Consider the following 115,343-nt stretch of genomic DNA (forward strand, 5'->3'; position numbering starts at 1 on the left):
AATGTACGACCCCTACAGGGTCGAATACTGACTAATTTGTTGGATTTATATAAACATATGACTCCTTCGGGGTCGAATACTGACTATTCTGTTGGTTTTTTATAAGCATATGACCCCTTCGGGGTCGAATTCTTTACATTGGATTGTTTTATCATAAACATTTGACACTTTTTTCAAGGTCTTTTTTATATCACTTTGTCGATTCCCATTCCGAAGGAATTTAATTTTTATAAAAAGAGAATTTTGATGTAAATGTACGACCCCTTCGGGGTCGAATACTGACTATTCTGTTGGTTTTCTATAAACATACGACCCCTTCGGGGTCGAATACTGACTAATTTGTTGGATTTATATAAACATATGACTCCTTCGGGGTCGAATTCTTTACATTGGATTGTTTTATCATAAACATTTGACACTTTTTTCAAGGTCTTTTTTATATCACTTTGTCGATTCCCATTCCGAAGGAATTTAATTTTTATAAAAAGAGAATTTTGATGTAAATGTACGACCCCTTCGGGGTCGAATACTGACTATTGTGATGGATTTCTATAAACATGTGACCCCTTCGGGGTCGAATTCTTTACATTGGATTGTTTTATCATAAACATTTGACACTTTTTTCAAGGTCTTTTTTATATCACTTTGTCGATTCCCATTCCGAAGGAATTTAATTTTTATAAAAAGAGAATTTTGATGTAAATGTACGACCCCTTCGGGGTCGAATACTGACTATTCTGTTGGTTTTCTATAAACATATGACCCCTTCGGGGTCGAATTCTTTTCATTGGATTGCTTGATTATAAAAATTTTACATTTATGGATTGAATGTTTCTATTCGGATTACTTTTTTACAAGCCAGTGAACCCAAGACGGTTCTATTTTGGTTTTGAATACTGTGGTTTTTGATTATTAGTTCATTTTGTTTGGATCATTTTCAAGCCAATCGAACAAATATTCATCTTTGTATTCTATTTGAAATTTATTTAAGAACGTTTTATATTCATCCTTGAATCTTATTTTTTTATGATGTTCTTTTTGGTTTTGAATGTAGGCTATTACATTATCTAATGCCGAATGGCCATAAGAAAATGCACCAAAACCTTCTTGCCATTGAAATTTAGTTGCTGTAAACTTTTTTTCGTTGATAAACTCATTGGAAGATTTTTTGATTTCTCGTACTAAATCAGATAAATTACAGGAGGGCTTCATTCCAATAAATATATGAATGTGATCGGGTATTCCATTTATAGCGAGCAATTTTTGACCTTTGTTTTTGATAATCCCAGCTATATATTTATACAACTCTTCTTCCCAAATTGACTGAATTAAGCTTTCTCTGCCTTTTACAGCAAAAACTAATTGAATATAGATTTGTGAAAATGTTCCTGCCATTTTTTTTAAAAGTTGGTATGATTTATAAATTTCTACTTTTCAAATTTAATACTTAGTTGTGTATCCCATTATATTTAATCAGACCTTTTTTTAGGTCTAGCCAGCCATTAAATTTATTTATGAAGTTTCATAAATAAAGCATTTTCCAAAAATAAAAACGAAGATAAATTACTTTTCTTTTGTGTTCAATTTATATTTTTCAGGTTTTGATAATGTTCTGACTATTCTATTTCTTGCTTCCAAATCAAGTTTTACGGTTTCTCCGTACCATTGAACACCTCCCTCAAAATTATCCTTCACGCTGGCATATAATTCTTCCATAAGTTCAGTGTGCGTGAGTTCGCATCCATCCAAAATGTTGAGAATGTTTTCTTTGATAAATTCATATTTTTTCAAAGATATTTTCTTGTTGGTTTTACCAGGCTGCGGGTGCAATGTCTGAATCTGCTCGTCTTTCATTTATTTTGAGTTGAATTTTTTCCTTTAAATTCCTCATACTTTATCTCGTCCAAATAAATTATTCCCCAAGTGTGCCCATCCAGATCTTCGATGGTTCTCACTTGCATAAATCCCTCATCTATCATGGGTGTTGGTTCAGTTCCTCCGGAATTTAAACCATTTTCAATAATGTCATTTAAGCTATCTAGACTATCAACTGGAAGTGTAAACGAAGAAGTAATATTATTTTTAGAGTCAACGAATTTCTTTTTACCATGAGAATTGAAAAATTCTTTTGACTGAAGCATCACATAAATATGTTCGCTCCATACCATACATTTCTGATTTTCACCTGAAAACAAGGCGTTGTTGGTGAATCCCAACCGTGCGTAAAATTTCATCGATTTATCCAAATCTTCAACTGGTAAGTTGATAAAAATCTTTTTCATTAAAAATAACAATTCTTTAAATTCTGGTCAATATATTGAATTAATGGAGCTTTTAATAATTTTTTAATAGTAAACGATCATTTCAGCTTTTCTCAACTAGAAAGCAATATTTTAATGCTTTACCCCATTACGATGCAATTCCAAATGCTCTTTTAACAAATCCTTTCCGTAATCATTGCCATTGGGAGTTCGGACTACCGTATGGATATGATATTTCACTGGACCAGGTCGTGGTTTGTCTCTGTCCCACACAGCCACAGGAATCTGGTGGTCAAATTCTATCAAAATCACAGGACTATGGATTCTATAATAGTATAAATCGTCCACTCCATCGGTTTGTACCCAACTAAAATAGGTTTCATTTAGATGTTTTTTCACCTCAGCCATTTTTAAATTTGCATGGCCTTCTTTCATATTTCCTACGTATTCTTTTATCAAATCCAACAATACATCTAATTGCTTTTGATTTAATTCTTTGGCTGAAATGCCTTGTTTGGGTAAAATTTCATTATCACGAAATGCTTCGGTACGGTTAAAATCTTGGTCTAAATTATGCCAAACAGTAGCCTTTTGTTTTTGTTTTGCATCAAGTGAATTGAAAAAAGCCATACCTTTTCGTTCCTCAGCCTCATAAGTGCGAAGGCCTTTATTGGGTCCTTCGGGAATATAATTGGGTTCGGAGCCCATAAAAGTAGGCGTCATCACTATTTGGTCACCCAGGATGAAGTAATTGATAATGAGGTGATGGCCATCAAATTGAAATCCCCAAGGCTCGCTTATGGAAGGCGTTCCCATAAAAGTAAACCAATACTTCTCGCCACCCAAAAGTTTGTTTGTAGGCGTTATGTAAGCCAAATATGTTTCCATGGCCATCACATCTTTAGATTTTTTGAGGCCTTTTGGACTAAGACTGACTTCCAAAATTTTAAAAGCCAATTCCTTTTGAGTAGGACTAAGTTCTTCCAAGCCAATACCGGTTCTTTTATAAAACTCAATATTATGCCATTTCCGCCATTCATCTGAGTCTATTGGAAATGAGCATTTTGCTTTTTGCTCCGAAGAAAGTGAGTTAAGGAAGTCTTCAACAGCAATTTTTGTGGGTAAAGTCGATTGACCGGTTGGTTGAATTGGAAATAAACCAGGCTGCTTTTTTCCGTCAAAAGTGATTCCAAAATAAGGTTTAGCCAATACTGCGGCCTCCTCAGGTGTATTGGTTTGACTGGCAAGCATTTGTTGAAAAGGTTTTACTTTTCCTTCGAGACCATCCAAATACCCCCAAAGATCCGTTTGAATTTTTGGCGAAATATCCTTAATTATTATTTCCCTCCGAATATCTGTTCTGTTTTTATCATTTCGGAAAGTGTATTTTAATTTTTTATATAAAAGTGAGTCAGGTATCGATAAAATTGCCGAATAAAAACCATTGGAGTCCATGGTCATTACTGTTTTTGTGGTAGCATTAAAGTTTATCCAAGGCCTAACAGGGCCTATAATAGAAACTGAGCCTGGATTTTCTAATTCAGTGATTTTTAGTTTGAAAGTTATTTTATTGTCAGTGCTAATTTGTTGCGTAAAACCAAAATTTGCCCAGAGGCAAAAGGCAAGTAAAAAGGTTGTTTTTTTCATTTTAAAATTTTAATTACTTCATAAAGCATATCCAGATAATTTGAAATATTTCAAGGCTCCCAATCTACCCACTTTGGCCTTTTATAGGGATGAGTAAAAAAGTGCAGTACTTTTTTGTTAAATTCATCTTTGTATCGGTGTACTGTACCATGCCCCGACTCAGGGAAAATCCATAGGTAAGCCTGTGGAATGTTTTCAAAAATCTGTAGGGTATGTGCGGGTTTTATCACATCAAAATCGCCACCCATTACCAACACTGGGCATTTAATTTTATGCAAATCTGTTAGTGGAATATGTGGTTCTATTTCCATCATGTGCAGTAATTTTATGGTGTTTTTGGTGGCAGCATCTTGATTGGCAGCACGCAATTTTGCTAAATCGGCCGAAATGGCTTTAATGCCATCCGCACTTATGGCTGAGGTACCCGGTACCAAATTGGCACCTGTTATGGCTAATTTTTTCACCTTTTCAGGGTGGCGAATAGCGAGCAACAAGCCATTTATGCCGCCATCGCTCCAGCCAATTACATAAGCGGAATCTATTTTTAGATGCGTGAGCAAAGCATCAAAATCATCGGCCATCATTTCATAATTAAGCACATCACTGCTATCTTGAGACTTTCCTTGAGCTCGGCTATCTACGGCTATTACTTTGTAGGTTTTAGAAAAATAGGGAATCTGGTATCGCCAATCTCGAATAGAACCACCATTTCCGTGAATCAATAATAGTGGTTTACCTTGGCCATAGGTTTCATAATATAAATTAATGCCTCTAATACTGGCATATTTACCAACTTTTGGATTATTACCGTAGGCGATTCGGTTAATTGAAGGTGTGTTTTGAGCGAATATTTTGCCAACTAAAATAAATACGGCGAAGGTGAAAAGGAAAAAGTTTTTCATTGATTTAAAAGAGTTAAAACATATTCAATATGATTATTCAATCGATTTAATTATCAGACGCAAAGCCTCTGCTATTTTGCTATCGTCGATCCACCTGAAAACCACCACCAAATCATGCTCTTTATCAATGATGATATAATTACCGCCAAAACCAGCAGCATAATATACTTTTGGTGAAATTCCTTTCCAATTTTGATTTGCATTTAACCACCACATATAACCGTAATTATTATTTGCAAAAGAGGGTTGCTGAACTTCATTGATCCATTTTTCAGACAATAGCTGTTGGTTTTTCCATTTGCCATTTCTTAAAAATAATAAGCCAAATCTTGCATGATCTAAGGTATTGATAAAAATTCCACCACCATGATGCCCGCCTCCACTAACTGATTGCATCATAAGTCCATCCATATTTTCAAAAGAATTGTCATAACCAAACCATCGCCATGTAGTAGAAGCTCCGATTGGATCCATAATTTTATCCTTTAGTATAATAGGCAATGGTTTCCGCCAAATTTGTAACAGCGAGTATGAAAGCAGATTTACACGCACATCGTTATATTCGAAATTAGTCCCTGGTTCAAAATATTTGCGGTTTTTCCAATCATCAATATGCCCTTCTTTTGGCGGCCTGTCGGCCCAATCATTCAAACCAAACAAGCTTCCTGACCAATCTGAGGATTGGGTTAATAAATGTTGCCAAGTAATTTTTGAATTATGTTCCCCTTCAAATTTACCATCCCACACATATTGGTTTACGCTTTCATTTACATTTTTTATTAATCCTTGGTCAACAGCCAGGCCTGCAATGGTTGAAAGATAACTTTTTGTGACACTAAAGGTCATGTCTACTCGATTTATGTCACCCCATTCTGCTACTATGTAACCGTTTTTGATTACAAGACCCGCTGGACCTCCTCGCTCTTTCATTGGCCCTAAAATTTTATAGTCAGGCTCCCTTGAAAAGGCTTTCAAATTGGCTATTCTTAGATCTTTTTCAACCTTATTTTCACTATTCAATGCAAAAGCTATGGCACTGTCAAGTGTTTTTTTATTCATCTTCAGTTCTTCAGGTTTCTTTGTTTGCCAATCAGAATCCGGATAATAGGGCTGTTGTGCCCTCATTGCTGTTGCTTGAATTATGAACAGAATAAAAAGTGTTTTTTTCATTGCTAAGTCTGAGCTTGATTAAAAATAGAATAAATTCAAAGTGGTTATATTTTGCAAAACTCATAGATAACTCAACCACCATTTTTCAGGATGAGAAGTTTTATATTTATCGTACCATTTACATAGTGGATAGGTAAGTGCAACAACGCTCAACCAAACAAAATAGACAGTTAATAAATTATATCCATAGCCCTTCAAAGTTGGTAACTCAAGTATCCAATCAGGTAAAACCAACAATAGCCATCCAAAACCAGAAAGATTGGCAAAAACAGCGGCAAGTAAATGAATGATATAAAGGTGGAAAATATAATAGAAGAAAGGAACACGACCGAAAGTGCTGAAAAATGAAACAATCTTTCCTTTTAGATGCTCGGAGTTACCTAAAAACAAAAACATGGGCCCCATGGTAATCAGTAGGTATGACAAGGATGGCGGGTATTTGGTAAGTTTAAAAAAAGACATAATGGTTTTGTCTGGGTTATTGTAGCTTGTCCAAAGAACTTGATCTCCGTAGATATTAGTAAATCTCAATATAAAAAAAAGAAGAATTCCAGAAAGACCGATTACAGTGAAGGTCATTTTTCTTTTTTGAGCATCAAAAGATTTGTCATAAAATGTGCCGAAACCATAGCCAAGAGCCATTACTGCAAACCAAGGGACAATGGGGAAGTCAATGTAAAACTTGAACCCACTTGGAAATTTTATAATTTCTTGTTGATGAATATTGGCCCATAAAAAATTTCCTGGTATATGAATGCCATCAAGCAGATTATGACCCAAAATAACTAAGCAACAAATAGTTATGAGCAAATTTCTTGGGAGATAAATCAATCCAGCCAATATGATCATAGCTATACCCAGCATGGCTATTACTGCAAAGCCATTCATTCTAAATTGAAAATCAAATTGCCATGCAAAAGTTACGATAGAGAGTTCCATAAATATCAACCAAAAGCCTCGCTTAATTAAAAACTTAGAAAGCTCTGGTTTTGATTTTCTTTTGCCAATCATATAAGCAGAAACGCCAGACAAAAAGCAAAAAGTGGGAGCACAATAGTGCGTAATAAATCTCGTAAAAAATGTTGGTAGATTTGACAGCAATGGATCTGATGGATTAAAAATATAGGAGGAACTGTGAAAATAGTCTCGTACATGATCCAGAGCCATGATTACCATTACTAAGCCTTTTAACAGGTCTAAAGATTCTATTCTCGTTTTTGAGCTTGCTGTCATTTTATTTTATTTTACCTGTATAAAAATTAGAAAGTATTATTGAAAGCTACCGCTTAAACGGCTGCATTTTCCAATAAGTCAAACTTCTCCAAAGCCATTCTAATGGACCAAAAAGGAAGTATTTTAACCAAATAGGGCTGACTACCAATTGGAAAATCCAAATAGCAAAGACCACAAAGTAGATTTGATAATATTCCAGTTCGCCAAAGAAATTGAATCCATACCCAAAGAAAAACAAAGTACAAATGACTGAATGTGAGATGTAATTGGTAAAAGCCATACGGCCAACAGCCACCAGTCGGCCAAAAAGTTTTTTGGCATAACCCGATTTATATATTAAAATCAAGGATGCAGCATGTGCCATAACCAAAAGAATGCGTTGGAAAGGATAAATCAAATTGACCCAATTGATAGGGACTTGCTCCAGACGAGCGAGGTTGGCTTCTAAGGTCGAAAAGTGATGAAATGCATAGTAATTTGAATAAATAACCAATGGTAAGCCTAAGCCATAGCCAATTATTATGACCTTCCAATAATCTTTGTTTGTCCAAGTCCCAGTTAAAAAGCCCCACTTGAAAAGTGCTAAACCCAAGAGCATCAAGGCCAAACTATCCAAAGCCCAAAGCGGAAGTTGCTCTGTTTGAAATTGAAAGGCGATTGGACGTAAATGATTGGCGATGGCGGTGTAATTGGATTTCATGGTTTTTGTGTTGGCCTCGGCATCTTCTCTGCTTGGAATCATCGTTTTTTCCAATTCTCGCCAAGTAGTCATGGCTTTGGTTTGAGCATTGGTAAGTGTTTGATTGGAGGCTTGTACTTTTACGGCCTCCACGTAGGCTATTCGCTTGGCCCTTATTTCTTGATAATGCAGGGTGTTGGCGGTAAAATCAAAAACCGCTACCAATGGAATTGCCCACACCAAATATTTTGGTGGCACGTTCCTAAACAAATAAACCACCATTCCACAAACCCCATATAAGTAAAGTACATCGCCAATCCACAAGATCAAATGGGCGTGGATCAGTCCGAACAAAACGAGCCAAAACATACGACGATAAAATAAGGCGTGAGCATTTACGCCTTTTTTAGATTTGTTGGCGATAAACAATAAAATTCCAGCTCCGAAGACCATACCAAACATGGCCCTCATTTTGCCTTCAAATAGTACACTCACCAATTGAAAAACCCAAAAATTAATATTACTTGGGTCATTGCTGAATTTTTCAAAAAAGTAATCAGGCATAGAAAAGCCCGGGATATTCATCAATAAAATACCTAAAAGTGCCACCCCGCGTAGCATATCGATGGTCGTAATGCGGCTTGAATCCTCCACAGGAGTAGCTATTCCTTTTGGATTGATATCTTCTTCTTTCATATTATTTATAGGGTTTAGGGTTTAAAACAAGGATTAATTTTCTCTTCGCATAGGCTGCATTTTCCAATATGTCAAACTTCGCCATACCCATTCTAATGGACCAAAACGAAAGTATTTTAACCAAATAGGGCTGATAATCAACTGGAAAGCCCAAATGCTGATAACGATATAGTACAACTCATATCGTTGTAATTTTCCGTACATAGAAAAGCCATAGCCCAAGAAAATGATATTACAGATGATGGAGTGCGTGATGTAATTGGTGAATGCCATTTGACCGACTGCTGCCAATGATTTTTGTAAAAAGGGTAGAATTCCCGATTTTACAAATAGCATGATCAGGGCAATATGACCACAAGTGGTGGGGATTCTGCCCAAATGATAGGTCATAAATGATTTGTATATCGATAAAATGGAAAAGTTGTTGGTGGTAATGAGTGATCCTTCATAATAATTGACAGAGATGCCAATAGCATAGCCAATCAATGCCATTAACCAATAAAACTGATTGGACTTAGCTGCTTTCAGAATACCCAATTTAAAAAATGCCATCCCGAAAAGCATCATCGCTAAAGTATCCCAAAAATTGTAACGATAAAGAAAAACAGTTTGTGCCATTACATTATCGGGGGCTTTGTGCATCACAATTCTCCAATATCCTTTACTTCTGGCCGCCATTTCATCTTTCAGTTGTGCGGGTGTTATTTTGTTTTCTTTGATTTTATCTTCCCATTTAGCTATAACTTTGGTATCCTCTTTGGTCAATTTTAATCCTTTATTTTTTTTTGCAGTAGCTGAGGTTGCCTGATCAAAGGTCTTTTTGGTAAGAAAATAATCTTTCACTTCTAAACCCGTGGCTATTACCATAATAACCGTAAAGATGATGATCAGTTGCTTGGGCAATAGATGCCTAAAACTAAAAGCAAACATACCTACGATGCCATAAGCATACAATATTTCTCCGTCCCACAGCAACAGATAACAATGGATAACACCGAATAGCACCATCCACAGTAATCGACGGAAAAAGAGGTCGGTTACGGCTGTGCCATTCATATTCTCTGGCTTACGGGCTGTAAATAGTAGGATTCCTGCTCCAAAAAGCATCGAAAACATACCCCGCATAGTGCCTTCAAAAAACAAGGTATTCATCCACCAAACGTTGAGGTTCCAGCCAGTGGCTCCGCCATTGTTCGTAGCGTCAAAATAGGCTTTGTAAAGTCCAAAGCCAGTAATGTTCATCAATAAAATACCAAAAAGAGCAATTCCTCTGATGATGTCCATCGCGTTAATTCGCTCAGTTTGGTGGGTAGGGTTTAGGATTTCTTGGGTTTTCATATTATAGGGTTTAATTAGGTTTTATTTTAAAGCGGGAGGTAAATCTTAAGGCTTATATGCAACCATCACTTACCAAATAATACTAGAAATTTGGTTTTTGAAATAGCAAGCAGTGGGAGAGGGAATTTCATGATCCGAATCTGGAAAATCCCATTTAAAATTCGGGTTATGAGACGTTTATAAAAAGGATAACATTATTGAACTTGCCAAATTTAACCATTAGTTTTTGATAATTTTATTTAAGTTGAAGTTTTCTATTTAGAGGTAAAGAAAAAGAATTGTATAATAATTTTGAACAATAATTAAAGGGAAGTTTTTGATGGAGGTAACAAAATGAGCAAGTCTATAGGTAATTGCTTCAACAATTAATCTATTTAAAATGCAGACCATTTTTTTATAAAGTATTTTAAAAACTGCCTATGGTTCCTATTGTGGAAATTTGATCAGAGAGATAAATTCAAACCATAAAAGTAATCATTGAATTGAAAATCGGTGTATTAATAAGATGACCTGTAGTTGATCAATAAGTGTATCAATATGGCGAGAATGCAAATGGGGACTCTATGAATACTTTATTGGCCGAATAAATGTGGAAGGTTGTACTTTCAACAAATCAGCAACAATCGACTAGTTTTTTCTTCTGGAGCACGGTGTACGCATGGGAGTACTTGACTTTCAGGGTGATCAATCGCTAGCCTCCATAAATGACCAATCCCTAAGCTTATGGGTAGGGAGTCGGATTTGGACTGATAGTGCAAATCATAGAAATTTTCACTGAGATAAGTTTCAAAATCGCCCTCAGGACCGTCGAATTGTTTTTTGAGCTCCTCACGAATTTCAGGAACATGAATTTTTTGAATGGCTTGTGCATTTGGCAAGATTTCGCTTGGCTCGCCATAATAAGTACAAAGAAAAGTAGCAGACGGTATGGGCGATCGGTCTACATGAAATGAATACACATCCGTGGGAAAAAAAGAATCCGCCTCGTCTCTTTCATAGTATTTTATCACATTGAGTAGGGGATCTGCTCCATATTCGGCCAATAGTTTCCAATCATTCAATAGAATTTCACGGGCCAGCTGCCCTTGTTCAGTCAATTCTAGCTCCAGAAGCTCTTCTTCTCCAAATACCGTTATATTATCGTTGGTTTCTATCTTTTTTACAATTTCGAAAAAATCACCGACCAATTCACGCGACCAACAAATGGCATTTGTCTCACCCTGAAATGGGGTGTTAACAAGGTCCTGAAAGTTTGTCACACGGTGGATTTGGTGTGCAGCTTGAGATATTTCCATATCAAAGTAAAATAATTTAGGGAGGTGTCAGCCCCAAAGTTAAGCCTGAAAACTTGAATATTTCACTTATGGATAAGCTATCTGAGTTAATTGATGCGACTTTAAAACTTTATTACTTTTAAAGCGTCAGGCAATGTTTGCATTATATGCTCAAAGTTATGGGCAAAAATCATCGATTAGCATACGCATAGCAGTGCTTTTGGCCTATTAATCTCCACCATGGGCAATATATTTGGAGCAAGTGAAGCGGTAGGAGTGACAAATAAACTTCTAAAGTGGTGATATTAAAATGTAAGCAGCCTGAAAATCCTTATAGCAAGTGCATAAGAAGTTATTTTGGGGTCGGGAAAAGTTTCCAGGGGGTCGGCAAACGTTGTCAGGGGGTCGGGAAAAGTTTTCAGGGGGTCGGAAAATGTTGTCGGGGGGTCGGGAAAAGTTTTCAAGGGGTCGGACAATGTTGTCAGGGGGTCGGATAATTTTGTCGGGGGGTCGGGAAAAGTTTTCAGGGGGTCGGGAAATGTTGTCGTGGGGGCGGGAAAAGTTTTCAGGGGGTCGGACAAAGTTCTCAGGGGGTAGGGAAAAGTTGTAGGGGGGGGCGGATAATGTTCTCAGAGCATTTTCAAACATCCTAGCAAGTGCTTACAAAATTAGCGGGGGGGGAGGAAATGTTGTAGGGGGGCGGATAAAGTACAATTCTTTTGGCAACTGCCTAAATTATTGAAATCAATAATCAACCCTTTGGCATAATGCTTTTCAGAAAGAAGTACGTTTTCTAATGTTTTGAAAGGCTGAGCGTTAAGCTATCCATTATTTTCTAACCATTTTAATCTTCTAGTGTCTGGAATATGTTTTATTTCAAATTCTTCAAACACCGCATCAAACCCGTTTCCGTCAGGTGAAGCGGCTGTCATGCCTACCATAACGGGTACATTGTCAGGGAAATATGCCAACCGCATCATTGTATAAGTTTCATCATCAAATGAATAGAAGATTTCAACGGAATCTAATTTCCGAACCGCTTTTAGCCACAAAGATTTGGGATGATTTTGTAATTCAATAATACTCCAATCACTTTTTTCATTGGTAACAACCGCACTAATATTGATTTTGTCATTTACAAATTCTACACCTGTTTTTATCCAAGTCTTTTCGTCAATTCGCAACATTAAGCCCATCTGGTCATATCTTGCTTTATAATCTCCCGTTATTTTTACTTTAACTTCAAATTCACCACCTAATGTTTCAAAGAAGAACGGTCCGTCATCCACAATAAACCCATAATGCGTTATTCGCCAAAAGTCTGTTTTGGGGGTTACAAACATTGAAAGTCTATTATTCTCAAAATTCCATTTTTTAGGCTGGTTAAACCATTGCATAATATTCATTCTAATATTTATTTATTATTGAATGTGGTTTTTTAAAATTGGCACCAAACGCTCAGGACTTTATGCAGTTGAGGAAATAAAATTCCCTCTGCTAAGCCTTAGTACAAATGTATATTAAAGTTACTTATGTTCAATCACTTCCCCCAACCCTGCTTGACACAAGGACATGTTGGCGGTAGTGCTTTTATTTGTCGTCCTTGTAAAATTTTAAGTTTTTGGTCGTCAAGTCAAGCTTTACGATACCACTTCTAATGCCTAAAAAAACATTCTTTTCGTCAATAATAGCAATAGAGTTTGGATATAAACTTAACCAAAATGTGTTATTAAAAATTAGTTCTTTTTTGAAATTATCAACTACATAAAAACGTCTGTGTGTTGCTATAAAAATTTTGTCGTCATAAATTGAATATGCTTCTGGTGCGTCTTCAAATTTAAGAATTTCTTTGTATTCAAATTTGTCTTTCGTAACGTCAAGTTCATATAATGCTCCTTCACTTAAACTCAAATGAGCAATACCTTCAATAAAATAAGTTTTTCCTCTATATTTAAATATGAATTTAATATTTCCTTTTTTTATTTCTATTTTCTCTTTTTTAGTGTCGTCGGGTATGAAAGTTAAAGTCCCACCCCATTCTCCTCTGTCCACCCCCAAAAGTGTTCCTGTTCCAATTTTAAGTTCTACTCTATTTTTTTCCTTTACTTTTTTGATTTTCAGTTGCCCATTTTTTACTTCAACACCAAATTCATTTCGAGAATTATTTAATAAATACCATTCTGAACTTCCAACTTTTGGTGGTTTTGTTTCTACAAAATTAGTGGGTATATTTATTTTAGTCTGTCCGTAGCCAAACAAACAAAATAAAGAAAATATAAAAATTATCAAAGTTCGTTTTGCCGTCATATGTGTCTTCTTACCATTTCCGCCAAAGTTTTAGAGCTTGGCCAAGGTGGGGTTTAGAAAGTACGAAAGTTCAAATTTAGTACAAAAGCTAATAGAAACCACAAATATTCAGACTAGTACTAAATCACCACTTTTGCTAAATCCATGTTTGGTTCAGTTTTTGTTTTCGTTCAGCAATTCTCTTGTTTCCAAGAAGCTGTCAAACGGGATTTCTTTTTTTATTTTGTCTGATATAACTTTATTTTCAATTAGGACTTCAATTATTCCGTTTCTATGAATTCCACAGTTCATTTTATTGTATAAAATTTCAAGAGGTTCTTTACACTCAGTTGTTTTGTTTGCTTTGTAGATTTCTGTATAAATTCCTGCTAGATTTTCAATAATATGTTCATCATTGAATTTGTTTGCTATGTCGCATAATATTCTAAAATCTCCTTTTGAGTAGTTTGAAATTAAAATTTCTAAATAGTCAAAAGGTCGTTTGGATTTTTGGATTTTGTCTAATGCGAATTGTCTAATTTCTTCACTCTTTAAATGCTGTAAAGCATAAATTGCAAATTCATTAATTCTATTTTTGGTATTCTTTTTTTGTTTTGCAAGTTTCAAAATAAATTCACTTTGAAAAGGAAATTTATAGTCATAGAAAATGTATAATAGTTTCTCAAAGTTTGACTTATTTTTCTCTTTTAATAGTTGTGTGGCTATTTCTAAAATTTCATTTTCTGTTAGATTTTTCTGTCTTCGTAATGATAGAAATCTACTATTAATTATTTCTTCAATAATACTATTAAATTCAATTTTTTCTTGTTTATGTTTCTTATGTTCGTTTTTAGTTTTAGTAATTGTGTCAAGGTAAAGTTTAATGAACGAATTTTTTTTAGAAGCTTTTTCAAGTTCTTCTTTTACTTTTAATTCTTTGTTTTCTTCTTGAAAATGCCTGATAATACTATCATCTTGCCAGTCTTCTGGATTTTGCTCAATGTGTCTGCCAAATTTTTCAGCTATAAATAGTAGTCCTTTTAATCCGTCAAGTTCTAAAATTTCAGAATAACCAACCCAGTCAGAGCCTTCAATAGGTTCATTTAAAAACCTGTTGTAAATTGCTTGTCTAGCTTCATTGTCGCCTTGTTGAGCATAAAGTTTTGTAAGGTCAAATAAATGTGTCAAACTCCAAGTGTCATTTTTTTCTGTTGCTAAGCCTTTTAAAATAGCTTTTCTTATTTTGTCTTTTTGCTTTACAATAGAAATTATATCAAAGATATATTTTCCACGACTACCTTCACTCTGACCATCGTAAGCAAAAATGTTTAATGCCCCTTTAATTATTTGAGTTGAAAAATCAATGTTAGGATTGTCTCTAACTATTAAATATGCTTCACCCGTCCCACGTTTCAATGAGTTCAAAAATAGTCGTTTTATGTCAGTGGTGTCGGTTTTCATAAAATGGCAGCTAACGTTCAAGGCTTTTGTCAGGAGGGTAAATAAAATTCCTTCTGCTCAGCCTTGGTACAAATGTATAATAAAGTTATTAATGTTAAATCACTTCCGCCAGCCACACTTGCCACATGGACGTGTAAGTGGCTGCCGTTTTTCGTCCAGTGATGCGTCCACCAAGAAAAATATAATGATTAAAAAATGTTAAATAATAGTCTTTTTAATCGTTGAAATGCTGATTCCTTTTTTTTCAGCAGAGTCTCTATAAGAGACCCTGCGAGCTGGCTTTAGAAATGATTTTGGTATTTGGGTAAAGTTCAGAGTCCCCTAATGGGAGACTCTGAACGGACGAATTCGCTCTTAGTGGTCAAACGTGACAACCACAGGGACGTGGTCGCTATATTTTATCCAATCGTCATACCCACCAATCTCAACCGAACTTACTTTGTCCAGCAAGTCTTTTGATACAAAACAGTAGTCAATATGATAAGGCTTGTCTTTGTGGCGATACATAAAAAGTGTTGGATGTGCTTCTTTGCCTTGTGTCTGATTGTTATGAGAATGATAAGTGCTAAATATTCCTTTGTCTTCCAACTGCTTTACGACACTTGAATGATTACTCAAGCGATGTTTTTTGTAGTCCCAAATCGTGTTGCTATTAAAGTCACCAGCAAGAATTATCCTTTTGTCAGAAAGCAAGTGGTCATAATGCGTAATTGCTTTCCAAACCTGAGTAATATAATGTCCGTCCTTATCTGCAGGATTGTTTGCCCAAATTGCAAATAATGTAAAGTCAAACTTTCCGCCTGTTACAGCAATCGGTATGATCATTTTAAACGCTTCGTTGTGGTTGTCAAGAACCTTGAAACTGTAGTCGCTGTATGAAAATATTGCAAGTCCTTTGTGTTGGTTTTTCCCAAACCATAAAGTGTCTGTTGATTTTGGTGTGTCAACAGAAAATAATAATTTGTCGGGATGTTCACACTCAGGAACAATTAAAATATCTGGTTTATGTCTTAGAATCAAGTCTGCCTTTTTCCTAAAGGCCATATTACAGTTCCAAGTTATGATTTTCATTTAGCGTAATATATTTTTAGGGGGCACAACGAACAGGGCTTTGCGATGTTGGGGAATTTGAAAAACGTCAGCCCAGAACTGAAGCCCAATTGAAAAACTGCTTATTAAGATAACAACAGAAAGTCAAATTGAAAAACGTCTGCCCGAACAAATGCCAAATAGAATTACAAATGCTCATTGTTACTCCGTCCGCCCCAATATTGCAAAACCTCATGTTATCGGCTGCCCTTCTTTCGTTTCGTCTATTTTTTCGTTATTAAATTGTATGCCGAAAATTGACCACTTCCCTTTACAAGTGTAGCTAAGTAAAAAAACAGACACATGAAGCACTAAATTACTTCTTTTTTACCTCAAATATTCCTTTATCTGCATAAATGGTCGCTTCTTTTAGCTTATTTTCCAGTTCTTTTATTTTTTCTATATCGCCCTTTTTTGAATATATCTTCAATAATTCAAAATAAACCATTGCCGATTTTGGGAATCTTTTGAGCAAATCATTGTATTTTTCAATAGCCTTTTCAAATTTTCCCGATTTTTCATACATATAGGCAATACTATAAGCTACAGGTCGGGCATAAAGAGGTGGCTCACCATAACCCAAATCCATTTCATTTTTCTCAGCCTTTTCCAACAATTTCTCAGCCTCCGCAAAGTTGCTTTGATGACTGGCTATGCAGCCCTGCAACTCCAAACTGGCGATGTTTAAAGTATTTTGATACCCAAAAGAAAAACGGTCAAAACTTTGGTTTAAGTTACCGTTTTTTCCTGTTTGCTTTTCATTTCGCCATAAAAGTGCATCTAAATTGTTAGAAAATTGTATAGCATCAGTTACATTGTTTTTTTCAAGTGCGGCCATGCCTTTGGAAAATAATGTCAAGCAATTTTTATATTCCATACTGGCAAAGCTATAAACGGAATCCTTATTCGTTACTTTTTCCAATTGGTCTACAGCCTCTGCCCAATTGCCAAAAGCCATTTCCATTTTGGCGGGTGCTATTGTACCTTGGTTAAAAAAATAACCGTCATAGGTTTTCACTCTGGCTTTGTCTGTTTTCAAGTTTTTTAGCTTTTCAGCATAAAAAAGGGCCTCATTGTGTCTGCCATCATGCACACAATTGTTGATTAAGTAGTTGATATTGTGGTAATAATTCCAATTATCTACTTCCTCAATGCCCTCGTTTTTCATGTAAGCCGAATCCACTTTTACGGAAGCGACAAAGGCTTTGTAGGCCCGATTGTAATCGCCTATTCGGTTGTAAATATGCCCAGGCATGTGGACAATATGCCCCGACTTAGGTCCAAGTGATGTCAAAATGTCGGCACTTGCCAATGCCCGTTCTGGACAACAATGCTCCATGACATGAATCCAATAATGATGAAAAGCATGGTCATTTGGAGTAATGCGTTGCACATCTTTGAGCAAAAACTCGCTGTACATTTGACCTTCATTAGGGTTCATACTGGTATCAAAACCACTCATTTTGCCCAAGGCCAAAAACAATTTCGCATCAATGTCTTCGGGGAATTTGTGGATAATAACTTCATACTTTTTAAATATTTCTGGATAAGCTTTTTCTTTAAGCGAATCGCCCAAAAGTGCTATTTCAGCATACAGTTTCTCGTGTTGATTGGCGGATTTAACCAATTTTTTCAACTGCGTTACGGCATTTTTTTTATGACTTGTCAATACGCTGTCTTCGTCGGGGCCGGGCATTTGAAGCAAGCCCCAATAAGGCATAATTGCCGTCGAATCGTGCTTAATGGCTTCTTTGAAAGCCCGATAGGCTTCGAAATCCCAAAAATCGTGTAGCAGGTTCAGTCCTTGATTGAAATAGGTTTGTGTTTTTTCAGATTTGGTCACAATCTTCATTTTCGATTGCCCAATGCCTGTCATCAATTTGGGTGCTGGTAAATTGTGGATATAAAAGTTTTGTTTTCGTGATGCTTGCATATGGGCAAGGTGGTTATGACTACTTGTTGTTTCAGTGTCGTCAACGTGATGGTCGTGTTGTGCAAAAACGAGGTTTGTCAAAAGACAAAAAGCTGATAATAAAATTATTTTTTTCATTTTACAAATACTGATTTTTAATTTTAATGAGACTTGCGTTAGGGTTGTCGCTAACTCATAAATAAACGCAAAAATTGCAGTAGTTTTTGAATTGCTTTGTGTTATATCTTAAAACTGTTGCATTTTGTCGTTCGTACTTATTTTTTTAATCTTATAAAAATAGTAAAAGAAATCAATTTAATCATCAATACTAAGCCCAGGATTATTTTAATGTTGTTTATAGTGGATATTGAATAGATAAACGTAATTTAAAGCTCAAAAACGCGAATATTGAACGCAATTTACCGGAATTTGAAACTGAAATCACCTTTCGAAATGCCAACACCATAGGAATTTTTGAATGAAGGGATAATTAGATATGGTCCCCAAGGTTTTACTTATCATTAAATTATTAATTTTACCCATATTTAATTTAGCTTTTTTTTAAGTATTATCCTTAATTTACATTTTCAGAGCATTTATCAACCTATCAATGAAAATAAAGTATATAAAATTTACTTGGCTCCAAATAATCGCTTGGTTAGTAATTTTTTTCTTGCCTTACCTCAATATCATATTTGAGCCTGAACGACTGAATAATTTCAATTATGTGTTTTTCCTGATTCCATTTACGTTCACTGTCACTTTGTTTTTCCTTTTCTATTTTAATTTGTTTGTGCTGGCCCCAAGCTTTATTATCGACAAAAACATGGTATATTTTGTGGTTGTGGCATTGGGATTGGTATTGTTTTTATATATTAATCACTTTGTTTACATTAAACTAAGTGCATTCGCCACTGTTGAAGAAACCTCAAAAACAAAAGAAACTATTGACAAACGCTGGGAGATTTTTCCCCGCTATATTTTCCCGAGTATTTTTTACATTCTTACCTTATTGGTAAGCAATATTCATTTTTTGTTAAACGAAAGAAGAAACGAAAACGAAGAGAAACAAAAAATGCAGATAGAGAAAATTGCCACCGAACTGAGTATGCTTAAACTACAAATTAGCCCTCATTTCCTGTTTAATACCCTCAACAATATTCGTTGGATGGTCAGAAAACAAATGGGCCAAACTGAAGAGGTGGTCATGAAACTATCGGAGATTTTGCGATATATCATCTATGAAGTAGGAGAGACCAAAGTGGCCATCCAACAAGAAGTAGAACACCTCAAAAACTACATTGAGTTGCAGAGTTTGAGATTGCCAGTTCCAGGTGTTGTGGACTTTAAGGTATCTCCAAGTATCGGAAGTCAGAAAATAGAACCCCTGCTATTTATTCATTTTGTAGAAAATGCCTTTAAATACGGAATTGATAGTAAAACCCCGCCGGAGATTGAATTTGAATTGAGTAACTCTGGGAATCAATTGATATTTAATTCGAAAAACAAGATTCTGAATCCTACCAATAGCATTGAAAATACAGGAATCGGTCTGTCCAACATCAAAAGGCGACTTGAACTCCTCTATGCCAACAAACACAGTCTTGAAACAGGTGTGCATGAAGGCTATTATGTGGTAAAACTTATCTTGACCCTAGATGAAAATTAAATGTATCCTGATTGACGACGAACCATTTGCCTTAGATATTCTGGAAGATGATTTGCTGGCTTTTGAACAGATCGAAGTTTTGGCGAAGTTTAATGGAGCCGAAGATGTGATAAAATACCTCCAAAACCACCAAGTTGATTTGATGTTTTCTGACATTCAGATGCCAGGTTTGTTAGGAACGCAATTGGTTAGAACGCTTGAAAATCCCCCTTTGGTGATATTTACAACAGCCTATCACCAGTTTGCGGTGGAGGGATTTGAACTCAATGCAGTCGATTACCTAATGAAACCGATCAGAAAAGAACGCTTAGCAGAGGCATTGAAAAAAGTAGCAAATCTACTCGGCCTCAGACAAAAGGCCGAAGCAGAGACGAGTAATAATTACATTTTATTGAACGTCGAGTATAAAAAAGTAAAGCTTCTTTTCGACGAAATTTTATATATAGAAGGACTGAAAGATTATGTAAAAATTTATCTTGAAAATAGGGTACATCCTTTATTAACAAGAAGCAATTTAAGAGGTATGGAAAATAAACTTCCCGAAGAGTTTTTCTTGAGAATACATAACTCTTTTATAGTTAACAAAAGTAAAATTACAGGCTTTAACCACTCCAAATTGGATATAGGCAAAACTGAACTTCCCATTGGTAAAACTTATGTAGATATAATCAGGCAGGAATTGGGTTAGGTTTTTTTAGAGAACTTCATTTTAATTATAGTTTTTTGGAAATGCTTGCTGCAATTGCTTCTAAAAAAACAGAAGGGGTTTAAAAACGACACCCTTAGCAAAATGTTTAAGGTTATATCTTCTTCTAAGATTTCTGTAAATATACTTTGATTTAATCCACATCGGCCGCCTTCTTAATTTTTAATGCTGTTTTTGATTCGAAAAACGCTTTCCAAATTTTCAACAATATACAGTTTGTGTGCATTGATATACACTTCCATTTTTCGGTTTGGATAGCTGCAAACCCTACTATTACCTTTGACCCAATTCAAAAACGCTTGTATAAATGATTGATAATCAAAAGCATTTTAATAATCGTTGAAGAATAAAACATCAAAAGAAATAATATTAAAAAAAATGAAAAAGTTAGTTACGTTAATTGTATTGAGTTTTTGGGCATTGGTTGGTTATGCCCAATTTCCGAGTGCTGGAGGTAAAATGCCCAACATGAATTTGGGGCATATTTTCGGAAAGTTGATTGATTCGGAAGGGAAGCCTGTGGAATTTGCAACGGTGGTGGTAATGAAGTCAAGCCTCGACAGTGTCACCAAACAAACCAAAGATATTATGGTTAAGGCTCAGACTACTGGAGCCAATGGAGAGTTTGATATCAAAGATTTGCCAGTGATGGGACCTCTAAAACTTAAAGTTAGCTCAGTAGGTTTTAAAGATCTCAACGTGCCAATAAGTTTTGCTCCGCCAAAAATGGAAGGAATGACTGCACCAAAGCCTGGTCAAATGCCTGACCCGGCCATGATGGCAAAAATAATGGCAGCATTTGAGAAAGACTTGGGGAATGTAAAAGTTGAGAATGACAGTAAAGTATTGGACGCCGTGACCGTAACCGCTACCAAAGCTCTGCTTGAAATGGATATAGACAAGAAAACTTTCAACGTAGAGAAAAACATTGTAACCGCTGGAGGTACCGCAATTGACGTAATGAGAAACATTCCAACACTGCAAGTAGATATTGATGGCAATGTGAAGCTCCGCAATGCTGCTCCAACATTGTTTATTGATGGCAGACCTACGACTTTGTCTTTGGACCAAATACCTGCAGATGTTATCGAAAAAGTGGAGGTAATCACCAATCCTTCAGCTAAATATGATGCTTCTGGAAGTATGGCGGGCATTTTGAACATTGTCCTGAAAAAGAACAAACAAAGTGGATACAATGGCATGGTGAATGCAGGTGTTGACCGTTTAGGAGGAAGTAATTTCATGGGGAATTTTAACCTCAGACAAAATAAGTTCAATCTGTCTTTGATGGCCATGAATATGCGTATGAGAAACAATACCGAGGGAAATAGTGAGCGTTCGAGCGATATTGTGGGTATTTCTACCACTACAAATCAGGATATTGAAAGTAAAACCAAAGGTATGATGAGCTTCAGTAGATTGGCTTTTGATTATTATGCAACCAAAAAGACATCATTCTCTATCGCAGGTATTTTGGGGGGTGGTAAGTTTAGCCCTACCGAAGACATATTGATTACCAATACCGTGGGAGGCGTGAGTAGTTTGAGCAACAGAATCTCTGAAAATGAACGTCAGTTTAAGCCTAAAGGGTTGCAATTGGGATTCAAACATGATTTTGATAAAGCGGGAGAGGAATTGACAATGGATTTTAACTTCTTCGGTGGTACAAACAGCGGCAATGCTATTTATAATACCAATTATTTGACAGAAAACAATCAGATAACTGGAACACAAATCCAAAAGAATATAAGCAATGGCTCTAACCAATTCATAACTTTCCAGACGGACTATGTGAAGCCATTAAAAAACAATGGTAGTTTTGAAACTGGTGTGAGAGCACAAATAAACAGTTTGAGCAATATCAACGACAACACATTGAAGCCAGTAGGTTCAGATATTTATAACAATGTGACTTCTGCCTCTACCAATTATGAAAGCAAAAACAGCGTGTATGCAGCTTACATTTCTGTAAGCGGAAAGGTGGGTAGTTTGTTTTCTTATAAAACAGGATTGAGGGCTGAAAGCTCTGCTTATGACGGAAAATTATTGAATACGGGAGATAAATTTTCAAACAGTTATCCTTTGAGTTTATTTCCTTCTATATTCTTGAGCAAAGATTTAACAAAAACAGATCAATTGCAATTGAGTGTAACACGCAGAGTAAATCGACCTAACTTTTTCCAAATTATCCCATTTGTAGACTACAGCGATAGTTTGAATATCACGAGAGGAAATGCCGACTTGGTGCCAGAGTTTACTACATCGGGAGAAATATCTTATAGCAAATCAAAAGGTACCGCTACTTTCTTGACATCGGTTTACTACAAACATACCAATAATTTGATTACGAGGTATTTGAATCAAGAAACCAATCCAATTACTGGTAAAATAGACTTGATAAATACTTACATAAACGCCAATTCTAGCGATAATTATGGTGTGGAGTTTACCTACACCAACAAGATTATGAAATGGTGGGATTTTACATCTAATGTCAATTTCTACAATTCAAGAATCAATACAGAGAACATTGTGAATAGCAACGCTCAAGATGCCCTTTGGACGGCTTTTGGAAAAATAAACAACAGTTTCAATCTAAAAAACAAATGGGTGATACAGCTTTCGGGCGATTATCAAGGAAAAACCAACATGCCAGTTTCTCAAGCTCAAGGTTTTGGACCTCCGATGAGCCAAGCTCAAAGTTCTTCACAAGGTTATATAAAACCCTTCTATGGAGTTGATTTAGCCATAAAGAAAAGTTTCTTGAAAAACGATGTGGCATCTTTGACACTTTCTGCCAATGACATCTTCGGAACCAGAGGCAATACACAAGTGTCAGCTGGTGATGGCTTTAGCCAGTCTTATTACCGACTTACAAACCCTCAAATGGTAAAATTGAATTTCTCATTCAGGTTTGGTCAGATGGACGCCAATTTGTTTAAGAAAAATAACAATTCAACGTCAATGGAAGGGATGCAAATGCAATAATATCAAAGAAATCTGGGGGACTTTTGATGTATATAGCGTAAAACCAAATCAGTGCAGCATTTTGTTGTACTGATTTTTTTTGTTTGGAATATTGATAAAAGTAAAACTAAAGAAACTAGCGGATTTACTATAGTGTCGTGATTTGTAAGTATGCTTAACGGTAAAACCAAAGCAGTTTTTTCTGGGCCTTCTTTTCTTTTTGATTCTAAAAGTTCGCTGATCCCCTAATAAAAGTGCATGAATTAATCATTAAAAAACCATCCACAATATCAAAGTGGATGGTTCAAGGAAATTATTAAAATTAAACTTAATGTTTTTTTTATTTATACAAAAAGCATTATCAAAGTTAGGATAATCCCTCCAAGTGTAAAATAAATTCCTTTTTTGAATACTTTGGTTCCTGGCAAAAACATCCAAAATGAGGAAATTACAAAAAATAAAAGGGATGCACCAAAAAACAAGTTTAAATAAAACAGCGGGTCATTGCTGGTAGCTTTGTGCATATGCTCCATTTTGTCCAGTATAAATGGCAACTCTTTTTTCTCTGCTTTCAAGGCTCCCGTTTGGACGTTGTACTGTCCGCCTTTAAAGAATATAATTCCATTTTCTTCTTTTTCCACATTTACCTTCATCTTTAAAATGGGGCCAAGTTGCTCGGCTTTAAGGTTCGGTTCAACCGTTTTTTCTATTTTTACGACATTCTTAAGGAAATCGGTATTTCTAAAGACCATTATCATGCCGCTGATGGCATAAACAGCCATAATGCCTGCAAGAAAAAAGCCCAAATACCGATGATAAGTCCGCATGGATTGATTGAGTTGGTTTGGTTTTGCCATGTTTTTATTTTTATGGTGATTGTTATAAATTTTGAACGGCTAAAATAGTGGATTCTATCTTTAATTTTGTAAAGAGAAATAAAAAATTCAATTACACAAACATAATTTTATTTCTATCAGCTCTATCAAATCCCAAATTAGTCACTAAATTAATTCCTGGGCATTGATTCATATTTCACCACAGCTTTTATAATCTGTCTGTTAATTGCAACTCCTTTTCATCTGCAGTGAAATAAACATTACATGAATTTTGGCTGACTGCCATTTGCTGACAAATTATCTATTAAACAACCCAATGATGCATAATTTCATTGGTATTTTTTAAGCCTTTTATTCAGAATCTTTCTGAATTATAATTTATTTTCTTCTCTGGAAGCATTTCATTCATACAAACGTAGATAAAATCGAAAAGAACTATTTACACCTATTGAGAAAATGATTTCGGTAAAATGACCAGTGCATTGCACCTTTTATTATTGAACTTATAGCCAGGTATTTAGGGGTTTTTAAGTCCTTTTCAGTTGTATTTTAGAGGATTTTATTTTAACACAAAAAATAGAAATTTAAAAGCAGAAATTGCACGCCACTGATTGCTGTCCTAATCATTTTAGCTATGATAATTAAAAAAGTTATAAATTTCATTGCCCAACTCACCTCTACAAGAGCCGCCGGATTGTATTTATTATTGTTTGCCATTGCTATAGGTGTGGCTACTTTTATCGAAAACGACTTTGGCACCAGTTCTGCCCAAGCGGTAGTTTTCAGAAGTTGGTGGTTTGAGCTATTGTTATTGCTGTTTTGCATCACCATCATCATGAATGTTTGGAGATTTAAGTTGATAAAACAAAAGAAATGGGCATCTGTGCTTTTTCATTTTTCCATTGTTCTTATTCTTATAGGTTCAGCCGTTACCCGATATTACGGTACAGAAGGCATGATGCACATTAGGGAAGGCGAAACCTCCAATCAGTATCTTTCAGCCGAGCCTTTTATCAAGTTTCATGTACACCAAGGAGGCAAATCTTACGCTTTTGATGAGCCTGTGTATTTTTCAAGTTTAGGAAGCAATTCTTTCGAAAATTCCTATCAGATTGGCAACGCTCTCATAGAGGTAAATTTAGATGAGTTTATACCCAATCCATCCGAAACTTTATCGCCTGATCCAAACGGAATTCCCATTTTAAAAGTGGTTTTTGGCGGTATGGGTGGAAGGGAAGAATATATGGTTCGTCAAGGTGATCGAGTAAATATAAATGGTGTCAATTTTAATTTTTCGGAAGAATATATTCCAGATGCCTTCAATATAACTTTTAATGGTGACAGCCTTTCATTTTTAACACAAGAAAATGTGAATCAGCGTGTTATGGCAACTCAACAAGTAGATGATCTGACTGGTGGCGTAGCACATACGCTTAAACTACGGTCATTGTACACCTTACAAAATGCAAGTTTTGTTTTTGGTGATTTTATGCCAAAAGCAAAAGCACAAATAGCGGCTGGAAAACCTAAGATTACAAACGAAAGTACAGTAGGATTAAATCTTAAGGTAGCTGTAAACGGCAAAACTCAGAATACGATGGTTTCAGGACAAAAAGGTGATGTAGGCCAACCCAAATCTTTGATATTTGGCGAAACCGAAATAGAAATAAGCTATGGTTCCAAAATAGAAGAACTTCCATTTTCATTGACTTGCCGCGATTTTATATTAGAAAAATATCCTGGAACTGAGAATCCGTCGTCTTATGCCAGTGAGGTTACATTGATAGATGCGGCAAATGCTGTAATCAGAGAACAAAGGATTTATATGAACAATATCTTGGATTATGGTGGCTTTCGCTTTTTCCAGTCCTCGTTTGATCAAGACGAACTCGGCACTTATTTGAGTGTAAATCATGACTTTTGGGGTACTTGGATTTCTTATATCGGTTATATTTTACTAACAGTTGGCTTATTGATGACATTTTTCGATAAAAAGAGCAGATTTTCCTATCTATTGAAAAAACTAGATGAAAGTCATGCCAAGGGTATCGGGGTATTTCTTTTTATAGCAAGCTTGTTATCTGGAAATATGGCTATGGCTAATCCAACCCATCCAATATCAAAGGAACATGCTGCGTCTTTTGGCCGATTAATGGTGCAAGACCACAATGGAAGGATAAAACCAGTCAATACCTACACAGGAGAATTGCTCAGAAAAGTGTCGAGAACAGAATCGCTTTTAGACCAAAACGCTGATCAAATAGTGCTTTCTATGATGTTGAACCCTTCTCTATGGGAAAAAGCCAGTATCATACAAGTGCCTAACCATCCTGACATCAGGAAGATACTGGGTACAGAAGAGAAATTGGTGAGCTATTCTTCATTTTTTGGACCTGACGGCACGTATAAATTTCAGGAACAAATCAGAGCTGCACAGGCCATGATTCCGAAAGAGCAAGGCGTATTTGAAAAGGCAGTTATAAAACTAGATGAGAAAGTCAATATTGTAAACATGATATTCTCAGGCAGTATTTTGAGGTTTTTTCCACAAAAAAACGATTCTACCAATACATGGATAACTCCAGCCGAAATTCTGCATGAACATGGTGCTGGGATTGATAATTCCGAACTCAAAACCTTGTTTCTAAACTATTTACAGGCATTAAGCGATGGGCTAAATTCTAATGATTATAAACCTGCAGATGCTGCTTTAGCACAGATTAGCACCTATCAGAAAATCAACGGCGGTTCCATTTTGCCCTCCGAAGCGAAACTTAAAGCTGAATTGTTTCTAAATAAGTTGGATGTCTTTAATCGTCTAAAAGGCTATTACGGAATTCTTTGTCTGGTATTTACGGGCGTGTTTTTATTTACAACCATTAAACGTAAGTCGAACAAAATCAATTGGTTGAAATACGCACTTATAGGAATGTTATTTGGTTTTATTTTCCATACTTTGGGCTTAGGCCTGAGATGGTACGTGTCTGGCAGAGCACCTTGGAGCAATGGCTACGAGTCGATGATTTATATTGGCTGGACCACCATGTTGGCCGGCACGTTATTCTCTAGAAAATCATTGGGTGGATTGGCGGCTACTGCTACTTTGGCGGCTACCATTTTGTTTGTGGCGAGCATGAGCTGGCTCGATCCAGAAATTACCCCGCTCGTTCCTGTTTTAAAATCCTATTGGTTGACCATTCACGTTTCGCTGGAGGCTGGAAGTTATGGCTTTTTGTTGCTTGGTGCCGTACTAGGTATGTTAAATTTGGTTTTGATGATATTTATAAAAGAAAGCAACAAAGAAAATATACTTAGAGCCATAAAGGAGTTGACCATCATCAGTGAGATTACGCTTTTGGGAGGTTTGGCCATGATAAGCATCGGTACTTATTTGGGTGGTGTTTGGGCCAACGAATCATGGGGAAGATACTGGGGATGGGATGCTAAAGAGACGTGGGCATTGGTGACAATTTTGGTCTATGCGTTCATTTTGCACATGCGGTTTATACCCAAATTACAAGGCGTCTTTGCTTTCAACTTTGCCTCATTGTTCGGTTTTGCGACGGTTATCATGACTTATTTGGGCGTAAATTATTACTTATCTGGTTTGCATTCTTATGCTGCTGGTGATCCTGTTCCGATTCCTCCAGCAGTTTATTATACCACCCTTTCACTGATAGTCTTAAGTATTTTGGCTTTTAGAAATTTCAAAAAAGTCAACAAGTAATTTTAAAAAAAAACAGTCATTTATGACCAAAACAGCTCATAGAGTTTATTTAGGCACCATGTCTCTCATTGTGATATTGGTTACTATCTATTTGATTTACAAAGGATTACCTTATTATAATACCACCGTTGAAGAGCGTTTTTATCACCCAGACCACAAATCATTGAAACCTAGTGGCCCACTCGGACATGGAATGGGAATCGTAGGTACTTTGATGATGATGATAGGCGTTTTTGGCTATCAAGCCCGCAAATACATGAGGGCACTTTCAAGAGTTTGGGTGCTAAAACATTGGTTAGAGTTTCATATTTTTTTGTGTACGCTTGGACCCATTTTGGTATTGTTTCATACTTCTTTCAAGTTTGGTGGATTGGTTTCTATTAGTTTTTGGAGCATGGTGGCTGTAGTAGCAAGCGGCGTAGTGGGTAGATTTATTTACCTCCAAATACCCAGGACCATACAGGGCCGAGAGCTAAGTCTTAATGAAATCAGGGGAATGCAGTCGGATTTGACAGACAAACTCCACGGCGAACTAAGTGCTGAAAAGATGACTGAAATACTGACCATGACCAAGCGTCAGGGTGAGGCCAAAGGCATGATAGCTCAATATTTAGCGGATTGGAAACTTAAAAATTCTATTAAAAGTCAACTTAAGAATTCTGGTTTGAGACACAAAAGACTAAAAAATGTGATGGCCTTGGTGGATAGTGAACTGAATATGAATAGAAAAATAGAACGTTTGCAAGTTATGCAAAAGCTGTTTAACTATTGGCATGTAATTCACTTACCATTTGCCATTATCATGTTGGTTATCATGCTAATACATGTAGGCGTTACGATTGCTTTTGGATATAAATGGGTGTTTTGATATGGAAATGTTAATAGAAGAAATATCGATTTACGGAGGCGGCCTTTTGCTTTGTGCTTTGGTCATGTATGTTTATGTAAGAACCAAGTCGAAAAAGTCGAAAATTGTTGAGAAAAAGATAGAAAAGGCTAAAGAAGAAGGTATTCACGAGCCGGTATCTTTGTATCCTTTTATCGACCCAAACATTTGTATTGGCGGAGCGGCTTGTGTTTCGGCCTGTCCTGAAAAAGACATCATTGGCATAGTAAATGGCAAAGGCGAACTCATCAATGCTTCCAATTGTGTGGGTCATGGAGCTTGTTTTCATGCCTGTCCCGTAGAAGCCATTTCATTGAAAATTGGTACTGAAAAAAGAGGGGTGGATTTGCCTCATGTCAACCAAAACTTCGAAACTAACATCAAAGGAATTTTTATTGCTGGAGAATTGGGTGGCATGGGATTGATAAAAAACAGCGTTGAACAAGGCAAACAGGCTATTTTGAATATCAACCAACAGCTTGATAAACAACATAAAGCCGAATTTGATGTCATCATAGTCGGTGCTGGTCCTGCAGGAATCTCGGCATCACTGCAAGCCAAGAAAATGGGATTGAAATTCAAGACCCTTGAACAGGACTCTTTGGGAGGTACGGTTTACAATTTCCCAAGAGCAAAAGTTGTCATGACTTCGCCAATGGATTTGCCGGGTTATGGAAAAGTGAAATTGTTTGAAACGAGTAAAACTGAACTTTTGGAGCTTTGGCAGAAAGTAATTAGTGAAAATCAAATTGTGATTCAGGAAAACACAAAAGTAGAAGAGATAAAAAAGGACGGAAACAGCTTTAAAGTTGTCACTAACCATGGAGAGGAATTTGAAGGAAACAAAGTATTGTTGGCCATTGGCAGAAGAGGAAGTCCGAGAAAACTAAATACGGATGGGGAAGAAAAAGAAAAAGTAGCATACCGACTTTTAGAACCCGAGCTAATTTCTGGCAAAAATGTTTTGGTGGTTGGAGGTGGTGATTCTGCCATAGAAAACGCCCTATTATTGGCTTCAGAAAATAATGTCACCTTATCATACCGAAGTGAAAATTTTAATAGACTTAAGCCTAAGAATCTTTCAAAAATAAAGGATGCGATAGAGCAGGATTTGGTCAAAGTAGAGTTTAATACTGCGGTAGCTCATATTGAGGAAAGTGAGGTAGTTTTGGTTAGAGATAATATCTCTTTCAGGATCCCAAATGACCTTGTTTACATATTTGCAGGAGGAGAACTTCCAACGCAATTCCTTAAAAAATCGGGGATTGAAATTACGCAAAGGTTTGGATACACCATAAAATCTCATGCCAGCTGATGATTAGACACTTAAACAAGGCTTTGTACGCTTTACAGAGATACTGTTTCGCACTTTTGAGCGAAGCTAAAGGCTTGTTTTTGTGTTCTTTAAAAATAGTTTTGGGTATGTTTTTATTGCTTTTTTTAAACCAAAATACTCTTGCTCAGCTTTCTCCGGGTAAATTATCAAAGGCACATTCCAAACTAGAGGGAATGTCGAATTGTACGCAATGCCACACCATTGGTGATAAAGTTTCAAACCAAAAATGCTTGGCTTGCCACAAAGAACTCAATGCCAGAGTTTCCAAAAACAAAGGTTTTCACGTGTCTGCACAGGTAAAAGGAAAGGATTGTATTACCTGCCACAGCGACCACCATGGGCTCAACTTTGAAGCCGTTAGATTTGACAAAAAGACTTTCAATCACAACCTAACGGGTTATGAATTGAAAGGTGGCCACAAATCAAAAATTAAGAATTGTAACGAATGCCACAAGGCCGAAAACATTGTGTTGGCTTCTGCCAAAAACAAACCAAACACATTTTTGGGTTTAGATACCAAATGTGCCACATGTCATGAGGATTATCACCAAAAGACACTTTCGAACGATTGTGCCTCTTGTCATGATTTCAATGACTTCAAAAAAGCACCACTATTTAATCACGAGAAGTCTGATTTTCCCCTTTTGGGAGCTCATAAAAAAGAAGATTGTAATGCTTGTCACAAAGAAGAACTTCGGAATGGCAAAAAGTTTGTAAAATACACTGGTTTGGGTTTTACTAATTGTACGAGTTGCCATAAAGACGTGCATAAAGGCGAGTATGGATCTAACTGTAAAACTTGCCACAACGAAGAGTCTTTTACCAGAATTAGCCCAAATAGAAATTTTAACCATACGCTAACTGGCTATACATTAGAAGGTAAGCACCGAGAAGTTAATTGTAAAAAATGCCACGACAACAGCCTCGGCAATTTCAAAGAATTTGAAAAAAAGAAAAATATTGATTGCCTCACCTGCCACAAGGATGTGCATGACGGGAAGCTCGGAAACGACTGTAAATCTTGTCATAATCAAAATTCTTTTTTGCTGAAAAATAAAACATTTACGGGCAAGTTTGACCATAACAAAACCGACTATCCACTGGAAGGTAAACACCAAACAGTGGATTGTAAAACTTGTCATAAAAAAGACTTTACTGATCCAATTGTGCATAACAAATGCATGAGTTGTCACACTGACAAACACAATGGAGACTTTGAAAGTAAAAAAGATAAGTATAATGATTGTGCAACTTGTCATACGGTAGATGGCTACAGTCCTTCACTTTTTACGGTAGAGCAGCACAACAATAGTGAATTTAAGCTTGAGGGTGCCCATGTGGCTCAGCCTTGTTTCTCTTGCCATTTAAAAGATAAAAAATGGATATTCAATAAAATGAATACCGAATGTGTGGCCTGCCATGATGACATCCATGTGGATATTATTGACACCAAATATTATGTAAAACAATCGTGTAGTTCGTGTCATGTGGCTGATAATTGGCACAAAATAAACTTTGATCACGGTACTACCAAGTACGCCTTGAAAGGTGGTCATTTAAAAGCCTCGTGTGGAAAATGCCATTTGCAAAAAGCAGCAGGTATTCTAAAACAAACATTTAAAGGGTTAACTCAAAAGTGTGCAGATTGCCACAAAGACGTTCATGGAGGGCAATTTGCCAAGAATGGAGTAACAGACTGTGCTACGTGCCATGGCATAGAAGCTTGGGATTCGAATAGCTTCAACCACGACAATACCAAGTACAAATTAGATGGTGAACACAAAAACGTAGCTTGTGCCAAGTGCCATAAAGCTACTATGAGAGATAATAAAAGTATTAAACTATTTAAAATTGAAAAGTACAAATGTATAGACTGTCATTTAAAATAGCTTTATTAGTGATGATTGCGTTTGGCCTTCAGGCCCAATCACCACATGGAAAGGGTTTCAAGATGGATTGTGCAAAATGTCACGATTCTGGTAGCTGGACTTTCAGTGAAAAAAGCAAGTTTGAGCACTCATCAACAGGCTTTACACTAGAAGGTCAGCACAAAAATATTGATTGCAATGCTTGCCATACCAAATTAGACTTCAAAAGTACTTCCTCAAATTGTGTATCTTGTCACAGCGATATGCACAATCAAACCGTGGGTACCGATTGTGCCAGGTGCCATTCTACACAATCTTGGATTGTAGAAAACATCAGTGGGATGCATGATCAGACCTCTTTTCCATTAGTGGGTGTTCACAAATCCGTCGATTGTAGGCAATGTCACCAATCCGAAACCAACGTAAGGTTTAATCCTACAGGCCAGACATGTATTGATTGTCATACCAAAGATTTTAAATCGACTAAAAATCCCGACCACGTAAAACTTAATGTTTCAACCGATTGTGCTACTTGTCACTCTACAACCATAACGGAATGGAAAAGTAGCACTTTTCCAGATCACGACAGTTTTTATCCACTTTCTGGAGCTCATGCGGCCATTGCCAAAGATTGTGAAAAATGTCATATAGCGGGTAACTATAACAATACACCTACCGAATGTGTAGGTTGTCACAATACAGATTTTGTAAAAACCGCGAACCCCAACCATTCAAAGCTCAATCTTTCAACCGATTGTGCTTCTTGTCATACTACTGCACCGGGATGGGCACCTGCAACATTTCCGGTTCATGATGAATTTTATCCTTTGACAGGAGCCCATAAAGTAGTAGCAAATAATTGTGCTGAATGCCATAAATCAGGCAATTACTCGTCTACTCCAAATGATTGTAATTCCTGTCATAATGCCGATTATAAGGCTTCTATTAATCCAAATCACAATACTTTAAATCTTTCTACAGATTGTGCGACTTGCCATACCACCAATACTGGATGGTCTCCTGCACAGTTTACTGCCCATGACCAGTTTTATCCATTAACTGGAGCACATAGAAATTTGAGTTGTAATGAATGCCACAAAGGTGGAAACTATAATGATACGCCTAAGGATTGTAATGCATGCCATAAAGATGCATTTACTGCATCCAAAGATCCTAATCATACGGCAATGGGATTTTCAACAGACTGTTCATCCTGTCATTCCACAGCACCTGGATGGTCGCCATCAACTTTTAATCACAATACGTTTTATCCTTTAACAGGTGCACATGAAACTATCAAGAACGACTGCAATAAATGTCATTCGGGTGCTAATTATAAAAATCCTTCAACTGATTGTAATTCTTGCCATAGTGCCGCATATGCCAGCACTAAGAATCCAAGTCATGTTACTTTTGGATTATCGACAGATTGTGCTTCGTGTCACACTACCAATCCTGGTTGGAGACCTTCGACATTTGATCATTCTAAGTTTTATCCATTGACTGGAGCTCATGCAACAATAGCCTCAGAATGTGTTAAATGCCACGCAAATGGGGTTAGCAATACCTCATCTGAATGTGTATCATGTCATGCGGCGGCTTATAATTCTGCCAAAGACCCAAACCATGCTTTGATGGGAATGTCAAAGGATTGTGCGTCTTGTCATACTACCAATCCAGGCTGGTCACCTTCAATGTTTGATCACAATAAGTTTTTCCCATTAACTGGAGGCCATTCCGCCATAGCCAGAGATTGTAATAAGTGTCATAATGGAGCCAATTATAAAAATCCGCCTAGTGACTGTAATGCATGCCACAATGGAGCTTATAAATCTGCGGCAAATCCAAATCATGCGGCATTGGGTTTATCGACAGATTGTGCGACTTGTCATACCACTAATCCAGGTTGGAAGCCATCCAGTTTCAATCACAACAATTATTATCCATTAACAGGTGCTCATGCCAACATAGCCAATGATTGTATAAAATGCCATGCCAATGGAGTGGCCAATACACCAACGGATTGCAATGCCTGCCACAATGGAGCCTATAAAGCAACCAAAAATCCTGACCATGCAGCACTGAGTATTTCAACAGATTGTGCTTCTTGTCATACTACTAACCCTGGTTGGCGACCATCTACCTTTAATCATGGTCAGTATTATCCGCTTACAGGAGCACATGCCAATATTGCCAATAATTGTACCCAATGCCATAAGAATGGAGTGAGTAATACCCCAACCGATTGTAATGGTTGCCATAACAATGCTTACAAGTCTGCGGCAAATCCAAACCATGCTGTCTTAGGTCTATCAACAGATTGTGCATCGTGCCATACTACCAATCCTGGTTGGAGGCCAACTAGTTTTAACCATAACAATTATTATCAGCTGACTGGAGCACATGCCAACATAGCCAATAACTGCGTACAATGCCACTCCAGTGGAGTAAATAATACCTCTACAGACTGTAATTCTTGTCATAATGGAGCATACCAAGCTGCTAAAAATCCAAACCATGCAGGCTCAGGATTTTCAACTGATTGTGCCTCTTGTCACAGTACCAATCCAGGCTGGCGGCCATCCACGTTTAACCACAATAACATTTATCCATTAACGGGTGCACATGCCAATATTGCAAGTAATTGTACACAATGCCATGTGGGAGGAAACTTCAATAATACCCCAACAGATTGCAATTCATGTCATAGTGGAGCTTACAATGGTGCAAGTAATCCAAACCACTCCGCATCAGGTTTTTCAAGAGATTGTGCTTCTTGTCATACCACCAATCCAGGTTGGCGGCCATCGACATTTAATCACAATAATTTTTATCCATTAACGGGAGCTCATGCCAATATTGCTAGCAATTGTACGCAATGTCATATAGGAGGAAACTTTAATAATACACCTACAGATTGTAATTCGTGCCACAGTGGGGCTTACAATTCGGCTAGTAATCCAAATCACTCCTCATCAGGTTTTTCAAGAGATTGTGCATCGTGTCATACCACCAATCCGGGTTGGCGACCTTCGACATTTAACCACAATAATTTCTATCCATTGGTAGGTGCCCATGCCAATATTTCAAATAACTGTACCCAATGTCATGCTGGAGGGAATTTCAATAATACACCAAATCAATGCATAGGCTGTCATCAAAAGAATTATGATGGGGCAAGTCCAAACCACCGAAATTCTGGCTTTTCGACCAATTGTTTAGAATGTCACAGCCAGAACGCTTGGAAACCTGCCACTTTTAACCACGACGCTCAGTATTTTCCAATTTATAGCGGTGAACACAAAGGCGAATGGAACAGTTGTACCGATTGCCATACGACTGCGGGAAACTTCGGTATTTTTAGTTGCTTTAAGTGCCATGGCCAATCAAAGATGGACAAGGAACACAAAGGCGTAAATGGATATAATTACAACAGCAACTCGTGCTTGGCATGTCATCCAAAAGGAAAAAGCTAAAACCATGAAAAAAATATCATTCCTATTATGCTTCATGGTATTGAGTATTGCCAATCTATTTTCTCAAGAAAAAAAAATGGTATTGGGTGAAGTGACTTTTGCAAATTTCAAGAATGTATATGTAAAGCTCGAGAACAACAGCCATGTAAGCTCGGGAGATACACTCTTAATTTTAGTAAAAACAGATTGGAAAAAAGCATTGGTGGTTATTACAGTTTCTTCTAAATCGATTTTAACCACTAATTTTTCTCAAGAAAAAGTTATAATAGGAACCAAAGTAGGTTACTATCCAAAGGATGTGAAAGAAAAACCCGCTATCAAAGTTCCAGAAAAAATAATTTCTAAAGACTTAGTTGAGGAGGAAAAACCCAAAGTTGCCATATTGCCTATAGCCCAATCTTATAATGGTAGAATAACGGTTTCGACCAACGGGAGCATGGAGAAGTCAGAGAATAATTACAATAGGATAAGAACTTCCATGAATTTTGATGTAAAAAATATCAATGGAGGTAAATTTTCTTTTGAAAATTACATCAATTATAACCGCCGATTTGGTGTAGCGGATTCACTTCAGAATTTTAAAGAAGATTTTAAGGTGTATTCGTTATCAACTACTTATGAACATACTAACAAAACCAGTTTTTCTTTTGGTAGAAAAATGAATTTTAGAATAGCCAACATGGGTGCCATTGATGGTTTGCAGGTAGAACATAGGTACAAATCAATTTTTATGGGTGGATTTGGTGGTTCGCGACCAGATGTTTTGAATTATGGGCTCAATTTATCTTTGATGCAATTTGGAGCATATTTGGCCAATGAAAAGGAAAAAGGCAAAGGAATGCTTCAAACTAGTTTAGCATTTGCGGAGCAGCAATACCATGGAAAAACAGACCGGAGATTTGTGTATTTTCAACATTCCAATTCTGTTTTAGGTAATTTTAGCTTGTTTTATTCCATAGAATTGGATCTTTATCAGAATATTGATAGCGTAAAGTCTAACCGAATTAACCTCACTAGTACTTATTTATCTCTTCGTTATAAGCCGACAAAGAAATTAAGTTTATCTTCTTCTTATGACAACAGACGCAATGTGATTTATTATGAAACGTATCGATCTTATTTAGAACAAATCTTAAACCAAGAAACTAGGCAAGGCATTCGTTTGCAAATGAATTATAATCCTTCAAAATATGTAAGTTTCAATTTATCAGGCTTTTATAGATATCAAGAAAGTAAACCACAGCCTACAAAAAACTATGTGGCCAATGTGTTTTTCTCTCAAATTCCGGGAGTGAAGTCATCGTTAAATCTTAACTTTAACAATATGAAGACCTATTATTTTTCTGGAAACATAATTGGAGCGAGGGTAAACAAAGATTTATTTAAAGGCAAAGTTTACACAGAGTTTAGTTACCGAAAAGTGGACTATGACTTTTTCAATGCCGAGCAACCCAATCTTAAACAGGATGTTTTAGGCGTTTCGCTCAATATTTATGGTAAAAAACGCAGCTCTATAATGCTGAACTATGAAGGCACGTTTGAGCCGAACAGCAGCTATAACAGATACTATATTACACTTTCTCAAAGATTTAAAAGCAAAAATTAATAATGTATTGATTTCTAAACAATTATAAAAAAATGAAATATCTAAAAATAACGGCTTTGGCCTTGGCAGTGGCCATGAGTGCATGTAAATCGAAGCCAAAAATAATAGTAGAGGAGACTACAGAAAAAAATGATATGTCTGCTTCAAGTGCTAATGTATCAACAACTGGCTTAGCTGCTACTGGAAGCGATATGCACCAAGTTACCGCATTAGAAATTCTTGAGGCAGAACGATATACTTATCTCAAAGTTAAAGAAGGTGTCAATACTTTTTGGATTGCAACAAGTAAATTTGACGCAAAGATAGGTAACGAATATTTTTATAGGGGTGGATTGCTCAAGACTGATTTTGAGAGTGTTGAGCATAAAAAAGTCTTTGATAAGATTTATTTGGTCTCTGAAATTATCGATGCAGCTGCCCATCCAGGAAGCAATGGTGGCATGGTAAATACTCCTCCATCCGATATGAATTTTAAAGAATCCAAAAACGTAACTGGTGCTATAAAATTGAGCGAATTGATTACTCAAAAAGCCAAATACAATGGAAAGCAAGTAACAGTGTCGGGAGAAATCGTAAAAGCCAACTATGGAATTATGGGTAAAAACTGGTACCATTTGCAAGATGGTACTAAAAACGGTGGTAAAATCTGTGATTTCACGATTACTTCTGCAGAGAATTTACCTTTAGGAGCCAATGTAGGTTTTGAAGGTAAGTTGGTTCTCAACAAAGACTTTGGGTCAGGCTACAAATACGACATATTGATGGAAGATGCAAAACTGAAATAAATAGTGTTTCTAAATCAAAACACCCCGAAATTTTAAATTTTCGGGGTGTTTTTTATATAATTGTTGAAATTAATCTTTTTTTTGAATGCCTTTTTTATTTTAGTTTCAAAAATAACCCGCCGTTTAAGGATAAAACACCGCCAGCTTTTTGAAATTCTATTTCTCTAAAATTATAAGTGAGTGTTGGGTTGAACTGGAATATATACCTGTTTCTTCGGTATTGCAGACCTGTACCCAAAGTCATATTGTGAAAAATCTCTTTGCTACTTTTGGTTTGAAGCTTTTGATATATTTCCTCGCCTTGAACGTTGTATTCGACATTCAGCGACTGATAGTTTTTTATGTCCAAATGTGTGCCGTAATTAAACATCAGGTCCAAATTTTGCTTTAATGGGACATAATAATTTATTTTTAAAGGCAATTCTAAAATAGTCGTTTTGATATAAATTTCATCCACATCCTCCTTAGAATTTAGCTGGGATCCATAAGTAAGCATAAAATCTCTTCCTGTCTTTAAATTAAAGTCCTTTGTTCCATTGTATTCCTTTTCTGGATTGTTATTTATCTGAATTCCAAGGCTTAGGCTCAAAGCTCTTGAAAGGAAATATTCATAAACCGACCCAAATATAAAACTGTTTTGAGAGCTGTAACCCGTTAATAAACCTAACCTAGATTCTATTTTTGGAAGTTCAAAACGTTTTTTCTTTGATGGAATGGTTTCTTCTGCAATGGCCTTTCTTTCAGGAATCAACAAAGTATCTAATTTTTCGTCTTGCTTTTCTACCAAAGCTGTATTCTCTTCAATGGACTTCAGTACTTTTTGATTGGTGTTTTCTATATTTTTTACCAACTCTTCCAATTTCTCGTTATCGGTTGAAGTTTTGGAGGTCTCTTTCACTTGCTTGTCATCAAGTTGAGATAAATAAACCTTCATGTTGCTCAGCAATTCCTCCACCTTGTTTTCAAGGGAAGCTATTTTATTTTCGTTTTGCTTGTCAGAATTTTTCGTTTGATTGTAAATGGTTTTAACAATATATACTGTGTCTTTTTGGTAAATAGTTTGGGTTTGGTTTATTGGTTCTTTTATTTCACCAACCATGGTGTTTAAATACTCCACATCTTTTCTGACGGCGTTATTTTGAACCAAAGAATACCACAGCAATATCGTAGCCAAACTTGCGTAGGTTGGCCAGCCATATTTTTTTAGGAATACCCTCCACCATGATTTTTCGACATTAGGCTCTATCTTAGACCATAGATTTCCACTTACGGGTTTATCTATTTGGTCAAGTTTCTCTTTAATTTTTTTATTAAATAAATCTTGTTTCATAGGGTGTTATTTAAGTTCTTGTCGATTTATATATTCATTTATCCAGCCTTGTAATCTACTTTTTGCCTTGCTCAAGTTGCCTCTTACTCCGCTTTCTGTAAGACCTAGCAATATAGCAATTTCACTATTTTCGTAACCTTCTATTACCGAGAGTGAGAAGACTGTTCTGTAAACAGGCGAAAGTTTTCTAACAAATTCTAATATCTCTTCTACGGAAAGTAGATCTAATCGGTTGGGATTAAAATCCACATTTTCGTACTTTTCTAAATCTGTAAATTCTATCTTCGAGTGGTTTTTTCTGAAATAGTCAATAGCCGAATTGACCATAACCTTATGAAACCAACCTCCAAATTCATACTGGTCGTTATATTTTTCAATATTTTTGAACACCTTCAAAAAACCGTCCATGACGATTTCTTCTGTTTCCATGTCATTGGAAGCATATTTTGAGCAAATACGCATGGCCTTGCTCGAGTAAGTATCAAAAAGTAGTCTTTGAGAAGAGGAGGAACCCTTCCTGCAACCCTCTATCAATTCTTTTAAATTTAAGGCCTTGTTATTTTTTTTAAATAGCACAGGTTATACCGGGATTTGGTTTTATGGTTGCTAAAGGTAATAAATTCAATCAATATTTGCTATGGCTTTAATTTTATAGCTGCAACCTCAAATACTACTACGTGTTTTTGATGTATCTGATTCCTGTGAATTTTTAAAAAGTAAATTTTTGTTTTAAATAATGGCTTTAAATAATGTAGAATTGGTTGAATATATTCAAACTTATCTTCGTAATAAATTCGCCTGAGGGTAGCTTTGATTGAAATATTTTTAATCACTATTTCAAGTCCAAGCCCTATTCCATCTATTATTTCATTGAAATTTTCAAATATAAAAATCCCGTTAAACCAGCAATTAAAGAAGATATTAAAATGACAAATTTGGCATGGTTGATAATGGTAGGATCACTGAAAGCCAATAAGGTGATGAATATGGACATCGTGAAACCGATACCTCCTAAAAAACCAGCACCTATGATGGATTTCCAATTGAGGTCGGCGGGTAGTTTGCAGATCCCCAAAGAAACGGCCGCAAAGCTTAACAAAAAAATACCCAGAGGCTTACCCACAATCAAGCCCAGAGCTATGCCGATGCTGTAGTTTTGCACCAATATATCTGACACATTGTCGCCAATGGGCAGAGCCGTGTTAGCCAATGCGAACACGGGCAGAATAAAAAAGGCTACGGGTTTGTGTAGGAAGTGTTGTAAAATATAAGAGGTAGATTTTTCATTTCCATTACCAAAGGGTCTCGCGAATGCCAGTAAAACGCCCGTAATGGTGGCATGAACGCCAGAGTTTAGCATAAAATACCACATGGCTATTCCTCCCAGTAAATAAGGAATAAGATTTCTAATTTTTAGTCGGTTAAGGATTATCAAAACGGCGAATATACCCAGTGCCGCAAATAGGTTTGTCCAAAGGATGGTTTTGGTATAAAAAATAGCAATGATGATGATGGCTCCCAAATCATCTATAACGGCCAAGGCCGTTAAAAATATTTTTAAAGACAGGGGTACTTTGTTTCCCAAAAGAGATAAAATACCCAGAGCGAAAGCAATATCGGTGGCCATAGGTATGCCTGCTCCAGATTGGCCAATGGTGCCGAATGTGAGCAATAAAAAAATACCTGCTGGAAAAATCATGCCTCCTAAGGCTCCAAAAATGGGTAACATAGCATCTTTGATGTTGGATAATTCTCCCAAATATATTTCTCGCTCCAACTCTAAACCTATCAACAAAAAGAAGATGGTCATCAGGCCATCATTTATCCAATGGCCAAGGCTGTGGTTGGCAAATTGAAAATGCCAAAATTCTTGATAAGAATTTGCAAAAGAAGAATTGGCCAATATCAATGAAATAAGCGTGCAAAATATGAGTATTAAACCTCCTGCTTTTTCACTCTCAAAAAAATCTTTAAATAGTTTAGTGGCTACATTCATGTTGGTTGGCTATTTATTTTATTGATTAAAATAGACTTTGATAAAGAAACTATCCTATGATGAGTTCGGTTGCTGATTCCAAATTTGAGAAAATAAACTGCTTTTCAATTCCAGCTAATCAAAAAACTCAACTTCATAATTAGCTCAAATTTAGCTCAAATTTTGAAGGAATGAACTTAAGTTATTGATTTCTTAAAACAAAAAAACGCTCATCCTGTAATTTACAAGTGAGCGTTTACATAACGTCTATTAATGGCTCGTTAGTTCGGCAGTCGGCCTTTTAGCAATCCGTAGGTCCAAGTGCCAGCAACAGCACTCAATAGTGTGGCTATTACCACCACATATCCGCTACCGATTTGGGCGAAAATTGGCCCAGGGCAAGCTCCTGTGATGGCCCAGCCCAATCCAAAAATCAATCCACCATAAACCTGACCCTTTTGGGATTTTTTAGGGTGAAATTCTACTTTTTCACCAGAAACTGTTTTAATATTGAATTTTTTGATCAAAAAAACTGAAATCATTCCCACCACAACTGCACTTCCAATCACTCCATACATGTGAAAACTCTGCAGACGAAACATCTCCTGAATGCGAAACCATGAAATGATTTCTGCTTTTACGAAAACAATCCCAAACAGAATACCTACGACCAAGTATTTAATATTATCGGTCCAGCTTTCGGCTTTTTTCATATCGTTTGGAGCTTCACATACAAATGGCTCCGCCAGGTTTATGCTATTTTTAGGCTTTATTTCTTTTAAATTATTCATTACTTAGTTTTTTTGAGTGTTTTAAAATAATCTGAAAATTATGGGCATCAATAAGTGGGTCATAGCAAATCCACCAACCATAAAGCAACAAGTAGCAATGAGAGATGGGATTTGTAAGTTAGATAGTCCCATGATGGCATGGCCAGAAGTGCAACCACCTGCATAACGGGTTCCAAAACCTACCAAAAAACCGCCAAGAATAAAGAATATGAAGCCTTTTGCCGTGAATAAGGTTTCAAGTGAGAATAAATCAGCTGGCATAAGACCTGAGAAATCTTGAATACCCAAGGCCTTAAGGTCAGCAATGGTGGCATTTGAAAGGACAAAAGTGTTTGGGTTTTCAAGGAAATTTGTAGCTAGAATTCCTCCAACGAATACCCCTAAAACGAATACAAGATTCCAAATTTCTTTTTTCCAATCGTACTTAAAAAAAGGTATGTTGGCAGGAATACAGGCCGCACATACATGTCGCAACGATGATGAGATTCCGAATGATTTGTTGCCTATCAATAGGAGGGTGGGTACGGTAAGGCCGATCAGTGGTCCAGCCACATACCAAGGCCAAGGTTTGAGAATAGCTTCAAAAAATTGTTCCATTTGATTTTAATTTTAGTAATGATAATTAATGATTAAGTTTAAATGCGTCATATTTACTTTATTGAATATGAAGCGATCATTTTGGTAAGTTTCTCCTATTTCATCTTTTCTGACCACCAGAAGCAAGGCATTGAGTCCTTTCAGGTATTTGTCGAATTGATAGGTGATTCCTAAGTTCACTTGAGAATAAGTAGGCATGCCGTACTTGTTTAGAGCGAAGTTTTTTACATCAGGAAGTTGAAAATAACCTCCACTGAGTTCGAGTTTAATGTGTTTTTCAGGTTTAAAATAGGTGTTTACTGTGATGGCTGTTAAATCTCCAAAACCCTCGTTTCTCTCTCTGGGCAAAAATGTGTAAAAAGTCTCTCGGCCCCATTCTCTGGGCATCAGGTATCGGCCTTTGGCGGTAATTCTGGTTCCGTTTAAGTACCAATCAAATCTTGTGGCTTGTTGCCCAACACGACCAGAAAACACGTTTGAGCCGCTGTTTTTTTGAGCATAAGCTTTGGTTGGGTCTTCATTTCCACCGTTTCCGATGGTGTTTTGCTGAATAATTTGCCCACCCAAGAACCAGTTTTTATTTCCGATAGTTTTAGATTTCCACTCTATTTTGGACATACGTGTATTTAGTATGTTTTCTACATAAGTGTTCCAAAACTGTAGAGACCAATGGTTTTTTTGAAAGTTTAAACCAACGATTCCTATTCCTTCTGATTCTATATGGCCTTTGTAGGCAGAAGGTTTTCCATCAATACCCACGCCGACCGGATAAATTCCGATACTTTCTCCTGTTTCAAACCATCTTACGGTAGACCTGGGGGAAATTCTCCAAATGTATTCGGCGTGTAGGTTGAGGTATTTCCATTCTTTTAATTCTAAAACAGCTGCCTCTACCAAGGTGGGCCTCATTCTACCGTCCTGAGGATTAATAAAGGGGGTCAAAGGTATTTGTCTACCTACCGTCAGATTTGATTTTTTGCCTAAATGTGACTTTACAAATAGTTCCTCCAATCTATCTAAATCTTCATGATCATTGGGCCTTTCGATATCAAAAAGTCCAACTTCATATCGGTTTTGGAAATTCGTTTTTTCATCTACTTTTTCTAAGTCAGAAGATTTAAGATTAAACATAAAAAATCCGCTAAGTCCAACTTCAAAATGTTTAAAAAACATAGGAGTTTGGTACCCAATGCCCGCACCAATGCCCCATGCATGATAATCGCTCAAAACTCCTTCATTTACCGTGGCCGACATGTAGGATCTGGCATGACCATAAAATCTGCCTTTTTTGAAAAAGTGATTCAAAGTGTTGGTGTCTTTTTCTACTTCGTGGTGTGCATGTATGCCTTGAGCAATAGTGCCAATGTTAAAAAATGACCAAACAACATAAAAAAATATGATTCTTCTCATAATCTGATTCCAACTGGATGCAAAAGTATAGGCCAGAACAGGCTATTTTCGTGATAAATGTTACATTAGGAGTTATTCACTTACAATTAATTCCGAAGTTTTTTCTTATAAAAAACAAAGCTGTATTTCAACCTTTTTTTTGGTCAAATACAGCCTCGAATGTTTGATGATGTTGTTTAATAATTGCTACACAAATTGATAATCGATCCCCGATACTTGGCTTAATAGCTCTTGTGGAGCGTCCAAAATCTTCGCGTCTTGTCTAAGTGTGGGCGTTACTGGAGAGAATTTTTGTAAATATTCTTTCATCATGCTATGCAGTGTGTAAGACGTTATTTTACTTTCTTTTACCCCCTTCATTCTACAAAGCATGTCTTCAGGATCGCCGTCTCGGTCACATGCACACAGAGCGTAGGTTTTGTTTAAATCTAAAGGTTGATTGCCAACGGTGACTTTTTGTACCCTTTGTCCAACCCTTTCAAAAGCTTTAAACTCCACTTGCATGCCTTTAAATCGAATTAACCAGCCTCCAAAACGCTTAGAGGCATCTTGGGCAAATACATTTTGAAGTTCTTTTTCAAGCCAATCCATTATTTGCTGACCAGTAGCTTTGGCTGTTTTAATGGTGGCATCTACCGGAAGCATATCATACAAGTATCCTTCTGTAATAGCCACTTTTCCGTCTGGCCCAAAAGTTCTAGGAGGACAAAACCTGAATCCATTTGAAAGAACTATATCGGCATTGACTTTCCATTTGAGAGCATCCACAATCAGGGTGTCTATGGTATTCTCTACCACAAAGTTTCTGTAAAGGGGTACCGTACTATAACCTATTACCCGATCAATTTCTGCTTTATAAGGCTTTTCTAATTCATTTACGAGATTTACAATCTCTTTTTTTGCTGGATATTTTTTAGGATCAACTTCTATAAGTTGATAGTTTTCATTTACAATTTTTCCATTTTCCACTTTAAGGTCTAATCTCCCTATAAAAGATCCAAATGCACCAGGTTCTACTATTTTGGTGTATTCCGCCAGAATGGGTTTTCGTACTCGCTCGTGCGTATCGGCTCCAAAAATATAATCTACGCCTTTGCAGTCTGGGTGATTTCCAAGTGCTATTTGTTGAGAAAGGCCCAAATGGGAAAGTATAATCACAAAATCACACTGTTCTTGCTCTTTGAGAATGTTGATATACGTTTTCAGATTTTCCTCAGGCTTGGTATAAATAATACCTTTGCTGTAAAGGGGCGACTGACGAAGTGGCACCATAGGATCAGTGTAGCCTAAAAAGCCGATTTTTACACCTAATTTATGAAAGATTTGATAAGGTTGAAATATCAATTCTCCCCGCTTTCCTTCACCCAAATCATGGTACATGTTGGCACAAACTTTAGGTGCCAAAAGCCCCCCTAAAAGTTTTTGCATGTTTTTTTTATTATAAACTACCTCCCAGTTGCCAGGCAAATACACATCATAGTTAAGTGCATTTAAAAGAGGAACAAACGCCTGTCCGGTGGTCTTTACTGAGAGCAAACTTCCTTGAAACATATCACCGGTATCCATGGTAATGGTGTTTTCAGGGTTTTCTTTTTTCAAAACATCCAATGCAGTAGCCATGTGTGCATAGCCTCCCGTTTTTCGAAAAGTCAGTTTGTTTTTCTCCCAAAACAATTCATCATGGCTGTGTAACTGGCAATGCACATCTGTGGTCTGCAAAAAGGTAATAGTACCCGTTTTGGCCATACCCATATTTTGGTCTTCCGAAGAATTGGCTTCTTTTTTGGCCATTAATGCTGTTGGAGTGCTAGCGGCAGCAGTTGCCAACAGTCCTGATTGTAAGAATTTTCTTCTTGATTGCATTTTTTAATATTTATTATTTAGCTATGATGTTCGGCTTATTGAAAAATCTTGTTCATATTTTTTTGGTTAAAACAAGAATCATTTATTTGATTTCTTGTGGGCTTCTTTCCAATCTTTTATGGGTTTATATGGGCCGTATTTATGTTGTTTTTCACTGAAAGGATCAGCATATGGGCCAAATGGGTGATCAAAAGGCTTGCCTGCTATATTTGGCCAATCTTTGCTCAAGTCTTTGCTGGGTCTAGGTTGTGAGTTTACAAACGCTCCCAAATCCCAAGCTTCTTCATCGGTTAGTTGGGGTTTTTCATAATTTACACCCAATGGCATATTGTATTTTACATATCCAGCGAAATTAGAAATTCTATACAATCCAGCACCTTGATTATAACTATTTTTGCCCCAAAGTGGCGGATAAGTATAATTTTTTCCATCTTCTGCCCTTATTCCTTCCCCATTGGCTTGATGACATGATTGGCACTTTGCCTCATAAACAATTCGACCTTTTTCCGCATCACTAGGTCTTTTAAGACTTTTTATTTTAAAAATGCCAGCCCCTTTAGGCGTTGTTTTTGGTGAAACATCAGATCCTAGCCACTTTATATAGGCTAATATAGCCTTCATTTCTCGGCTATTCGAATCGAGTGCTTTGCCATTTAGACTTCTCTCAAAACAGTCATTAACGCGTTTTACTTGATTTTCTATTGCTCCTGATCGTTCTCTAAATTTTGGATAGTTGGCCTCTACAGCAAAATAGTTGTTTCCCCATGGTTGAGTTCCAGCATTTATATGGCAGTTTTGACAGTTCATTCCGTTAGAAATTTGAGTTATACTGCCTTGTGGACCTAAATATTCTGAAGTATGAGAAATCAATTCTTTGCCATATTGAATTAGTTTCTTCTCTTCTGGTTCTAATTTCATCATTCTCCATTCAGCTGGGGCAGTCCATAGACCTACAAAATTGGTATCGATTTTTGTTGCTTGTTTTTCAGGAGAAGAAGCTTCATTAGTTTGTAAATTTGTAAAACCAATTAGCTTTATAAAAGCCACACCCAAAAGCAGAAAAGACGTCATTATCAACAATCCGCTAATGATTTTCAGGTTTCTGCTTAATTTTTTGACTGATTTGTTTAATTGTATTTCGGACATTGGCTAGATTGAATCTAAGAATTTGAAATACAAAAATATGAGCCAAGTCATGTTTTATTTGTAACATTTGTTACTTACGAAGAATTAATTGTAGTAATCTAATAATTCTTTGAATTGGGGCTAGTCAGGTTTTTATTAATTTGAATTAAAAATGGTAGAATGTTAATAGGGGAAAGGTTAAAATCATTTAAATTATACGAAAATCAAGCTCATGGATTAAACAAAAAGCCAACAAATTCAAATTTGTTGGCTTTTATTGAATTAATTATAAAAGTGTGGTAGGACAAACGTATTCTGTTACTGGCACCTCAGTTTTTGAAATTGCCGTAAACCCGCCTTTTACATCCACAAAATCGCTCCAACCTCTTTGTTTTAGAATAGATGCTGCAATCATACTCCGGTATCCACCAGCACAATGCAAAATGAAAGGCTGATCTTTTGGAATTTCCGATAAATGCTCATTAATAACATTTAAGGGGATATTTACAGCATTGATAACATGCTCAGAGCCATATTCGGATTTTTTTCTAACATCAATCACCAATACATTTTCGGTTTTTATTCGCTCAGCAAAGGTCTCAGCCGAGATTCTGTCTACCGTTTCGAAGTCCTTTCCGCTTGCTTTCCAAGCTTGAAAACCGCCTTTTAAGAAACCGATGGCATGGTCGTATCCAACTCTGGCTAGTCTGGTTATGGTTTCTTCCTCTTTGCCAGGGTCAGTTACTAGCAATATTTCTTGTTTGATGTCTGGAATTAGTTCACCAACCCACATAGCAAAGTTGCTGTCTAGGCCAATATTTATGCTATTTGGAATAAATCCTGCTGAAAACGAATCTGTTTGGCGACTATCTAATATCAGGGCTCCAGTTTCGTTAGCCACCAATTCGAACGCTTCAACAGACAAAGCTTTTTCAGCTCTTTCCATAATTTCGTCCATGCTTTCATAACCTTTGATATTCATCAAAACATTTTTAGGGAAATAAGCTGGGGGAGGAGTCAAGCCTGTTAAAACAGCTTTAATAAACTCTTCTTTAGACATATCTGGCATTAAAGCGTAATTGAAACGTTTTTGATTTCCGAGTGTATCGGTGGTTTCTTTACTCATCATTTTGCCACAGGCACTGCCTGCACCATGATTGGGATAAACTATCAAATCGTCAGAAAGCGGCATTATTTTGTTTCGTAAAGATTCGAAAAGATGTCCAGCAAGTTTTTCTTCAGTTAAATCAGCTATAACATGTTGTGCTAAATCTGGCCTACCTACATCTCCAATAAACAAGGTGTCGCCCGTAATTATGCCATGTTCCTTTCCTGTTTCGTCTATTACCAAATATGTGGTGGATTCCATGGTATGGCCTGGTGTATGGATGGCTTTTACTTGAATATTCCCAATTTGAAATATTTGTCCATCTTTTGCTATGGTGGCCTCAAATGCAGGCTTTGCAGTAGGTCCATAAACTATGGTAGCTCCAGTTTTTTTTGCCATGTCGAGGTGACCACTTACAAAATCCGCATGAAAGTGCGTTTCAAAGACATATTTAATCTTTGCATTATCTTTTTTTGCTCGGGCTATGTATGGATCTACTTCGCGAAGTGGATCAAAAATTGCGGCCTCACCGTTGCTTTCAAGGTAATATGCTGCATGTGCTAAACAGCCTGTATATATTTGTTCGAGTTTCATTTTAAATTATATTTTAGTATTCTTTTTTAATATTTATTGATGAGAAAAATCTCAAATCAAGGGCATTTGTTAGAGCAGCTTTTTTTCATTTTAATCGAATAGTTTATCATTTATAATTCAAAGTTCCATAAATCTATCTTCAAAAAATATGACGAACATCAAGATAGAAAATTTGTGAAATTAAAAATCCGAAAAATGCTAAGCTACTGTAAGTGAATTTGATAAAAGATGATTTCTTTAAACTTACCCAATTCATTAAAAAGCCTAAATGCGTAATATTTATTTTGAAAAAAGGATAGCTATGCTGCTGTGAAGGGAAAATTTGTTCAATCTCAAATGATTCATTTATAGATTAAGCAATAGATAGATTGGTTTAAAAAAAAATGCGTACCTTATTTTTTAAAAATAAAGTACGCATCCATTGTTGTATTCTACTTCAAACTTATTAGTATGAGTTCATGGGTAATTTAACAAACTGCTTCTTCCATTATATTTGTTACTACTGGGTTGCCTTGGTTTACCCAATCCATATAACTTCCAGAATAATTTTTCACATTTTTGTAACCATGTTTTAATAACAACGAATAGGCAATAGCCGCTCTGTCGCCACTTTGGCAATGGATTACGATTTGCTTGTCTCTATTGATTTTATCAAGATTTTGCAGGATTGTTCCAACAAAAATATTCTCTACGCCTTCAATATGGCCACTGTTGTATTCTGCAACTCCTCTAATATCAATCACTTGCGTATTTTCTCTGTCGAGATAGCTTTTGAATTCATCTATTTCAATGATATCACTTTTTTGTAAATCTATTCCCAAAGAATTTACATCTGAAACATATCCAATGACATTATCCAAGCCAATTCTCATCAATTTTCTCGTCAAATCTTCGATTTGGGCTTCGCTTGCCACCAACATAAACGATTCCTGATAATCAACAAACCAGCCCATCCAAGTTGCGAATGCATTGTTGCCTTGAATATTTATACTTTCAGGAACAAAACCAGCAGCAAAATCCACCTTGTTTCTAGCATCTATAAGCTTTATACCTTTTGCCATAGCATCTTTTACCTCCATACCCGTTAATTTCTTTTGGGTTGGTACTTCTGTCAATAATGGCCTATCTACTTTGTTGAGGTGTTTCATCATTGCAAAATATTTTGGTGGCTCAGGTTGATCGGCCAATAGATATTTTACAAATCCATCTTGATTATTCTCATAATGAAAAGCCCAGTTTCTTATTTTTTCATAGCCAACTGTAGAGCTAGGAACCGCCCCAAGGGCTTTACCACAAGCCGATCCAGCTCCATGACCTGGCCATACTTGTAGGTGGTCAGGAAGTGCCTCAAACTTCTGAATCGAGCCATACATCTGAATTGCTCCTGCCTCTTTTGTACCGATTATGCCAGCGGCTTTTTCTAGTAGATCTGGGCGACCGATATCTCCCACAAAAACAAAGTCTCCAGTAAATAGCATTACAGGTTCCATACTAGCAGGTTGGTCAGTCAATAGAAAACTTATGCTTTCAGGCGTATGACCTGGTGTATGTATTACTTGAAATGTTAGATTCCCAACGGTTATCACACTTCCATCTTTTAAGCCAGTGTGCTTAAATTCATATTGCCAGCCTTCTCCGCCTTCGTCTGAAAGAAACATTTCTGCTCCAGTAACTGCAGCCAATTCTCTGGACCCGGATAGAAAATCTGCGTGAATGTGCGTCTCTGTCACATGGGTGATTTTCATGTTGTTTGCTTTTGCGATTTCTAGATAAGTATCGATATCTCTTTTTGGATCGATTACCAAAGCAACGCCGGCTTTTTGACAACCAATAAAGTAACTCGCTTGAGCTAAACTTTTATCGTAAACGTGTTGAAAGAACATTTTTTATTTGATTTAAAGATTTGAAATTGATTTATTAAATTTTTGAACTCATTGAATTTCTAAACAGCATGAAAAAACACTTCTTTGGTTATGATATAGATTCCCATCACCAAGACAAACCAACCGAAGGCTTTTTTAAGTTTTTCTCCTGGAATAAATTTGGAAATATAAGAACCTGCAAATATTCCTAGAATTGATAAAGCAGTGAAAGGAAGCAAAAATGCCCAGTCGACCGATAAATTGGAGAGGTCTCCCAAGAAGCCAATCAATGATTTGGCTGCTATGATTAAGAGCGATGTGCCTACGGCCATTTTCATGGGTAAACGAGCAAAAAGTACGAGTGCTGGTATGATTAAAAATCCGCCACCAGCTCCAACAATACCAGTCAGAACGCCAACTAATCCACCTTCAAGGGCTATCATCAGGTAATTGAACTTCAATTCTGCATTGGGGTTTTCTTTCTTTTCTTTATTAGATTTTATCATAGAATAAGAAGCCGCCAACATAATTAAGGCGAAGAAAACCATAATTCCGACGTTTTTTGAAACCTCAAATCCAGGTAAACTTAAAAAGGGGTCTGGAATAGCTGGAACTAGAAATCTTCGTGTCAAGAAAACAGTGGTGAAAGACGGAATGGCGAAAACTAAGGCTGCTTGATAATTCACGAGTCCTTTACGCATAAAACTAAATGAGCCAACCAATGAAGTGGTTCCAACCACAAAAAGGGAATAAGCGGTTGAAATCACTGGGCTGATGTGCAGCAAATATACCATTACTGGTAAAGTAAGGATACTTCCTCCACCACCTATTAAGCCCAAACTGATACCAATCATTATCGATGCTCCAAAACCTATTATTTCTACTGAATTCATTTGTATTGTTTTTGATTATTGACAATGCAAAAGTATCCCGCTTGAAAAAGAGTTTTCGTGATAATTGTTACTTACCCTTCGAGTTTTATGATTTTAGTCAGGTTTATGTGCTTTATATTTTCAAATTAAATAGGATAAAAATGGATCAGGCTAAAAAAAAATGTTATTTCTCTGAAAATAGTATACTTTTTTAAATAACATTGTACCAAGGATAATGGCCAAATAGTTGTTTGCTTTTTTAATTGCTGATTCAATGAAAAATATATTCTTCAGTCTCTTTTTTATCCTAATAGGTTTTAATTTATCCAATTCTCAAGTTCTTGGTAAATCTACTCAGAACGATTTTTTTAATAATTATAAAGGAAAGGAGGGGAAATGTTTTGCACATGGTCAATAAAAAAGGAGTTACATTTCTGTAACTCCTTTATTTTTAAGTGGACTCACCTGGGATCGAACTGAAACGTTGTACCGAAGGCACCTACTGTCCCGATAGCTATATGGAGAGTCATTTACTCTATTTTGTTTCTTCAAAAATTTTGACAATCAATTCAGGGTATTTTTTCAAATTGAATATATACTTTGAACTTTTCATTGACTTTATTTTTCTTTCTAATCAGATAGCATGCGGGTAAGATTGAGTCGGGAATTTTAAAAATAATTCCCAATCTTCAGCTGCGGATGTAAAATGTTTTTCAGAGTAAAAGTGGGTATTATGCTTGTCAATTCTTAAAAGCAGAGACTCCTGACAAGCTCCAATATAAAACCGATTTAATGTTTTGGAGAAAGGTATGTGTGTGCAAATATTCATAAATAAAAAAAGATTGCCAATGATGACAATCTTTTGTGGGCCCACCTGGGATCGAACCAGGCACCTACTGATTATGAGTCAGTTGCTCTAACCGAATGAGCTATAGGCCCTTTGTTTTCTTTGAAATAGATTAACCGTTTCTCTGAAAAGCAGTGCAAAGGTACGGGTTTTGTAGTAAAAGGCAAATGTTTTATTGAAAAAATGAGATTAAAATAAACTCCTATTTTGTATCTAGCTTAATATTAAATGTTTATTCAGAAAAAAATCTCCTTAACTTTTTATTAACCTCATAAATTTTTCAATTGTCTATATTTGCAATGTGAATTTTCATTTGCACGATCCTTGATAATGATTAAAAGTATTTTTACCATTTTTCTAGTAACCATACTGTTTTTTGAGAGTTTGCTCCCCAAAAATAGTTTGTTAGATCAGTCTGCAAAAATGGGAGAACTTTATTCACATTTCCAGATTCATAAGAAAACTGGTAGTTCGTTGAAGGATTTTTTATGGATGCATTATGCTTCAAATTCCAAGCATAAATCACAACCTGAGCATCAAAAACTTCCCACCATACAGAGTCAAATTTCAAATTATTACAACCTGCCAACTTCAGAATATACCTGTAATTTTGAATCAACCTCTTCGATTTCAGGTCAAGAGGCCCAAAATTTCAAGTACAAAAATCTATACAGATTTGACTATTTGAATGCTTTATTGAATCCTCCAAAGTCTGCTTAAGTTCTAAATTTCTTAATATTTATCATTCCATTCTTTTGTTTTTCAAGAGAGAGAATAATCAATTTATTTAAAACTTAAAATTTCAATTATCATGAATCAGGCTCATTATCATTTAGTATTGAATCATTTACCTATAATATTCCCCTTGGTAGGTGTTATTTTATTACTCGTAAGCATATTTTTCAAGTCAGAAGCAGTAAAAAGGTCGGCATATTTAATTTTTATTATTGGAGCTCTCAGTGCAATTCCAACTTTTTCAACAGGCGAAGGAGCAGAGGAAACAGTAGAAAATATCGCAGGAGTTAGTGAACGTCTCATTCACACGCATGAAGAAATGGCGGAGATTTTTGCCACTTTGGCCTATATTTTAGGCGGTTTATCGCTTCTGGGTATCTTTTTTAGCCTAAAAGCGGTGAAGTTTTCCAATATTTTTAGCTATTTGGTTTTACTTTTTTCATTGGTGGTAATGTTTTATGCAAAACAAGTTGGAACCACAGGAGGAGAAATCAGACATACAGAAATAAGGTCGGGATCTGCAGCTTTGATACAAGATGGAAAAAACATCGAAGGAAAAGATTCTGAGGAAAAAGATGAGGATTGATTCATAGACTCTCGGTTTATTATTCTATTGGATTTTGAGAAAAAAGAGTAATTTTGTATCGATGTTAAAGAAAGCTTCCATATTTGTTGTTGCGGCAGTGATTTTCTTCGAAAGTCTCTTACCTAACGGTTTGGGTATTTCGCAGGTTTCTCGCATTGGCGAACTTTATCACCATTATCTGGAGCACAAACAAAAAGGGGTTAGCCTTAATACCTTTTTATGGATGCATTATTCGTCAGATTCGGGTCATAAAACCAACAAGGAGCACAAAAATCTTCCTTCTTTCGAGTCGCAGATATCTTTTTTAGCATTCGTTTCTCCAGTTCAGCCAATTTTAGAGTCTGGTTATAAAGAAAGTATGGTATTCTACGAAGTTTTCAACTCTCTAGAGTATTCAAATCTTTACCAATTCCAATACTTAAAGTCTCTTCTAAACCCGCCCCAGTTGGGTTAATTACTTATAGTTATCAGGAAATTCCTTCCGAAGCTTGTACTGTCATGAAAATTTTCATGAAAGCTGATTCATGGCATTCGTCCTGATGATATTCTATTTCAAATTATTATTATTACCTCGTCAATTTTAAAAATTGGCCAATTAAAAGCATAATACATCATGTTTGATAAACTCGTCAAATATAGTATCCATAACAAACTTGTGGTGGGTATTGCGGTGTCGCTCAGTATGTTGGCAGGCTTGTTTTCACTAAAAAGCCTACCCATCGATGCTGTGCCAGACATCACCAACAACCAAGTGGTTGTGCTTACTTTAGCTCCAACATTGGCAGCTCAAGAAGTTGAACAATACATTACTGCACCGTTGGAGATGCAGTTTGTAAATATTCAAAATTTAGATGACATAAGATCTGTTTCAAGGCAGGGTTTGTCAGTGATAACTCTCGTATTTTCTGACGAAGTTAACATTCATTTAGCCAGACAGTTGACATCAGATCAAATCAAAATGGCGGCTGATAAAATCCCAAAACAATTTGGGACACCCGAGCTCGCCCCCATCACAACAGGTTTGGGTGAAATTTACCAGTACACTTTAGAAGTAAGTCCAGGTTTCGAAAAAAAGTTTGACCTTACCACACAAAGAACTATTCAGGATTGGATTGTAAAAAAACAATTGGCCGGGATTGATGGAGTTACTGAGATAAGCAGTTTCGGTGGATTTGTGAAGCAGTATGAAATTTCGATTATCCCCGAAAAATTGCTTCAAATGGGGGTTAGTCTCAAAGAAGTTTATGATGCTGTAAGTGCAAATAACACCAATACAGGAGGAAGTTACATCGAAAAATTTGACCAAACTTACTTTATTCGAGGAGAAGGAACCTCAAGTTCACTCGAAGATTTGGGTAAAATTGTAATTAAAACTACTAACGGAGTACCTATTCTTGTTAATAATGTCGCTAAAATGCAGTTTGGCCATGCCAAGCGTTTTGGAGCTATGACCAAAAATGGCAAAGGAGAGGCAGTAGGTGGAATTGTATTGATGCTGAAAGGTGCTGATTCAGAAAAAACAATAAAGGAAGTTAAAGTAAGGATAGAAAAGATTAACAAAAGCTTGCCTCCCGGTTTAAAAGCAGTTCCTTTTATTGATAGAACCAAACTCATTGATAAATCAATAAAAACAGTAAGGAATAACCTTATTGAGGGTGGTTTGATTGTGGTTTTTGTATTGGTTTTGTTGATGGGAAGTATTAAAGCAGGTTTAATTGTGGCCTCAGTGATTCCTATCACAATGATCATAACTTTCGGATTAATGCAAGTTTTTGGTATTTCTGCCAATTTAATGAGTTTAGGAGCCATAGACTTTGGTCTCCTGGTCGATTGCTCAGTAATTGTGGTGGAAAGTGTGCTATATAATATTCACTCAAACAAAAAATATCATGTAGATAAAATTGAGCACTCTGTTTTCAACGATTTGGTTTACAAATCTTCAACAAAAGTATTGTCAGCAGCACTTTTTGGGGGTATTATCATTTTGATTGTTTACCTTCCAATTCTTTCATTGGGTGGAATTGAGGGTAAAATGTTCAATCCAATGGCTATGACAGTTAGTTTGGCCTTGGTAGTAGCTATTTTGTTGTCTTTGACCTATGTGCCGGCGGTTACATCGGTACTTTTGAGCAGAGAGGGAAACAAGGAATTTAAACTTTCCCAGAAGATTATTGATAAAATGTTTAATTCGTATTCACCTGTATTTCAGTATGCATTAAAACACCACACCAAAGTCTTGACAGTGGCCATTGTTATGTTTCTGATAAGTTTGGTGATATTCATGAGAATGGGCGGTGAGTTTATTCCTACCCTCGACGAGGGCGATTTGGCGGTTGATTTTCAAACCCCTCAGGGCTCTTCTCTCAACACCACCATTGAAGCTACCACGAAAGCACAACAAGCTCTGATGGCGGAATTTCCTGAAATTCAGCAGATTGTGGGTAGGATAGGAGCCTCAGAAGTTCCTACTGACCCTATGCCACCAGAGGCTTCTGACCTTATGATAAACATGAAAGACCACTCAGAATGGACCAGTGCGAATTCTACCCAAGAAATGGTTGAGAAAATGGCAGCAGTTTTGGAGGAAAAAGTACCAGGTAATTCAGCAGAATTTACCCAACCGATAGAGATGCGTTTCAATGAAATGATTGCCGGATCGAAGTCTGAATTTGCCATAAAAATATTTGGTAATGATTTGGAAGTGTTAAACAAAAAAGCCAAATCTGTCGAAAAAATCCTTCAGAAAATAGCAGGTACAAGAACGGTGAAAGTTGAAAGAATAAGTGGCAGGCCCCAAATAAACGTAAAATACAACAAACAGAAATTGGCGGAATTTGGACTAAACATAGACGAGCTAAACTTTATTTTAAAGACTTCTTTTGCCGGAGAAACCGCAGGCGTTCTTTTTGAAAATGAAAAAAGGTTTGATGTGGTGGTAAGATTTGAAAAGCAAGCAGCGGATGATTTAGAACATATCAAAAACCTCCAAATCAAGACAGAAACGGGCTCATTGATAAAGTTTGAAAATGTGGCTGAGATAGGCTATCAGAATGCCCCTTCCCAGATTTCCAGAGAAAAATCAAATAGAAGAATCATTATAGGCGTAGACATAGCCGACCGCGATGTGGAAAGTTATGCGGAGGAGGTTGCTCAAAAACTCGAATCAAAAGTAAGTCTCCCTTCTGGATATTATTTTGAATATGGTGGCTCTTTTGAAAATCTAAAAAGGGCAAAAGAACGATTGATTTTGGCAGTTCCTGCAGCTATGGTACTCATTTTCTTTTTGCTGTATTTTTCTTTGGGCTCCTTCCTGCAAGCCGGCTTGGTATTTAGTGCTATTCCGTTTTCAGCTATTGGGGGTGTGTTTGCTTTGTTAATTAGAGGTATGCCATTTAGTATTTCAGCCGGAGTTGGATTTATAGCTTTGTTTGGTGTGGCGGTGTTAAATGGATTGGTGCTTATTAGTTATTTTAATCAATCTGATGAAAAAGACCTGATGAAACGAATCATCGAAGGTGTTTCTGTTAGGTTTAGGCCGGTAATTGTTACAGCTTTTGTGGCTTCTTTGGGATTTTTGCCTATGGCCATTTCTACTTCAGCAGGAGCAGAAGTACAAAAACCTTTGGCCACAGTAGTTATAGGTGGATTGATTACTTCAACCATTCTCACCTTGGTGGTTTTGCCTATTATTTATATGATTTTCATGAAAAAAGTAGAAAACAAATGATAAAACAAACAATAATCTTTTGTCTGCTGAGCATTAATTGGGCCATTGCACAAAAACTTGACTTGGCACAGTTGACCAAACTTGGTATAGACCAAAATAGAGATTTGGCATTGGCTCTAAATCGCGTTGAACTACAGAAAGCTTTAATAAATACAGCTTTTGAAATGCCAAAGACAAAAATGGATTTGCAAGTAGGAAATATTCAAACTCCCTTTGTAACTGACTACACTTTTGGAATTGTTCAGAATACCGAACTCCCAAAGGTTTATAAACTGAGAAAAACATATAATGAGACACTTGTAAAACTTGGTGAGTCTCATTTTGAAATTCTAAAAAATGAATATGGATTCAGTGTCGCCAATATTTATTATGAACTACTTTTTCTTCAGCACACAACAGAGGCTTTGCTGATTGAAAATAATAAGATCAAAGAAATTGAAAAAGTGTACAAAAGAAGGCAAGAAGAAGGCGAAACGGATGGATCTGAGGCAGCAAATATGCATTTGAGAATATTAGAAAATGAGATGAAAATTAGTAGGATTACCTACCAAAAGAATGATCTTGAAGGTAGGCTTAAGTTGCTTTTAAATAGTCAAATTGTGCCTGAATTGAGTTTTCTTCCAGCCCAACCTTTATTGAAAAATGATGTTTTGAAAAATGCTAGACTGACGTATCAGAACTACTTAATCGAAAGTTCGCAAATTGCAACTGGAAATGAACAAAATAGATTATTGCCAAGCATCAATTTGGGTGTGATGAATCAAAGTATGTTGGGCAGTTGGAGGCAATTCATAGGGGTGGTGGGAGTTGAAATTCCGCTTTTTTCAAAGGCTCAAAAAGCTAAAGTTGCAGCATCGAAAATTTCAACTAGAATTCAGGAATCAGAGTTTGAAAAAGTTAAATTTCAGCTAGAAAGTGAGATTATCTCTCTTCAAAAGAACCTGCAATCTACCGATGCCTCCATAGCCTTGATTAAGGATAGTTTACTGCCTGAATCTGAAAGGATTATGCAAACGGTCATGAAAAAATATTTGGCTGGCCAAATAGATTATATTGATTGGTATTTGGTTTATAATCAAAATTTAAATTACAAAATGGAGCTTTTAAGTTTGGAAAAAACAAGAAATATTGCCATATCTAACATTAAATATCTTATAGGAAATGAATAAAATAATAATAATTAATGCGGTTTGCATGTCTCTTTTGATATCATGCAAAAGTGAAATCAAAACAGAGGAAGTAGCTCAAAAACCAATTGACAATGCCATTGTTTTTACTACTACACAATACAAAAACCTGAAAATAGAAATTGGTGGTGCGGAAGAAAAAATCATGGATATCAACATAGAGGCCAATGGTTTGGTCGATGTTCCTCCTGATCAAATGTTTGCGATAAACTACCCTTTGTCAGGGGTGATTTCGAATATCAACCACAACCTTTTGCCAGGTAAATATTTAAAGAAAGGGGAAGCCTTGGGGCAAATTCAGAGTATGGAACTTCTCCAAATCCAAGAAGATTATTTGAACGAAACTACAAAAGGAGAATTGATGGTTCAGGACTTTGAGCGTCAAAAGTCCTTGATTGCAGATGATGCAACATCAAAACGTAAATTTCAAGAAACGGATAATGCCTTGAAAATTAACAGAATAAAAATAAAAAGTCTCTCTGAAAAGTTGAAATTGTTAGGAATTAATCCTGGTTCATTGACAAGTGCGAATATTTCTGCAAAGCATACTTTGCACGCAGCTCAAAATGGCTATGTGAAAAGTGTCAACGTAACCAATGGCAGTAGCTTTACCAGTAATGAAAAGCTTTTTGAGCTTATTAGTACTCAACATATGCACATTGAACTTAAGGTTTTTGGTGATGATATGCAGTTGGTCAAAGAAGGTCAAGAGGTTGATTTTACCAATACGGAAGGAAAAAGTACGGTTGGAAAAGTTTATTTAATTGATAAAACGGTAGATACTGAACAAAAATCCTTGAACCTTCATGTGCACATAGAAAATGAAGCTTTTGAACAATCTTTAAGACCGGGACAATATATTTCTGGAAGAATAAATGTAAAGAACTCTAAAGTATTGGCTCTTCCTGAGTCTGCTATTTTGGCAAATTCTGATGGATCATTTATTTTTAGAATGAAAGAAGAGAAATCACAAGTAAAGTTTGAAAAAATTGAAGTAAAAACTGGAAGAATTGCACATGGCTTTATTGAAATTATAGAACCAAGCGATTTGTCAGGAAAAATCGTTACCAGAGGCGTCAATTTTGTAGAAAATGGTGCAAGCGAAGAATAGAATTGTGATTTTATTTTAGCTTTTTTTGAAGTCATTCATTAGGCTCAATGTGTATCAACACATGTCCAAGTTGCGGTATTTCAGTACGAAGGGTATCTTTGAGGTCATGAGCTATATCATGACCTCTTTTTACAGTTATTTGGGCATCAACCATAGCGTGTAAGTCTACGTGATATTTCATGCCGGATTTTCTGATAAAGCATTTTTCGGTACCCACCACACCTTCAACAGTTTGTGAAACTTGTTTTATTTCCTCTAAAAGGTCATCATAAACGTGCTCGTCCATAATTTCACTTAGAGCAGGGCGGAAAATCAAATAGCAGTTGTAGAGTATAAAACCTGATGCAAAAAGTGCTGCCCAATCATCGGCAGTTTCATAGCCTTTGCCCATAAAGATTGCTATTGAAATCCCAATAAAAGCCGCCACCGAGGTAATTGCATCGCTCCTGTGGTGCCAAGCGTCGGCTTTAAGCGAGCTGCTATTGGTTTCCTTGCTTTTTTTTAGCACTAACCTATAGGATATTTCTTTCCAAAGAATAATTGCACCCAAAACATATAGCGTCCATGATTTGGGCAAATCATGGGGAGTTTGTATATTTTTTATACTTTCATGAGCAATTATTGTGGCTGAAAAAATCAAAAATCCAACTACCAAAAAAGTTATGAGAGGTTCAATTCTTCCATGTCCGTAAGGATGATTTTTATCCGCAGGTCTGCTTGCATATTTTAATCCAAATAATACCAAAAGAGAACCAAAAATGTCCGTAGTAGACTCGATAGCATCTGCAATTAGTGCATAAGAATTTCCCAAAAAACCTGCCAATCCTTTAATTATTGCTAAAGAAAGATTGCCGAAAATACTAAAATAGGTGGCATTTATGGCCTTTTGTTCGTTGGTCATTTGTTATATATAAACACTTGTGTTGGCGTATTTTTTATGATTGCAAATTTAAAAATATTAAGTAGGAGGAAGCAGAATTCCAGTGGATTTATTTCTTTTTTAGGCTAATCACAATAACCCCATTGGCTCCTCTTGCACCATAAATGCCCGTACTAGCAGCATCTTTCAAAACCGAAACAGAAGAAATATCGTTTGGATTTACCATTTGATAAATACCAGAAAAGTTGCTATTCATAACTGTATTGTCAATTACGAAAAGGGGCTCACTCCCAGTAACAGGTGAAAAGGTATTTACTCCTCTTATGGATATTTGAGCACTGGCCCCATCGCCTTTGACATATACACCCGCCACTCTTCTTAGGTAGTTGTCAAGGGAAATGTTATTACCCAAATCTTTGATTTCGTCTGCCGATCCAGTGTAAGACTTCGAGTTTTGAGAGCTATATCCATCGCTAATTACTTTGGTATCTTTCTTAATGTAACTTTTACCAAATTGCTCATTAGGGGTGTTTATACACCCAAAAGTTGTTGAGATCAAAAGTATAACGGTCGCAATTCTATTCATGGTATTCTATTTTTATACAAATTACTCAAACATTTTGGTAGTTTTTTGTTTTGGTCGCTTTTTTATGAAATCCAAAAAACATTTTCATAAATGGGAAAACCTTAGAAATAAATCCTATTTTTACCAATAAAAAAACTCAAATGACTTTCAAATACTTCAATTTTTCCATCAGTACATTTGTTTACACTTCTTTAGTTGGCATGATGATGGTTTCTTGCGGTGGTGGCGAAACCAGCTATAGTTTAACCAAAAAAGAAACTGAAAAGAAAGAAGATTTTAGCGATAAAGATACCTACAGTGCTGAAAGCGAGGCTGATGTAATGGCTTGGGTGAAAGAAAAACCAGCATATATTGGTGGTAAAAAAGAAATGTATAATTTCATCAAAAATAATTTAATCATACCCGAAGAAGCTAAAAAAGCCAAAGTTTCAGGGATGGTTTTTGTGAGATTTATTGTTGAGAAAGATGGTAAAATTACAAATCCTAAAATTATAAAAGGACTTGGACATGGATGCGAAGACGCCGCAAAGAATGTAATAATGAGCATGCCCGACTGGAAACCAGGGATGCATGAAGGTAAACCAGTAAGAGTTTATCACAGCTTACCTATCGCTTTTTCAAGCAAGTGATATGAAATCATGCCATGACCGCAAGCATATCTAAGATTTGTTCTCCAAGATGTGGCGACGGCCCTTCAAATTTTATTAATTTTTTTGCAATATCAGGTTTTATGCCTTTTGTGAAGATTCGCCAAGCAACGTCTCTAGGAATTAAAGTCTTACAAATCGGTTTTTTAGACACTTCTTGGGTTAAAATCCATTTTTCGTTTAGATAAACTAAAAACCAGGACCCGGAATGTTCTATATGAAATTCTAAAAAATCGCCATTTTCTGATTGAGTATTTCTGTAATGATACGGTAAAGCCCGCATCGAAGTCTCTAAATAAGGCTGATAAAGTTCAAATGTATATAATGGCTCTGTTGCCCCAATTGCCCATCGGATTTGCTGTTGATGATGCCATTTTTCTGTATATTCTCTTGCTATGTGAAACCAATTTTTAGATTCACTTTCTCCTGCCCAAGCTACTGAAAACTTGCTTGTATCTTCAAGATTTAAACTTTTCAAAAATAAAATATATTCTTTTCCGCTACTTTCAAGCAGGTCTATCAGTACCTTTGGACTCAATCGATTCATGGATTTTACCCAATCTTCATTTAATTTATTCAAGTAGGCCAATAAATCCGCATAGGAATCAATTTCTCCAGGCTTTTCACCAAAATACCCATCTCTAAGCATAGATAATGCCCTCAGATTTCCGTCCAATAAGTGTGCAGCTAGGTCTTTAACTCGCCATTTTGGTGCTAGAGTGGGCAAATCCCAATCATTTTCTTTTAGTGATTTAAGAACATCAATAAGCAAGTCATCTAATCGAGTAAATAATTCTATGGTTGCTATTTTTGGAAGGTTTGAAGACATAGTTTTATGAAACAAATCATACAAAAATATTCATATCGTCAAAATATATTCTAAGAACCATAAATTTCAAGAAGCTTTGTTTGTCTTTCAATGGCGTCTTTAAATTCATCCTTCATTTGGCCAATGAGTTCGTTAACAGGTAGAACATCATGGATTGTCGCCACACCCTGACCAGCAGACCAAAGCGTTTTCCATGCTTTGGTTTCAGCTTGTGCCGCATCTAATTCTTTGCCAAAATCTATTTTGGCTTTGTTATCCCAAAGCTCTTTGGTTATTCCATTATTTTCAAGGCTTTTTTGCATAAAATTGGCACTTACCCCTGAGATAGCAGCTGTGTAAACGATATCACTTGCACCACTTTTTACAATCATTTCTTTGTAGTCATCTGAAGCGTTGGCTTCTGTGGTATTTATAAATCTTGTACCCATGTAAGCTAAGTCAGCACCCATTTGCATGGCCGAAGCAACGTCTTGGCCATTACTAAGACATCCAGACAATAGAATCGTTTTTTTGTAAAAACTCCTAATTTCAGTAATAAAAGGAACAGGGTTTAGCGTGCCAGCGTGTCCACCGGCTCCAGCCGAAACCAATATCAGACCATCCACTCCAGCTTCAGCCGCTTTTTCGGCATGACGTTTTTTTATAACATCATGGAAAACCAAACCGCCATAAGAATGTACTGCATCAACTACTTGAGAAACAGCCCCTAGTGAGGTAATAATTAGGGGTATTTTGTGTTTTACAACGATTTGCATATCAGCCATCACCCTTGGATTGGTTTGATGAACAATGATATTTACACCAAAGGGAGCTGGTTTTTTGCCTGTTTCTTTCTCGAATTTTTCAAGTTCGGTTTTAATTTCAATAACCCATTCTTCAAAACCTTCGGTTGTACGTTGGTTCAATGCCGGGAATGTTCCAACGATTCCATTTTTGCAACATTCTATCACTAATTTAGGGTTAGAAATCAGAAACATTGGTGCTACCACCACAGGTAGCGAAAGGTTTTGAAAAGGGTTCATTTTTTAGTTTTTATTTATGTTGATATTATATTTATTTGAACTGTTCTATCACCTGAAATATTTTTATTAACCAATTAACCAATTAACCAATTAACTTTTAGGTCTCATTAAGCCTTCTTGTACTACACTCGCTACCAAGATACCTTCTTTATTGAAAATATTTCCTCTAGTAAAGCCTCTTGCATTGGAAGCACTTGGGCTATCCATTGCATAAAGTAGCCAATCGTCAATTTTGAAATCTCTATGAAACCACATACCGTGGTCTAGGCTCGCCATAAACAAGTCTTTGTTGGGCAATGGTCCTTTGGTATGTGGCAATGTGGCTGTTGTAAGTAAATTATAATCAGATACATACGTTAGAAGTCGCTGGTGAATATTCAAATCACCCTCAAATGAGGTATTTGCCTTGAACCAAAAATTACGAAAAGGCAGCTTGGTCTTAAAATCTAGCAAGTTTATTTGCTCCACCATTCTAAACTCAAATGGCCGTTCTTGAATCACCTGAAAAATATGATCTGGCACAAAGAGTTTGAATTTTTTTACCGTGTCCATGTCGGATGGAAGGTTTTCTGGCCCTGCCACTTTAGGCATATCTATTTGATGATCATAGCCATTTTGTTTTTTTTGAAAAGATATCGACATAAAAAAAATAGCGATACCATTTTGCTTGGCTACTACTCTTCGAGTGCTGAAACTCCCGCCATCTCTTATTTTTTCTACTTCAAAAACAATAGGAATATTTATATCACCAGCCAAAAGAAAATAAGCATGCATGGAGTGTGCCACGCGTTCAGGATCAACAGTTTGCTGAGCTGCACTAAGCGATTGAGCTAAAACTTGCCCACCAAAGACTCTTTTCCAGGGTGCGAGATAGTTTTGACCTAAAAAAACTGATTCGCTCAACTTTTCAAGTTTCAACAAATCAATTAATTCATGTATATTATTCATTTATGGTTTCTTGTTTGAAGAATACAATTTTAGGCTTTTTTTAAGAAAAATGCTAAGATTGTATAGAATATTTCAAAGCTGCTTAGCTTAATTAACCCCAGAAAATCTTGGGTTAACGATACTATTATTTACAGAGCCAAAAGTATAATTCAAACCAAAAGAAGTTAAATAAGAGAAAGTGGTAGCCAATTGTCGACCTCCCAGAAGTACGTCTGCCGTATCCCCGCTTTGTTTGGCAAGCGAAATTTGATTATTTATCTGCGAGCCATTTCCATAAAATCTTAAAGACAATCCTTGTGCAACTCTTAAAGAGAGATCTATTTCAAGGCTAAGGCGATATCGCTCTAGATTATTAAGGTATTGATAACCACTTAATTCTGCACTAAAATTTCCCCAGTTTTCGGTAAATCCTAAAATGCCAGTCAATTGTTGGTAGGGTAGGGTTTCGGCAATTTTGTCAAAAATGGTGAGTTCAATGTAATCAAAATCTCTAACTCCTGCCTGGTAAATCCACCTAAGTTGTTTTCTGTTGAAGTCTTGAACAGGAAAAACGGAATACTCCAAGGCTGGTGCGACGCTTTTAGAGAATTTAATATTTTGATAGACTGAGTGATAGCCTTTTACAAAGCCTCCAAGTGACCAATGGTTATTAAAAGCGGCCACAAATAGTGAATTGAATCCATAGTCATTTACTTTTACTGAGGTAGTTACGGAGTCAACAGTAACTGTATTAGTTCTTTGATTATAGTATGAATTGAAACTAAATTTTGATTTTTCGGTAGTTCTTCCGCCTCTGAAGTTTCCATCAAAAGATACATTTGATCGGTTGCTTTCACCACTGAAACGGCCATTTCCGCCCACTCCGAAGATCCAATTGTTCCATTTGTCTTTCTTCGGCTCTGTTTTCTGTCCTGGAGTTTTGTTAAAACTTACCTTAACCATGTCAGCTGTTTCGATGTTTTTGAGATATCCGAGCAATCCCAAGCTTACTGAATTGAGCAGTTTTTTACGAATTATATCGTCGGTGGCATCCTGTCTAGAAGCAAACCTTACAGTGTCAATTTGGGTTCTGAATGTATTTTGGCCTTCAAAAAATATTTGATAGTTAGCTCCTCCGGATGCATTTGAATTGGCAGTTATCATTACCAATACGTCTGCCGCGGCTTGATCTCTCACAAAATTAAACATCTGCAGCTCTGTTTTTAGGTAGTCCACATAACATTTTGCTTTCTGGCAGTTAAAAAAAACATTGAGATTTGAATTCTGTCCGTATGATAAAAACGGCAAAATGATCAACAGGATAAGTTTGTTGATTTTCTGAAGCATGTTTATTGGGTTTTATAAATGATCACAAATTTAATGGAAAATCAGGTATAATAATAAAAGTAAATAAATAAGAAAAGCTCTCCGAAAATCAGAGAGCTTTAATCTAACCCCTAAAATAAACCACTATAATATATTCAAGAATATAAATTCTTTGAACCTAAACATACAACGTTTTTTGTGTCGATTTTGTTGCTATTTCGCCAAAATTTTTCATTAACAATCGTTAACAAAGGCCTTGTGTAAACCTTTGAAATGGTTTTCACTCTAACATACAAATTTAGGAAACTAACAAAATATTTGAGATTATGAAAAAGACAATGGCGTTAATCGGGGTTTTGAGCTTGGTGGCAGTAGGTGCTTTTGCTCAATATGGAAGAGGGTATGATGATAATACCTATTCGTCACGCAGTCGCAACTACGATGAAAGATTCGACAAAAAAGGTGGATTTGAAGACAAGTGGGGGTACGATCGTGACTATAATGTGGTGCGTGGAAACAAAGCCATGATGATAGATTCGTATCAAAGACAAGCCAAAATGCGAATAAATGATGGTATACGTAAAGGATTGATTACAAGATCGGAAGCCAATAGATTGATGCGGTATTACGATAACATTGAGCGTAAAGAGAATCGTTTTATGAGAAATGGTCGTATATCAAGAAGCGAGGCAAGAGAGTTGGATAATGACTTAGATAATCTTAACAGAATGATTAGCAGGGAGAAACGCGATTTTGAGAGAAATAGAAATAGCAGAAGATTTTAGTGGAGTAATAGTTTTTTCAAATAGAATGGTCGACTTTTTTTAGTCGACCCATTTTTTATTGTAAGTTTTCTCCTAATTATAGGTACTGAGATTCGATCATATCTCTTTTATGTCGAAATGTCTCCACTGCCCAACCTCTAGATTCTCGAGCTTTAAATTACCGATTCTGGTTCTTTTAAGATGGGTTACTTCGTAGCCCAGTTTATAACACATTCGCCTAATTTGCCGATTTAATCCTTGAATCAAAGTTATTTTAAAGCAATTATCATCTATGAAATCTAGCTGGCAAGCAAGCGTAGTTTTACCCATTATTTTTATACCATTGGCCATGCTAGTTAAAAAAGTATTATCAATTGGTTTGTCAACAACAACCATATATTCTTTCTCAGTTTTATGCTCATTCCGCAATATTTTATCATATATCCGCCCATCGTCAGTTAATATTAACAAGCCTTCAGAAGCCTTATCTAATCTCCCGACAGGGAACAACCCTTCAAAAGGCAAAATGCTCCATAAATTATCTGGAATTTCGCTATTTAATGTAGTTTCTATTCCTCTAGGCTTGTAAAAGGCTAAATACTTAAAGTTTTTTGAAGATTGCAAAATTTCGTTTTCATACCTTATTTCAAATTCAGGTTCAATTAGAATATTGGCTGATGTAGATACCCCATTAATAAATATTTTCCTGTTATAAAGCAATTTTTGAGCCTCAGTATTGGATATTTGAAGCTTTTTTACCAGAAAATATTGAAGTTTATTTCTAAAACTCAAAGTTTTAATTTTTATTCAAATATAGCAATCGCATTTTATGTCCATATGGCATTGGTTTGTTTTCTGAAATTAAATGGCGTCTTTTATTATAAATTTGGAATAGACGCTATTAAATGTTTTGAAAAAATATTAAAAATTACACCAAATTATTCACCAATGCCTTTGAAATGGCCTCAGTTGCTGAATTCACGTGTAATTTTTTATAAATATTCTTCAAATGGAAATTTACGGTTGGGAAGCTTACTCCTAAGTCAGCTGCGATCATTTTGTAGCTAAGTCCTTTCACCAAAAGTTCTAAGACGTTCTTTTCACCAGTAGTTAATTCAGCAAAATCAGTCACTTTGGTATTTTGATTTTGAAACATCGTAAGTACTTTTCTAGCTATGGAAGGTGTCATGGGAGATCCACCTTGATAAGTGTCAATAATTGCATTTATGTATTTTTCTGGACTGGAATCTTTTAATATGTAACCGCTTGCTCCAGAGCATATGGCTGCAAAAATCTTTTCATTGTCTTCAAAAACAGTTTGCATGCATATTTGAATTTGTGGATATTGCCTTTTTACAAGTTGTACTGCTTCTATGCCGGATATACCAGGCATTTGAATATCCATCAATAATACCTCTGGTTTGTCTTTTCTAGTGTTTTCTAGAATTTCTTTGGCGTTTGGATAAGCATTCACCAACAGCAAATCAGAGCTGCTTCTGACAGTTTCTATCAATAGCTCCCTTATTTCACTTTGGTCTTCATAAATATTTACTCTTATCATGGTTAGATTTTTTACAAAGTTCGATGATTCTAATTTGAGTTTATACTACTAATGTTAGTAGTTAGGGAGTTTTAAAATTATTTCTGTGCCAACCGCTGAATTTATTTCTAATGTACCATTTATTTTTTTTGATCTAGCCTTCATGTTCGAAATACCATTACTCAGCTCCATCATGGAGGGTTCTATACCTTTGCCATTATCTTTTAGGGAGAGCACTTTGCCTTCAGTTGATTTCCTTATTTCAAACATTATGGTGTCTGCTTCGGAGTATTTTGCTGCGTTATTCATGGCTTCTTTAAAAATCAGAAATACGTCCCGTCGATAGGCAGGAATAATACTTTTGGAGTCAAAACCTTCTGCTATTAAGGCTCTGAATTCAATGTTTTTTGTTTCGAAAATATCTTTTCCGAAATTCACAATACGCTCTAACCATTCTTCTTCTGAGTCGTTCTTGGGATTAAGTTCATAGACAGCTTCTCTCACTTTCCCAAGAATCTCTCTTGATTTTTGTGAAATCCGTTCAAAGCGTTCCTGAAGTTCAGTATTTGGAGAATCCAGCTTTCGTTTGCTTAACTCCGCATACATGGTGAGGCTACTCAAGGATGCCGCAAGGTCGTCATGCAAATTTCCCGAAATTTGATTTCTAAGCATCTGTTGCCTTTCTTTTTCTAGCTGGTTTTGTCTGAATTTATAACCCAAAGCCACTGAAAATAGGATGATTTCCAACATTGAACCAGCCATGATGATTTTTTCTTGATATAATGGTTCGATTAAAGCGAGATTTTGAAGTCCAACTATAAGCGTGGCTATTACTAGAAAAAAAGTGGCCAATCCATAATAATAAATAATGACCCGTTTTTTTAGAATATAATCTACAGTAATAAGCATAAATATGGCTGAAAACAAGACACCTTGCCCAATAGCCAGATAGTTGAACCAATATCTGAAATAGAAGAATGATATTGCCGTGGTTATTAAACTACCGAAAATGAGCGAGTTTTTGATTCTCTGCCAATTAGTTTTATAATTTTTTGAGAGATCTAAAAAGGAGTCTGTAAACTGAATTAAAAATATATTTGAGATAAAGAGAAAGACAAAATAGGCGATTTCATTGAACCAACTATTGGACCAGATATATTGAAAACCAAATCCGTAGAGGCTAAGCTGAAAAGCCCCAAAGAGTAATATATAGATCGAATAATAGATATAAACTACCTCTTTTATCGTAATCCACAAGAAAATATTGTAAAGTGAAATGAGAATAATAAATCCCATATATATGCCCCAAATGAGTTTGTTTGTACTGAGTTGTTCCAGTAGTTCATTTTCTTCCCAAAACATAATTGGGAATTTCAAATCCCGTGTTCCACTGGCCTTAATGAAAATCTCATAGTCTTGATTTTCAATCATATCTAGTTTAAAAATGGGATTTGGAGAACGTACATCATATTTAAATATGGGTATTTTATCGCCTGATTTTTTGTATAGTATCAGTTGGTTACGCTCGTATAGCCAGACCTCCATTTCAGATAGTCTTGAATTTCCAACCTCTAAAAACCAAGCTTTATTGGTTTTATTTTTAAATGTGAACCTTGTCCAAACTTGGTAGGGTGTATAGCTAAAATTTGGAATTTTGCCTTTAAAGATTTGGAATTTTGAATCAAATGTGGAGTTGTTGGGTAGGGGTTTTGAATATAACTGTTCCGTATCTAAAAAATATGAAATTTGATTCGGCCTGAGTTGACTTATTTCATCAGTAAGTACATTGGTGTTTTTTTTGCCAACAATACTTATTTCTTTCGGATTGAAATGATTAAGGCCATTTACTCCTCCAAAAAACATTTTTCCAGTAGTGGAATCTTTATAAGAACCATATCCATTAAACTCAAACCCTTGAAGCCCGTCATTCATGCTAAAAGAATGAATTTTACTCGTTTTAGGATCTAGCTTTACAATGCCTTTATTCGTACTTAGCCAAAGCTGTTTTTCGTCGTCTATTTCAATACTGTATATAAATTCGTTGGGCAAGCCGTCCTCTCTTTTTATCCATTTTTTTGTGCCAGTTTTGGGGTTATATTCCAAAAGTCCGTTTGAAGTGCCTACCCAAACTTTGTCATTCAATTTTAATAAGGAAGTAGGTATGCCCGAGTTGATTAAGTTTTTTACAGTAAATGTTTTAAAGTTATCCACTGATTGTGCTTCAAATAAGCCCTCATTGTATACACCAACCAATACTTTTGTATCCGAAATAAATTTTATCAAAGAAATTCGACTATCAGATAACAAATTACAGATGGCAGTCTTTTTGTTTTTTTTGTTTAGCCTAAAAATTCCATTTTCAGTCCCAATCCATAGTTCATCTTTAAATTCTTCAAGTACTCTTATGAATTTGTTGGCCATTTTGCTTTCCGGTTCCGATACTGGCTTAAATTTATTTTTATCAAAATAGGCTAGGCCTTCAGAAGTACCAAGCCAAATGGTGCCTGATTTATCTTTATGAATGTATCGGATGGTATTAGAGGGGATAATTTTAGAATTTAAATTATAAAAACCATCAATTATACTGAAATTGTTGGCATTGACCCTCCAAACACCCGACTGTTGGGTACCAAGCCAAAGCGTATTTTTATCTTTTAAGACGCTCCTTATAGAGAAATTCTGCATACTTTCCGGCAGTTTTCCCTCCAGATTTAGTTTGTATGTTCCAAAATTTCCTGGCAAAATTTGGATTTTGTCCACTCCGTAAGGGTCAGTATTGACCCAAACAATCCCATCGTTATCTACATAAACGTGGCTAATTTCGTCGTTGTGGAGTTTTGAGTTTGAAAAGCTTCCTTTATTTGATAATTGTTCAAAAGTTTCGTTTTGTGTGTTGAAAAACAACAAGCCATTTTTTTCAGTGCCTAACCAAAGATTTCCATCTTTATCGGTTGAAAGGTCAAATACCACCCCGATAGGTTTTTTTTGATCGAAAAACATCCATTTTTTGATGCCAAAGGTCTTGGTATTAAACCGAATAAATCCATCGAAAGTGCCTATCCAGATGTTGTCTTTTTGAATATGAATTTTTACAATTTCTTCGTTTTTTCCAACCAGATTATTTTTGTTTTTCGAAAAGAAATAAGCTATTTTTTTTGTTTTAAGACTGTATTTCATCAAGCCTTGGTCGCCATGAATCCATATATTCTGGCCTGCATCGTTTTGTGTAGTATTTACATTGCTGAAATAATTCGTTTTGAAGCTTTTCTCTAAAACTAATATTTGTTGTTTTTTGGTGTTGAAATTATAGTTTATCAATCCTACGCCACCTAACCAAAGCTTGAGTTCATTACCTGAAACGCTGATCGGAAAGACCTCATTTTTAGTGATTTTTCCATTCTGATCCCTAAAATATACTTTTTTGAATTGTTCTGTTTCACTGTCAAATATATTTAAAGAGTTTTCGGTGCCTACCAGTAAGCCATTGACTTTATAACCTATGATTTTTTTTATGTCAATGCCATCAATGCTGAAAGGGTCTTTTTTTGAAGGCCTATAAACTTTCATCGTTTTGCCATTCCAAAAATTTAATCCATCCATTGTACCAAACCACATGTTTCCATTGGAGTCTTTGTACATAGAATACACCGATCCTTGGGATAAACCGTTTTCTGCTCCTAAATGCTCAATTCTATATTTGAGCTTTTGGCCAAACGTTTGAAAGGAGAAAATTACTAAAATAAACAGAATTATAGTTCTCATTAATTGGCTAAGGTAGAAAAGGTTCTGCCACTTTGGCAGAAATAAGGCGAATGGTTTAATTATTGATAACAAATCTAAGAAATTTTAATGTAGAAGTATGAAAAAGGATAAGCAAGAAGTAGAAGAAATTAAATCAAACGACGAAATCCAAGTAAACAACGAGGCAGAAGAGCAAATGGAAACAAGCTCTGAACCAATCACCGAAACTCAAAAACTTGAAGCAGAAGTTGCCGAAGCCAAAGATAAATACATTAGATTATATTCAGAGTTTGAAAACTTTAGAAGAAGAACTGCCAAAGAAAAGATTGATACCATCATGAATGCCACTGAAGGTCTCATGAAGGAGCTTATTCCGGTAATGGATGATTTTGAAAGGGCTCAAAAATCAATGGAAACCAGTGAGGATTTAAAGGCTATCAAAGAAGGTATTGATTTGATTTTCCATAAATTTCAAAAGACATTGGCCAGTAAGGGTCTAAAACCCATGGAATCTAAAGATCAAACATTTGATGTAGAATTGCACGAGTGCATAACGCAATTTGCAGCTGGCGAAGACAAAAAAGGTACTGTAATTGATGAGATTGAAAAAGGTTATTATCTTAATGATAAGGTGATTAGATATGCTAAAGTTGTGGTGGGTAGTTGATTAATGAGTGATTGGTAATTCGTTTTTGGTAGTCCCGATAGCTATCGGGAGGTTATTCGTCAATTAGGGTTGTAGAATCTTGTTGTAAGAATTTGAAATCGATTCACGATCCAATAAAAATTTATTTAAACGATAAATCTGTTCTTAAAAAAATATAGAAATTAAAAGTTAGCTGAAATTTCAAGTTGAAACAATTAAAAAAGCTAACAGAATAGAGCTAAAAAATATGGCAAAAAAGGATTATTATGATTTACTTGGCGTTGACAAAAATGTCAGTGCAGACGAACTAAAAAAGGCTTACCGAAAACTCGCTATTAAATATCACCCTGATAAAAATCCAGGCGATAAAGAGGCAGAAGAGAAGTTTAAGGAAATAGCCGAAGCTTATGGCGTTTTGTCAGATACTGACAAAAAGGCAAGATATGACAGATTCGGTCACGAAGGTGTGGGTGGAGCCAGTGGCTTTGGTGGTCAAGGCGGTGTAAACATGGAAGACATTTTTAGCCAATTTGGTGATATTTTCGGTGATGGAAGTCCATTCGGAAGTTTTTTTGGTGGCGGCGGACGCTCCGGTGGAGGTAGAAAAGCCGTTAGGAAAGGCTCGGATTTGAGAATTAAACTCAAACTGAACGTGGAAGAAATAGCCAATGGCGTTGAGAAGAAAATTAAAGTCAAGCGTTATGTTTCTTGTAAAGTTTGTTCAGGAAACGGCTCAAAACATGGTACTTCGCTACAAACTTGTGGTACTTGTCAAGGTTCGGGTCAAATAAGACGCGTACAGCAAACCATGTTAGGCCAAATGGTAACAACCAATACCTGTCATACTTGTAATGGTGAAGGAAAAGTGGTCTTGGATAGGTGTGAGGCTTGTTTTGGAGAAGGTAGAGTGTTGGAAGAAGACATGATTTCAATCAAAATTCCAGCAGGAGTAGCAGAAGGAATGCAGCTCTCCATGTCAGGCAAGGGCAATGTGCCAGCTAGGGGCGGAGTAGCAGGAGATTTGTTGATTCAAATAGAAGAAGAAGAACATCTGCAACTCAAAAGAGATGGAAACAACATCATTTATGATCTTCCATTAAATTTTGTAGATGCAGTATTGGGAAAAGAGGTTGAAATCCCAGTAGTTGGAGGCCGTGTGAAAATTCAGATTAAACCCGGAACACAAGCTGGAGAGGTTTTGAGACTAAAGGGTAAAGGCTTTAAAGATATCAATGGCTATGGTACTGGTGATCAGCTGATATACGTAAATATTTATACACCCAAAGTTGTGAGTTCAGAAGAAAAAGTTCTTCTCGAAAAGCTTAGAGACTCTCCGAATTTCCAACCAAAAGCTAGTGGGGAAGGTAAGAGCATTTTTGATAAAATGAAAGATTTCTTCAAATAAGCACACTGCATTATTAAATAAAAAACTCTGATTTTTAGGCAAATATGCCAAAATCAGAGTTTTTTTATTTTATTTTCTTTGGATAATCTACCCAATTAAAAACTTTCCAATTTAGTAACTTTCCAATTTACAATCTTTCTAACTTCCCAACTCTACCACCTTTCCCACGGATATTTCTTCTTGGTTTTCTTTGAGCCTTTTGGGCTTAGAATCGCATCTGGAGCGGATTCTCCTTTCTTTTTGTCCCAAAAGAAATGTATCCTTGGTGGCACTAAATACCTTCCAGAATACACACCAGCTACCACGTCGTCGTGTTGATGTTCCATTCTAACATGGCAAGTATTCATTGGGCAGCGAGGTGCCCAGCATGAGCTCACAGCCAACAAAATAAATATCATTAGTAAATTTTTCATAAAGGTACTACTATTCTAATTCCGGCGGTTTTACTAAAAAACAAGCCCTTTGTGCCGGGCTGCCTCAATGTTTTATTGCTCAAAAATCCAAAGTGTAAAGGAACAATTTCCAACTCATCTGGATCGGTTGCTTCCTCTATGCTTGTATATTTTCCCATTCCTAAGCCTGCATAAGCATCCAAAAATAAATGCTTGTGCAAATGGATATGCTTGCCAAATTTGAAATTGATGGTTTGTGTTTTTTCAGTGTAAGGTACTAAGTCAAATTTTGCATAAGATGGAAGCTGAACTCCACCAATGCCAGTGGCCATTTCTACAGTTCTATCATATTTGCCTTGCACATATTCTACAGCATAGTATCTTCCAAATGGTTTTTTGTCTAACCCAGCAAATGGAAACCAGTCCGAAAAATACATTTTTATCTCACCTCTATACTCGGTATTGATGTTTTCAGCTTGATTTTTCTTTACATATTTATTTAAATTCTGAGAGCCTTTCCCTTTTCCATAATCGAAACTAAAACTGAACTTACCAAACGGAGGAGCCAATTCGGCACCGTATTGAATCGTATTGTTATAACCTAACATAGAAGTGGGGTTAAAACGCAATAAAAGAAACGGGACGTGGGTAAACTGAACAGGTTTTTTATTGAAAAGTGGCTTAGTTTCAATGTTATACAGCTGAGCCATCGCATTGATAAACAATAGATTGAAAGCTAATATTTTAAAAAAAGTCTTCATCAAATCTCGTTTATTTTTTCCAATTTATTGTTTGCATTGTAGCTTAATTGAACCATACCTTTGGTCGTTTTTACCAATATTCTACTTAGGCTTGGTACCACCCTAATGAATTGACCAGTAGGTACTGAAAACTCAGTTACTTTTGACAATTCAGATCCATTCTTAATTTCAAAAACACCTAAAACCCCACCTGCTTCCAACATGAAAATCTTTCTATTCATTACTTTTAGGTCTATAATTGATTCGGAAAGATATTGATTGATATAAACCAACTCTGTAAATTTATTAATCTTAAAAAGCGAATATTTAGATGCTATACCTGGTTGACAAACTGTTTTTCCTTGAGAAACTACCACAAAACTATCTACAAGTGCCATTTGGTCACAAGTACTAAAGGCATAGTTTTTTAACTGAACAGTTTTGTTCGTTTTGGTAAAATAGGCTTTTAATCCTGTTTTGCTTAGAAGTAAAAGCGAATCCGAACTTCCAGCAATTCTCTCAATATCCAAAGAATCTGCAGTGAATTTATTCAAATTTAGATTAGAAACAGAACTATTATTTAGAAATTGCATTTCATTTTTTTTCAAAAACACGTTCTGATTGTTTGTAGTCTCATTGAAAAAGTTCTGTTCAGTATTACTTCCCAAAATTCGCAAAGAACCAATTTCTTCTATTTTTGAGCAAGATATTAGGCAGAAACAAACCAATATTATCAAATGTCTCATTTTATCGGTAGCAATTTAGTTTTTTATCAATTACTTTTTTCTCCCATTCCACCACAAAATCTACTGAGTCAGGACATTCAAAATACACATTACGTTCGATGGGATAATTTGGAAAGCTAAACAAATTTGATTTTCTATTTATCAAACCAAAATTTGCTTTGTTTGCTGCAAAAGCTTCTGTTACTTGAGAAGCGTTTCCTATTAGATTTAAGCCGGAAATTTTAAATGAAATTAAATCATTCCCGTTGTCACAAATGATAAACCCGTCTTTTACTGTGAATTTTCTCAAGGCTGGAATCTTTATAAACAGCAATGGTTCTGGTTTTACATCTTTAGGGTTTTTAAAAATATGCATTCCTTTTGCGTAATCTGCTACATATAAGTACTTTTCATCTACGTACATATCTGAGATTTGATCAATTGGAATTGGTTTTTCAACTATAAAATTACTCAAGTCCGATTCGCTGAGTGAAGTCTTTATAAAATAACCTTCGTTTGCATAGCTTGGATCGTTTTCTTGAAAGCTTTCAAATTTTTGGCAGGATGAAATACCAATTAAAAGAATGAAAAGCAGGAGTATTTTATACATCAAAGGGTTTTTTTCTATTTGTGAAATAATAATTCAATAAACGTTCCAAACTTGAAACTTGGTATAAAAAACAAAAAAAATCCTGTCAGAATTTAATTCTAACAGGATTTTTCTAACCTTTAACTCAGTTTGAAATCTAAAATCAACTAAGTTGTTTTAAATCATTTAAGCCTAACCAATCAACCAGCTAAATTCGAACATGGAGCGGATCCAAAATGCCGAAGTGTGGCCACTGAGCGAAGCCGAAGTGTGGCCACTGAGCAAAGCCGAAGTGTGGCCACTGAGCAAAGCCGAAGTGTGGCCACTGAGCGAAGCCGAAGTGCGGTCACTGAGCGAAGCCGAAGTGCGGTCACTGAGCGAAGCCGAAGTGCTATTTTTTATTCCCGTAAGCGTAATAATACTTCATGGCTTTATCCATATTTTTTTCAAGCTCTGCAATTCTAGTAGCGTCTGTTGGGTGCGTTGAAAGCAATTTTGGTGGCTTTTGAGAGTTTTTAGCAGCATCGGCCATTCTTTGCCAAAAAGCCACAGCTTCTTTTGGCTGATATCCAGCCATGGCCATAAAAATTAAACCAATTTTGTCAGCTTCAGATTCTTGCTTTCTGCTGTTTGGAAGAACTCCACCAAGATTAGTCCCAATACCCAAAACTTGTCCGGCAATTTCCATAACCCTTTGGTCGCCCGTATAAATACCTGCTGCTGCAGCTCCAACTTGAGTAACTCCTTGTGCAACCATTGCACGGCTCATCCTTTCTCTGCCATGTTCGGCTATAGCGTGGGCTACTTCATGACCCATTACTACCGCAATACCGTCCTCGGATTTACAAATAGGCAAAATTCCAGTGTAAAAAACCACCTTTCCACCTGGCATGCACCATGCGTTCAGTTCCTTGTTTTCTACAGTTCTAAATTCCCAGCTGTAGCCATCTAGCATGTGACCTAGATTTTGTTGAATGAGATAATCCTCTGCTGCTTTTTTAATTCTTTCTCCAACCCTTTCTACCATTTTAGCATCAGATTTGTTGGATGGAACTTGCTTAACGGTATCCAAAAAACCCTTGTACTGCTGAAAACTCATGGCCATCATTTGGTCACTTGACACTAAACCTACCATTTGTTTTCTACCAGTTAAAGGCACACGTTGACAAGCCCATACAAAGGATATTAAAACCACTAAACCAATTATTACACGATAGTTCTTTTTCATTATTATGAAGGATTTTATTGTTTAAAAGATAATAACGCTAAATTACTTGATAGATTTGGTTGCTTAGACGTATTTTTGCAAAAAAGAAATTCAATTTTTATGAAAATTTTAGCCGTAGGCCGCAATTACGTTGAACACATCGCTGAACTCAACAATGAAAAACCTGATCAACCCGTAATTTTTTCAAAACCTGAGACGGCCCTTTTGAAAAACAATGAACCTTTTTATTATCCTGCATTTTCTCAAGATATCCATCATGAAGTAGAGATTGTACTGAAAGTTTCGAAAATGGGAAAAAATATTGAAGAGAAATTTGCCCATAAATATTATGATGAAATAGGTCTTGGAATAGATTTTACGGCAAGAGATATCCAATCAAAATTGAAAGTGAAAGGTTTGCCATGGGACTTGGCCAAAGGCTTTAATGATTCAGCCCCAGTCTCTGATTTTGTATCGAAAGAGGGTTTTGATATGCAAAATATCAACTTTTCTTTGGATATTAACGGAGAAAGAAAACAAACGGGCAATACCAGCATGATGCTTTATTCGTTTGATTATTTGATTAGTTTTATTTCGCAGTATTTCACGCTAAAAACTGGAGATTTAATATTTACTGGTACACCAGCAGGGGTTTCACCGGTCAAAATTGGAGATAGATTAGTGGGTAAGATTGAAGAGAGTGTGATGTTTGATTTTGAAATAAAATAAATGAAGTTTTTGAAGTTTGGTGTTTTCTTTGTTTTAATACACTTTTCTCTTTCCGCACAGCAGAAGTTTCCTCAAGGATACTTTATTATGCCCATTGCTCCTGGACAAATTACCTCCTTATCGGGTTGCTTTGGAGATATTCGAACAAACCATTTTCATGCGGGATTAGATGTCAGAACAGGCGGTGTTGAAGGCAAAAATGTGCATGCCGCGGCTGAAGGATATATTTCTCGCATTAAAATCCAAAACGGTGGCTATGGAAATGCCCTTTATGTTACCCATCCAAATGGTTTAACCACTTTGTATGCCCATCTAAAAGTTTTCAACGACACATTACAGAAATATCTGGTCAGCCAGCAATATCAACAGAAAACTTGGGAAATAGACATTACACTGAATCCGAACCAGTTTTTGGTCAAAAAAGGTGATATTATTGCACTTTCAGGAAATACTGGTGGTTCCGCTGGTCCGCATTTGCATTTCGAGATTCGTGATGCAGAAGAAAACGTCTTAGATCCCTCTCAGTTTGGTTTTGCCGAGTTGAAAGATAACGTTCAGCCTATTATACAGCAGATTTCACTCAAATGTATGTCTGCAGATGCTAGGATTAATGGGAAGTTTGGAATTTTTAACTTTTCTGTAGTAAAAGGTAAAGACGGTTTATACAGAATTCCTCAAAAAATTTCCGCAAAAGGCACATTGGGATTGGAAGTTTTGACCTACGATAGAGCAAATAATAGCCCTTTTCGTCAAGGAGTTAACCAAATAAATTTGGTGGTAAACGATAAAGCAGTATATAATTTTAGGCTTGACAAAATGGCCTTTGACAACAAATTGGACATGAACATTCATGCCAATTATGAGAAAATGACCAAATCGGGTCAGAAAATACACAAATGTTATGTAGAGGAAGGCAATACATTTGACTTCTATAAAACTAATGATTTGGCTGGTAAATTTAGGATAGAAAGTGATACCAATTTGGTAGAATTGAGGGTAAACGATGCCTTTGCAAATACTGTTTTTGCCGAATTCCAGATTTTTATGGAAAAAGAAAGAAACTCCGCCATCATTTCATCTGCGAAAATTAAAACCGAGGTTTTGGATAATTTCTTGAAAATTGATGTCTCGGATCCAAATAATGAGTTTAATGGTTTAGAATTGCTAAGAGGAAATTCGATCACACAAGTGCCTTTTGATGAGATACTTGGACAAACTAAAATCAAGGTTTTAGATCTCAAGTTGGGCTTTCCTGAATCCATTTCGCTTAATGGAATACCTATCGTGCTACCCGTTAACACTGCGATAAAAAAATCGAATCCAATTTTTATTAAAGATAACCTACAAGCAAACTTCAAAGATGTGCTATATGATGATGCATTTGTTAATATCACCGTGAATGATTCAGAGCTAAATCTTCATGATGATGTCATACCAATCAAAGGTTATGCGGATATTGTTTGGCAAAAAAATACACTTCCAGCTTATCCTGACAAATACAAAGCATATTTGAAGGCAGGAAAGATGAAATTTTTAGGTGGTGATTGGCAAGGTTCTACTTTGAGTTTTAAAACCAGAGAATTCGGGAAAATCCTGACGCTTTATGATCTTGATGCACCGGCAATTTCACCAAAAGCATTAACAAAGGAAAGCCTTAAGTTCAGAATATCGGATAGTTTGTCGGGCATTAAAACTATAGCATGTTTTGTAAACGACGAATGGGTTTTGATGAACTTCGAATACAAAAATGGCATGATTTGGTCGGAAAAATTAGATTCTTCAAAACCTTTTCTAGGCAAAGTGGTTTTAAAAATAACCGACAATTGCGATAATGTGGGTACTTTTGAAACAGAAATAACAGAAAAATGAAATTAGAAATAGGCCAAAAAGCTCCTAACTTCGAAACCATAAACCAAGATGGAAATACGGTAAAATTGAGTGATTTTGCCGGAAAAAAGATAGTTATTTATTTCTATCCGAAAGACAACACGCCCACTTGTACCACCCAAGCTTGTAACCTAAGAGACAATTATTCAGCACTACAAGCCAAAGGTTATACGGTTTTAGGTGTAAGTATAGATACGGCTAAATCTCATAAAAAATTCCAAACTAAGTTTGAACTTCCATTTGATCTTTTGGATGATTCTTCTATGAAAATGGTGAATGATTATGGTGTTTGGGCTGAGAAGATGATGTACGGAAAAACGTACATGGGCACCCTCAGAACTACTTTCTTAATAGACGAAAAGGGAATTATCATTGACATTATAGAAAAAGTAGAATCCAAAAGACATTCGGAGCAAATAGCTCCTTAATATCTGAAACTAAAAGGATTTTGTATTTCTCGGCCTCGAGATTTCATAAAATCCGAAACCGTTATCCTTTGTCCAAAACAGCCATTAATTATGGTGACCTTTTCATTATCAAAATCGGCACTGGCAAGCATTTCTTCAGCTAAAGTTCTGTTTTTGTTCAAAAGAGCCAAAAAAGCATAACACCGCACACAGGCGTTTGGGTACCGACACAAAACTATCAACTCTTCGTTTTTGCAATTTTCTAACAGGCTTTTGTAAGCTTGATATTCTTCGGATATAATCCCATTGATGCCCTTGGTATAACCTGAAACCACATTTGCATTCACTATTATGGCCACCAATGAATCAATTTTTACAGATTGTGCAAACGTATAGTTAGTCATTAAAACCAAGATAAACAGAGCTCGCTTCATGTAGTTTTTTCACTAAAGTCGATGCCGACAAATAAATGTTGCATAAAACCATCCTTTTTGAATTCATTTAAACCCTTGCTTATCACTCTTTTTGGTTTATTAAGGTTGACAAATTTTGTTTTAAATAATTTTACGTGTAATTTTGACACTTATTATAAATATTTGCTATTCTTACAACAATTATAGGCTTAGCAGCAATATTTTAATAAATTTGTGAAGATTATTAACAAAATTCTAATTCTTAAATGCAAACCCCAGAAATCAAGGACATTGCCACCCAAGTAAGACGCGACATCGTACGCATGGTGCATGGTTGTAAGTCCGGCCACCCAGGTGGGTCATTAGGCTGCACGGATATCGTAGTAGCACTATATTTCCAACAGATGAAAATCAATAATCGCAAAGGTAAAGGCGGCTATATTTCATTTAAAATGGACGGAATCGATGAGGATTTATTCTTCCTCTCAAACGGCCATACTTCGCCTTTGTTTTATTCGGTTTTAGCTAGAAGAGGATATTTTGGAATAGAAGAGTTAAGTACTTTTCGTAAATTGAATTCAAGACTTCAAGGTCATCCAACCACGCACGAAGGTCTTCCAGGCATCAGAGTTGCCTCTGGATCTTTAGGTCAAGGTATGTCAGTAGGTATTGGAGCCGCAATGGCCAAAAAACTGAATGGTGACAAAAATCTAGTTTACGTTTTGATGGGTGACGGTGAGCAACAAGAAGGCCAAGTGTGGGAAGCCGCACAGTTTGCACCACATCACAAAGTGGATAATTTGGTAGGTATAATTGACTTGAACGGTCAGCAAATAGACGGTTCTACGGAGCAAGTAATGTCAAACCGCGACTTGAAAGCCAAATACAAAGCTTTTGGATGGAACGTTATGGAAATCAAAGAAGGCAATAACATTGAAGCTTGTATTGCTGGACTTAGAAAAGCCAAAAGATTGACAGGAAAAGGACAACCAGTGATGATATTGCTTTACACAGAAATGGGTGCTGGCGTAGATTTCATGATGGGAAGCCACAAATGGCATGGCATAGCTCCAAACGACGAGCAGTTGGCCGCAGCATTGGCTCAGTTACCTTCAACTTTAGCTGATTATTGATTTTTTTTTAGGCATCAAGGCAAAAGGCAATAAGGCATAAATAGATTTGATGACTGAGCGGAGTCGAAGGTAAAAACTCTAAAATATTTCATAAGATATTGAAAATAAAAAGCTTAAATATTAAAAATTTCAAATCCATCGTTGATATCACCATCAACGGACCCAACCCATTTACGGTGTTTGTTGGGCCAAATGGAAGTGGAAAATCTAATATTTTTGAGGCTTTGGAGTTTGCTAATTTGATGACAGATGAAACAGACTACGACAAAAAAACTAAAATTGAAGGACAATTTGGAGATTGTGAGTCTTTTTTAAATGTCAATAATGAAATTCCATTTTTAAGTATTGGCTATGAATTTGATAAAGAGGTTGTTTTGTTTTCTTGGAGAAAAAAAAATAAAGAGACTGATGAACAATTGAAGCATTTAAGAGATGAGGCAATTTTGAATAAGTCCAAGTATCTTGAAATGTTTAGAATTCTATTTAAAGATGATGAAAGGTTCGAAAATGACCCTTCTTTTGCAGAAGTACCTTTTGATTTTTTAATAAATAGATACGACAAATTATTGTCTTCTAAGGTTGGAAGCTACAGCTTTACTATTCCAGTTCACAAAGACAAGTTAGCTGATAAGGAAGAATTATATTCTACTGAAAACTTTAACTTGGATAATAGTGAATTCTATAATGAAATTGGGACATTATTGCAAAACTCCAATTATAGTCAGTTCTTCGATTCGTTCTCTAGGATTTTCCTCAATAGTAGAATAAAAGATAGAAGTAACTTTAAGAGATTCTTGAAAAATGATGGTTCAAATCTAGAAAAAGCAATATCTTTCCTTTTAAAAAATGAGGTTAAGAGAGAAGAATTATTAGATTGGTTGAGATTATTTATTCCAGAATTTGAAGATCTTAAATATTCTAAAAATGAAATTAGTGGAAAAAATGGCTTGCAAATTTTTGAAAAGAAATCAAATATTCCATTTAATACTTCTTTGATTTCTGATGGGACATTCAATATCTTAGCAATGCTAACAGCAGTTCTCCAATCTGATGAACCTCAATTTCTGTGCATCGAAGAACCTGAGAATGGATTGCATCCAAAGGTAGTTAAGGAATTGGTTAATCTATTCAGAGATGCTTGTGAGGAATACGGACATTATATTTGGATTAATACACACTCCCAAACTTTGGTATCCAAACTTAAGCCTCATGAAGTAATTTTGGTGGATAAAGTTGATGGTGAAACAAGAATAAAACAATTAAAAGATTTCAATTTACATGGCTTCGAAATGGACGAGGCTTGGCTAAGTAATGCTTTGGGAGGAGGTATTCCATGGTAAAACTCGGAATCATCTGCGAGGGAGAATCAGAGACAATAGTTTTGAAAAGTGAACCTTTTATTTCCTTTTTGAGAGAATTATCTATTGAACTTATTGCTGTGCAAGAAACTGGATCCAAAAATCAATTCTTTGGTGGTAGGTTTGAGAAACACAAAGCCACTATTAAAGATAAAGGAGCAGAAGTTGTTTTGGCTTTATTTGATTTAGACAAAGATGAATGTCCTTCAAAGTTGAAAGAAAGTTCGGATTTGACAGAAAACGAAATTGGAGTAATTGCAATAAACGAATTTGAATCGTGGTATTTGGCAGATAATTTTGCTTTGAGTAAATTATTAGAAAAAAAAATTAATGTCGATTTTCCTGAAAGTTATGATGAGCCTATAAAAGAAATTGTTCGACTAAATGACGATAAAAGTTTCGGTAAAAGTAAACCTCGTCTAGCCCAAAAAATGCTCAAAAACGGTTTCTCAATCGAAAATGCAGCAAACCATCCAAATTGTGACAGTGCAAAATATTTTATTAAAAAATTAAAATCATTATCTAATTAGTAATTTAATACGATGAAAAAATATACATTTACAGAATCAAAAGATACCCGCTCGGGTTTTGGCGATGCCATGACTGAGCTGGGTGAGAGCCACCCCAATGTAGTGGCTTTGTGTGCCGATTTAGTAGGTTCACTCAAAATTGCTCCATTTATCAAAAATCACCCTGAGCGTTTTATCCAAACAGGTATTGCTGAGGCAAACATGATGGGTATAGCGGCGGGTTTGACCATAGGCGGTAAAATTCCTTATGCTACCACCTTTGCCAACTTCGGTTCGGGTAGAGTTTACGACCAAATCCGTCAGTCGATAGCTTATTCTGACAAAAACGTTAAAATTGCGGTTTCTCACGCTGGTCTTACACTTGGTGAAGACGGTGCAACACACCAAATATTGGAAGACCTCGCCATGATGCGTGCTATGCCAAACATGACCGTGATAAACCCATGCGATTATAACCAAACCAAAGCTGCTACCAAAGCCGTTGCTGACTTTGAAGGTCCGGTTTATTTGCGTTTTGGTCGTCCTGTAGTGCCAGTTTTCACACCGGCTGACCAGAAATTCGAAATCGGTAAGGCTTGGATGGTGAACGAAGGAAAAGACGTAACGATCATAGCCACAGGTCATTTGGTATGGGAAGCCATAAAAGCTGGAGAAGTTTTGGCTGAACAAGGAATTGATGCCGAAATTATTAACATACATACTATCAAGCCTTTGGATACCGCTGCTATTTTGAAATCTGTAAAGAAAACAAAATGTGTAGTAACTTGTGAAGAACACCAAGCTAATGGTGGTTTAGGCGATGCCGTTGCTCAAACATTGGCCAAAGAATTCTTGGCTCCTCAAGAATATATTGCTGTGAATGATTCATTCGGTGAGTCGGGTACTCCTGAGCAATTGATGGTTAAATATGGTTTGGATTCTAAAAATATCATTGAAGCTGTAAAAAAAGTTATTGCTAGAAAATAATTATTAAACCTTTTGAGTCTTGGAGTGTCTAAAGGTCACTCCAAGACTTTTTTTATTTTTATGAAAGACGAAGAAATTATTCAGCTCCTTGAAAATCCTGAAAACCATGAAAAGGCTTTCAGAGGCATTTTGAAGGCATACAAAGAGAAATTGTACTATCACGTGCGTAAAATCGTAATCGACCACGATGATGCCGATGATGTAACGCAGGAATCTTTCATAAAAATTTGGCGAAATCTGGATAAGTTCAGAGGTGATTCTAAATTGTACACTTGGTTGTATAGAATAGCCACCAATGAAGCATTGACTTTTCTACAAAAGAAGAAAAAAGATCAAGGAATATCCATTGACGACAACGAAGGCTTGGTTTCTCATCTAGAATCTTCCAAAAGTGACACATATATGGATGGAGAAGAGATAGAAATTAAACTTCAAAAGGCACTTCTGCAACTGACTGACAAACAAAGAGTTGTTTTTAATCTAAAGTATTTTGAGGAACTCAAATACGAGGAAATAGCCGAAATAACTGAAACCAGTGTAGGTGGTTTAAAAGCTACTTATCACTTTGCAGTGAAAAAAATCGAGGAATTTCTTACCAAGAACTAAACCTTTTGACAGAATAAATGTCAAAGAGACAAGAAAAAGTTTTTATGAATATCGAAGAAAGCAAAATAAAATCACCGTTTACAGTTGCTGAAGGTTACTTTGGGAAATTGGAGGAGAATATTCTTGCAGAGGTAAGTATTCAGAGAATGAAATCTCTCCAAAAAATAGCTACACCAAAAGGATATTTTGATAAACTTGAAAATGAAATTTTATCTCTTTCAAAAATAGATAAATTACAAAATATCAAGTCATTATCTACGCCAGAAAGATATATCGAAGATTTGGAGTCTCAAATAATTTCTCAAGTCCATATTGAAAAGCTTAAGGATCAAGCTAAACCTGAAGTTCCAGAAGCTTATTTTGACGAAATGGAAGATTTGATTTTTTCTAAAGTCAAAATTGAAAAACTAAAGGATTTAAAGGGAAATAAAACAACAAAAGGCTATTTTGAGGACTTAGAAAGTCAGATTTTAGCCAAAGTTAAAATCGAAAGTTTAACGAAAGAAATACAATTAAGCACGCCTTCAGGCTATTTTAACCAACTTGAGGAAAACATTCTAAGCAAAACGGTTGAAACCAAGAAAGCCAAATTTATAGTTGTCAGAAACAAATGGGTATATTTTAGAAATGCCGCAGCTGTTTTATTGATTGGAGCTTTTTCTGTTTTGGTTTACAATCAACAAAAAACCAAAGATGAGTTTGCAGAAATCAGCTCAGAAGAAATGATAGCCTATTTGGCCGAGGAAAATTTGACAGATGCAGATTTGAGCACTTTGGTGACCGAAACAACTCCAATTCACGAAAATGTAGAATTGACGGAGCAAGAAATAGAAAAGTATTTGAAAGAAAATGACATTTAAGATGAAAAACATATTTTTATACATATTACTCATAATCAGTACTATATCCTTTGGACAACGCCCTGGTGGAAATCCTCCGGGCGGGGAACGTATCAGAGCGATGAAAGTGGGCATGATTACCAACGAACTGAAACTTACCGAAAGTCAGGCAGAGAAATTTTGGCCCATTTATAACAATTACTCAGAGGAGAAAAACGAAATTCATCAGGAAATTAGAAGGCTTTCTAAAAGACCTGGCGAGGATTTGTCCAATAATGAGTTGATGAAAAGGCAAGATAAAATTTTGGAATTGCAACAGGATGAATTGAATATAACTAAAAAATATAGAGATAACTTTCTAAGAGTAATTTCGGCTCAACAATATTCGAGTTTGATGGCTGCTGAGAGAAAATTTAACCAGATGCTTTTGGATAAACTCAAAGAAAGAAAAGGATTGGACTAATTTATCCCCTTCATTATTTACAAAGATAGCATCCACATTTTGGGTGCTTTTTGCATTCAAGGCAATAGCCATTAGATTTTTAATCGGTAATTCGAAGCATTTGTTTTAATTTGTATAAAAAATCATTCTCTGGAAGACTTCAATTTAAAAATATTACAGCAAGCAGCACAAATAACCAAACCACTGGGAAAAATTGAACCTAGGGAATTTGTATTAAAAAATCAATTGAAACTTGACGCCAATATGCTTAAATTGGTGGTTAATCAGGCCGTTTTCAATCAAACAATTGGCTCAAAAGTTTCTGAATGGGATAAAGAAAAAGCCTTGATAGCCCCTCCAAAAATCTCCTTGGAGCAATGTTCGTCCCAATCTACTGCCCAGTATAAAGCCGATTTGCTGAATGGTGACATCGGCGTGGATCTTACTGGTGGTTTGGGTGTAGACAGTTATTTTTTCTCCAAAAAGTTTAAAGATTTCACCCACAATGAGATCAACCCAAATCTAAGCAATGTTGTAAAACACAATTTTGACCTATTGGGCATAAAGAATGTGAAATTTACTAATGTGGAGGCCGAGAAGTTTGAGTTAGAAGCTTCAACCGATTTTGTTTATTTGGATCCAGCAAGAAGAGATGCTGTAAATCGTAAAATGGTGAGTCTAAAAGATTGTTTGCCTAATTTGCTGGAAATAAAAGACTTAATACTTGCCAAAGCTAAAATTTTGATGGTGAAATATTCGCCGATGTTAGATATTAAAGATAGTATTTTGTTACTAAAAACCGTAGACGATGTCTTAATATTGTCTGAGAAAAATGAGGTGAAAGAATTGGTTTTTATCCTAAAGAAAGAACCTAATTCTGAGCCTTTAATCACTTGTGTTAATTTACTAAGTGGTCAAGACGCTTTTGCCTTTCATTATTCACAGGAGAGCCAAGTAAATTTGGCATTTAGAGAACCTGAGGGCTTTCTTTATGAACCCAATGCCAGTATAATGAAAGCAGGAGCATTTAAGTCAATCGCTGAAGCTTATCAGGTTTCCAAAATTGCTGCGAATAGTCATTTATATACATCAATTGAATGTATTTTTGACTTTCCGGGTAGGATATTTAAGATAGAACACGTAATTGATTTTGATAAAAAACAAATAAAGAAATTTTTGAAATCAGACAAAGCAAATGTTGCAGTACGAAATTTCCCCTATTCAACAGAGGAAATAAAAAAGCAATTGGGCTTGAAAGATGGGGGAGACCAGTATATTTTCTTTAGCGAAAACCATAAAAAGAAGAAAATAGTGTTAATATGTAATAAAATTCAAAATACTTTAAAATGAAAAATCTACTAATCTTATTCTTATTTATTGGAAATATTACCGTTTCAGCACAAATACACAAAGGGCAGAACCTCTATCATGGTAGCCATGAACACGCTTATTTTCTTTTTTCTAATCAAGTAGAGAAAGATTTGGAGGATGATTTGACTGTGTATTTTCAAGGCTTGGGCAAAGTTTCTAATCCTGAGAAACGCGTGGTTCGTCTTGAAAAATTAAAAAACAACGAAATTTCAAATGATTTAGAAGCCATTGATGTGGTTTTTGAGAGCAATAAGAAGTTTCAGAAATTGAGTTTCTTTTTTATAGACAAAGATTCCGACGTTCTTTCGGCCTTTCAAATCAATGACAGATATGCATTAGAACTGGTAGAAGGATTTCAAAAATTCACTTTGAAAAACTTAGAAATGAAATTGGCCAAAGAAAATATAAAATATGCAGAAGCTAATTTGGCTGATGCCAAAAAGGATCAGTCAAAAATAGAAAAATCGCTGGAAAGTAATTTAAAAGATCAAGAAAAGTTAGGCAAAAAGCTGGATGCTACGCCTGAAATGCTAACGAAGGCACTTTCAGAAAAAGAAGAAATTGTGGGTGAATTGTACAGTGAAAAAGAAGCTGAAGTTGACACAAAAACCAAGGAGGATTTAGAAAAAGCCTCAACCAAAAAAGAAAAAGAAATACTCAAAATACAAAAAGAAAAGGAAAAGGCTGAAACGAAGTTGAGCAAAAAGGAATCCGAATTTGATGTATTAAAAGATAATTTATTCAAGGCCAAAGCTTTAGTGAGATCTTTTGAGGCTATTTTAAAAGATGCTACAGAAGTATTGGCGGATTTGAAGTAGGACCATTTTGAGAGGTTTTTGTAAGTAAATTCCCTTTTTGCGTTAATTATTTCAATTTAAAATCATAATTTGACAAAAAAATGAAATTTTATAATGACCAAAACTGAGATTTTTGAAAGATTAGAAACCAATCACAATCAGTTTATTAGCTATTTGGATAGTTTGAATGAATCAGATTTTGAATATGCTTTTTCTGATAAATGGTCTGCTGGTCAACAGCTCAAACATATTGTATTGTCTGTAAAACCATTGGCTCAAGGCTTTCTTTTACCTAGATTTTTGCTAAAAATCATCTTTGGTAAAGCCAATAGACCTTCCAAAACTTACGAGGGCTTGGTGTTAAAGTACGATGAGAAAATAAATTTGGGCGGCCGAGCTTCTGCTGCTTTTTTGCCTAAAGCGGTAAGTTTTTCTGAGAAAGATAAGCTCTATCGCACATTGAGAAATTACCTAAAGTCTATCAAAAATAGTTTAGATAATTATACAGAAGATGATTTTGATTTGATGATCCTACCTCACCCACTTTTAGGAAAAATCACCGTTAGGGAAATGTTGTATTTTACCGCCCACCATGTATTTCACCACCAAGAGTTAATTAAACTATATTTATCTAAAAAGGCATGAGGTCTAAGGAGTTTGAAACTTATTTAGACCATTACCGAATGGTGTGTCCAGAAATTACCGAAGAGGAATTGTCCTATGTTTCAGATGCCTTGAGTATTTCTGTTTATAAATCCAAAGATTTTTACCTCAGCGAAGGCCAAGTACAAAACAGTATAGGTTTTTTGATTTCGGGCTTGATACGGGCCTTTTATGTCGACGACAAAGGCAGTGAAATTACCACTTGGTTTTCAAAAGAAAATGAATACGTGACCGATTACCCCGCCTATATTCGACAAAACCCAGCAAAATTTCACTTTCAGTGTATTGAGCCATCAGTGGTGGTAAATCTGCCTTATACAGATATGCAAGCGGGTTATCGCAAATTTAAGAATTTAGAATTATATGGCCGTTTGGTAGCCGAAGAGGTGGTAGTTTTGTTACAGTCCAGAATTGAAAGCTTTTTATTCCAAAATGCCGAACAACGCTATTTGGATTTTATGAGCCGTAATCCAACCTTATTTAACCGAATTTCTTTGACAGATTTGTCATCTTATTTAGGCGTGGAACGCCAATCCTTAAGTAGAATTAGAAAATCTTTGACACAAAAATGATTTTGTCACATTTGTGACATGTATATTCTATAAACACTGTTCATTTTTGCATCATCAAACAAAAATAATTTTATGAAAAAGTATCTTATTACATGGTTTATTTTCACTAGCTCATGGGTGATTGGAGCAGATCAGCCCCAAGTAGTGGTGAATGTTAGCAACATCAAGCAATTAAAAGGCAACATCCGGGTGGCTTTTTACAAAAAGGGGAGTGCATTTCCGAAAGAAGGCTCTATCTCTTATGCCAAGGAAATCAAAGTTTCAAAATTGGGTGAAATGAGCCTTAGTTTTATGGATATTCCTTATGGTGAATATGCCATTGCGGTTTTCCAAGACAAGAATCTGAACCAAAAGATAGACAAAAACCTGGTGGGCTACCCAACTGAACCTTTTGGCTTTTCTAAAAACTTCAAACCTAAGTTTTCAGAACCTGAATTCAGCGATTGTAACATCATGATTTCACCTACAAACAATACCTTCACCATTAAACTGATAGATTAATATGGATGCTGCTTCAATTTTTTCTTTGGGAAACTCCTGTATACTACTTGGCTGGATATTGTTGATATTTTTACCGAATTGGAAATACACGCAGGCCAGTATTTTGAATGGTCTAATTGTATTGTATGCAGTGGTTTATACCTATTTGATTCTGAAAGACATCGGAGATTTCCGTGCAGACAGTTTCAGCTCATTGGCCAATGTAAAAGCCCTGTTTCAAAACGACAATGCCGTAGCCGCTGGTTGGTTTCATTACTTGGCTTTCGACTTGTTTGTAGGAGCTTACATTGTACGTAAAAGCATTGCTTTGGGTATCACCAGAGTATTTTACACCTTGGCTTTGCCTTTTACATTTATGTTTGGTCCTATGGGCTATTTGATATTTTTTATCATAAAGTCACTTAAAACCAAGTCTTTAAAGGCGTAATTCTTTAATTTTTTTAAGCTCTTTTATGCAAATTATTGAATTTGAGAGCTATCCTATTGTCAAATTTAATCTATTAATCACCATGAATTTTTATAAAGAAATAGTTCGTAGAAATGCCTTAATGGCGAATATGGGTACGTTTTTCCTGATTTTAGCAGCAGTGTTAGGACTTTATGCCACTGTAAATACCACCCAAGTATTGGGTATCAACTCCATGATAAAACCCATAAAATTTGCCTTGAGCACATGGATTTATGCTTGGTCCATGGCCTATTTGTTGTTTTTTGTTGAAAAACAAAAGAACGTAAGGCTATATACTTATCTGGCTGTTGCGACCATGTTATACGAAAATGGGGTAATTACCTTTCAGGCTTTTAGGGGCAAGCTCTCTCATTTTAATCAAACGGAGATTGTGGGTGGCATTCTTTATGCTCTGATGGGTATCATGATTGTCTGGTTGACCACCGCTACCTTGGTTTTGACCATTCGTTTTATAAGACAAAAGGCCTACATCATCAGTGATTCCTTTGCTTTGTCTATTCAAATTGGGCTCCTTATGTTTGTGATATTCAGCTTTTTTGGTGGTTACATGAGCGGCATAAACTCACACAATGTGGGTGGTGAAATAGGAGCGAAGGGGCTCCCATTGCTCAACTGGAGTACTTTGTTTGGCGACCTACGGGTAGCACATTTTTTTGGTGTACATGCTTTGCAGTTGATTCCAATTCTCGGATATTTTGTTTCTCAAAATATAGCAAACCAGGCAAAAGCAAAGCAGCGAGTATGGGTGTTTTCTCTTATATACTTTCTTTTTGTGGTATTCACTATGGTTCAGGCCTTAGCTGGAAAGCCATTTATAGCATAACATAAAATGCGTTCTTGGTCGTTTTGACCAAGAACCTTCATTTTTTATAGACTTTCTACATATTTCTTGAAATTGTCAAGAATCGCCTGCCAGCCTTCTTTTTGCAATTCCACCGAATTTTCGGTTTCTGCCACAAATATTTCCTTTAGGTGAGTGCCAGAACCCTTTGCTTCAAAGAAGATGTCTACTGTTCTACCATCTTCCATGGCATAACTAATTTTTTGATTTTCAATAACTTCACCATAAGTGCCAATAAAATCAAATCCAAAACTCCCGTCTTTGGCTTCCATTCTATTGTTGAATTGCCCACCTACCCTTAGGTCAATGGATGCTTTCGGTGTATGCCAGTCATCTGAGGCGGCGTTCCATTTTACAACATGTTCTGGTGTATTAAAACACGCCCAAACAAGTTCAACTGAAGCATTTATATCCACATCAACTGTTATTTTTGTAATTTCTGGTGATTCCATTTTTGTGATTTTTAATTTTAAAATTGATTTCACAAAGTTAAAAGAAGAAATTGTAAACGAAAGTGTATAAAAAAGACATTTGAGCGGCGTTTTACGACAAGGGTTTTTTTAATATATTTGGGATATGAAAAAAGTTGCCATTTTAGTCTTGGAAAGTTCAGTGATGCAAGCCATTGCTGATCCACAATATTGTTTTAGTGCAGTAAATCAATTCTTGGGTTATTCCGGAAAGCCCCTCCTTTTCGATATAAAGTTGGTAGGCCTCAGAAAAGAAGTTAAATTGAACGATGGGAAATATTCGGTTCATGCCGACCTATTGATTTCAGATATTCAAATATATGATTTGGTGATCATTCCTGCTCTATTTGGTGATTTGAATGCTGCCCTTGAAGCCAATGAAGATTTTTTGCCTTGGATAATACAACAAAGACAACAAGGAGCAGAAATTGCTTCTTTGTGTTTGGGAGCATTTTTGTTGGCTTCCACGGGCCTAATCGATGGAAAGAAATGTTCGACTCACTGGGGCTTTGTCAATGAATTCAGACGCAAATTTCCCTTTGTTGAAGTTCAAGATGGCAGTATAGTTACAGAGGAAAATGGGATTTATTCCAGCGGTGGGGCTACGTCCTACTGGAATTTACTTTTGCTTTTGGTAGAGAAATATACCGATAGAGAAACTGCGATACTGGCTTCAAAATACTTTGCCATAGACATCGACAGAAGCAATCAGTCGGCTTTTATGATGTTTCAAGGCCAAAAAGAGCACAACGATTTAGAGATTCAAAAGGCCCAGAACTACATTGAACAAAGCATAGATGGCAAATTGACGGTAGATGAATTGGCCGATTTGGTGGCTTTGGGCAGAAGGAGTTTTGAAAGGCGATTTAAAGCTGCCACCAACAATTCGGTTTTGGAATATATTCAACGCGTAAAAATAGAAACAGCCAAAAGGAGTTTTGAAAATAGCCGTAAAAATATCAATGAAGTCATGATGGACGTGGGATATTCTGATAACAAGGCATTTAGGACGACTTTTAAGAAAATAACGGGTCTTACGCCAATAGAATACCGCAATAAGTATCGTAAAATGGCCTAGCATTCCTACTAATATTAGTAGGTTTTCACTACTAAAACAGGGTATAATTTTGTGAGGTAAAAAAATGTTACCCATGAGAAAACCCTTCATCGTATTTCTATTCCTATTACCCGCTCTCGGATTCGGTCAATATTCCTTTTTGATGGATATACCCAAAATAGATGGCGAATCTACCGTGAATATTGATACCCGGGTATCCTTAACGAAAAAGCCCAAAGCTAAAAATACCAAAATATCTTCCTTTTCTTTTTCTTCTTCAAAAGCCATTTATTTAGGTAGCAGTGGTATTAAGAAAGATTTTAAGGCTGCTGATTTTCAGCCTATTGAGATAGAATTGCCCATAGATAAGTCTATAACCGAATGGCACGAAAGAATATTTAGGGGTAGTACATTGCCCACCTTAGACCTTTTTATGGATAAAAACGGCACGCCGCTTACTGAGGTACTCCATATTAAACTTTTTAATGTCAGTGTAAAACAATTATCCTATGGCCATTCTTTAAACACACCAGAATATATACTGACATTAAATTATGATAAAATTATATATGCCGTGAGTAAAATCAACACAAGCGGTGCCTTGATTGGCGTCAACCAAACCTGCTTTGATATTAAAAATGGAACGACTTGTACCGATACTTTCTAATTAAATTACAATAATCAACATGAAAGCTTTTATTCCCTTCCTTATAGTGGCTCTGAATTTAACAGCAAAAGCCCAAGTAACTGACACTTACATCAGTTTTATAAATCCAAGCATCTTAGGTCCAAAATCACTGTCAGATGGCAAAACGGGTTTGATTGAAGTATTAGGTGTTCAATATGATTTTCAGTCCAATAACAAAAAAGTTTTACCAGGATCCATAAAATTATTGATAGATGAAGACAGTATGACGCCCGAAATTTGGAGTACTTTTTTTACATCTAATGTGCCTATCAACATGAATATATTCCAATATAGAACGGATGTAAAAATTTACATGACCATAAAAATTCGAAATGCTTTTATCAATGCCATCAGATTCAGAGCCAATGAATCCGAAGGTGGTAAGCATGAAATTGATATTTGGTTAAATCAGTTTGCATTTGAATATAAAACTTATGGAGCCTCAGGTTTGGTGGTTTCTACGCATACTTCCGGTTGGGATTTTGTAAACAATTTACCTTTTAACTTTTAAAAAAATGAAAAATTCAATATGGTTGCTTCTGTTTTTTTGTCAGATAAAGGCCTATGCACAATTTGTTCAACTTGAAAAAGATAAGGTCTTGACGCCCAAAATCGGAATTGGCACCAGCAATCCTTTGAAACCTTTACATTTGAACGGTTCGGCCTTATTCACCAGCGATGAGCCTCTGGAAAATATCCTGATTGGCACCAGCGAAAGCATTGATGCCAAGTTGGTGGTTTACAGCCGAAACTTTGGAAATGGCGTAATCATAGATGCCTTGAGCACCCCAGGCGGTTATGGACTTCTGGTAAAAGGCTCTGCCCATATAGCGGGCAATCTCTCCAAAGCAGGTGGTACATTCAAGATTGACCACCCACAAGATCCTTTGAACAAGTTTCTCTCACACAGTTTTGTGGAAAGTCCGGAGATGATCAACATTTACAGTGGAAACATCACCACCGATGCCCATGGCATAGCCCAAGTATCGCTTCCTGCCTATTTTGAGGCATTAAATGCCGACTTTAGATACCAACTGACGGTGATTGGTGTATTTGCTCAGGCAATCGTATCAAAGAAAATCAAGGAAAATACCTTCGAAATAAAAACTTCTACGCCCCATACAGAAGTCTCTTGGCAGGTAACTGGCACAAGAAAAGACGAATGGGCTCTACAAAATCCAATAAAGGTGGAGGAAGAAAAACCGATGACCGAAAAAGGGAAATTGTTGAATAATTAAATAATTCTAAGGAAAACCACCTAGCATATATTTACGAGCCGAAATAGCAGATTTTCTTAAAAAATCTGCTATTTCTATTTTCGGACCTTCAAAAACCTCATCCAATCTTACTGTATTTATGACATCATGACCTACTAACATTAGTAGTACCGCCGCACAATAATAGAAATTAGCTTTGTGATGAACAAAAAACTAAGCTATGAGAAAATTATTCATTTTATTCTTGTTGTTAAATTCCTATCTCGTCAATGCTCAAGTTGAAATGCGGTCCGACTCGGCTATTATCAAATCTAAACTCAGAATCAAAAACCACAGTGAAGGCTTAGGTAAGGTATTGACTTCTGATGCAGATGGTAATGCAATATGGCAGAATCCTTCAGGAGGACTTTGGACGCAAGCTTTAGGCTTTATCGAGAATACCAATTCAAATGGATTTTGGTCGAGATACGCTTCGCCATTGCCCATTGGTGCTAATAATACTACTTATCCACCTACTTCACCAACGACAGGCAATGGCACCAGAATGGCGTGGATTCCATCAAGAAGTGCCTTTCAAGGAGGTACTTTTAACCTCCCAGATGGCTCGGTCAGGTTTGTATCTGACAACATTGGTCTTTTTAGTTTTTGTTATGGCCTAAACTCCGAGTCGAGGTCAAGAGGGGGAATAGCGATGGGCGAAGGAGCTATTGCGGACGGCACAAACAACACGATAGCTTTTGGTGAATCTGTGCAAGTAGCTGGAATAAGAAACTTTGGAGGGGGATTCTCCAATACCATTGGAGACGGGTCAAGCAATACCATTCTAATAGGTGAAAATTCAAATGCTTCAGCTGGCCAGTACAATCATGGCTTAGGTTGGGGATTAGAAATGAGTGGTTTTGGAACTTCGAATTTTGGAGCTTTTAATACGCCCATAGCAGGTTCAAACACCGCTTGGGTATCCACCGACCCCCTTTTTGTAATAGGCAATGGCTCGAGCAATGCCCTGCGTTCCAATGCCATAGTCATTCAAAAAAACGGCGTGGTAAATATTGGAACAAGTCCCAATGTATCTACTACCTATCGACTTAGGGTAAGTGGAAGTATGAGTGCCACCAGTACCGTTCAAGCCAATAACCTCAGGGCCACCAACTTGGCAGGAGTAGGCTCGAGGGACGTGTGCACCGATGAAAATGGAAATCTTATAGCATGCGGAAGCAGTTCCTTAGGTCCACACAATGTATCTGCCATGGGATTTCAACCGCATACCCTCTCAGCCCTTGCGGCATCCAACTTCCAGCGGGATGTGGTCAACGGCTTGGTTTCGTTTGTGAACAATACCAAACAAACCGAAGCATTTTTATATGCACCCGTGGAGCTACCTGATGGATATACCGTAAACGAGATGGCATTTCATTATAAACAAAGTGCTGGAGGAACCATGACGGTGTATTTCAAAAAAGTGGCAAAACAAAATGCAGGCCCAGCAACAAGTATTATTTCTGTAAGCTCTACGCCGGGAGCCAACGTGCTGGAGACCTTTGGAAGTCCGAGCAACACAGAAGTGATTGACAATGGGCAATATTACTATTTTTTATATGTAGAAGCCGGAACGGTTTGGCTAGGCAATGCCATGGCCCTGAGAGGTGTAATATTTTATCCTGAAAAACAGAAATAGAACCAATAGCATGAAAACAATAAGAAAAAAACTCACCAAAGACTTTACAGAAAGTATTTCTCCCTTCACCTCGGTACATGTGGGCTCAAGATTAGAATTTTTTCCGACCGAAATCGTCATGATTGAAGCGGATGTCAGCTATTCTTTTCTCTATCTCAAAAACGGGCAAAGGATCATCGTCAGCACCAATATCCAAAAGCTCGAGGAACGTTTTCTGCCATTTATGAACATGGTAAGGGTTCATCGGTCGTATATGATCAATACACAATTTTTAAAACACATTGATGGGGTCAATGCCATCTTAGTCAATGACATACAGTGTATTATTTCTCGGAGAAAGAGAATTGATTTGTTTAATGCCATGCAGATTATTAATTAAGATCTCGAAAAATATCCCCCTCAGTCAAGCACGAAATCGCCGGTTTCACTGTTGACAGACCCCCTGGCAAGCACGAAATCGCCGATTTCAACATGGTTGGACCCTCGGTCAAGCACGAAATCGTCGATTTCAACATTGACGGACCCCCAGAAAAGCACAAAATCGTCGATTTCAACATTGTCGGACCCTCGGTCAAGCACGAATTTGTCGATTTCAACATTGACGGACCCCCTGGCGAGCACGAAATCGTCGATTTTAATGTTGACGGACCCCCTGAAAAGCACGAAATCGTCGATTTCAATGTTGACTGACCCCCTGTGAAGCACAAAATCGTCGATTTCAACATTGACGCCCCCCTGAAAAGCACGAAATCGCAGATTTCAACATGGTCGGACACAAGGAGCCGTTTTCTGAGAGTTTGGAGTTTCTAATTGATGTAATCTATTGTAAAGAAATCTACCATTTAATAAATATCTTTGTTATTTTTTCAGTTTTTGTCCTTCTTGAGTTTATTACTTAGCTTTATTATAGTTTTTAGGCCGCCCAGCCTGCATATTGATATTTCGAAACCTTCAATAAATGCTAATTCAGGGATATTTAGATGAAAATCAATTAATTGAAAATACATAAAAGCATGCGAGCACGATGGATGTTTATGCAATGGCATAAATTTATGCTGTTGGTAAGTCCTATTTAATAAACAGCATCTCAGAAGCCTCGTAAATCATTTTAATATGACATTTGCCTTATTGCCCATTTTAGACACAATGATAGACCTCTATCAGAAACCCAGAACTTATGAAAGGTTTCAGGAGTTTTTGTTTTCACTTCAAGGTGACACTCAAGGCGATTTGGTATTGCCAATTATGGGATTTAACCCCATGGCAAAAGAACATATCCTTGAAAAGCTTTATGAACTTAAAGCTTTAGAAATTGAACCCATAATGGATCAAACTTTGAGTGAGCTAAACAAAAAACTAAAATCAGAACATACAGACCAAAATTTTAAAGTGGCGTTCAATCTTTTAGACGATTTAAAAGGTTCTTGGACAAACCGTTTCATAAGCGACTACGACAATAAATTCAAAATTGGGGGACTCATCAATAGAAATTTTTGTACGCCACTCTTTTGGGCAAGTGAAGATTATTCAATTGAAAAAATCAAAATTAGAACATTGGAATCGGCTTATAGAGCTTTGTATTGGCAGACCAAGCGAAATCCGACTACGCTGAAAGAACATGTGGAGCAGGAAAAATTTATTGGAAAAGAAGTTGGTTTTAATAAGCATATAGCGGATGGCGAGTACATGCAATTAGAGGAGTTCTATAAAAAAAATCAGCATCAAGATAACTTTAATCTAATTTTTAATTTTTTCTATGGCAACGAGGCTTCAAAGTCTTTGGCGTTTGCAAGCTTTGGTCTTAATTCAAAAGCTACAGGCCATGATTATTGTTACAAGTGAGCATTTAAGTGAGAGGCGTATTTGAAACTACCACGCTGCACGAAGGATATTTCCTTCGTGCAAGTGAAATGCAACCAGGTAGCTATTTGAATCAACCGCTGAAATCACTATTTAAAAAAAGCTCCACCATATCACGCTTCTTCAAGTTCTGAATGGGCATATATAAGCCAGATGTCTTTAATCCACAAAGGTTTGATCAACTTTCATGAATTATAAATTTTCAGAAATGCTATTTGCCTTTGCTTTTGTCGGTTTGAAAAACCTCCTTTGGCTTAGGCATTGCGAAGATGTCGATAAACCTAATTTCTCCAAAAGCTTAAGACCACCTACTTTCTTTATTGTACTTCGATTTATATTCTAAAGGCGACCTGCCAGTCACACGACTAAAAACATCCCTGAAAGCTTTGGCGTCGTTATATCCCACTTCATACATTATTTCATTGACCGTTTTTCGAGTGGTTTCAAACATTTTTTTTGCAGCCTCAGTTTTTACTCTCTGCAAATAATCAAGCGGTGTAAAACCGGTTGCTTTTATAAATCTACGGTCAAAATTTCTTCTACCAATGTTTAAATCAAACGACAACTTTTCGAAAGAAATTTTATCTTTATAATTTTCCTCTAAGATTTTTTGAGCCATCAATATGGCTTCATCGTTATGTTTTTTATGTCCGTTGAATATGGAAAATTCTGCTTGTAAATTTCTGTCTAAATCTATTTGAAAATATTTTGCACAATGAATGGCTATTTGTCGGTCATAAAATTTTTCGACCAAATACATCAACAAATGCAAAAACGAATAGGCCCCACCATTGGTGTAAATTCCATTTTCGTCCGTAATTAATTGGTCAGTTTGTAAGTTTACATTAGGAAACAATTCTCTAAAATTTTCGGACAAAGCCCAATGCGTAGAACAAGTTTTCCCATCGAGGATTCCAGAAGAAGCCAGCATAAAACTACCAGCACACATACTGGCAATCTCTGCTCCTTGCTTGTAGTGTTTCGCTACCCAATCGATTAGCAGTTTATTGTTTTTGGAGGCCGTATCATAACTGCGAATTAAGGACGCAGGAATGAGAATAAGATCCGTTCTATCAATTTCGCTGATGGCAACCTGATGCTTTATAGAAATTAGGTTGTTATTTAAAAAATCGCTTTTGGTCGCACCTACCAACTCAATTTTGAAAATGGCTTTTTCGTCCTTTCTCGCCAAATAATTGTTTGCTTCGCTAAAAACTTGGTTCGCACCTACAATACAAGCAATCGTACTCATATTGGTTTGCTCGTCAGGAACTAGAATACTTAAATGTTTCATTCTCCGCTTTTTCGACAAAGTTAAGTAAATACTTTGTCCAAATCAACCCTTCATAATGTCCATATAGCACTGCCTAAAAATGCATTTTGGACATTAGCTTTGTAAAATAAAATCAAAAACATGATAAGAACAGAATTGTTTGTGAAAATGGTCATTGACAGATGGAATGGTTCCATTCTAAATTTAAACAATCACTTAAATACCTTGACTGATGAGCAATTGGCAAAAGAAATTAACATAGGAAAAAACAGCGGAAGGTATCTATTGGGACACCTAATTGCCGTACATGATGAAATGCTCATACTGTTGGATATGGGCGAAAAGTTATTTCCTGAATTGTTAGAACCTTTTATAAAACAAGCCGATAAAGCGGCCACTCAATCCCCATCAGTTGCTGAATTGAGAGAAATGTGGGAAAAACAAAATGCTCATTTACAAGCAAAATTTGAAAAAATGGAACCTGAAGAATGGTTTGAAAAACACACAGCTGTTTCTGAAGAAAATTTTGCAAAAGAGCCTCAACGCAACAAGCTCAACATCATCATTACTAGAACTTCTCATTTACAATATCATTCAGGACAAATTGTATTACTCAATTAAAAAAATAGCCATGGCAAATCAAAGTTTCCAATTCAGTTTAAGCACCTCAAAAAATACAAATCAAGTATTTGCTCATTTAGTGAATCCAAATAATTGGTGGATAGGTTTATTTGGCGAAACAATAGAAGGAAAAAGCGAAAGCATTAACGATGAATTTTCTTTCAGTGCTGGTGATGGTGTACATTATTCCAATCAAAAATTAATTGAACTTGTTACCAATAAAAGAATAGTTTGGTTGGTAACCGATAGCAATTTATCCTTCTTAAAAAGTACCAATGAATGGGCAGGAACAAAAATCTGTTTCGACCTTGAAATAGTTGACGGCAAAACCAAAATAACATTTACACACGATGGCCTGATTCCACAAATAGAATGTTATGGTGGTTGCTCAAGTGCATGGACGCAGTATCTACAAAATCTTCAAGAACATCTCCAATGAAATATTTAATTCAAATTATTTTAATCTCAACCTTGCTTTCTTGCAAGGGAAGAATAACAACATCAAATCAAAGTAAAAAAATGAGCAACCCATCCAATAAAAATTACACCACTACCATTACGGTTAATAAAGACATTTCAAGTGCTTTTAACGGCATTAAAAATTTTAGAGCTTGGTGGTCTGAGGAAATCGTAGGAAATACGGACAAAGTTGGAGAAACATTCTTTTATCATTATAAAGATGTGCATCTGTGCAAAATCAAACTTATTGAAATGGTTGCTGATAAAAAATTGGTTTATCAGGTGATAGACAATGAATTTAATTTTACGAAAGACAAAACAGAATGGATTAATACCCAACTGATTTTTGATTTATCAACCCAAGCCGGTAAAACCCAAATTGTTTTTACACACGAGGGTTTAGTGCCAGAATATGAATGTTACAATGTTTGTAACGATGCCTGGACAAGCTATATACAAGGAAGTTTGAAAGATTTTATTGAAATTGGCAAAGGAAAACCCAATGGAAAAGAAGGTGGATTGAATGCAGAATTGGTTGAAAAATGGGGCTTGCCAAATAAATAAAACAAAGAACCTCCAGCAGAAGGAGAGTTGAAGTGCAAAATTCTACTTCTATTTAACTTTTGTACATTAGCCATGCTGTTGTGCCTCGAAATTATCAAATATTCAGTAGTCTCGTTTGAGTACTTTTTTGTTGGATTGAAAATCCTCCTTATCTTGCTCACACATAATGAAAATGTCGAAAAGCTGATGCTTTTTCTGACGATTCAACAACGACTGAAAAAATGATTAAAAAGAAAACATTTTCATCTAAACTTTTTAGTAGTTGGAAAAAACTTGGACCAGGTCTGGTGACAGGTGCAAGCGACGATGATCCATCTGGAATTGCCACTTATTCTCAAGCAGGTGCAGCATTTGGACTTGCCACCTTATGGACCGCCATTATTGCTTTTCCGCTTATGGCGGCTATTCAGCAGATGTGTGCCAGAATAGGCTTGGTAACCTCACAAGGTTTGACGGGAACACTAAAAAAACACTATCCAAGACCGATTCTATACCTCATGCTATTGTTTAGCTTTCCTGCCATCGTAATGAATATTGGTGCTGACATTGCAGGCATGGGTGCTGTGGGAAATCTGCTATTTCCCGCTATTGATGCCAATTATTTCAGCGTTCTCTTCACCATTATTCTTCTTGGTTTAATCATCTACCTGCCTTACCAAAAAATCGCAGCAGTTCTAAAATATTTGTGCATTGTAATGTTGGTTTATTTTATTGTTCCGTTTTTGTATAAACAAGATTTTAGCGAAATTCTGAAAGCCACATTTATTCCAACCATAAAATTTGACAAAGATTTTATTGCCATTATAGTAGGCATACTTGGCACAACTATCTCACCTTATCTTTTCTTTTGGCAAGCATCCGTAGAGGTTGAAGAGATGAAAAACAAAAGGAAACATTTGATTGTAAATAAAAAGATCATTCATGAGATAAACCAAGATGTAGACTTTGGAATGACAGTTTCAGGATTTGTTATGTATTTTATAATTCTTACCACTGGAACTGTTTTGTTTAAAGGCGGTATCCACCAAATTGACACCGTAGAACAGGCGGCAATGGCCCTAAAACCTTTGGCTGGAAATCTTGCTTATCTGCTTTTTGCCATCGGAGTAATTGGAACAGGACTTATTGCAATTCCGGTATTGAGTGGTTCAATTTCTTATATCATAACCGAAACCTTTGGTTGGGAACAAGGCCTTGATAAAAAATTTCATGAAGCCAAAGCATTTTATATCATTATTGCTATTTCGTTGCTACTGGGATTATCATTAAACTACATAGGCATTACGCCAATTCAATCTTTGATTTATACAGCCATTTTATATGGACTAACAGCTCCTGTCCTAATTGCCATCATCTTACATATATCTAACAACAAAAAAATAATGGGAGATAATGTGAATGGAAGACTCACAAATATGCTGGGCTTTGCGGCTTTAATTATCATGACAGTTGCTGCTGTAGCTTTAATCTATCTACAATTTTCAGAAAAATAGAGGTTTTTTTTAAAATAATAACCCGCTCCACTAAGGATATTTCCTTCGTTCGGGTGAAATGCGTCTCGATCGGGATCACCCGCAGAAAATAGTAACTTCTAAATGCTATTCCATATATTCTGAAATGGCGTGTTGGAACCAGATGCTTTAGGATTTATCTTACCCAAGACATTCAAGCGTATTCTAGAATTATTGATTTTTAGAGAGTTCACACAGAGTAGCCTTAATTCAGATTGAAAATCTGGTGATAATGATTTTTGAAAATCGCTTCAACATCAGAAGGATATCGAAGCGATACTAGACGACGAATAGTCTAACTTTGAAATCAAAAAGATAACGAAACAAGGACTTCGCATCAAGAAAATGCTACTTCCCACTTATCGTTTTCTTCCAATCCCAATCGGCTTTGGCGGCGGTATTGCGTTTTGATAAATCGGCCAGGTCTGCTTTGATTTTTGATTTATCCAGCCAATGGCCATTTACAAAAACCCCCGCGATTTTTTTGGTGTTATTAATATTTTCGAGTGGATTTGCTTCCAATAAAATTAAATCGGCCTTTTTGCCAGTTTCAACAGTACCGACTATGCTTTCGATACCCAGCCAGGTAGCGGCTTGTTTGGTGGCGGCATTTAAGGCTTCTTCATTGCTTAAGCCCGCTTTTACCAACAGTTCGAGTTCGTCGTGCATGGCAAAGCCGAAAACTACCCCTGAGGTGCTGGCATCTGTTCCAGCAACGATGGGTACACCAAGGGCTTTGCATTCTTTAACCAATAGATTATTGAATTTTACATAATTTTCAAATTTTACTATGGTGGCTGAATCTGACATTTTATTGTATCTATTGGCAGTGAGCCATTTACTTTGTGAGAGAGGATGCATATACTGAAGGCTTGGTAAGGCTTTGAGTTGGTCCAAAGATCTAACTTGACTTGCTATCCATTCTATGGTGGTAAATGTAGGGCAAAGCCATGTGCCGTTTGCTTTCAACAATTTGGCAAATCGCTGTGCGTCTTCTAAAGTATAATTCTCTGTGTGTTTTGTCAATTCTTCGGCATGGGCTACCATGCCAAAATTTGGTACAAATGCCTCTTGCAAGTGTCCCTGAAAAGCATCTGGAATATGCCCGATGGATTTGAGGCTATGTTTGGCTGCTTCGTCGACGATGGCTTTAAAAGTTTCTATATTGAGATCGGAATATAATTTGATAAATTCATATCCTTCCGCCTTTGCACTACGAACCGCCTGGCGGCCTTCTTCTGCAGTATTTGCTCTTCTACCTTGTCCTTTTCCACCATCTATCATGGCTGCCAATGCCATTCTAGAACCAATTACTTGGCCTTTTGCAATCTCGTTTCTTTGACCGAAATGCTCTGGTCTTGAGCCAAGGTCAAATAAAGTGGTAACGCCATTTGAATTATGGAGCGTCATGAAATCTTGAAGGTCAAAAAAGACTGTGGCACCCTGAGTTGGGAGTTTAGGACCAAATGGCCCAGCATCTGTAGGTACATGCACGTGCATATCTATGAGTCCGGGCATTAGCCATTTTCCAGTTCCATCAATAATTTTGGCTTCATTCGGAATGGGACCATTTATGGAGGCTATTCTATCATTTATAATAACCAATGAAGCATTTTGTAAAACAGAATTGCTTAAATTCATAGAGATTATGTTTACATTCTTGATGACATAAACCTCTTGAATTATTGTTCTCTTTAGTAAATTTGGCTTCTGTGCGAATAAATTTGAATATATAATAGTAAAAAGGAATAGGTTGATGATGGAGTAGAATATTTTTTTCATAGTGTTATTTAATATGATAATTGTAAAATTATTATAAATATAAATCCAGATCTCCAAAATGCTCGGTTCTTCGACAGATATTCTTTCGCTCTTCGCCATGTTCCGATAGGGCATGTCGAAACTAGATAATTTAGGATTTGTAATCTGTAATTGCCGCGAATAAATTACATTATACAATTTTTATTAATTATGGAAGTGCAAGCTTTTTTTGGATTGAAAATCCTCCCTAACTTGCTAAACCATTGAGAAGAAAAAGAAGAGTTAATAACCTAAAAAAAACTTTAAACCCCTAAGCAATGACCAATAATCCCTTCTTAAAAGTAGAAATAACCATCAATAAACCTGTGGACTTGGTTTGGGAATGTTGGACCAATCCTGCGGATATCATGCTTTGGAACGTTCCCTTTCCAAACTGGCACTCGCCCAAAGTGGAGAATAATCTGAGAGCAGGCGGTTTGTTTTCTTTTCGTATGGAAGCCATCGATGGCAGCGAAGGATTTGACCACACCGGAAAATATGATAAAGTCATTAAAAATCAGCTGATTGAATACACGCTTTCAGACAATAGAAAGTCAAGAATTGAATTTGTAGCTAACGGCAATACCACTAGCCTAACCGAAACATTTGAACCCGAAAAAGAAACGCCCATCGACCTTCAAAGAGACTTTTGTGAATCTGTTTTGCTAAATTTCAAGCAACATGTGGAGTCAAAATTATTATAAAACTTTAGTCCTTTGTAAGATATTGAAGCGTTTTGAAAATCGGCCTAAAACCTTAAAAAATACAAACCATGAATAAACTCGCATCCTTCCTAATATTTTGCCTTATTACAAGTGCGGTGTTGGCTCAACAACCCGTTCCCATCAAACCCAGAATTTTGGTCAGTACTGATATCGGTGGTTCGGATCCCGACGATAATCAATCCATGGCACATTTGCTCATGTACAGCGAGCTGTTTGAGATGGAAGGGCTGGTTTCTTCGCCTTCTTATGGCAGTGGGAGTAAGCAAGAAATTTTGAGAATGATCGATTTATACGAGCAGGACTTACCCCAATTGCAGAAACACAAAAAAGGCTTTCCGACACCCAACTATTTACGCTCCATCAGCAAACAGGGCCGAAAAGGAAACGCACCTTTCGTGGGTTATACCACGGCCACAGAAGGCTCCAATTGGATTATTAAATGTGCCAAAATGAAAAGCACGCAACCGATTTGGGTGTTGGCTTGGGGTGGTTTGGAGGATTTAGCACAGGCTTTGCACGACGCACCCGAAATTCAAAGTAAAATCAGGGTGTATTGGATTGGAGGGCCCAACAAAAAATGGAGTGCAAACAGCTACGCTTATATTGCTGAGAATTTTCCAAATCTGTGGTTTATCGAAGTCAATTCGTCTTATTACGGTTTCTTTTCAGATAACCATGCCATAGACAGCGTGAAAAGTTCGGATTATTACGGCAAATACATAAAAGGAGCGGGGCAATTGGGAAAGGATTTTAAAAGCTATTATAACGGCGAAGTGAAAATGGGCGATACGCCCTCACTGCTGTATATGATGGACGGCGACCCCCATCAACCGAGTCGTGAAAGTTGGGGTGGAAGTTTTGACCAAATAAGACATAGTTCAAGAGTGGTATTTAATCGCATCACCGATATCAAGGATACGGTTGCTTTTTGTGCGGTGGTGGAGTTTCATTTCAAAGGTCCTGAAATCAACATTCCGGCAGATTCTGTGTGTTTTTGGATGGAAACACCCTATAAAAATACCACACAAAAATGGGCAGGCTATTATTTGGGCAAGGGACAGTATGCCATCAAATATGCTCCCAAACAAGCCGAAGTTTTAAGTTATAAGTTCACTTCCGACATTCCGAATTTCCCAAAACAAGAAGGAAAATTGGTGGTAGAAAATCTTTGGCCGGGCAAAACTCAAGCTACGGATTATAAATTGGGGTCGAATTGGTACTCAGACAAATCAGACCCACAACTTTATGATGGAAAAATACAAGGTGGACGCACGATATCTAAATGGCGAACAAGTGTAGGCTTAGATTGGGCAAAACGTTGGGAATGGCTCAAATAGCCGTGTGGGGACATAGGTACCTACTTTACTTCCAGGTAAAAGTTATTTGAAGAAAATTCTTTTTGATTGGATAAAATAGGGTTTTCAAATGGGGTTTAAATATTCAAATCATGGAGTCTTCTACCCTTGGCATAATGGCTTCTGGAAGGTCGGTATTGGCCCTGGAATTAAATACACCATCGATGGTTCTGAAATCCATCAAATCTTGGTCATAGGGTTTACAAAGGGCCATCATTTCATCGAGGCTGAGCTCTGGAGACAGCCATGCATCTCGGTGACGATCGTCGAGTATCACAGGCATGCGTTGGCCTTCATTGTGCACCCGCTTCATTTGGTCATTGGCCTCGGTGGTCAATATCGCAAAAGTGCCCTTTCCTTGATAAACGGAGTAAATGCCGCCCAAGGTAAGCGGTTCGTTTTCAAAGTTTCTAATGTAATAACTCTGAGATGGTTTTTTAGGGTCCACCACATGCGGTTCAAAGAAACCATCTACCACTACCAAACAACGGTTCTGCCAGTAATTGCGGTAGCTAGATTTCTGTAAGAGGTCCTCGCTTCGGGCGTTTAAAGTGTTGGTTTTGAAAGCTTTTGGGTCTAATACATGTTCGGGAATCAGTTTCCACCTAAAAAACCTGAGGTTATCAGGATCGGCAATCGGAACCACGGCCACCAAAGGTTGGTCAAAGCCATTGAGGTGATATCTCGGCTTAAATTGACCATCTTTATAGTTGACTTTCAATTGTTTGCTGAGCTTACGTGCCAAATTCTTAGGTTCTGTAATTTGCGAAACATGGTAACACATACCCTTCAGTCGTTTATTGGCAAATTTACCGAAATCTGCTCGAAATTGCCAAATCCAAAGGTTCAAAAAAACAGCCCATATAAAAGTTTTGATTTTGGATGAATTTGCATGTTTTGGAAGGCTTATAATTTTAAGAAGCTTTGTATTTCAACCTTATTAATTTCTGCAGACCACTTTTAAAATGCTTTAATACCTTTTTGGAATTTATTTACCACATGGAAAACCTTTAAATGGTCATTAAATATATATAGCCTTAAGACTTATAAATTTCGAAAATCAAGGTTTAGTATTTCAAAAATCTAAACGCAATTTTTATTACTTTTGGATTTTGTGTTTGGATTACCTGGTCTTTTTTTATTTAGCTTAAATATTTCATTTTTTTTAAAATAATGCTATGTTTCTTGATATTCTCGAAAAATCAAAAAGTGAAAAAAAATTAGTCGAACTTAATTGCTATGGCGTTGCTGAGGGCTTTTATTGCGGCTATGTGTTGGAGTATACAGAAGGGTTTGTCATTGTGCAGCATTTTACCAAGTTTGGCATCTATGACGGTATTCTAATGATAAGCCTGGCAGATATCAAGTTTATTGAATCAGATACAGCCTATTTGAAAGGTATAGAATTGCTTATAAACAACCAAAGCATTTTTCTCAACCAAACCTTCAAGTTAAAAGGCAAAAATGGAGGGACGTTTACGCAATTGTTTGAGAGTTTTATTGGTAACAAAGACTACCTTATCAAGTTTGAACTTTCCGACGAAGACCTATATTTTGGCTTCATTGCTTGGTGCGATGATGATTATTTTTCAATCACCAACATTGATTCAGACGGCTCGGTGATGGGTAAGGCGACTTTCAAATTTGAAGATTTGAAAATGTATGCGGTTGACGACTTAGAATGTAGGAAAAGAAAAATGCTTTACGATACCTTTATGGATCGTGGATGATCATACTATGCTCAATAATTTTGGAAATATACTCACCGCATTTGATTAATTTGAGTTAATCAGTATCAATGTTCAGCTGATAAAGTTCTTATCAGTTTTTTATTAAATTGTAGAAATTTTGATAAAACATAAAAAACATGTCAGAAATTAAAGATTATTCAGAATTGACACGCGAGGAGTTGATGATGGAACAAAAGAAGATAAAAAGACAGCAATTATATGCTGCTGGAATCATCGGATTTTTCATCGGCGTGATAGTTTATGGCTTTTTGAGAAATGGTTTTGGTTGGGTTTATATCTCTATATCTTTGTTTATGATATATTTAACCAACAAGAATTCAATGCGTTACAAACAAAAACTTGAGCAAATTAAAGCCGAAATTGAAAATAAAAAAGGTGTTTAAATTTTAGAATCGACTTCATCTTTTTCAGGATTTATCATCTGATAAGCAAGTTTACGAAGTTTTAGACACAAGAAGCTCTTGTTACCTACTAACATTAGTAGTACCGCCGCAAATGAGTAAGAAGTAGTTTTGAGCAAATAAAACTTGCTATGAAAAAACTTCTACCGCTGCTGCTTATTTGCAATTTGCTTCATATTTCGATTTTTGCACAAGTACCCACAAATGATAACTGCTCGGGAGCAATTGGACTGACGGTTAATAGTGACAATCTCTGTGCTGTGACCTTAACTGGCACTACTGTGGGTGCTACCCAAAGTCAAGCCGGTTGTAATTTCACCTCTGCAGATGACGATGTTTGGTATAAATTCACCGCAACGGCTACTTCACATAAAATACAGGTAGCTTCCAACTCAGGTTCACTTCAAAACCCAGTTTTTGAAGTTTTTTCTGGCAGCTGTGGTAGTCTAAGTTCCTTAGGCTGTGTAAATAACCAAACCTTCACTTATGATACTGAAAGAACAATTCTGACAAGCCTAACGGTTGGTAATGAATATTTTATTAGGGTTTATAGCAGTGGGAGTTCTTCACTTTTGAGGGGAACATTTACCATTTGTGTGGCCTTGACCGTTCCACCGGCCAATGACAATTGTGCAGGAGCTTTAGGTTTACTCGTTAACCAAAATCAAACTTGTACCTTAACCAATGCAGGAACTTCCGAAGAAGCCACATTAAGCATGGCTGGGTGTTATTCTGGAAGTCAGGCCGACGACGACGTTTGGTATGAATTTACCGCTACCAGCCCGGTTCATAAAATCACTCTGACACCTGGAACTATAAAGTTTCCAATTTTGGAGCTGTTTTCGGGCACTTGCGGGAGCCTGACTTCCTTGTACTGCAAACCTGACTTTATCAATAATTTCACCATTGGAGATTTAACGATTGGCCAAAAATACTACCTCAGAGTGTATTCCTATAATGCAGGTTTTGGCCCCTCAGGTACTTTTACCATATGTATTAACGAAGGCACGGGTATGCCAGCAAACGATGGATGTTCAGGAGCCATCGCTCTAACGGCCAATAATGCCAGTTGCGAAGTTCTTACTTCTGGTACTTTAGTAAACGCTACCGGCCCTCTGACGAGTTCATGTGTAAGCGAGCCTATCAGAAACGATGTTTGGTATAAGTTCACGGCCACCAATGCCGAAATGATTCTAAAGCTATTGAATACCACCTTTTCAAGTGCTCAAATGGAGCTTTTTAGTGGAAGCTGCGGAACCCCAACCTCTTTGGCCTGTTCGATAACCAGCGAAAATTTTTTAAGTTACACCAATTTTACTATCGGTCAAGAATATTACCTAAGAGTTTGGGACAGATATGGCAGTGCTGGTACTTTTGATTTGTGCTTGTCTACAACCTTAACAAATGATAAATCTGACGCAGCCGTTTCGGTGGCGTTAAATAGTAATTTTACTTGTACCCTAAAAACAACTGGCGACAACTCGCTGGCATTGAGCAATGAAACATCCAACAGTAGCTGTTCAGCCATAAAAGATGGTGTTTGGTACAAATTCTTGGCCAATAACGATAGTTTGACCATCGAACTCACTGCTTTGACAATAGGTGCTGAGTCGAATTTTGAGCTTTTTCACAAGCAAGGCAGTAGTTTAGTATTTCAAGAAGTCCAACAACGCAAACTTTTCAAAACCAATTTTGTGATTGGAGACGAATACTATATTTTGGTTTATACATGTAACAGTTATCCACCAAGCAGAGGGACATTTGAACTTTGTGTCCGTAATTTTCCGCCGCCACCTGCCAACGATCGTTGCGTAAATGCTCTTCCTCTCAGTGTAAATCCTAATCTGAGTTGTAGCCTAAGTACTTCCGGCAGCACTACCAATGCCCTGCCGGGTGATTATGCCAATTGCTCTGGCGAGGTGGATGATGATGTTTGGTACAGTTTTGTCGCAACTCAAGCTAAACATACCATTTCCGTAAACCCTGGAACCTTACAAGATGCTGTTTTTCAGGTATATGAGGGTACTTGTGAAACTTTGAATGATTTAGCATGTGTTAATAATACCTCAGGTCAAGATACTGAAATGGGTAAAGTGGCAGATTTGGTGGTGGGCAATACTTATTTCGTTCGGGTGTTTTCGTCAAATGTTGGTTCTGGCCAAGGTACTTTTAATATCTGTGTCAATTTGCCCATACCCAATGAAGACTGTGAAGGTGCCATCACCCTCACGCCAGGAGCCACGTGTTCGCCTGTAAGCGGAACCTCTGCTGGCGTGACTACAGATAGGTACGACAATTGCGATTTCTATAAATTTGGTGTTTACTATAAATTCACTGCGGCTGGTACTTCTCAAATAATCAGATTAACCAGAGGTACAATTCAAAATGTATATATAGACCTCTTACAAAATAATTGTGGAGATATAGATAGAATAGGCTCTTGTGGTAGCCCAAGCAATGCTGCGGTGGTTGAAAAGGTGGTTACTGGTCTCAATGTAGGCACCGACTATTTGATTTGGGTAAATACGGAAGATATTGCTGAAGAAGGCTCTTTCGATATTTGTGTTTTGAATACCGTGCCACCTACCAACGACGAATGTACCACAGCAACTACCCTAACGGTGAATGCTGGCAATGTGCCTGTCTTGAAAACCGCAGGAACGACACAGTTTGCCACACAAAGTCTCACAGGATGCAGCGGCAATGCCGACGACGACGTTTGGTACAGTTTTACGGCAAGTCAGACCAGTCATCGTGTTTTTTTGCAAAAGTTAAACATTTATGAAAACATCATCCTCGAAATATTCAATGGCTCATGTGGCAGTTTGGTTTCTAAACAATGTATCTCTTCTGGTTTTGACGATACCAAAAACTCCTCGACATTATTGACCAATCTCACCGTTGGTGAAACTTATTTTGTGCGGGTTTATTATCAAGGCACGGTTCCTGGCTCTTTTTCAATAGCCATCACCTCTGCTCCGGTAAACGATAACTGTGCGTCCGCCATCACATTGAATCCATCTACCTCAGACAATTTTAGTAATGCGGTGGCAGGAAGTAGCTTTGATGCCACATTATCGTCCAATAATTATTTTGGAAATACCCTCTCGGATGATGACGTTTGGTACCAGTTTACCGCTACGCAAAAGGTTCATAAAATAAAACTCAAAGGCTGGAAATCAAATTTGGGGGTCATAGAGGTTTTTAAAGGAACTTGCGGAGCACCCCAATACTTAAACTGTTCGCCTTCTTTTGCACCACAGTGCAACGCGGGTTCCATGTCTTTGGACACTTTAATTCTGACGCTTGATACCTTTATTCCAGGTCAAACTTACATTTTTAGGGTATATAGTGCCCACCTCACCTTAAACCAATCGCTCTTTGATGTGGCAGTTACATCGCCTTACGTTTTGCCTATTGACGATTGCGAAGGGGCATTAAATATTCCTGTGGCCGCCACTCCAAGCTGTATCACTCCGACCATTGTAAACACCAAAGGATTCAGTACTATATCTGGTCAGTCTGGAGGTTGTAACAATGGTGCTGAAGGTGTTGGAACACCAGAAAAAGACATCTTTCTTAAATTTACAGCCACAGCTACACAGCATAAAATTAACCTTACTTTGGGGCAAGGTGGGTCTTTGCTTTACCAAGTTTATTCAGGCACCTGTGGTTCATTGGTATCAATGGGCTGTTCAGCAGATTTTGATTCAGTATCTTATGTAGGCAACCTCGCCGTTGGCCAAACCTATTTCATCAGGGTCTTGATGTATTATACCAACATAGAAACCCTCAAAGTATGTATTTCTACACCTGTATTTGCCTCCAACGACGAATGTGCAGGTGCTATTGCGGTAGTTCCGACGGGTGATGCCGGCACTTGCTCCATCACTTCGGGCAATTTGTCGAACAGTTCCCAAACCCAATTCAACGAGTGTAATTTAAGTGGAAACGGTGATCTAAAAATCATGCGGGATGTTTGGTATAAGTTTGTGGCCAATTCTACCAGTCATCGGATTTGGTTTTCGAATGTTTCTATTTTAAAATCTAATTTCAGCGGGCCAATTCCAAAGTATCTCAAATTTGAAGTGTTCAGTGGTACTTGCAACGCTAAAACCTTTTTGGGCTGTTCTGGTGCTATCAGTTCTCAGGAAGAAAAGGTCTTTAATAACCTTACGATCGGCGAAACCTACTTTATCCGAGTTTCGTCTTATGAGCCTGAATCTGTTGATTTTCAGTTTTGTATAAAAAATATCTCCCCGCCCGCCAATGATGTTTGTGCTACGGCCACCAATTTGACGGTTTTTAATAACTGGGCCAGCCAAAATTATACAAAAGGAAATACTTTGGATGCCAATCAAACTACAGGTACAAATACCTGCGGACAAGCCAACAGTTTTGATGTTTGGTATAAATTCACAGCTACCAATACAACGCATAAAATAGCTTTCAGAACCAACAATGTTCTGAAAGCCATCACTGGCCTCACGCTGGCAGTTTACAGTGGCTCTTGCACTACTCCAGTGCATATTACCTGCAAAACTGGCGATTTTACAAGTCTTTCAGAAGAATTTATGAATGTAGTGGGCTTAACCATCGGACAAGAATATTTTGTAAAAGTATATGCTTCACAAGCTTTGGTTGATCACCAGGGTGGATTCGAACTGCAGGTGCTCAACCCCACCGTACCCACCAATGACCAGTGCAGTTCACCCATTAACCTCAATATTCAGAGTTCGTCTCAAAGCTTTACCAGTGTCATCACCGAAACCATCCTAAGTACCCTGAGTGCCGAACCTGTGGCTTGCACAGTAACTGGCACTGCCGACGACGACGTATGGTATAGCTTTACCCCAAGTCAAAATTCGGTGAGACTAATACTCTCGGCCAATTTCGTCAATCCCGTATATGTTTTATACACAGGTACTTGTGGAGCACTTACAAGTGTGGTTTGTGGTTCGGCTGGTGCTACGGTTTATTCATTAAACAAAATATTGACCAATCTTACCCCCAATACGCCGTATTTGTTACGGGTGTATAGCTCGTCCAATGTCTTGAGAGGAAGGGTTTTTGTGGCCCTCACGAGCGATACCTCGCCTCCTGTAAACGACCTTTGTGCTGATGCCCTCACCCTTGTGCCATCTGCCGATAACACGCCTATTTTTACCGAAGGAACAACCGTAAACGCTAAAAACGACAATACCGTTTGTTTTGCGGGCAATGAGGTCTGGTTTAAGTTTGTGGCCACCGCTACTACCCATCGAATTGTCTATGACGGATATCTCAAAGACCCGGCCATCATTATGTTTTCGGGTACTTGCGGAAGCCTGGCATTTGTTCCATCTACTTGTTTTGGAGGGATTCATAATGTGTCATTTACAAAATCTGGTTTGACCATTGGCACCACCTATTTTCTGAAAATAGCCGCTCAGGCTGATGTAAATACACACCAAGGGATATTCAAAATTGCCGTTATTACGCCTTCCGTACCGGTGAATGACAATTGTGCCAATGCACTTACCCTCAACGTAAATGGTTCTGGACAATTTTTCTCTACCAATTTGGCTACCAATGAGTTCGCTAGCTTGGGGTGTGGTTCTAACAATGATAAGAATGTATGGTTTAAGTTCACGGCCACCAGTGCCAAAATGGGTGTGGAGGTTGAAAACCTCAATACCGATGCCTTAATTGGCCTTTATAAAGGCATTTGTCCTTCGCCGAGTTTGGTAAAATGCTCTTATAATAGCAATCAAAGTGAATTTAAGAATAATGCATTGCTATTCGATAACTTGATTGTTGGAGATGAATATCTGATAGCAGTAGCCACCAAAACCGCGGGCTCAGTGCTTGAATACAAAATCAAATTATACGAAACTCTAGAAGTAAGCGAAAA

At 36.6% G+C, this 115,343-nt stretch carries 102 protein-coding genes and 1 tRNA gene (1 of these 103 running past the window's edge); 54 read left to right on the forward strand and 49 right to left on the reverse strand.

The window, feature by feature from the left end:
- Positions 1 to 912: 912 nt before the first annotated feature.
- The 10 genes from tnpA to EGI24_RS19190 form a co-directional block, all read right to left on the reverse strand.
- The gene (gene tnpA, locus EGI24_RS19145) at positions 913 to 1,395 is read right to left on the reverse strand and encodes an IS200/IS605 family transposase (RefSeq protein WP_255050184.1); all 483 of its coding nucleotides are present in this window, start codon (positions 1,393 to 1,395) and stop codon (positions 913 to 915) included.
- A gap of 168 nt (positions 1,396 to 1,563) precedes the next feature.
- Positions 1,564 to 1,854: a DUF6958 family protein gene (locus tag EGI24_RS19150; protein WP_255050185.1), complete on the reverse strand. Its 291-nt coding sequence runs from the start codon at positions 1,852 to 1,854 to the stop codon at positions 1,564 to 1,566.
- Positions 1,851 to 2,282, reverse strand: coding sequence for a VOC family protein (locus EGI24_RS19155; protein WP_255050186.1), 432 nt, complete (start codon positions 2,280 to 2,282; stop codon positions 1,851 to 1,853). Before EGI24_RS19155 ends, EGI24_RS19150 begins: the two co-directional genes overlap by 4 nt.
- Before the next feature lie 111 nt (positions 2,283 to 2,393).
- Positions 2,394 to 3,908, reverse strand: coding sequence for a DUF3500 domain-containing protein (locus EGI24_RS19160; RefSeq protein ID WP_255050187.1), 1,515 nt, complete (start codon positions 3,906 to 3,908; stop codon positions 2,394 to 2,396).
- A 50-nt stretch (positions 3,909 to 3,958) separates the two neighbouring features.
- Positions 3,959 to 4,810 (reverse strand): alpha/beta fold hydrolase, encoded by an 852-nt coding sequence (locus EGI24_RS19165; protein WP_255050188.1) that lies wholly within the window; start codon positions 4,808 to 4,810, stop codon positions 3,959 to 3,961.
- A 33-nt stretch (positions 4,811 to 4,843) separates the two neighbouring features.
- A complete protein-coding gene (locus EGI24_RS19170) occupies positions 4,844 to 5,980 on the reverse strand; it encodes a serine hydrolase (protein ID WP_255050189.1) in 1,137 nt (378 codons plus the stop codon).
- 60 nt (positions 5,981 to 6,040) lie between these two features.
- Positions 6,041 to 7,213, reverse strand: coding sequence for a DUF1624 domain-containing protein (locus tag EGI24_RS19175; RefSeq protein WP_255050190.1), 1,173 nt, complete (start codon positions 7,211 to 7,213; stop codon positions 6,041 to 6,043).
- A 46-nt stretch (positions 7,214 to 7,259) separates the two neighbouring features.
- Positions 7,260 to 8,588: a DUF418 domain-containing protein gene (locus EGI24_RS19180; RefSeq protein ID WP_255050191.1), complete on the reverse strand. Its 1,329-nt coding sequence runs from the start codon at positions 8,586 to 8,588 to the stop codon at positions 7,260 to 7,262.
- A 33-nt stretch (positions 8,589 to 8,621) separates the two neighbouring features.
- Positions 8,622 to 9,926: a DUF418 domain-containing protein gene (locus tag EGI24_RS19185; protein ID WP_255050192.1), complete on the reverse strand. Its 1,305-nt coding sequence runs from the start codon at positions 9,924 to 9,926 to the stop codon at positions 8,622 to 8,624.
- Positions 9,927 to 10,531: 605 nt separating this feature from the next.
- Positions 10,532 to 11,221 carry a hypothetical protein gene (locus tag EGI24_RS19190; protein ID WP_255050193.1) on the reverse strand — a complete coding sequence of 230 codons (690 nt, stop codon included), beginning with the start codon at positions 11,219 to 11,221 and terminating at the stop codon, positions 10,532 to 10,534.
- A gap of 336 nt (positions 11,222 to 11,557) precedes the next feature.
- On the opposite strand from EGI24_RS19190, the gene EGI24_RS22035 reads away from it, so the two are divergent.
- Positions 11,558 to 11,797, forward strand: coding sequence for a hypothetical protein (locus tag EGI24_RS22035; protein ID WP_409035497.1), 240 nt, complete (start codon positions 11,558 to 11,560; stop codon positions 11,795 to 11,797).
- 224 nt (positions 11,798 to 12,021) lie between these two features.
- On the opposite strand, the gene EGI24_RS19195 is transcribed toward EGI24_RS22035, so the two are convergent.
- The 5 genes from EGI24_RS19195 to EGI24_RS19215 all read right to left on the reverse strand — a co-directional run bounded on the left by EGI24_RS19195 (position 12,022) and on the right by EGI24_RS19215 (position 18,086).
- Positions 12,022 to 12,606 (reverse strand): DUF1349 domain-containing protein, encoded by a 585-nt coding sequence (locus EGI24_RS19195; RefSeq protein WP_255050194.1) that lies wholly within the window; start codon positions 12,604 to 12,606, stop codon positions 12,022 to 12,024.
- 184 nt (positions 12,607 to 12,790) lie between these two features.
- Positions 12,791 to 13,507, reverse strand: coding sequence for a hypothetical protein (locus EGI24_RS19200; RefSeq protein ID WP_255050195.1), 717 nt, complete (start codon positions 13,505 to 13,507; stop codon positions 12,791 to 12,793).
- Between the two features lie 153 nt (positions 13,508 to 13,660).
- Positions 13,661 to 14,947, reverse strand: a complete 1,287-nt coding sequence (locus EGI24_RS19205; RefSeq protein ID WP_255050196.1) for a hypothetical protein — start codon at positions 14,945 to 14,947, stop codon at positions 13,661 to 13,663.
- A gap of 354 nt (positions 14,948 to 15,301) precedes the next feature.
- On the reverse strand, positions 15,302 to 16,018 hold the full coding sequence (locus tag EGI24_RS19210) for an endonuclease/exonuclease/phosphatase family protein (protein ID WP_255050197.1): 717 nt from the start codon (positions 16,016 to 16,018) through the stop codon (positions 15,302 to 15,304).
- Between the two features lie 334 nt (positions 16,019 to 16,352).
- Positions 16,353 to 18,086 carry a lipopolysaccharide assembly protein LapB gene (locus EGI24_RS19215; RefSeq protein ID WP_255050198.1) on the reverse strand — a complete coding sequence of 578 codons (1,734 nt, stop codon included), beginning with the start codon at positions 18,084 to 18,086 and terminating at the stop codon, positions 16,353 to 16,355.
- Positions 18,087 to 18,558: 472 nt separating this feature from the next.
- Here EGI24_RS19215 and EGI24_RS19220 point away from each other — a divergent pair, with 472 nt between their 5' ends.
- The 3 genes from EGI24_RS19220 (at position 18,559) to EGI24_RS19230 (ending at position 23,311) form a co-directional block, all read left to right on the forward strand.
- On the forward strand, positions 18,559 to 19,617 hold the full coding sequence (locus EGI24_RS19220; RefSeq protein ID WP_255050200.1) for a sensor histidine kinase: 1,059 nt from the start codon (positions 18,559 to 18,561) through the stop codon (positions 19,615 to 19,617).
- The gene (locus EGI24_RS19225) at positions 19,607 to 20,305 is read left to right on the forward strand and encodes a LytTR family DNA-binding domain-containing protein (protein WP_255050201.1); all 699 of its coding nucleotides are present in this window, start codon (positions 19,607 to 19,609) and stop codon (positions 20,303 to 20,305) included. The genes EGI24_RS19220 and EGI24_RS19225 overlap by 11 nt, the downstream gene beginning before the upstream one ends.
- 396 nt (positions 20,306 to 20,701) lie before the next feature.
- Positions 20,702 to 23,311, forward strand: a complete 2,610-nt coding sequence (locus EGI24_RS19230; RefSeq protein WP_255050202.1) for a TonB-dependent receptor domain-containing protein — start codon at positions 20,702 to 20,704, stop codon at positions 23,309 to 23,311.
- A 323-nt stretch (positions 23,312 to 23,634) separates the two neighbouring features.
- Here the strand turns inward: EGI24_RS19230 and EGI24_RS19235 are convergent, their stop codons facing one another.
- Complete coding sequence (locus tag EGI24_RS19235; RefSeq protein WP_255050203.1) at positions 23,635 to 24,147, reverse strand: hypothetical protein; 513 nt, start codon at positions 24,145 to 24,147, stop codon at positions 23,635 to 23,637.
- Between the two features lie 613 nt (positions 24,148 to 24,760).
- On the opposite strand from EGI24_RS19235, the gene ccsA reads away from it, so the two are divergent.
- Genes ccsA through EGI24_RS19270 form a run of 7 tightly spaced genes read left to right on the forward strand, consistent with a single transcriptional unit; the run spans position 24,761 to position 37,810 of the window.
- Complete coding sequence (gene ccsA, locus EGI24_RS19240) at positions 24,761 to 27,853, forward strand: cytochrome c biogenesis protein (protein WP_255050205.1); 3,093 nt, start codon at positions 24,761 to 24,763, stop codon at positions 27,851 to 27,853.
- 22 nt (positions 27,854 to 27,875) lie between these two features.
- Complete coding sequence (locus EGI24_RS19245; protein WP_255050206.1) at positions 27,876 to 28,721, forward strand: hypothetical protein; 846 nt, start codon at positions 27,876 to 27,878, stop codon at positions 28,719 to 28,721.
- 1 nt (position 28,722) lies between these two features.
- Positions 28,723 to 30,054: an NAD(P)-binding domain-containing protein gene (locus tag EGI24_RS19250; RefSeq protein WP_255050207.1), complete on the forward strand. Its 1,332-nt coding sequence runs from the start codon at positions 28,723 to 28,725 to the stop codon at positions 30,052 to 30,054.
- Positions 30,054 to 31,964, forward strand: a complete 1,911-nt coding sequence (locus EGI24_RS19255) for a cytochrome c family protein (RefSeq protein WP_255050208.1) — start codon at positions 30,054 to 30,056, stop codon at positions 31,962 to 31,964. The genes EGI24_RS19250 and EGI24_RS19255 overlap by 1 nt, the downstream gene beginning before the upstream one ends.
- Positions 31,940 to 35,419 (forward strand): hypothetical protein, encoded by a 3,480-nt coding sequence (locus EGI24_RS19260; RefSeq protein ID WP_255050210.1) that lies wholly within the window; start codon positions 31,940 to 31,942, stop codon positions 35,417 to 35,419. Before EGI24_RS19255 ends, EGI24_RS19260 begins: the two co-directional genes overlap by 25 nt.
- A gap of 4 nt (positions 35,420 to 35,423) precedes the next feature.
- Complete coding sequence (locus EGI24_RS19265; RefSeq protein WP_255050212.1) at positions 35,424 to 37,025, forward strand: hypothetical protein; 1,602 nt, start codon at positions 35,424 to 35,426, stop codon at positions 37,023 to 37,025.
- Positions 37,026 to 37,057: 32 nt separating this feature from the next.
- Positions 37,058 to 37,810, forward strand: a complete 753-nt coding sequence (locus EGI24_RS19270) for a GW dipeptide domain-containing protein (RefSeq protein WP_255050213.1) — start codon at positions 37,058 to 37,060, stop codon at positions 37,808 to 37,810.
- A gap of 94 nt (positions 37,811 to 37,904) precedes the next feature.
- On the opposite strand, the gene EGI24_RS19275 is transcribed toward EGI24_RS19270, so the two are convergent.
- The 12 genes from EGI24_RS19275 to EGI24_RS19330 all read right to left on the reverse strand — a co-directional run bounded on the left by EGI24_RS19275 (position 37,905) and on the right by EGI24_RS19330 (position 52,276).
- Positions 37,905 to 39,140 (reverse strand): hypothetical protein, encoded by a 1,236-nt coding sequence (locus tag EGI24_RS19275; protein WP_255050215.1) that lies wholly within the window; start codon positions 39,138 to 39,140, stop codon positions 37,905 to 37,907.
- 6 nt (positions 39,141 to 39,146) lie between these two features.
- Entirely contained in the window at positions 39,147 to 39,716 is a 570-nt protein-coding gene (locus EGI24_RS19280) for an RNA polymerase sigma factor (RefSeq protein ID WP_255050216.1), read from the reverse strand.
- Positions 39,717 to 40,002: 286 nt separating this feature from the next.
- Entirely contained in the window at positions 40,003 to 41,136 is a 1,134-nt protein-coding gene (nhaA, locus tag EGI24_RS19285) for a Na+/H+ antiporter NhaA (protein ID WP_255050217.1), read from the reverse strand.
- 260 nt (positions 41,137 to 41,396) lie between these two features.
- A complete protein-coding gene (locus EGI24_RS19290) occupies positions 41,397 to 41,906 on the reverse strand; it encodes a YeeE/YedE family protein (protein ID WP_255050218.1) in 510 nt (169 codons plus the stop codon).
- A 21-nt stretch (positions 41,907 to 41,927) separates the two neighbouring features.
- Positions 41,928 to 42,503: a YeeE/YedE family protein gene (locus EGI24_RS19295; RefSeq protein ID WP_255050219.1), complete on the reverse strand. Its 576-nt coding sequence runs from the start codon at positions 42,501 to 42,503 to the stop codon at positions 41,928 to 41,930.
- A 12-nt stretch (positions 42,504 to 42,515) separates the two neighbouring features.
- On the reverse strand, positions 42,516 to 43,913 hold the full coding sequence (locus EGI24_RS19300; protein ID WP_255050220.1) for an OprD family outer membrane porin: 1,398 nt from the start codon (positions 43,911 to 43,913) through the stop codon (positions 42,516 to 42,518).
- 186 nt (positions 43,914 to 44,099) lie between these two features.
- Positions 44,100 to 45,776: a bifunctional UDP-sugar hydrolase/5'-nucleotidase gene (locus EGI24_RS19305; protein WP_255050221.1), complete on the reverse strand. Its 1,677-nt coding sequence runs from the start codon at positions 45,774 to 45,776 to the stop codon at positions 44,100 to 44,102.
- A 78-nt stretch (positions 45,777 to 45,854) separates the two neighbouring features.
- The gene (locus EGI24_RS19310; protein WP_255050222.1) at positions 45,855 to 46,922 is read right to left on the reverse strand and encodes a c-type cytochrome; all 1,068 of its coding nucleotides are present in this window, start codon (positions 46,920 to 46,922) and stop codon (positions 45,855 to 45,857) included.
- Positions 46,923 to 47,187: 265 nt separating this feature from the next.
- A complete protein-coding gene (locus EGI24_RS19315; protein WP_255050223.1) occupies positions 47,188 to 48,603 on the reverse strand; it encodes a rhodanese-like domain-containing protein in 1,416 nt (471 codons plus the stop codon).
- 467 nt (positions 48,604 to 49,070) lie between these two features.
- On the reverse strand, positions 49,071 to 50,486 hold the full coding sequence (locus EGI24_RS19320; RefSeq protein ID WP_255050224.1) for a rhodanese-like domain-containing protein: 1,416 nt from the start codon (positions 50,484 to 50,486) through the stop codon (positions 49,071 to 49,073).
- A 59-nt stretch (positions 50,487 to 50,545) separates the two neighbouring features.
- Positions 50,546 to 51,358 carry a sulfite exporter TauE/SafE family protein gene (locus tag EGI24_RS19325; protein ID WP_255050225.1) on the reverse strand — a complete coding sequence of 271 codons (813 nt, stop codon included), beginning with the start codon at positions 51,356 to 51,358 and terminating at the stop codon, positions 50,546 to 50,548.
- An 844-nt stretch (positions 51,359 to 52,202) separates the two neighbouring features.
- Positions 52,203 to 52,276, reverse strand: a tRNA-Ile gene (locus EGI24_RS19330).
- Between the two features lie 331 nt (positions 52,277 to 52,607).
- Between EGI24_RS19330 and EGI24_RS19335 the strand changes: the two genes are divergently transcribed.
- The 6 genes from EGI24_RS19335 to EGI24_RS19360 all read left to right on the forward strand — a co-directional run bounded on the left by EGI24_RS19335 (position 52,608) and on the right by EGI24_RS19360 (position 59,530).
- Entirely contained in the window at positions 52,608 to 52,904 is a 297-nt protein-coding gene (locus EGI24_RS19335; protein WP_255050228.1) for a hypothetical protein, read from the forward strand.
- A gap of 91 nt (positions 52,905 to 52,995) precedes the next feature.
- Entirely contained in the window at positions 52,996 to 53,505 is a 510-nt protein-coding gene (locus tag EGI24_RS19340) for a hypothetical protein (protein ID WP_255050229.1), read from the forward strand.
- Between the two features lie 61 nt (positions 53,506 to 53,566).
- Positions 53,567 to 53,959: a hypothetical protein gene (locus EGI24_RS19345; protein WP_255050230.1), complete on the forward strand. Its 393-nt coding sequence runs from the start codon at positions 53,567 to 53,569 to the stop codon at positions 53,957 to 53,959.
- Between the two features lie 159 nt (positions 53,960 to 54,118).
- Entirely contained in the window at positions 54,119 to 57,232 is a 3,114-nt protein-coding gene (locus EGI24_RS19350; RefSeq protein WP_255050231.1) for an efflux RND transporter permease subunit, read from the forward strand.
- Positions 57,229 to 58,401: a TolC family protein gene (locus EGI24_RS19355; RefSeq protein ID WP_255050232.1), complete on the forward strand. Its 1,173-nt coding sequence runs from the start codon at positions 57,229 to 57,231 to the stop codon at positions 58,399 to 58,401. Before EGI24_RS19350 ends, EGI24_RS19355 begins: the two co-directional genes overlap by 4 nt.
- Positions 58,394 to 59,530 carry an efflux RND transporter periplasmic adaptor subunit gene (locus EGI24_RS19360; protein ID WP_255050233.1) on the forward strand — a complete coding sequence of 379 codons (1,137 nt, stop codon included), beginning with the start codon at positions 58,394 to 58,396 and terminating at the stop codon, positions 59,528 to 59,530. Before EGI24_RS19355 ends, EGI24_RS19360 begins: the two co-directional genes overlap by 8 nt.
- A gap of 31 nt (positions 59,531 to 59,561) precedes the next feature.
- Here the strand turns inward: EGI24_RS19360 and EGI24_RS19365 are convergent, their stop codons facing one another.
- Both EGI24_RS19365 and EGI24_RS19370 read right to left on the reverse strand, forming a co-directional pair.
- On the reverse strand, positions 59,562 to 60,431 hold the full coding sequence (locus EGI24_RS19365; RefSeq protein WP_255050234.1) for a cation diffusion facilitator family transporter: 870 nt from the start codon (positions 60,429 to 60,431) through the stop codon (positions 59,562 to 59,564).
- An 88-nt stretch (positions 60,432 to 60,519) separates the two neighbouring features.
- Positions 60,520 to 60,996, reverse strand: coding sequence for a TonB-dependent receptor plug domain-containing protein (locus tag EGI24_RS19370; protein ID WP_255050235.1), 477 nt, complete (start codon positions 60,994 to 60,996; stop codon positions 60,520 to 60,522).
- 140 nt (positions 60,997 to 61,136) lie between these two features.
- Here EGI24_RS19370 and EGI24_RS19375 point away from each other — a divergent pair, with 140 nt between their 5' ends.
- On the forward strand, positions 61,137 to 61,625 hold the full coding sequence (locus EGI24_RS19375; protein WP_255050237.1) for an energy transducer TonB: 489 nt from the start codon (positions 61,137 to 61,139) through the stop codon (positions 61,623 to 61,625).
- A gap of 7 nt (positions 61,626 to 61,632) precedes the next feature.
- On the opposite strand, the gene EGI24_RS19380 is transcribed toward EGI24_RS19375, so the two are convergent.
- The 4 genes from EGI24_RS19380 to EGI24_RS19395 all read right to left on the reverse strand — a co-directional run bounded on the left by EGI24_RS19380 (position 61,633) and on the right by EGI24_RS19395 (position 65,768).
- Positions 61,633 to 62,472 (reverse strand): maleylpyruvate isomerase N-terminal domain-containing protein, encoded by an 840-nt coding sequence (locus EGI24_RS19380; protein ID WP_255050238.1) that lies wholly within the window; start codon positions 62,470 to 62,472, stop codon positions 61,633 to 61,635.
- Positions 62,473 to 62,522: 50 nt separating this feature from the next.
- Complete coding sequence (locus tag EGI24_RS19385; protein ID WP_255050239.1) at positions 62,523 to 63,494, reverse strand: nitronate monooxygenase family protein; 972 nt, start codon at positions 63,492 to 63,494, stop codon at positions 62,523 to 62,525.
- Between the two features lie 90 nt (positions 63,495 to 63,584).
- Complete coding sequence (locus tag EGI24_RS19390) at positions 63,585 to 64,442, reverse strand: acyl-CoA thioesterase II (RefSeq protein ID WP_255050240.1); 858 nt, start codon at positions 64,440 to 64,442, stop codon at positions 63,585 to 63,587.
- Between the two features lie 87 nt (positions 64,443 to 64,529).
- Complete coding sequence (locus tag EGI24_RS19395) at positions 64,530 to 65,768, reverse strand: DUF481 domain-containing protein (protein ID WP_255050241.1); 1,239 nt, start codon at positions 65,766 to 65,768, stop codon at positions 64,530 to 64,532.
- 305 nt (positions 65,769 to 66,073) lie between these two features.
- On the opposite strand from EGI24_RS19395, the gene EGI24_RS19400 reads away from it, so the two are divergent.
- Complete coding sequence (locus EGI24_RS19400) at positions 66,074 to 66,532, forward strand: hypothetical protein (RefSeq protein ID WP_255050242.1); 459 nt, start codon at positions 66,074 to 66,076, stop codon at positions 66,530 to 66,532.
- Positions 66,533 to 66,628: 96 nt separating this feature from the next.
- Here EGI24_RS19400 and EGI24_RS19405 read toward each other — a convergent pair whose 3' ends face one another.
- From EGI24_RS19405 to EGI24_RS19415, 3 genes are all read right to left on the reverse strand, one after another.
- Positions 66,629 to 67,303, reverse strand: a complete 675-nt coding sequence (locus tag EGI24_RS19405; RefSeq protein WP_255050244.1) for a pseudouridine synthase — start codon at positions 67,301 to 67,303, stop codon at positions 66,629 to 66,631.
- Between the two features lie 136 nt (positions 67,304 to 67,439).
- Positions 67,440 to 68,072 carry a response regulator transcription factor gene (locus tag EGI24_RS19410; RefSeq protein WP_255050245.1) on the reverse strand — a complete coding sequence of 211 codons (633 nt, stop codon included), beginning with the start codon at positions 68,070 to 68,072 and terminating at the stop codon, positions 67,440 to 67,442.
- Between the two features lie 54 nt (positions 68,073 to 68,126).
- A complete protein-coding gene (locus tag EGI24_RS19415) occupies positions 68,127 to 71,813 on the reverse strand; it encodes a 7TM diverse intracellular signaling domain-containing protein (protein ID WP_255050246.1) in 3,687 nt (1,228 codons plus the stop codon).
- A gap of 97 nt (positions 71,814 to 71,910) precedes the next feature.
- Between EGI24_RS19415 and EGI24_RS19420 the strand changes: the two genes are divergently transcribed.
- Positions 71,911 to 72,459, forward strand: coding sequence for a nucleotide exchange factor GrpE (locus tag EGI24_RS19420; protein WP_255050247.1), 549 nt, complete (start codon positions 71,911 to 71,913; stop codon positions 72,457 to 72,459).
- Between the two features lie 226 nt (positions 72,460 to 72,685).
- A complete protein-coding gene (gene dnaJ, locus EGI24_RS19425; protein WP_255050248.1) occupies positions 72,686 to 73,843 on the forward strand; it encodes a molecular chaperone DnaJ in 1,158 nt (385 codons plus the stop codon).
- A gap of 152 nt (positions 73,844 to 73,995) precedes the next feature.
- Here the strand turns inward: dnaJ and EGI24_RS19430 are convergent, their stop codons facing one another.
- From EGI24_RS19430 to EGI24_RS19450, 5 genes are all read right to left on the reverse strand, one after another.
- The gene (locus EGI24_RS19430; RefSeq protein ID WP_255050249.1) at positions 73,996 to 74,256 is read right to left on the reverse strand and encodes a hypothetical protein; all 261 of its coding nucleotides are present in this window, start codon (positions 74,254 to 74,256) and stop codon (positions 73,996 to 73,998) included.
- Positions 74,253 to 74,996 (reverse strand): hypothetical protein, encoded by a 744-nt coding sequence (locus EGI24_RS19435; RefSeq protein WP_255050250.1) that lies wholly within the window; start codon positions 74,994 to 74,996, stop codon positions 74,253 to 74,255. Before EGI24_RS19435 ends, EGI24_RS19430 begins: the two co-directional genes overlap by 4 nt.
- The gene (locus EGI24_RS19440) at positions 74,996 to 75,568 is read right to left on the reverse strand and encodes a hypothetical protein (RefSeq protein ID WP_255050252.1); all 573 of its coding nucleotides are present in this window, start codon (positions 75,566 to 75,568) and stop codon (positions 74,996 to 74,998) included. The genes EGI24_RS19435 and EGI24_RS19440 overlap by 1 nt, the downstream gene beginning before the upstream one ends.
- A 154-nt stretch (positions 75,569 to 75,722) precedes the next feature.
- Positions 75,723 to 76,310, reverse strand: coding sequence for a hypothetical protein (locus tag EGI24_RS19445; RefSeq protein ID WP_255050253.1), 588 nt, complete (start codon positions 76,308 to 76,310; stop codon positions 75,723 to 75,725).
- Positions 76,311 to 76,680: 370 nt separating this feature from the next.
- Positions 76,681 to 77,517: a M48 family metallopeptidase gene (locus tag EGI24_RS19450; RefSeq protein ID WP_255050254.1), complete on the reverse strand. Its 837-nt coding sequence runs from the start codon at positions 77,515 to 77,517 to the stop codon at positions 76,681 to 76,683.
- A gap of 99 nt (positions 77,518 to 77,616) precedes the next feature.
- On the opposite strand from EGI24_RS19450, the gene EGI24_RS19455 reads away from it, so the two are divergent.
- The 3 genes from EGI24_RS19455 to bcp are packed head-to-tail and all read left to right on the forward strand — an operon-like array spanning position 77,617 to position 80,540.
- Positions 77,617 to 78,225: a fumarylacetoacetate hydrolase family protein gene (locus tag EGI24_RS19455; RefSeq protein ID WP_255050255.1), complete on the forward strand. Its 609-nt coding sequence runs from the start codon at positions 77,617 to 77,619 to the stop codon at positions 78,223 to 78,225.
- Entirely contained in the window at positions 78,226 to 80,094 is a 1,869-nt protein-coding gene (locus EGI24_RS19460; RefSeq protein ID WP_255050256.1) for a M23 family metallopeptidase, read from the forward strand. It abuts the gene before it with no gap.
- Positions 80,091 to 80,540 carry a thioredoxin-dependent thiol peroxidase gene (gene bcp, locus EGI24_RS19465; RefSeq protein ID WP_255050258.1) on the forward strand — a complete coding sequence of 150 codons (450 nt, stop codon included), beginning with the start codon at positions 80,091 to 80,093 and terminating at the stop codon, positions 80,538 to 80,540. Before EGI24_RS19460 ends, bcp begins: the two co-directional genes overlap by 4 nt.
- Here bcp and EGI24_RS19470 read toward each other — a convergent pair.
- On the reverse strand, positions 80,537 to 80,953 hold the full coding sequence (locus EGI24_RS19470) for a hypothetical protein (RefSeq protein ID WP_255050260.1): 417 nt from the start codon (positions 80,951 to 80,953) through the stop codon (positions 80,537 to 80,539). The two genes, bcp and EGI24_RS19470, sit on opposite strands and share 4 nt — an antisense overlap.
- Before the next feature lie 245 nt (positions 80,954 to 81,198).
- Here EGI24_RS19470 and EGI24_RS19475 point away from each other — a divergent pair, with 245 nt between their 5' ends.
- From EGI24_RS19475 to EGI24_RS19540, 14 genes are all read left to right on the forward strand, one after another.
- A complete protein-coding gene (locus tag EGI24_RS19475) occupies positions 81,199 to 82,065 on the forward strand; it encodes a transketolase (protein WP_255050261.1) in 867 nt (288 codons plus the stop codon).
- Positions 82,066 to 82,163: 98 nt separating this feature from the next.
- Positions 82,164 to 83,405, forward strand: a complete 1,242-nt coding sequence (locus EGI24_RS19480) for an AAA family ATPase (protein WP_255050262.1) — start codon at positions 82,164 to 82,166, stop codon at positions 83,403 to 83,405.
- Positions 83,399 to 83,953: a DUF4276 family protein gene (locus EGI24_RS19485; protein WP_255050263.1), complete on the forward strand. Its 555-nt coding sequence runs from the start codon at positions 83,399 to 83,401 to the stop codon at positions 83,951 to 83,953. The genes EGI24_RS19480 and EGI24_RS19485 overlap by 7 nt, the downstream gene beginning before the upstream one ends.
- A 12-nt stretch (positions 83,954 to 83,965) precedes the next feature.
- On the forward strand, positions 83,966 to 84,919 hold the full coding sequence (locus EGI24_RS19490) for a transketolase family protein (RefSeq protein ID WP_255050264.1): 954 nt from the start codon (positions 83,966 to 83,968) through the stop codon (positions 84,917 to 84,919).
- Positions 84,920 to 84,979: 60 nt separating this feature from the next.
- Positions 84,980 to 85,525, forward strand: coding sequence for an RNA polymerase sigma factor (locus EGI24_RS19495; protein WP_255050265.1), 546 nt, complete (start codon positions 84,980 to 84,982; stop codon positions 85,523 to 85,525).
- A gap of 17 nt (positions 85,526 to 85,542) precedes the next feature.
- Positions 85,543 to 86,385, forward strand: a complete 843-nt coding sequence (locus EGI24_RS19500) for a hypothetical protein (RefSeq protein WP_255050266.1) — start codon at positions 85,543 to 85,545, stop codon at positions 86,383 to 86,385.
- 1 nt (position 86,386) lies between these two features.
- Positions 86,387 to 86,827 carry a Spy/CpxP family protein refolding chaperone gene (locus EGI24_RS19505; RefSeq protein ID WP_255050269.1) on the forward strand — a complete coding sequence of 147 codons (441 nt, stop codon included), beginning with the start codon at positions 86,387 to 86,389 and terminating at the stop codon, positions 86,825 to 86,827.
- A gap of 225 nt (positions 86,828 to 87,052) precedes the next feature.
- Complete coding sequence (locus EGI24_RS19510) at positions 87,053 to 88,156, forward strand: class I SAM-dependent methyltransferase (RefSeq protein WP_255050270.1); 1,104 nt, start codon at positions 87,053 to 87,055, stop codon at positions 88,154 to 88,156.
- Positions 88,153 to 88,995 carry a hypothetical protein gene (locus EGI24_RS19515; RefSeq protein WP_255050271.1) on the forward strand — a complete coding sequence of 281 codons (843 nt, stop codon included), beginning with the start codon at positions 88,153 to 88,155 and terminating at the stop codon, positions 88,993 to 88,995. The genes EGI24_RS19510 and EGI24_RS19515 overlap by 4 nt, the downstream gene beginning before the upstream one ends.
- Before the next feature lie 93 nt (positions 88,996 to 89,088).
- Positions 89,089 to 89,619 (forward strand): DinB family protein, encoded by a 531-nt coding sequence (locus EGI24_RS19520; RefSeq protein WP_255050272.1) that lies wholly within the window; start codon positions 89,089 to 89,091, stop codon positions 89,617 to 89,619.
- The gene (locus EGI24_RS19525; RefSeq protein WP_255050273.1) at positions 89,616 to 90,209 is read left to right on the forward strand and encodes a Crp/Fnr family transcriptional regulator; all 594 of its coding nucleotides are present in this window, start codon (positions 89,616 to 89,618) and stop codon (positions 90,207 to 90,209) included. Before EGI24_RS19520 ends, EGI24_RS19525 begins: the two co-directional genes overlap by 4 nt.
- 72 nt (positions 90,210 to 90,281) lie before the next feature.
- Complete coding sequence (locus tag EGI24_RS19530) at positions 90,282 to 90,710, forward strand: DUF2141 domain-containing protein (RefSeq protein ID WP_255050274.1); 429 nt, start codon at positions 90,282 to 90,284, stop codon at positions 90,708 to 90,710.
- A 1-nt stretch (position 90,711) separates the two neighbouring features.
- Positions 90,712 to 91,137 (forward strand): ABA4-like family protein, encoded by a 426-nt coding sequence (locus EGI24_RS19535; RefSeq protein ID WP_255050275.1) that lies wholly within the window; start codon positions 90,712 to 90,714, stop codon positions 91,135 to 91,137.
- Between the two features lie 82 nt (positions 91,138 to 91,219).
- Positions 91,220 to 92,002 (forward strand): hypothetical protein, encoded by a 783-nt coding sequence (locus EGI24_RS19540; RefSeq protein ID WP_255050276.1) that lies wholly within the window; start codon positions 91,220 to 91,222, stop codon positions 92,000 to 92,002.
- A gap of 44 nt (positions 92,003 to 92,046) precedes the next feature.
- On the opposite strand, the gene EGI24_RS19545 is transcribed toward EGI24_RS19540, so the two are convergent.
- Positions 92,047 to 92,472: an SRPBCC family protein gene (locus tag EGI24_RS19545; RefSeq protein WP_255050277.1), complete on the reverse strand. Its 426-nt coding sequence runs from the start codon at positions 92,470 to 92,472 to the stop codon at positions 92,047 to 92,049.
- Between the two features lie 124 nt (positions 92,473 to 92,596).
- On the opposite strand from EGI24_RS19545, the gene EGI24_RS19550 reads away from it, so the two are divergent.
- The 4 genes from EGI24_RS19550 (at position 92,597) to EGI24_RS19565 (ending at position 95,473) form a co-directional block, all read left to right on the forward strand.
- Positions 92,597 to 93,568 (forward strand): GlxA family transcriptional regulator, encoded by a 972-nt coding sequence (locus EGI24_RS19550; protein WP_255050278.1) that lies wholly within the window; start codon positions 92,597 to 92,599, stop codon positions 93,566 to 93,568.
- A gap of 73 nt (positions 93,569 to 93,641) precedes the next feature.
- Positions 93,642 to 94,214: a type VI secretion system tube protein Hcp gene (locus tag EGI24_RS19555; protein ID WP_255050279.1), complete on the forward strand. Its 573-nt coding sequence runs from the start codon at positions 93,642 to 93,644 to the stop codon at positions 94,212 to 94,214.
- Between the two features lie 19 nt (positions 94,215 to 94,233).
- Positions 94,234 to 94,746 carry a hypothetical protein gene (locus tag EGI24_RS19560; RefSeq protein WP_255050280.1) on the forward strand — a complete coding sequence of 171 codons (513 nt, stop codon included), beginning with the start codon at positions 94,234 to 94,236 and terminating at the stop codon, positions 94,744 to 94,746.
- A 4-nt stretch (positions 94,747 to 94,750) separates the two neighbouring features.
- On the forward strand, positions 94,751 to 95,473 hold the full coding sequence (locus EGI24_RS19565) for a hypothetical protein (protein WP_255050281.1): 723 nt from the start codon (positions 94,751 to 94,753) through the stop codon (positions 95,471 to 95,473).
- A gap of 6 nt (positions 95,474 to 95,479) precedes the next feature.
- On the opposite strand, the gene EGI24_RS19570 is transcribed toward EGI24_RS19565, so the two are convergent.
- A complete protein-coding gene (locus EGI24_RS19570) occupies positions 95,480 to 95,614 on the reverse strand; it encodes a hypothetical protein (RefSeq protein ID WP_255050282.1) in 135 nt (44 codons plus the stop codon).
- Between the two features lie 58 nt (positions 95,615 to 95,672).
- On the opposite strand from EGI24_RS19570, the gene EGI24_RS19575 reads away from it, so the two are divergent.
- Positions 95,673 to 97,130, forward strand: a complete 1,458-nt coding sequence (locus EGI24_RS19575) for a hypothetical protein (protein WP_255050283.1) — start codon at positions 95,673 to 95,675, stop codon at positions 97,128 to 97,130.
- Between the two features lie 10 nt (positions 97,131 to 97,140).
- The gene (locus tag EGI24_RS19580) at positions 97,141 to 97,509 is read left to right on the forward strand and encodes a LytTR family DNA-binding domain-containing protein (RefSeq protein WP_255050284.1); all 369 of its coding nucleotides are present in this window, start codon (positions 97,141 to 97,143) and stop codon (positions 97,507 to 97,509) included.
- A gap of 20 nt (positions 97,510 to 97,529) precedes the next feature.
- On the opposite strand, the gene EGI24_RS19585 is transcribed toward EGI24_RS19580, so the two are convergent.
- Positions 97,530 to 97,835 carry a hypothetical protein gene (locus EGI24_RS19585; RefSeq protein WP_255050285.1) on the reverse strand — a complete coding sequence of 102 codons (306 nt, stop codon included), beginning with the start codon at positions 97,833 to 97,835 and terminating at the stop codon, positions 97,530 to 97,532.
- A gap of 408 nt (positions 97,836 to 98,243) precedes the next feature.
- On the opposite strand from EGI24_RS19585, the gene EGI24_RS19590 reads away from it, so the two are divergent.
- On the forward strand, positions 98,244 to 98,972 hold the full coding sequence (locus EGI24_RS19590) for a hypothetical protein (RefSeq protein ID WP_255050286.1): 729 nt from the start codon (positions 98,244 to 98,246) through the stop codon (positions 98,970 to 98,972).
- Positions 98,973 to 99,288: 316 nt separating this feature from the next.
- Here the strand turns inward: EGI24_RS19590 and EGI24_RS19595 are convergent, their stop codons facing one another.
- Positions 99,289 to 100,284, reverse strand: coding sequence for a GlxA family transcriptional regulator (locus tag EGI24_RS19595; RefSeq protein ID WP_255050287.1), 996 nt, complete (start codon positions 100,282 to 100,284; stop codon positions 99,289 to 99,291).
- A gap of 120 nt (positions 100,285 to 100,404) precedes the next feature.
- Between EGI24_RS19595 and EGI24_RS19600 the strand changes: the two genes are divergently transcribed.
- The 4 genes from EGI24_RS19600 to EGI24_RS19615 all read left to right on the forward strand — a co-directional run bounded on the left by EGI24_RS19600 (position 100,405) and on the right by EGI24_RS19615 (position 103,400).
- A complete protein-coding gene (locus EGI24_RS19600; protein ID WP_255050288.1) occupies positions 100,405 to 100,884 on the forward strand; it encodes a DinB family protein in 480 nt (159 codons plus the stop codon).
- A 10-nt stretch (positions 100,885 to 100,894) separates the two neighbouring features.
- Positions 100,895 to 101,323, forward strand: coding sequence for an SRPBCC domain-containing protein (locus EGI24_RS19605; protein WP_255050289.1), 429 nt, complete (start codon positions 100,895 to 100,897; stop codon positions 101,321 to 101,323).
- An 80-nt stretch (positions 101,324 to 101,403) separates the two neighbouring features.
- The gene (locus EGI24_RS19610; protein WP_255050290.1) at positions 101,404 to 101,907 is read left to right on the forward strand and encodes an SRPBCC domain-containing protein; all 504 of its coding nucleotides are present in this window, start codon (positions 101,404 to 101,406) and stop codon (positions 101,905 to 101,907) included.
- Between the two features lie 221 nt (positions 101,908 to 102,128).
- Complete coding sequence (locus EGI24_RS19615; protein WP_255050292.1) at positions 102,129 to 103,400, forward strand: NRAMP family divalent metal transporter; 1,272 nt, start codon at positions 102,129 to 102,131, stop codon at positions 103,398 to 103,400.
- A gap of 366 nt (positions 103,401 to 103,766) precedes the next feature.
- On the opposite strand, the gene EGI24_RS19620 is transcribed toward EGI24_RS19615, so the two are convergent.
- Positions 103,767 to 105,059 carry an amidohydrolase family protein gene (locus tag EGI24_RS19620; RefSeq protein ID WP_255050297.1) on the reverse strand — a complete coding sequence of 431 codons (1,293 nt, stop codon included), beginning with the start codon at positions 105,057 to 105,059 and terminating at the stop codon, positions 103,767 to 103,769.
- A gap of 437 nt (positions 105,060 to 105,496) precedes the next feature.
- On the opposite strand from EGI24_RS19620, the gene EGI24_RS19625 reads away from it, so the two are divergent.
- Complete coding sequence (locus tag EGI24_RS19625; protein ID WP_255050303.1) at positions 105,497 to 105,922, forward strand: SRPBCC domain-containing protein; 426 nt, start codon at positions 105,497 to 105,499, stop codon at positions 105,920 to 105,922.
- 68 nt (positions 105,923 to 105,990) lie between these two features.
- Positions 105,991 to 107,280, forward strand: a complete 1,290-nt coding sequence (locus EGI24_RS19630; RefSeq protein ID WP_255050304.1) for a nucleoside hydrolase-like domain-containing protein — start codon at positions 105,991 to 105,993, stop codon at positions 107,278 to 107,280.
- Positions 107,281 to 107,383: 103 nt separating this feature from the next.
- Here EGI24_RS19630 and EGI24_RS19635 read toward each other — a convergent pair whose 3' ends face one another.
- Complete coding sequence (locus EGI24_RS19635) at positions 107,384 to 108,082, reverse strand: SOS response-associated peptidase (RefSeq protein ID WP_255050305.1); 699 nt, start codon at positions 108,080 to 108,082, stop codon at positions 107,384 to 107,386.
- 394 nt (positions 108,083 to 108,476) lie between these two features.
- On the opposite strand from EGI24_RS19635, the gene EGI24_RS19640 reads away from it, so the two are divergent.
- The 3 genes from EGI24_RS19640 to EGI24_RS19650 all read left to right on the forward strand — a co-directional run.
- Positions 108,477 to 109,028 (forward strand): hypothetical protein, encoded by a 552-nt coding sequence (locus EGI24_RS19640; protein WP_255050306.1) that lies wholly within the window; start codon positions 108,477 to 108,479, stop codon positions 109,026 to 109,028.
- 137 nt (positions 109,029 to 109,165) lie between these two features.
- Positions 109,166 to 109,432, forward strand: a complete 267-nt coding sequence (locus EGI24_RS19645; RefSeq protein ID WP_255050307.1) for a hypothetical protein — start codon at positions 109,166 to 109,168, stop codon at positions 109,430 to 109,432.
- Between the two features lie 149 nt (positions 109,433 to 109,581).
- Positions 109,582 to 115,343: the 5' portion of a 3-coathanger stack domain-containing protein gene (locus tag EGI24_RS19650; RefSeq protein WP_255050308.1), read on the forward strand. The gene runs 952 nt beyond the window's last position; the window shows 5,762 of its 6,714 coding nt (coding positions 1-5,762); its start codon is at positions 109,582 to 109,584; its stop codon lies off the right edge, out of view.

Origin of the sequence: Lacihabitans sp. CS3-21, assembly GCF_024343675.1 — a bacterium.
In the GTDB taxonomy this organism is placed as follows: Bacteria; Bacteroidota; Bacteroidia; order Cytophagales; family Spirosomataceae; genus Leadbetterella.

Bases quoted from the DNA above. Each gene is read 5' to 3' on its own strand.
- tnpA (WP_255050184.1), bottom strand. From the start codon at position 1,395: ATGGCAGGAACATTTTCACAAATCTATATTCAATTAGTTTTTGCTGTA.
- EGI24_RS19150 (WP_255050185.1), bottom strand. From the start codon at position 1,854: ATGAAAGACGAGCAGATTCAGACATTGCACCCGCAGCCTGGTAAAACC.
- EGI24_RS19155 (WP_255050186.1), bottom strand. From the start codon at position 2,282: ATGAAAAAGATTTTTATCAACTTACCAGTTGAAGATTTGGATAAATCG.
- EGI24_RS19160 (WP_255050187.1), bottom strand. From the start codon at position 3,908: ATGAAAAAAACAACCTTTTTACTTGCCTTTTGCCTCTGGGCAAATTTT.
- EGI24_RS19165 (WP_255050188.1), bottom strand. From the start codon at position 4,810: ATGAAAAACTTTTTCCTTTTCACCTTCGCCGTATTTATTTTAGTTGGC.
- EGI24_RS19170 (WP_255050189.1), bottom strand. From the start codon at position 5,980: ATGAAAAAAACACTTTTTATTCTGTTCATAATTCAAGCAACAGCAATG.
- EGI24_RS19175 (WP_255050190.1), bottom strand. From the start codon at position 7,213: ATGACAGCAAGCTCAAAAACGAGAATAGAATCTTTAGACCTGTTAAAA.
- EGI24_RS19180 (WP_255050191.1), bottom strand. From the start codon at position 8,588: ATGAAAGAAGAAGATATCAATCCAAAAGGAATAGCTACTCCTGTGGAG.
- EGI24_RS19185 (WP_255050192.1), bottom strand. From the start codon at position 9,926: ATGAAAACCCAAGAAATCCTAAACCCTACCCACCAAACTGAGCGAATT.
- EGI24_RS19190 (WP_255050193.1), bottom strand. From the start codon at position 11,221: ATGGAAATATCTCAAGCTGCACACCAAATCCACCGTGTGACAAACTTT.
- EGI24_RS19195 (WP_255050194.1), bottom strand. From the start codon at position 12,606: ATGAATATTATGCAATGGTTTAACCAGCCTAAAAAATGGAATTTTGAG.
- EGI24_RS19200 (WP_255050195.1), bottom strand. From the start codon at position 13,507: ATGACGGCAAAACGAACTTTGATAATTTTTATATTTTCTTTATTTTGT.
- EGI24_RS19205 (WP_255050196.1), bottom strand. From the start codon at position 14,947: ATGAAAACCGACACCACTGACATAAAACGACTATTTTTGAACTCATTG.
- EGI24_RS19210 (WP_255050197.1), bottom strand. From the start codon at position 16,018: ATGAAAATCATAACTTGGAACTGTAATATGGCCTTTAGGAAAAAGGCA.
- EGI24_RS19215 (WP_255050198.1), bottom strand. From the start codon at position 18,086: ATGAAAAAAATAATTTTATTATCAGCTTTTTGTCTTTTGACAAACCTC.
- EGI24_RS19220 (WP_255050200.1), top strand. From the start codon at position 18,559: ATGAAAATAAAGTATATAAAATTTACTTGGCTCCAAATAATCGCTTGG.
- EGI24_RS19225 (WP_255050201.1), top strand. From the start codon at position 19,607: ATGAAAATTAAATGTATCCTGATTGACGACGAACCATTTGCCTTAGAT.
- EGI24_RS19230 (WP_255050202.1), top strand. From the start codon at position 20,702: ATGAAAAAGTTAGTTACGTTAATTGTATTGAGTTTTTGGGCATTGGTT.
- EGI24_RS19235 (WP_255050203.1), bottom strand. From the start codon at position 24,147: ATGGCAAAACCAAACCAACTCAATCAATCCATGCGGACTTATCATCGG.
- ccsA (WP_255050205.1), top strand. From the start codon at position 24,761: ATGATAATTAAAAAAGTTATAAATTTCATTGCCCAACTCACCTCTACA.
- EGI24_RS19245 (WP_255050206.1), top strand. From the start codon at position 27,876: ATGACCAAAACAGCTCATAGAGTTTATTTAGGCACCATGTCTCTCATT.
- EGI24_RS19250 (WP_255050207.1), top strand. From the start codon at position 28,723: ATGGAAATGTTAATAGAAGAAATATCGATTTACGGAGGCGGCCTTTTG.
- EGI24_RS19255 (WP_255050208.1), top strand. From the start codon at position 30,054: ATGATTAGACACTTAAACAAGGCTTTGTACGCTTTACAGAGATACTGT.
- EGI24_RS19260 (WP_255050210.1), top strand. From the start codon at position 31,940: ATGTATAGACTGTCATTTAAAATAGCTTTATTAGTGATGATTGCGTTT.
- EGI24_RS19265 (WP_255050212.1), top strand. From the start codon at position 35,424: ATGAAAAAAATATCATTCCTATTATGCTTCATGGTATTGAGTATTGCC.
- EGI24_RS19270 (WP_255050213.1), top strand. From the start codon at position 37,058: ATGAAATATCTAAAAATAACGGCTTTGGCCTTGGCAGTGGCCATGAGT.
- EGI24_RS19275 (WP_255050215.1), bottom strand. From the start codon at position 39,140: ATGAAACAAGATTTATTTAATAAAAAAATTAAAGAGAAACTTGACCAA.
- nhaA (WP_255050217.1), bottom strand. From the start codon at position 41,136: ATGAATGTAGCCACTAAACTATTTAAAGATTTTTTTGAGAGTGAAAAA.
- EGI24_RS19290 (WP_255050218.1), bottom strand. From the start codon at position 41,906: ATGAATAATTTAAAAGAAATAAAGCCTAAAAATAGCATAAACCTGGCG.
- EGI24_RS19295 (WP_255050219.1), bottom strand. From the start codon at position 42,503: ATGGAACAATTTTTTGAAGCTATTCTCAAACCTTGGCCTTGGTATGTG.
- EGI24_RS19300 (WP_255050220.1), bottom strand. From the start codon at position 43,913: ATGAGAAGAATCATATTTTTTTATGTTGTTTGGTCATTTTTTAACATT.
- EGI24_RS19305 (WP_255050221.1), bottom strand. From the start codon at position 45,776: ATGCAATCAAGAAGAAAATTCTTACAATCAGGACTGTTGGCAACTGCT.
- EGI24_RS19310 (WP_255050222.1), bottom strand. From the start codon at position 46,922: ATGTCCGAAATACAATTAAACAAATCAGTCAAAAAATTAAGCAGAAAC.
- EGI24_RS19315 (WP_255050223.1), bottom strand. From the start codon at position 48,603: ATGAAACTCGAACAAATATATACAGGCTGTTTAGCACATGCAGCATAT.
- EGI24_RS19320 (WP_255050224.1), bottom strand. From the start codon at position 50,486: ATGTTCTTTCAACACGTTTACGATAAAAGTTTAGCTCAAGCGAGTTAC.
- EGI24_RS19325 (WP_255050225.1), bottom strand. From the start codon at position 51,358: ATGAATTCAGTAGAAATAATAGGTTTTGGAGCATCGATAATGATTGGT.
- EGI24_RS19335 (WP_255050228.1), top strand. From the start codon at position 52,608: ATGGGAGAACTTTATTCACATTTCCAGATTCATAAGAAAACTGGTAGT.
- EGI24_RS19340 (WP_255050229.1), top strand. From the start codon at position 52,996: ATGAATCAGGCTCATTATCATTTAGTATTGAATCATTTACCTATAATA.
- EGI24_RS19345 (WP_255050230.1), top strand. From the start codon at position 53,567: ATGTTAAAGAAAGCTTCCATATTTGTTGTTGCGGCAGTGATTTTCTTC.
- EGI24_RS19350 (WP_255050231.1), top strand. From the start codon at position 54,119: ATGTTTGATAAACTCGTCAAATATAGTATCCATAACAAACTTGTGGTG.
- EGI24_RS19355 (WP_255050232.1), top strand. From the start codon at position 57,229: ATGATAAAACAAACAATAATCTTTTGTCTGCTGAGCATTAATTGGGCC.
- EGI24_RS19360 (WP_255050233.1), top strand. From the start codon at position 58,394: ATGAATAAAATAATAATAATTAATGCGGTTTGCATGTCTCTTTTGATA.
- EGI24_RS19365 (WP_255050234.1), bottom strand. From the start codon at position 60,431: ATGACCAACGAACAAAAGGCCATAAATGCCACCTATTTTAGTATTTTC.
- EGI24_RS19370 (WP_255050235.1), bottom strand. From the start codon at position 60,996: ATGAATAGAATTGCGACCGTTATACTTTTGATCTCAACAACTTTTGGG.
- EGI24_RS19375 (WP_255050237.1), top strand. From the start codon at position 61,137: ATGACTTTCAAATACTTCAATTTTTCCATCAGTACATTTGTTTACACT.
- EGI24_RS19380 (WP_255050238.1), bottom strand. From the start codon at position 62,472: ATGTCTTCAAACCTTCCAAAAATAGCAACCATAGAATTATTTACTCGA.
- EGI24_RS19385 (WP_255050239.1), bottom strand. From the start codon at position 63,494: ATGAACCCTTTTCAAAACCTTTCGCTACCTGTGGTGGTAGCACCAATG.
- EGI24_RS19390 (WP_255050240.1), bottom strand. From the start codon at position 64,442: ATGAATAATATACATGAATTAATTGATTTGTTGAAACTTGAAAAGTTG.
- EGI24_RS19395 (WP_255050241.1), bottom strand. From the start codon at position 65,768: ATGCTTCAGAAAATCAACAAACTTATCCTGTTGATCATTTTGCCGTTT.
- EGI24_RS19400 (WP_255050242.1), top strand. From the start codon at position 66,074: ATGAAAAAGACAATGGCGTTAATCGGGGTTTTGAGCTTGGTGGCAGTA.
- EGI24_RS19410 (WP_255050245.1), bottom strand. From the start codon at position 68,072: ATGATAAGAGTAAATATTTATGAAGACCAAAGTGAAATAAGGGAGCTA.
- EGI24_RS19415 (WP_255050246.1), bottom strand. From the start codon at position 71,813: ATGAGAACTATAATTCTGTTTATTTTAGTAATTTTCTCCTTTCAAACG.
- EGI24_RS19420 (WP_255050247.1), top strand. From the start codon at position 71,911: ATGAAAAAGGATAAGCAAGAAGTAGAAGAAATTAAATCAAACGACGAA.
- dnaJ (WP_255050248.1), top strand. From the start codon at position 72,686: ATGGCAAAAAAGGATTATTATGATTTACTTGGCGTTGACAAAAATGTC.
- EGI24_RS19430 (WP_255050249.1), bottom strand. From the start codon at position 74,256: ATGAAAAATTTACTAATGATATTTATTTTGTTGGCTGTGAGCTCATGC.
- EGI24_RS19435 (WP_255050250.1), bottom strand. From the start codon at position 74,996: ATGAAGACTTTTTTTAAAATATTAGCTTTCAATCTATTGTTTATCAAT.
- EGI24_RS19440 (WP_255050252.1), bottom strand. From the start codon at position 75,568: ATGCAATTTCTAAATAATAGTTCTGTTTCTAATCTAAATTTGAATAAA.
- EGI24_RS19445 (WP_255050253.1), bottom strand. From the start codon at position 76,310: ATGTATAAAATACTCCTGCTTTTCATTCTTTTAATTGGTATTTCATCC.
- EGI24_RS19450 (WP_255050254.1), bottom strand. From the start codon at position 77,517: ATGAAAAAGAACTATCGTGTAATAATTGGTTTAGTGGTTTTAATATCC.
- EGI24_RS19455 (WP_255050255.1), top strand. From the start codon at position 77,617: ATGAAAATTTTAGCCGTAGGCCGCAATTACGTTGAACACATCGCTGAA.
- EGI24_RS19460 (WP_255050256.1), top strand. From the start codon at position 78,226: ATGAAGTTTTTGAAGTTTGGTGTTTTCTTTGTTTTAATACACTTTTCT.
- bcp (WP_255050258.1), top strand. From the start codon at position 80,091: ATGAAATTAGAAATAGGCCAAAAAGCTCCTAACTTCGAAACCATAAAC.
- EGI24_RS19470 (WP_255050260.1), bottom strand. From the start codon at position 80,953: ATGAAGCGAGCTCTGTTTATCTTGGTTTTAATGACTAACTATACGTTT.
- EGI24_RS19475 (WP_255050261.1), top strand. From the start codon at position 81,199: ATGCAAACCCCAGAAATCAAGGACATTGCCACCCAAGTAAGACGCGAC.
- EGI24_RS19485 (WP_255050263.1), top strand. From the start codon at position 83,399: ATGGTAAAACTCGGAATCATCTGCGAGGGAGAATCAGAGACAATAGTT.
- EGI24_RS19490 (WP_255050264.1), top strand. From the start codon at position 83,966: ATGAAAAAATATACATTTACAGAATCAAAAGATACCCGCTCGGGTTTT.
- EGI24_RS19495 (WP_255050265.1), top strand. From the start codon at position 84,980: ATGAAAGACGAAGAAATTATTCAGCTCCTTGAAAATCCTGAAAACCAT.
- EGI24_RS19500 (WP_255050266.1), top strand. From the start codon at position 85,543: ATGTCAAAGAGACAAGAAAAAGTTTTTATGAATATCGAAGAAAGCAAA.
- EGI24_RS19505 (WP_255050269.1), top strand. From the start codon at position 86,387: ATGAAAAACATATTTTTATACATATTACTCATAATCAGTACTATATCC.
- EGI24_RS19515 (WP_255050271.1), top strand. From the start codon at position 88,153: ATGAAAAATCTACTAATCTTATTCTTATTTATTGGAAATATTACCGTT.
- EGI24_RS19520 (WP_255050272.1), top strand. From the start codon at position 89,089: ATGACCAAAACTGAGATTTTTGAAAGATTAGAAACCAATCACAATCAG.
- EGI24_RS19525 (WP_255050273.1), top strand. From the start codon at position 89,616: ATGAGGTCTAAGGAGTTTGAAACTTATTTAGACCATTACCGAATGGTG.
- EGI24_RS19530 (WP_255050274.1), top strand. From the start codon at position 90,282: ATGAAAAAGTATCTTATTACATGGTTTATTTTCACTAGCTCATGGGTG.
- EGI24_RS19535 (WP_255050275.1), top strand. From the start codon at position 90,712: ATGGATGCTGCTTCAATTTTTTCTTTGGGAAACTCCTGTATACTACTT.
- EGI24_RS19540 (WP_255050276.1), top strand. From the start codon at position 91,220: ATGAATTTTTATAAAGAAATAGTTCGTAGAAATGCCTTAATGGCGAAT.
- EGI24_RS19545 (WP_255050277.1), bottom strand. From the start codon at position 92,472: ATGGAATCACCAGAAATTACAAAAATAACAGTTGATGTGGATATAAAT.
- EGI24_RS19550 (WP_255050278.1), top strand. From the start codon at position 92,597: ATGAAAAAAGTTGCCATTTTAGTCTTGGAAAGTTCAGTGATGCAAGCC.
- EGI24_RS19555 (WP_255050279.1), top strand. From the start codon at position 93,642: ATGAGAAAACCCTTCATCGTATTTCTATTCCTATTACCCGCTCTCGGA.
- EGI24_RS19560 (WP_255050280.1), top strand. From the start codon at position 94,234: ATGAAAGCTTTTATTCCCTTCCTTATAGTGGCTCTGAATTTAACAGCA.
- EGI24_RS19565 (WP_255050281.1), top strand. From the start codon at position 94,751: ATGAAAAATTCAATATGGTTGCTTCTGTTTTTTTGTCAGATAAAGGCC.
- EGI24_RS19570 (WP_255050282.1), bottom strand. From the start codon at position 95,614: ATGTTAGTAGGTCATGATGTCATAAATACAGTAAGATTGGATGAGGTT.
- EGI24_RS19575 (WP_255050283.1), top strand. From the start codon at position 95,673: ATGAGAAAATTATTCATTTTATTCTTGTTGTTAAATTCCTATCTCGTC.
- EGI24_RS19580 (WP_255050284.1), top strand. From the start codon at position 97,141: ATGAAAACAATAAGAAAAAAACTCACCAAAGACTTTACAGAAAGTATT.
- EGI24_RS19590 (WP_255050286.1), top strand. From the start codon at position 98,244: ATGACATTTGCCTTATTGCCCATTTTAGACACAATGATAGACCTCTAT.
- EGI24_RS19595 (WP_255050287.1), bottom strand. From the start codon at position 100,284: ATGAAACATTTAAGTATTCTAGTTCCTGACGAGCAAACCAATATGAGT.
- EGI24_RS19600 (WP_255050288.1), top strand. From the start codon at position 100,405: ATGATAAGAACAGAATTGTTTGTGAAAATGGTCATTGACAGATGGAAT.
- EGI24_RS19605 (WP_255050289.1), top strand. From the start codon at position 100,895: ATGGCAAATCAAAGTTTCCAATTCAGTTTAAGCACCTCAAAAAATACA.
- EGI24_RS19610 (WP_255050290.1), top strand. From the start codon at position 101,404: ATGAGCAACCCATCCAATAAAAATTACACCACTACCATTACGGTTAAT.
- EGI24_RS19615 (WP_255050292.1), top strand. From the start codon at position 102,129: ATGATTAAAAAGAAAACATTTTCATCTAAACTTTTTAGTAGTTGGAAA.
- EGI24_RS19620 (WP_255050297.1), bottom strand. From the start codon at position 105,059: ATGAATTTAAGCAATTCTGTTTTACAAAATGCTTCATTGGTTATTATA.
- EGI24_RS19625 (WP_255050303.1), top strand. From the start codon at position 105,497: ATGACCAATAATCCCTTCTTAAAAGTAGAAATAACCATCAATAAACCT.
- EGI24_RS19630 (WP_255050304.1), top strand. From the start codon at position 105,991: ATGAATAAACTCGCATCCTTCCTAATATTTTGCCTTATTACAAGTGCG.
- EGI24_RS19635 (WP_255050305.1), bottom strand. From the start codon at position 108,082: ATGTGTTACCATGTTTCGCAAATTACAGAACCTAAGAATTTGGCACGT.
- EGI24_RS19640 (WP_255050306.1), top strand. From the start codon at position 108,477: ATGTTTCTTGATATTCTCGAAAAATCAAAAAGTGAAAAAAAATTAGTC.
- EGI24_RS19645 (WP_255050307.1), top strand. From the start codon at position 109,166: ATGTCAGAAATTAAAGATTATTCAGAATTGACACGCGAGGAGTTGATG.